The organism is Parviterribacter multiflagellatus (assembly GCF_056863265.1).
Genome location: NZ_JBXPIZ010000003.1, coordinates 388614 through 499400, shown reverse-complemented (window position 1 = coordinate 499400; position 110787 = coordinate 388614). Strand labels below are relative to the sequence as shown.

Here is a 110787-nt window from a genome sequence, read left to right as displayed (position 1 = left end):
GTGTCGACGACGTTGAGGAGGTAGACGCCGGACGGTCGCACGACCCTCGCCGCCTCCGCGACGAAGGCCGGGGTCGTCAGCGCTGGCGGGATCGCGCCGGCGGGGTCGAACGCGTCGCAGATCACCAGGTCGACGGAGGCGTCGGGGCGCTTGGGGAGCAGCGCGGCCGCGTCACCGACGCGTACGCGCAGGCGCGGGTGCGCGCGAAGAGCGAGGTGGGAGCGGGCCAGCTCGACGACCACGGGATCGAGCTCCACCACCTCCTGCCGCGCCCGCGGGAGCGTGGCCTCGACGTACCGCGCCAGCGTCCCCGCGCCGCCGCCCAGGTGGAGCACGAACCCGGGCCGCACGAGGTCGATGACGTCGCCGATCCGCCGCACGTACGGCCAGTCGAGGTGCGTGGGGTCGTCGAGGTCGACGTACGACGCGTCCTGCGTGCCGAGCGTGAGGAGCCGGCCGCCGGGGCGGCGCGGGTCGGCCTCGACCCGCGCGACCGCGTCCTGCCGCGACGCGACCTCGACCGCGGCGAAGGGCGGGCGGCGGCTGCCGCGCGTGGATCGCGAGCGGGCGCCCCGGCTCACGTCAAGGGCGCGAAGAGGTCCACGCCGTTGCCGTCCGGGTCGTGCACGGTCGCGTAGCGCTGGCCCCACGGGGCGTCGAACGGCGGAAGGTGCCCGTGCGCCCCGTCGGCCACGAGCGCGGCGAACGTCGCGTCGACCTCCGCGGGCGACGAGCACAGGAACGCCAACGCGACCCGTGGGGACCCGGAAGGCGCCGTCCACGACGGGTCGAACGACGCGATCGTCGAGACCGGATCCCACGCGAGGCGCAGGCCTCCCGGGAGCGTCACCTCCACGTGCGGCGCCGACTCGGCGTCGGCCGGGATGTCCAGCCCGAGCGAGCGGTAGAAGGCGAGCGAGGCGGCCAGGTCCTGGGCGACCAGGCCGATCATGTCGAGCTTCGGAGCAGGCATGGCCGCCACGCTACGCCCCGCTCCCCCGCCCGCCTTGCAAGGAACGGCCTAGGCGCGCGTCTCCGCCCGCTTCAGCCCCTTGCGGATGTTCCGGTCCAGCCCCATCGCCACGACCTTCCCGAGGCCCGGCACCTTGCCGCGGAAGACGATCGTGTAGTCCAGCCGCGTCCCACCGTCCGGCAGCGAGGAGAACCGCATCACGCCCTCGTGGTCGTTCAGCACGCCGCCCTCGGTGATGCGGTACCTGATGAGCTCGTTCGGGACGCACTCGGTGACCGTCTCCGTGAATGCCGGCAGCGGCCCCACCTTCAGCGAGCGCGCGGAGCCGACCCCGTTGCGCGTCCCGTCGGTGCCGTCGCACAGCCGCGCGATCTTCGCTCCGAACAGCGTCTCGAGGTGCTCGTGCTCGCTCAGGTAGGCGAAGACGCGGTCGACCGGCTGGCGGAAGTCGTGCTCGACGTGGACCCGTTCCATGCGCGGCATTCAACCTGAAGCGAGCAGGACGCGGCGCGAACGGGGCGAAGAGGACCCGGAATGAGCAACACGCGGGTCGTCCTCCGGACCGTGCTGATCGTCCTCACGGTCGTGCTGACGCTCTACCTGGTCTACCTCCTGCGCCAGCCGCTGACCTGGCTGGTGATCGCGGGCTTCATCGCCCTGGCCCTGAGCGCGCCGGTCGGCTTCCTGAGCCGCAAGATGCCGCGCGGCCTGGCGATCACGGTCGTCTACCTGCTGCTCATCCTCGTGCCGGTCGGCATCGGCGCGGCGCTCATCCCGACCGTGGTCGGCGAGGTCGAGGAGCTCGTCGACAACCTGCCCGAGTACGCGCGCGACCTGCAGGACTTCGTCAACGACAACGAGCGCCTGGCCGAGCTGGAGCGCGAGTACGACGTCACCGGCCGGCTGGAGGAGGAGGCGTCCAAGCTCCCCGCCCGCTTCGGCGACGCCGCCGGCATCCTCGGCGACATCGGCACGGGCCTCGTCAACAGCGTCTTCGCGCTCGTGACGATCCTCATCCTCAGCGTGTTCATGCTCAGCGGCGGCCCGCGCTGGCGCGACTGGTTCCTCGCGACGCGCGACGAGCACCAGGCCGCCGCGTTCCGCCGCGCCGGAGACCGGGTCGCGCAGGCGGTCGGCGCCTACGTGGCCGGCGCGCTCGTCCAGGCCACGGTCGCGGGCGTCACCGCGTGGCTGGTGCTGATGCTGCTAGGCGTGCCGTTCGCGGGCGCGCTGGGCCTGATCATCGCCCTCTTCGACCTCATCCCGCTCGTCGGCGCGACCATCGGCGCCGTCGTCGTCGGGATCATCACGTTGTTCGTCGACTTCCCGACCGCGACGCTGATCTGGCTCGTCTACTCGATCGTCTACCAGCAGGTCGAGAACAACCTGATCCAGCCGCAGATCCAGACGCGCGCGGTCGAGATCCAGCCGTTCCTCGTGCTGGTGAGCGTCCTGTTCGCGTCGACGCTCTTCGGCGTCCTCGGCGCGCTGCTGGCCATCCCCGCCGCCGCCTCCATCTCCGTCGTCGTCCGCGAGTACCTGGCCTACCGCCGTGGCCAGGAGGAGCTCGCGAAAGCCTCACAGAATCCGCAGATCACACCCTGACACGGTTGTGTCAAGGTTGCTAGCCTGACTCGGCATGGAGCGCGATTTCCTTGCCGCCGTCCGCGACCGCGTCGTCGTCTTCGACGGCGGGATGGGCGCGACCCTCGAAGCCTTCGACCTGAGCCTGGAGAAGGACTACAAGCTTCCCGGGCGCGCACACGAGGCGCTGGTCCTCAACCGGCCCGACGTCATCGAGGGCGTCCACACGTCGATGGTCGAGGCCGGCGCGGAGGTCGTCGAGACCGACACCTTCCAGGCGAGCCGCCTGAAGCTCGACGAGTGGGGCCTGGGCGAGCACACGCTGGAGATCAACCAGAAGGCCGCCGAGATCGCGCGCAAGGCGGTCGGCGAGCACCGGTTCGTCGCCGGCTCGATCGGCCCGACGGGCTTCCTCCCCGCCTCGGACGACCCGACGCTCGGCAACATCCTCTTCCGCGACCTCGTCACCGTCTTCGAGGAGCAGTCGACCGGCCTGCTCAAGGGCGGCGTCGACGTGATCATCATCGAGACCGCGCAGGACATCCTCGAGGTCAAGGCGGCGGTCTTCGGCGCGCGCCAGGCGATGAAGGCGGTCGGCCGCAAGGTCCCGATCCAGATCTCGGTCAGCCTCCTGCCCAACGGCGGCAAGATGCTGCTGGGCACCGACATCTCCGCGGTCCTCACGACGATCGACGCGCTCAACGTCGATGTCCTCGGCCTCAACTGCTCCACCGGCCCCGAGGACATGCGGGACGCGATCCGGTTCCTCGGCGAGTTCTCGCCGCTGCCGGTCCACTGCATCCCGAACGCCGGCATCCCGATCCAGGGCCCCGACGGCGAGACGCTCTTCCCCGAGCAGCCCGGCCCGCTGGCCGACGCGCTGGGCGACTTCGTCGAGCGCTACGGCGTGAACATCGTCGGCGGCTGCTGCGGCACCACGCCCGAGCACATCGCCGCGGTCGCCGAGCGCGTCCAGACCAAGCCCGCGTCCAAGCGCCCGCAGCGCCGCGGCCTGCACCTCTCCTCGATGATCGCCGCGACGCCGCTCGTCCAGGAGCCGCGCCCGACGATGGTCGGCGAGCGCGTCAACTCGCAGGGCTCGCGCAAGGCCAAGGAGCTGCTCCTGGCCGAGGACTACGACGGCCTGCTGCAGGTCGCCGAGGACCAGGTCGAGGGCGGCGCGCACGTGCTCGACGTCTGCGTCGCGCTGACCGAGCGCACCGACGAGGAAGAGCAGATGCGGCAGGTGGTCAAGCGCATCAGCCTGACCCAGCCCGCGCCGATCCAGATCGACTCGACCGAGCCCGAGGTCATCAAGACCGCGCTTGAGCAGATCCCTGGCCGCGCGATCGTCAACTCGATCAACCTCGAGGCCGGCCCGGACAAGGCCAACGTCGTCGTCCCGCTCGCCGTCGAGCACGGCGCGGCGCTGATCGCGCTGACGATCGACGAGGTCGGCATGGCCAAGACGGCCGACCGCAAGGTCGAGATCGCCAAGCGCATCACCGAGCTGTGCGAGTCGCACGGGCTGGACCGCGAGGCGCTCGTCTTCGACGTCCTGACCTTCACGCTGACCACCGGCGACGAGGAGTGGAAGCCGTCCGCGATCGAGACGATCGAGGGCATCCGCCGCGTCAAGGAGGAGATCCCGGGCGTCAAGACCTCGCTCGGCGTCTCGAACGTCTCGTTCGGCGTCGGCCCCGCCGCCCGCGCGGTGCTCAACTCCGTCTTCCTCCACCACTGCGTGGAGGCCGGGCTCGACCTGGCGATGGTCAACCCGAACCACATCACGCCGTACGGGGAGATCTCCGAGGAGGAGCGCAAGCTCGCCGACGACCTCGTCTACAACCGCTCCGACGACGCGCTCCAGAAGTTCATCGAGCACTTCGAGGGCAAGGGCGAGCAGGAGGCCGAGGAGAAGGCCGACCCGACCGCCGCGATGGAGCCCGAGGAGGCGCTGCACTGGCGCATCCTGCGGCGCAAGAAGGACGGCGTGGAGGCCGACATCGACCGCGCGGTCGAGAAGCTCGGCGCCGTCCCGGTGCTCAACGACGTGCTGCTGCCGGCCATGAAGGAGGTCGGCGACAAGTTCGGGGCGGGCGAGCTGATCCTCCCGTTCGTGCTCCAGTCGGCCGAGGTCATGAAGCGCGCCGTCGCGCAGCTGGAGAACTACCTGGACCGGATCGAGGGCTACACGAAGGGCACGGTCGTCCTGGCGACGGTGTTCGGCGACGTGCACGACATCGGCAAGTCGCTGGTCAACACGATCCTCACCAACAACGGCTACACGGTGATCGACCTCGGCAAGCAGGTGCCGATCGGGACGATCCTCGACGCCGCGCAGGAGCACAACGCGACGGCCATCGGCCTGTCCGCGCTGCTCGTGTCGACGTCGAAGCAGATGCCGCTGGCGATCCAGGAGCTGCACGAGCGCGGCCTGGAGTACCCGGTCCTCATCGGCGGCGCCGCGATCAACAACAACTTCGGCCTCCGCGCGCTCTTCCCCAAGGGCAAGGAGTCCGACGAGGTCTACGAGCCGGGCGTCTTCTATTGCAAGGACGCGTTCGACGGGCTCAACAAGATGGACCAGATCGTCGACGACGAGGCGCGCGCCGCGCTGGTCGAGAAGACGAAGGCCGCGGGCTTCAAGCTCCGCGAGCAGGGTCCCGAGCCGGAGAAGGCGCGCACCGACGACGACACCGTCCGCTCGGCCGCCCGCACCGACGTGCCCGTCCCGACGCCCCCCTTCTGGGGCGTGCGCGAGCTGGACGTCGACCTCGACGAGGTCTACCCGCACCTCGACACGCACGTGCTGTTCAAGCTCCACTGGGGCGGGCGCGGCGTGAAGGGCGAGGCGTGGAAGGAGCTGCTGCGCACCGACTTCCAACCGCGGCTGGAGCGCATGTGGCGCGAGCAGACCTACCTGCACCCGAAGGCCAAGCTCGGCTACTTCCCCTGCTACTCCGAGGGCAACGACGTCGTCGTGCTCGACCCGGAGGACCGCGAGACGGTGCTCGAGCGGTTCGTCATGCCGCGCCAGCCGGGCGGCGACCGCATCTGCCTGGCCGACTTCTACCGCCCGAAGGAGTCGGGTGAGCTGGACGTCGTGGCGCTGCAGGCCGTGACGGTCGGCGACGAGGTCACCGAGCTGATGGCGAAGCTGGAGAAGGACGGCGAGTTCGCCGAGCAGCTCTTCGTCCACGGCCTCGGCGTGCAGACCGCGGAGGGCCTCTCCGAGTGGCTGCACAGCGTGGTCCGCCGCGACCTCGGCATCGGCGCCGGCCAGGGCCGCCGCTACGCCTGGGGCTACCCGGCGGTGCCCGAGCAGTCCGAGCACGAGAAGCTCTTCCGCCTCCTCAACGCGTCCGAGATCGGGATGCGGCTGAGCGGCGGCTACGCGGTCGAGCCGGAGCAGTCGACCGTCGCGATCGTGGCCCACCACCCGCAGGCCGAGTACTTCACGATGAAGTCCGGGCGCATCCGCGAGGTCGCGCCGCCCGACGAGGTCATCGCCGGCAGCGAGAAGGACCCGACCAAGCGGGCCGAGCTGTCCGACGCCGTGCCCGCCGGCGCGTCCGAGTAAGGCGCCGCACCGCGACCCTCCCCGCGCGTGCGGGGAGGGTTCAAGTTCCGGCGCGGCGGTCGATCACGCGGGTATGCGCTTCGTCCCCCGCTTCGCGCTCCTCTGCTTCAGCCTGCCCGCGCTTGCCCTCGCCGCGCCGTCCGCCGCGCAGGCCGCCGGCGCCGCCCCGGCCTGCCTCGCCGGCCCCGTCACCGTCGAGCACCCCGCCCGCACCGCGGCGGACGCCGACGAGCTGCTCGACGCGGTCCGCCGCCAATGCGCCGGCGTCACGAAGCTGGAGCCGGGGACGCTCCAGCCGCGCGCCGGCGAGCTGCGCACCGGCGACGAGGGCGCGCTCAACTACGTCCAGCGCGACACGTCCGTCACCGCCGACAGCTTCGGCGTCGTCGCGGTCAACAAGGCCGGCGGCGTGCCCCTGGAGGTCCGCTACCGCACCGTCGAGATCGCGGCCACCTGCACCTACGGCACGAGCGGCGGCTGGGACAACAGCGCCCGCAACCCGGTCCGCGTCAAGGGCCCGCGCCTGCTCGACCTGCGCTGCGCCGACGCGAACGGCGACGGCGCGAAGATCGAGGTCGTCCAGCAGGGCAAGCTCGGCGACGTCGAGGTCGACGGCGCCGAGGCGACCTACGTCCCGCACGAGCCGCTCCCCACCGCGCCGCAGGTCGACGCGGTGAAGGTCCGCGCCGGCGGCGGCCGCACATACACGCTCCACCTCCAGGTCGGCGAGGGCCTCAACACGCCGCCGGTGTGCGCGCCGGTCTCGATCCCGCAGGAGCGGCTGGCCGACGTCGTGGTCCCGCACCTGGCGTTCTGCGAGGACGCCGACGGCGACGGCATCACCTACGAGGTCAAGCAGGGCGCCGGGCCGCACCACGGCACCGTCGAGGTCGAGCAGACCGGCCCCGGCCGCGGCCGCCTGATCTACACGAAGGACCCCGCGTCCAACGCCTCGTTCGACGTCGTCCGCCTCACCGCCACCGACGGCGCCGGCGGCCACGCCGACGTGCTCGTCGGCATCGGCAAGGACCCGGGCGGCTCCTGTACCGTCTCCTCCCCCGTCTTCCTCGACCCGGGCGCCACCGCCGCCGCGCGCGTGGTGTGCACCGGGCCGTGGGGCACCCCGATGTACGTGCGCGCCGTCGAGGGCGAGCAGCCCAAGGCCGGCCGCGCCGAGGTCGCGCCCGACGGCAGCGTGCGCTTCGAGGCGGGCGCCGCGAGCGGTCGCTTCACCGTCGGCGTCGAGTGGAGCGCCGACCCGAGCTTCGCGTCCACCGTCGTCCGCCACCGCGCGACGTTCCAGGTCCTGCCGGGCGCGGCCCGCGCGCTGCGCACGACCGGCGAGCGCGCCGGCAGCGACCGCGAGGCGCTCCCGTGGACCACGCGCGGCCTGGCCGAGGCCGCGCGCCTCAGCGCGATGCTCACCGCCACCCCCAAGGCGCCGGTGCGGATCGCGACCGTCGTCAAGGAGCGCGCGCTCGTCGGGCCGACGCTGACGCCCGACTTCGACGGCACCGCGGCGGTCGCGGCGACGCTCCCGAACGGCACCGAGGTCGGCCGCGGCGAGGCGAAGCTGAAGGCCGGGATGTCGACCGTCCTGGGCCTCGACCTGCACGACGCCGCCATCAAGCCGCTGCGCCGGACGCGCCGCGCGGCGGAGGTCCGCCTGCGCATCACGGTTCGCGACGAGACCGGCGCGGCGCGCACGCTGCGCTGGCGGGTTTCGCTGACGCGATAGCTCGGTAATCTGCGGCCCGTGAAGTCGTCGGACGTGCCGGAGATCCTCAAGCCGCGCTGGCGCGGCGTCCTGCACCAGTACGCCTTCTTCGTCGCGATCGGCGCGGGCGCCATGCTCGTGATCGCGGCCGAGGGCGGGCAGGCACGCGTCGCGGCGCTCGTCTACGCGATCGGCCTCGCGGGGCTGCTCGGGACGAGCGCGCTGTACCACCGCATCACCTGGCGCCGCCCGAGCGCCCGCATGTGGATGCGGCGGCTCGACCACTCGATGATCTTCGTCCTCATCGCGGCGACGGTGACGCCGATCGCGCTGCTGACGCTGGACGACCCGATCCGCACGGTGCTGCTGGCGGTCGCCTGGGGCGGGACGGCGGCCGGCGTGGTGCTCAACCTCGCGTGGCCGACCGCACCCAAGTGGCTCTCCTCGCTCGTGTACCTCGCGATCGGCTGGAGCGGCGTCGTCGCGATCCCCGAGCTCGCCAGCTACGCGATCGGCGCGCTCGTCCTGGTCGCGATCGGCGGCGTGCTCTACACCGCCGGCGCGATCATCTACGCGGTCCAGCGCCCCAACCCGGCGCCCCGCGTCTTCGGGTACCACGAGATCTTCCACGCGCTCGTCGTGGGCGCCGCCGCGCTGCACTTCGCGGCGGTCAGCATCATCGTCCTCTGAGCCTCACCACGGCACGACGCCGTGGCGGTCCGTGTAGGTGCCGGTCGGCCCGTCGGGGCCGATCTGCGCCATCGCGACGATCTGGTCGGTGCCCTCGGTGACGGTCTGGTGGCCGGAGTGGCCGTTGAAGTCCGTCGCGGTGTAGCCGGGGTCGACCGCGTTGATGCGGAAGCGCGGGAGGGCGCGGGCGTACTGCGTCGTGATCATGTTCAGCGCCGACTTCGACGACGTGTACGGCAGGTTGCTGACCGTGTTCTCGATGCGGTGGGGGTCGGCGGTGGCCGTCATCGAGCCCAGCCCGCTCGAGACGTTGACGATCACCGGCGCTGCGGAGCGCTCCAGCAGCGGGAGGAACGCCCGGATCACGCGCACGACCCCGTGGACGTTGGTCTCGTAGACGAAGCGCAGGTCGTCCGGCGTGGTGTCGGTGACCGCGGCGGTGGTGCCGAGCACGCCCGCGTTGTTGACGAGCACGTCGAGTGCGTCGACCGACGCGGCGGCCGCCGCCACGGACGCGTCGTCGGTGACGTCGAGCGCGACGGTGCCCGCGGCGCCCAGCTCGTCTGCGACCGCGCGGCCGCGCTCGGCGTCGCGCGCCCCGATCAGGACGTCGTGGCCGGCGGCGATCAGGCGGCGGGCGGCTTCGTGGCCGAGGCCGCGCGTGGCCCCGGTGATGAGGATCTTCGACATGCCCGTCACCGTGGGACGGCGGACCGGTGCGGGCAAGGACCGCCGCAGCCTGGGACTCGCAGGGCGACCCTCGGGACCGTCGCGCGCGGCATCATGGAGCGACGATGCAGACCGACGAGCTGGCCGCCTGCCTGCGCACCTGGCGCGAGCGCCTCACGCCCGCCGACGCGGGCCTGCCCGCGGGCACGAACCGGCGCACGCCCGGGCTGCGGCGCGAGGAGGTCGCGCACCTCGCCGGGCTCTCGGTGGACTACCTCGCGCGGCTCGAGCAGGGGCGCGCGACGAGCCCGTCGCCCTCGGTCATCGACCCGCTCGCCCGCGCGCTGCGGCTCGACGACGCCGAGCGCGAGCACCTCTTCCGCGTCGCCGGCCAGGCGCCGCCGCCGACGCAGACGATGCGCCGCCACGTCACCCCCTCGATCCAGCGCATCCTGGACCGGCTCACCGACGTGCCCGTGATGGTCCTGGACGCGGCGTCGGAGATCGTCGCGTGGAACCCGCTCGCCGCCGCGCTGCTCGGCGACTTCAGCGCCGTGGCGGCCCGCGAGCGCACCGTCGCGTGGAACGCGTTCGTCCGCCCCGACCACGGTCGCATCCCGCACACGGCCACCGAGCAGGAGCGGCTGGAGCGCGAGATGGTCGCCGATCTGCACGACGCGCTGGGCCGCTACCCCGCCGACGAGCGCCTCACGACGCTCATCGCCGACCTGCGCGAGGCCAGCCCGCGCTTCGAGGCGCTGTGGCAGGAGCGACCAGTGGCACCGCGCCAGGCCAGCAGGAAGGTCATCCACCACCCGGACGTGGGACGTATCACCCTCGACTGCGACGTGATGACCGTCCGCGGGAGCGACCTGCGTATCATCGTGTACACGGCCGCACCCGGCTCACCGGACGCCGCCGCGCTCGACCTCGTCGCAGCGATCGGCCTCCAACGCTTCGGTGACGCAGCGCACACACAGTAGTTGCTAGATCAACTACATTGTCTGTGCTGCCCTGCATCCGGTGCGCCCCGGATCCCGACAGACGGCTCGTACGCCCGCCGCGTACCTCCATCCAGAGAGGAGAGCCTTGTCCACCACCGCGACCCCGAAGCGTCTGCGCCCCACGGAGCAGACCGTTGACACCACCGTCGACCCCCTGGCCCAGCTCCTGGCCGAGTCACGCCGCTGGCCGCTGCTGACTCCCGCCGAGGAGATCGAGCTCGCCAAGCGCATCGAGCGCGGCGACCTCGCGGCCAAGGAGCGCATGATCAACTCCAACCTCCGCCTCGTCGTCTCCGTGGCCCGCAAGTACCAGGGCCAGGGCCTGCCCATCGGCGACCTCGTGCAGGAGGGCATCCTGGGCCTCATCCGCGCCACCGAGAAGTTCGACTGGCGCAAGGGCTTCCGCTTCTCCACGTACGGCACGCTGTGGATCCGCCAGGCGATCCAGCGCGGGCTGGAGAACACGAGCCGGACCATCCGGCTGCCCGTCCACATGTCCCAGAAGGCGCGCAAGATCGCGCGGATCGAGCGTGAGCTCACGCTGAAGCTCGGCCACGAGCCGACCGACGAGGAGCTGGCGTCCGCCGCCGACCTCACCGTCGAGGAGATCCGCGAGCTCAAGTCCGCCGACACCGCCCCGGCCAGCCTCGACAAGGAGGTCGGCGACGAGGGCGACACCAGCCTGGGCGACCTGCTCGCCTCCGACCAGCCCTCCCCCGAGGAGGAGGTCGCCGACGCCTGGCAGTCCGAGGCGCTCGAGCAGGCCGTCGCCAAGCTCCCCGACGCGGAGCGCCAGGTCATCGAGCTGCGGTTCGGCCGCAACCGCGAGGGCAAGGTGCACACGCTCGGGCAGGCCGGCAAGGTCCTCGGCGTCTCCGCCGAGCGCACCCGCCAGATCGAGGAGCGCGCCCTGCGCCACCTCGCGGCGAACGCCGACCTCACCTCCCTCCGCGACGCCGCGTAAGCGGCGCCACGGACCTCCGGCGCCGGCGCGCGCCGGAGGTTCCTAGGGTGTGGGGACCATGAAGGTCGCCACGCACGACGGGTCATTCCACGCCGACGACGTCTTCGCCGTCGCGGCTCTCAGCCTCACCACCGACGAGCCCCTCGAGATCGTGCGCACGCGCGACCGCGAGGTGCTCGCCGCGTGCGACGCACGCGTCGACGTCGGGCTGCGCGACGACCCCGCCACGAGCGACTTCGACCACCACCAGAAGGGCGGCGCCGGGGAGCGCGCCAACGGCATCCCCTACGCGTCCTTCGGGCTCGTGTGGCGCGCGCACGGCACCGCGCTGTGCGGCGGTAACGAGCGGGCCGCGGCCGAGGTCGACGAGCGCCTGGTGCAGGGGATCGACGCCATCGACACCGGCGTGTCGCTGACCAAGCCGCTGATCGGCTCGCTGCGGCCGATGGACCTCACCGACCTCGTCGACCAGTTCAACCCCGACTGGGACGAGCCGACGTCGCCAGAGGATCGCCTGGAGCGCTTCCGGGCCGCCGTCGACCTCGCGCGCGGCGTGCTCGAGCGCCGCATCGCGTCGGCGCTGTCGCGTTCGCGCGCCCACGAGCGCGTGCTCGCCGCCATCGCCGCGGCGGACGACCCGCGGGTGGTCGTGCTCGACGAGCCGCTCCCGTGGCACGAGCCGGTCGTCACCGGCGCGCCCGAGGCGCTCTACGTCGTGTACCCCAAGACCGACGGCTGGGGCGTGCAGGCGGTGCCGGAGGAGCTCGGGACGTTCGTCAACCGCAAGCCGCTGCCGGAGCCGTGGGGCGGCCTGCAGGCGGCCGAGCTGGCGGAGGTCACCGGCGTCGAGGACGCCGTCTTCTGCCACGGCGCCCGCTTCCTCGCCGTCGCCCGCAGCCGGGACGGCGTGCTGGAGCTGGTGCGCCAGGCGCTCGCGGCGTAGGGCAGCACCATCCGGAACCGTCGCTCCCGGCGGCGGCTCCGAACGTCGAGGCCCCCTGCCCCGCGGTGCGTCGTCCTACTCGGCAGCTGAGACGCGCCCGAACCTCCGGACGCTGTCCCGCGCGCGACGGATGGCCTGGTCGATCTCCTCGTGATCGAACCCGGCCGCCCGCGCTTGGGCGATCTTCTCGCGCAGATCGCGCACCGCATCCTCGTGGACCATGCGGAAGCGCTCCACGCGCTCGGCCGTGGTCTGGAGCTCTGCGATCTGCTCGTCGTGTACGTCGAGTGCCATCAAGCGGGGTCCTTACCCGCTGGTGGCTCTCGACTCCCCCGGAATCGGTGCGAGTGTGACCGGTGTCGCATGGAGCGCCCGCAGGCGGACGTCCCGCCACGAGACGCCCTCCTTCACGAGGGCCGGAGCGCCCATGACGACGGCGGTCGCGATCTCCACCGCCTGCAGGATGATCCCGTACGCCAGCGCGTCGGCCTTGCCCACGCCGTAGGCGCCGAGGACGAGCACGCAGGCCGCCTGGAAGACGCCGAGGTTCGACGGCGTGGCGGGCAGCACCGCGGTGACGTTGACCGCGAAGAGGACCGCCGCCGCGGCGCCGAAGCCGGCCGTGTCCTCGAGGCCGAGCGCCACGAGCAGTACGAAGCACGAGAGCGCCTGCAGCACCCACGCCGACAGCTGCATCGCCACCGCGGTCGCGCCGAGCTTCGGGCGGCGGAAGACCTTCAGGCCTGCCCGCACCTGCTCGAGCGCGCGCGTGACCGCCTTCGCCCCGCCGTTGCGCGAGATCGCCGGCAGCACCAGCACCGCGGCCAGCACGACGATCGGCGCGATGGTCACGCCGACCAGCGCGTGGTTGTTGCGGAAGAGGTCGACGGTGGAGAGCATCGTCACGCCGAGGATCAGCAGCGCGAGGACGTTCAGCAGCGTCTGGGAGATGATCGTGCCGAGCACCGTGGGGAGCCGCTCGCGCGGGCGCCCGAGGCGGCGCGCGACGATCAGCGCACGCGCGGGCTCGCCGAGGCGGGCCGGCAGCGTGGCGGACATGAAGACGCCGATGAACGTGCCCTGCAGCGCGTCGGCGTACTTGACCCGCGCGTCCGGCATGGCGGCGCTGAGGATCGCCCGCCACGCGACGGCGCGGAGCACCATCGAGGCGCACATGATGCCGAGGCCGGCGATGACCCAGATCGGGGTGGCGGCGAGCAGCGCGTTGCCGATCGCCTCGAAGCCGATGTGCTGGAGCGCGGCGACGGCGCCGGCCAGCGTCGCGAGCGCGACGAGGACGATCGCGGCGCGCTTGAGCACGGCGAGCGGCGCGCGACGGCCGCGCTCCTCCCGGGTCGGGCGCGGCTCGAGGGTCGGCGCGTACCGCGGCAGCGCGGTCGCGGCAGGTGCGCCGTCGACGGGCGTCAGGCCGAAGCGGGTGGTGAGGCGGCTCGTCGCGGTCTGCGCGGCCTCCTGGGCCTGCGTCTGCGCTATCGCGTCCTCGTAGACGCCGGCGACCTCGCGGGCGACGCGCGGCCAGGCGTAGCGCTCGGCGTCGGCGCGGGCGGTCGCCCCCATCGCGCGCAGGCGCGGGCGGTCGAGGGCGAGGTCGCGCAGCGCGTTGGCCAGCGCGGCCGGGTCGGCGCGCGGGACGAGCACGCCGTCCTTGCCGTCGCGCACGACGTCGCGGTAGCCGGCGATGTCGGAGGCGACGACGGGCGTCGCGTGCGCGAACGCCTCGGTCAGCACCATGCCGAAGCTCTCGCCGCCGAGCGACGGCGCGGCGAGCACGTCCGCGCGCGCGAGCACGCGGGACTTCTCGACGTCGTCGACCTTGCCGAGCGCGGTGATGCCGCGGTCGTCGAGCAGCAGTGGCGCGATCTCCTCGTGCGTCGGCCCGACGAGGGTGAGCTTGGCGTCGACGTGGTCGCGCAGCGCCTCGAAGGCGCGCAGCAGGACCGGCAGCCCCTTGCGCTCGACGGCCTGACCGACGAACGCGATGTCGAGCACGCCCTCGTCCTTCGGCCCCGCGGCGGCGCGCAGCGCGTCGAGGTCGGCCGGGACGTGGACGCCGTTCGGGATGATCCGCGCCTCGCCGCCGTGCCAGCGCTTGAGCGACCAGGCGGCCGCGTCGCTGACGGCGATGCGGATCGCCGCCTTGTTGAGCATGCGACTGGCGCCGATCGCGTTCATGAAGAGCGCCGAGCGGCGGCTGGGCGTGTACGCGTGCGAGGTGACGACGACGGGCGCGTCGGTCGACATCACCGCGTCCCACCCGATCGCGGGCGCGTCGGGCGAGTGGACGTGGACGACGTCGTAGCCGCCGGTGCGCAGCTCGTGGCGCAGCCGGGCGACCGAACTTGGCGTCATCGCGAGGTTCGAGACTGCGCCGTTCGCGGGTACACCGGCAGTGCCCCCGAGCGGGATGACATACGGCGGGAGCGCACGCGGCGCGGGCGCTGCGCCCGCATGGAGCCAGCGAACTGCACGCGTGTCCCGATCGACGGGCGTGAGGACGCGTACTTCGTGTCCCTGGCCGAGGAGCTCCTCGGCCAACGCCTCGATGTGACGGGTCACGCCCCCCGGATACGTCCAGGAATAGGGGGAGACGAGAGCGATCCGCACGGCGCGAGCCTATCGCAGCACTATCCTTTTCGAAGTGCCGTCCCGCCAGTTCGTCAAGTACACGTTCCTGAAGCTCGATCCCGCCTGGCGTCGCCTCGACCCCGAGCAGCGCGCCCAGGGCAAGCGCGAGTTCGCCGCCGCGTGCGCCGATTTCGCGGAGGACCACCTCCTCCGGGCCTTCAGCCTGGTGGGCACCCGCGGCGACGCGGACCTCATGCTCCTGTCGCAGTCGGTGAACCTCGACACGATCCACGACTTCCACGTCGTGCTGGGCCAGAGCGACCTCATGAAGTGGACCTCGATCCCCTACTCGTTCCTGGCGATGACGAAGGAGTCGGAGTACTCCGACGAGTCCCGTCTCGAGGTTCGACCCGCACACGCCAAGTACCTCTTCGTGTACCCGTTCGTGAAGACGCGCGCCTGGTACAACCTCGACGCCAAGGAACGCTGGCGGATCATGCAGGAGCACATCAAGGTCGGCAAGGAGTTCCCGCGCGTCGACCTGAACACCTCCTACTCGTTCGGCCTCGACGACCAGGAGTTCGTCGTCGCGTTCGAGACCGACGAGCCGTCCGACTTCCTCGACCTCGTCCAGCGCCTGCGCACGACCGAGTCGTCGATGTACACGCTCCGCGACACCCCGACCTTCACCTGCATCTCCGCCTCCGTCGAGAAGGCGCTCAACGCGCTGGACGGCGAGCCGGTGGCGCTGGAGCTCGCCGGCTCCTAGCCGTCGGCGCGGGGTCAGTCCGCGCCGGTGAGGCGGTCCCACGCCCGGCGGGCGGGGCCGGGCGGGTCCTCCCCCGCGACCGTGTCGGCGTCGACGTCGATGATCGCCGGGCCGGGCTCGGGCTTGGGCAGGTTCTGCGCCTGCTCCTGGGTGAGCGTCGTGACGACGAGCCGCTCGTAGATGTCGCCGACCTCCGGCGCGTCGACGAAGCGCTCGTCGCGGTGGTGGTGGGAGCGGACGACGAGCCCGTCGAAGATGTCCTTCGCCTCGTCCGCGCGGACCGCCGCGACCTTCCCGATCTCGTGGCCGTCGGCGGTCACGACCGGCGTCCCCGCGGCGAGGACGGTGTAGGCGATCGGGGCGCCGCGTTCGTCGTCGTGGTCGGCCATGGAGCCAACCTACCCCGGCCGTCCACGCTTACCCTCACCCGCATGGAAGCGACCCGCTGGCTGCACCTGCTCGCGATGGCGTTCTTCGTCGGCGGGCAGCTCGTGCTCGTCGCCGCCGTCGTCCCCGCCCTGCGCGACCGCGACCGCGAGGGCCTGCGCGCGATCGCCCGCCGGTTCGGCGTCGGCTCGCTCGTGGCGCTCGTCGTGCTGGTCGCCACCGGCATCGCGATGGCGGGCGAGTACGACCGCTGGGACGACGGGGTCCTCCACGTCAAGCTCGCGCTGGTCGTGCTCGCCGCGGCGCTGATCGGCCTCCACATGAAGCGCCCCGCGTGGCACGCGCTGGAGGGCGGCGTCTTCCTGGTCTCGCTCGCGATCGTGTGGCTCGGCGTCGACCTCGCGCACGGGTGACCGCGCGTCAAGAACCCTCGCGTGGCGAGCCAGGCCACGCCCGAACCGATCATCCCGTGGCCTCGCGGTCGGCCAGCAGATCTTCGTCACGCGCGACGACTCGGTGGAGTAGCCGCCGCGTGGGCGCCAAGCACCGACGCCGCCTGCCGATCCTGAGCGCGGTGCTCGTGGTCGCGTCGTGTGCGGCGGCGGTGCTCGCGCCGGTCTTCGCCTGGGTGGAGTGCAACACGGGCCCAGGCGAGGGCTGTGCCCAGGCGGGAACGGCGCGGGCGCTCGTCGTCGTCGGCGTGGCGAGCGTCGTCGTGAGCGCAGCGAGCCTCGCCGCCGGCATCGCGCGACGCCGGCGGACGACGATCGTCCTGCTTGCCGGCGCGGGCGCGGCGCTGTGCGCCTGGCTCGTGCTGCTCGGCCAGCTCTAGCCACGCGGCCGCCCGCCGGCACCAAGGCCGGCGGGCGCGGGAGCGTGGTTGCCTCAGCGGCGGCGCGAGGCGGGCAGCGACGCGCGGTCGGTGTGGCGGGTGCCGTCGGTGAGCGTCGCGGTCGCGTCGACGCGGATGGCCGGGAGCTTGGCCGCGCGGCGGAGCGCCCGGCGCGCCGCCCGCGTGAGGCGCACGGTGACCTGCGCGGTGCCGGCTCGCGACGCGCGCCGCGTGCCGGTCGCCAGGACGTGGCGGGTCGCGCCGCGCTTGACGCGCAGGCCGAGCGTGCGGGCCGCTGCGGCGGAGACCGTCAGGCGCACCGTGCACCGGCCCGCCGCGGCCAGGCGGCAGGGGACGGCGGTGCGGCCGCGCGCGACGAGCGTCGCCACGCGCAGGCCCCCGGCGCGCAGGAGCGCGGTCTCGCGCACGACGGCCGGCCGCACCGGCAGCGGGGTCGTCGTCGCGGACGGGGGCGGCGCCGGCGCCGGCGCGGGCGGCGTGCTGCCGCCGGCGGCCGCCACGCGGAGCGTCACCGCGGGCGCGGCCGCGACCTGCCTGCCGTCCGCCGCGTGCAGCGTCGCCGCGACGCGGCAGCCGTCGTGCTCGACGGCGGCGGTGAACGTCACCGTCGCGCCCGTCCCGGCCGGCGCCGCGACGCCGTCTGCGCACGTCCGCGTCCAGCGCACGTCGGTGTGCGCGGTCTCCGGCTGCTGCCGGGCCGTCAGCGTCACGGCGTCGCCCGCGGTGTAGCGCTCGGCCAGCCCGGCGATGCCCAGGCTGGTCTCCGGCGCGTCGGGCGGGAGGTCGGCCAGGTCGCCCACGAACCAGCGCATCTCGTGCGCGCGCGACGTGATCGTGCGCCCGTCGGCCAGCCGGCCCTCGACCTGCACCTGCAGGGAGTACACGCCCTCGGCCTCGAAGGCCCAGTTGACGTGCGTGTGGGTGCGGCTGAGGATCTCCGCCGTCTGCGGGAGCGCCTTGCCGCTGTCGAAGATGACGTTCGGATCGCCGATCGGACCCTCGGTGAAGACGCTCACCTCGCCCGGGCCGGCGACGCTCAGCAGCCGCAGCTTCAGCGTGCTGTCGGGGAACTCGGACGCGAGCACGCCCTCGGTGTTCCAGCCGGGCCACAGCAGGTCGGGGTTCTGGACCTCGGGCAGGATCCACACGGGATCACCGGGGTCGCCGAGGAACGCGAACGCCGGCAGATCCGGCACCTCCATGCGCGACTCCGGCTTGGCGTGCAGGAGCACGTCGGTGAGCTTGCGCGTCACCGGCGCGTCGCCCGTGTCGTCCTCCACCTCGACGTGGAAGTGGTCCACGTGCGAGGTGATGTGCAGGACGTCCGCGTGCCCAACGGACATGACGTGGCGCTCGTGGTTGGGCAGGCCCTGCGCCGCCGCGGTCATCGGAGCGATGAGCGGGGCGGCGAGCACGGCGCACGCTGCGAGCAGCGTTCTTCTCACTGGGGATCCTCCAGGTTCGGGGTCGTGAAGAGGGTCAGCCGGCGAGCACGACGCGGACGGTCGTGCGCACGCGGCGGCCGCCGGCGGTCACGGTCACCGGCACCGACACGGCGGCCCGCCGGCCGGCCAGGCGGCGGGCCGCGGCGCGGGAGAGCACGACGCGCACGGCCGCACGGCGGCCGGCCCGGATCGTCCGGGCCAGCTCGACGCGGGCGGTGAAGCGCCTGCCCGCGACGCGGACGGCGACGCGACGCGGCGCCTGCGCCCGGCACGCGGCGCCGCCGGCCGGGCACGTCACGCGGGCCACGACGGCGGAGCGGCGGCCGCCCAGCGTGCGGCGGGCGGCCAGCCGGGCGACGCGCGGCCCGGCGGCGGCGGTGCGGGAGCGGTCGCCCCGCTCCACCGCCGGCGGCGCCGGGATGGCAGACGGCGCGGCCGGCTCGGGCGCGGAAGCCGCGGGCGGCGGCGTCTGAGGCGTCTGGCCGTGGCCGTCGTCCGCCGCCGGCGGCTGCTGGTCGTCACCCGGCGGCGGCTCCTCGTCGACCGGCGGCGCGGGAGCGATCGCGAGCGTCACCGGCGCCGACGGCCCGTAGGCCACGGTCCCGTCGCCGTACGCGACCGCGACGCGCACCTGCGCGCCGTCGAGCGCCTCCGTCGCCGTGAACGCGTACGTCGCTCCGTGCTCGCCCTCGACGACCTCGGGCTCGGCGGCGCCCGGCTTCTGCACGAGCCACCGGTAGCGGTCGAGCGCGGTGCCGGGCTCGACCCTCGCGCGCAGCTCGACGCGGTCGCCCGCGACGTGGCCGCCGGACGCGCCGTCGATCGAGACCTGCTGCCTCGCCGCCGCGCCGTGGTCGTCGACGTGGATCGTCACCGGGTCCTCGGTCGTGGCCAGCTCCTCCCCGCCGGCGGTCAGGAGCGTCGCGCGGATCTCGGTGCCGTCCAGCCCCTGCTCGGCGACCACGTCGTGCGCGAAGCCCGACGCGCCCGGCACCGGGCGGAAGTCCGCGTCGCCGCGGCGCTTCCACTCCCACCGCACGGTGTCGGTGTCCGACGCCGCCGGGTCCGCGTTGAGCCGCAGCGCGATCGTGCCGCCCTGGTGGTAGTGGCCGGCGAGCGCATCGAACATCAGGACCTGCTCGCCAGGCGCCGCATCCGTCACGGCGATCCGCCGGCTCGCAGAGCCGGCCCAGGCGTGGACGCCGGTGAACCCGTTGCCGGCGTTGACGTCGACGCTCAGGTACTTGCCGTGCAGGTCGGCGGTGACGGGCATCTCGATGCTCGTCCCGGTGGCGCCGCCGATGGACTCGCCCTCGAGGTGCCACGCGAAGGTCGCGCCCGGAAGCTCGGGCCAGACGGAGACGCTCGCGCGCAGCGTGTCACCGACGCGGTGGATGCTGCGCAGCCCCGCGAGCTGGATCTCGCGGGCCTTGACGGACAGCAGCAGCGGCGCGGACTGGCCCAGCACCCGGCCATCGGCGGCGCGGATCTGCAGCGCCCACTCGCGGTCGCCCGAGCCGACGGTCGCGATCCCCCAGGGCCCGGTGCCGCGCACCTCGCCCTCGGCGTGCCTGTTCCAAGCCGCGTGGATGCGCGCGTAGCGCGTGACCCACACGAACCGCTCGCCCGCGTCGAGCTGCGCGCTCGTCGCCAGCTCGACCTTGTCGCCCGAGTGCACCGGGCCGGTGGGCAGGCCTGTCACGTCGATCGCCCGACCGGAGCCACGGTCCGGCCCGGCGACGACGAGCCGCACGAACGGGGTCCGCTGGAGCGTGGTCACCTTGCCGTCGAGTCCGGGCCCACGCAGCGACGCGCGGATCTCGTAGCCGTCGTACGCGGTCGTCAGCTCACGCACGAGGGTGCCCTCCGCGGCCGTCCCGCCGGCGACGTCGGTCATCACGTACTCGGTGTCCTGCTCGTCCCGGCGGATCGTCCACCGGTACGACTGGCCCTCCTGCAGCGTCCACCCGCGCACGCGGGCGGTGAGCGTCTCGCCCGACGCGTACGACGAGCGCACGCCGGCGATCTCGAACGCGTCGCCGCCGCTCTCGGCCACGACCGTGACGGTCCGCGGCGCGGAGGTCGACGGCGCGTGGGTGCGCGACGCCTTCGGGGTGAACCGCGCCGTGACGGAGCGCTCGCCGAGCGGGAGCGCGCCGGTGACCAGCCGTGCCGTGCCGCCGCTCACGGCCGCGTGCCCGAGCGAGGCGTCGCCGTCGAGGAACTCGACGTAGCCCTCGGCCTCTGCGGGCGCGACGGTGGCGGTCAGCGCGACGTCGTCACCGAGCGCCGGCCGCGCCGGGTCGGCCTCCAGCGCCGTCGTCGTGGGCGCCGCCTCCGGCAGCGCGCTCACGTGGAACGCGTAGGTCGCGGTGCCGCTGACCGCCCTGCCGCCGATCTTCGCGTCGGCGCGGAAGGTCAGCTCGTACCGCCCGGCCGCCGAGAACGCCCAGTTGGCGTGGACGTGCTGGTTCGTGCTCAGCCGCCAGGCGGGTCCGCCGACGGTCAGCAACTGGGTCGCGGTGCCGAACGCGCCGACGGTGAAGAGGTGGAACGTGCCGGGGCCGCGGACCGCCTCCAGCCGCAGGTCGACGGCGTCGCCGTCGAGCACGCCCGTGGGGAGGGCCTCGGTGCTGAAACCCGGCCACAGGACGCCCGCCTGCTGCGTCATCGGGGCGATCCACGTCGTGGAGCCGGCCGGCCCCAAGAAGGCGAAGCCGGGCGGCACCGTCGCCTTCGCGTTGTCCTCGAGGTGGAACAGGACGTCGCTCGCGGCGAAGCGCTTGCCGTGCTGGCCGTCGACGTCGGCGCGGGAGGCGAGCACGAGCCGCGGCTCCCCCTCGACCGTGTCGACGAACGGCGCGACCGCATCCGTGTGGACGCCGGCGATCACGCGCGGGTCGACCGGCGGCGGCGGTGGGCCGGACGCTGCGTGCGCGGGGGCGACCGCGGCGAGCACGGCGAGGATGACGACCAGCAGCGCCGCGGACGCGACGCGGAGGGACCTCAGAGGAGTCAAGGACGGCCTTCCGGGATGAACGGACATCAATATTGAGACTAAGTATCAGTTTCTGGTGGAGACCGCTAGTCCCGGCTGAGGCGGAGCGTCGCCCGCGCCACCGCGCCACCGTCGCGCGTGACCGTGGCCGCCACGGCCGTCACGGGGCGGGCACGCAGCGTCCGCCCGACGGCCGGCGGGACCTTCACCCGGACCGTCGCCGTGCGACCGGCCGCGATCCGGTACGCGCTGCGGCCGAGCGTCACCTGCCGGCGTTCGCCGGCGTGCCGGATGCGGGCGGCCGTGCGCAGGCGGACCGTGCCGCGGCACGTGGACGCGGCGCGACACCGGACGCGCACGCCGATCGTGCGATCCCCGCGCAGGCGGACGCGCTCGCCGAGCACCGCGATGCCCGCCGCCACCTGCCCGCGGGGCGCGTCGCCCGGCGGCGAGCCGGCCGCCCCGCCCGCCCCGCCCGGCGCACCGCCACCGGTACCGCCGCCACCCTGATCGCCGCCGCCCGCCGGCGCGTCGGCCACCTCGACGACGAGACGCTCGGTGTCGGCCTGCAGCCCCGTGCCGGTCTGCACCCGGTGCGTGAACGTCAGCGCGTACGTCCCCGGCTGCGAGAACGCCCAGTTGCCGTGCGCGTGGACGCCGAGCGCGACCTGGTGCGTGTCGGGGAGGCCGTCGCCGCTGTGCATCAGCACCCGCGGGCGGCCGAACGTGTCCGTGACGAAGACGGCGACCGACCCCGGGCCCTCGACGGCGTCGAGCGACCACGCGAGCGTCCCGGACGCCTGCCCGCCGCCCAGCTCCTCGGTGTTCCAGCCCAGCCACACGACGTCGGCCTTCTGCGTCTGCGGGATCAGCCACGTGCGGCCGCCCGCCCCGCCGAGGAAGCCGTACGCGGGATCGGCCGGGACGGTCGCCCGCGCGGTCGACGTGAGCCGCACGACGACGTCCCCAGGCTCCCGCCACACGACGGCGCCGCTCGTGCCGTCCTTGACCTGGCTGTGGAGCGCGCCGTCGACCAGCCGCGCGCCGTAGTCGGCATGGCCTACGTCGAGCACGACGGCGGCGAGCGTGGCCAGCTCGGCGAGCCGCACCCCGGTCACCCGACCCGGAACGTCAGCGCGCGCGTCGCCGACAGCCGCCTGCCGCCGCGCGATGTCCCGCGCAGCGTGAACGACAGCCGGTACGTCCCGCGCCGCGTGAAGGCCCAGTTGCCGTGGGCGTGGATGCCGAGCGGCAGCGACCGGGTCGCCGGCAGGCGCGTGGAGTCGAAGAGCACCGACGGGGTGCCGAACGAGCCGGTCTGGAAGATCGCCACGCGCCCCGGGCCGGACACGCGGTTGAGCCGCCAGGACAGGTTGCGCAGCTGCCGGCGACCGACCTCCTCGGTGTTCCAGCCCGCCCAGATCACGCCGGAGCGCTGGGTCTGCGGGACCATCCAGACCGTCGTTCCGGGGCGCCCCAGGAACCGGAGGCTGCCGTTGCGCGGGAGCCGCATCCGCGCTCGGCCGGCGACGCGGAGCGTCACGTCGCGCGGGTCGCGCCAGCGCACGGAGCGGCCCGTCGCGTCCTTGACCAGCAGCCGCAGCTCGCCGCCGATCACCCGGGCGGCGACGGCGTCGACGTGGCCGCTCGACAGGGTCACGCGGGCGTCGGCGGCGGCGGGCGCGGCGAGCGCCGCGGCGGTGAGGGAGCCGGCCAGGAGCAGCCGGGAGGAGTACGTCCGAAGCATGCGCGGATACGATACTGAGACCTAATCTCATGTCGACCAGCACGCGGCTCCTCCTCCCCCTGCTCGCCACGGCGCTCCTGGCCGCGTCCGGCTGCGCGACGCCGCCGAGCCTCTCGGCCTCCGACGACCGGCTCCAGGTCATCACGACCACCGGGCTCCTGCGCGACCTCGTCGAGCAGGTCGGCGGCGACCGAGTCCGCGCGGTGAGCCTCGTGCCGGACGGCGCGGACCCGCACGCGTTCGAGCCGACGCTGCGCGACGTGCGCAACGTCGTCTACGCCGACGTCGCGTTCAGCAACTACCTGATGCTCGAGCAGCACAGCATCATCAAGACGCTCGACGCGAACCTGCCCGAGGGCGTCGAGTCGGTCTCGCTCGCCGAGGACGCGGTCAAGTACGCGGCCGAGGTCATCCCGCTCGTCGAGAACGTCAACCTCGACACGATCTGGCTCGGGCTCCGCGCCCGCGGCGACGGTGCGCGGCTGGGCGCTGACCGCTCCAGCGACGTGCTGCTCTCGCTCGTCGGCAAGGAAGGCCCCGGCGACGTGTTCGGCTACCTGACGGGCTCGTTCGGCGAGACGGAGGTCTCGTTCGACTCCCGCGACGGCCTCGACGGCGCCAGCGGCTTCAAGGACGACACCGCCACGCTGCCGGCCGACGCGCACACCCACATGTCGTGGGCGTTCAGCGAGGCGGGCGTCTACCGGCTCACGTTCGCGGCGCGGCTGCAGGTGAGCGCCACGTCCAAGCCCGTGTCGCTCGGGCAGGCGACCTTCACGTTCGCGGTCGGGGTGCGGCCGAGCGCGGCCGGCGTCCCGGGGGCGACCGTGCTCGACCGGGGCCACGCCGACCTCACCGTCGACCTCGACCGCGGCCGGCTGCTCGCGCTCCACGACCCCGCGGGCGGCGGCGAGCACGCGCAGGCCGAGCTCGCGCCCGAGGCGGTCGTCGTCGACGTCCCGCCGAAGGCGATGGCGGAGGTGCCCGCCGGCGACGACTTCCGCTTCATGGGCCGCCCGGGCGACGCGATCTTCCAGCTCCCCCAGGCGGTGCTCGGCAAGCACGTGCACGGCGAGATCGACCCGCACCTGTGGCATGACGTGCGCAACGCGATGGCGTACACGGAGCTGATCCGTGACACGCTGATCGCCCGCGATCCCGCCCACGCGACGGACTACCGCGCGAACGCCGACCGGTACCTGGCCGAGCTCGACCGGCTCGACCGGGACGTGCGGCGCACGATCGCCGCGATCCCGAAGGACCGCCGGCACCTGATCACCACGCACGACGCGTTCGGCTACCTCGCGCACGCCTACGGCCTCCAGGTCGCCGGGTTCGTCACGCCCAACCCGGCCGTCGAGTCGTCGCTCGCCGAGCGCCGCAAGCTCAGCCAGACGATCCGCAGCCTCCGGGTCCCTGCCGTCTTCCTGGAGCCCAACCTCGCCACTCGCTCGTCGACGCTGACCGAGGTCGCCGAGGAGCAGGGCGTCCGCACCTGCCCGATCTACGGCGATGCGTTGGACGACCGGGTGACGACCTACGTCGAGATGATGCGCTTCAACGCGCGGTCCCTGAAGGAGTGCCTCACGTGATCCACCGTGCCGCGCGCGCGGCCGTCCTGCTCGCCGCGACCGTCGCGCTCACCGGCGCCGGCGGGCCCGAGCGCGAGCTGGAGCAGACGATCGAGCGCGAGCAGGCCGTCGCCGACGGCCGCAAGGTCCTCGCCGACGGCCACGTCGACATCGGCCCGCGCTTCGTCGACGGCCGCTGGACGCTGCTCGTCCACGACGACGCCGCCAAGGCCGACGCGCGCCGCAAGAGCGTCTGGCGCCGCACCGACGACACGGTCCTGCACGTGTCCGATGCCGCGCTGCTCGAGGTCCCCGACGACCCTGCCTACCGCTTCCTGCGCGCCGAGCCGGGCGCGAAGGTCCACGTCGTCCCTCAGACGCAGAACCCGGACGTCGTCTGGGTCGGCTGGAACACGCAGGACCCGACGGTGATGGAGCGCATCGACCGGGGCGTGACGATGACGCTCATCGGCGTCCAGGGGCCCGGCTCGCTCGTCGTCTACCTCCAGTCGGGGACGTTCGGGGAGCCGCAGGTGCTGTGGGACTCCGAGGCCGAGCCCAAGCCGGCGTGGGTCGACGTCAACACGCACACCCACGCGAACTGGGTCTTCTCGAAGCCCGGCGTCTACCTCGTGCGGGTGCGGATCGAGGCCGACCTGGTCGACGGCACGACGGTCCACGACACGCGCGCGCTGCGGTTCGCGGTCGGGTCGCGGGCGAGCGTCGAGGACGCGTTCGCGGCGACCTGGCGGGGGCCGGCCGACGTTGCGGGGCCGGCGACCGCGTCCGCGCATCGCCCCGCCGAGGACGGCGGGGGCACGTCCGCGATGGCCGTGGTCGCGATCGCCGTCGTCGTCGCGCTCCTGCTCACCGCCGCGCTCGTCCGCAGCCTCCGGCGCGGCGCGCGGGCGAAGGCCGAGGCGCGCCGGTGAGCGCCTCCCTCGTCGTCCGCGACCTCGCCGTCCAGCTGGGCGGCCGGCCGGTCCTCCACGACGTCGCCTTCGCGGTCGGGCGGGGCGAGCTCGTCGGCCTGATCGGCCCCAACGGCGCCGGCAAGACCACGCTGCTGCGGACGATGCTCGGGCTGCTCGCGCCGGCGTCGGGCGCGGTGCTCGTCGAGGGCCGGCCCGCCGCTCCGGGCCGCGTGCCGATCGGGTACGTGCCGCAGCGGCACGAGTTCGCCTGGGAGTTCCCGGTGTCGGTCGAGGACGCGGTGATGAGCGGCCGCACCCGGAAGCTGGGGCTGTTCCGGAGGCCGGGCGTGGAGGACTGGCGCGCCGTCGACGAGGCGCTGGAGCTCGTCCGCATGACCGACCTGCGCACGCGGCCGGTCGGCGAGCTGTCCGGCGGTCAGCGCCAGCGGGTGCTCGTCGCGCGGGCGCTCGCGCTGCAGCCCGCCGCGCTCCTGCTCGACGAGCCCTTCACCGGCCTCGACATGCCGACGCAGGAGCTGCTCTCCGACCTCTTCCTCTCGCTCGCCCGCGAGGACCGCGCGGTGCTCATGACGACCCACGACCTCGCCGCGGCGCTCTACACGTGCGACCGGCTCCTGCTGCTCAACCGCACGCTCATCGGCGACGGCGCGCCGGCGGCTCTCGCCGCCGACCCGGCGCTGTGGATGCGCACGTTCGGCGTCGGCGAGCGCAGCCCGCTGCTGCGGATCCTCCAGACGGCGAAGGCCGCGTGATGTCCCCGCTCGAGTTCCTCACCGACCTGACCAACCCGGACCTGCGCTTCCTCCCGAAGGCGCTCTTCATCGCGGTCATGTCGTCGATCGTGTGCGGCATCGTCGGCTGCTATGTCGTCCTGCGGGGCATGGCGTTCATCGGCGAGGCGGTCGCGCACGCGGTCTTCCCGGGCCTGGCCGTCGCGTTCGTGATCAGCGGCAACCTCGTCCTGGGCGGGACGATCGCCGGCGTCCTGACCGCCGTGCTCGTCGCCGTCTTCTCGCAGAACCGGCGCGTGAAGGAGGACTCGATCATCGGCGTCTTCTTCGTCGCGGCGTTCGCGCTCGGCATCGTGATCATCTCCCAGGCGCCCGGCTACGCCGGCTCGCTGCAGGAGTTCCTCTTCGGCTCGATCACGGGCATCCCCGACGAGGACCTCGTCGTCGTCGGCGTCACCGGCGTCCTCGTCTCGCTCGCGGTGCTGCTCCTGCACAAGGAGCTCGTGACGATCTCGCTCGACCGCGAGACCGCCCGTGCGATGGGGCTGCGCGTCTTCTGGCTCGACCTGGGCCTGTACGTGCTGGTCACGCTCGCGGTGGTGATCAGCGTGCAGACGATCGGCAACATCCTCGTCCTCGCGCTCCTGATCACCCCCGCGGCGACCGCCCGCCTCCTCACCGACCGCCTCCCGCTGATGATGGCGCTCGCCCCGACGATCGGCGGGCTCTCGGCCCTCGTCGGCCTCTACGTCTCCTGGTCCTGGGACTTCCCGACCGGCGGCACGATCGTCCTCGTCCTCACCGCGGTGTTCCTGCTCGCGTGGTTCCTCGCACCGCGGCAGGGGGTGGTGGCGAAGCGTCGCGCGCGGAGGGTGGTGGTGGCGGACACGGCGGGTTGAGCCCCCGCCCCGCGATCCCACTCAGCTCTCGCCCGCGACACCACCCGACCCAGCGACGCCGCCTGCGACCAGGCACAGCAGCGCACCGACCCCGAGGACGACCGCTCCGGCTCCGGACCCGACCAGCACCGCGGCGCCCGCGAGGATCACGGCGAGCACGACGAACGCGGTCCGGGTGGCGGTCATGTGGGTTCTCCCTACCCTCCGCGCGCACGCGTCCACCCGTCCCTCCGGCCTCGGAGGCCCGCGGGTGCCGGCCCTCGCCGGAGAGCCGCCGGGTCAGCAGGGCGGTGCGGGCGCGCCCGCGGCGGGGTCGCGCGCGCCCCAGGCGAGCCAGGCGCGGTAGGCCGGGCGCTCCTCCGCGAGGGTGGCGTCGGCCAGACCGACGGGGAAGGCCGTGTCCTCGCGGAACGTGTACTGGATGGCGACATCGACGCGGTCGTCGGCGTCCCACGCACGGAGGGCGGCGTCCATCGCCGCGCAGGAGCCCGCGCCGGCGTCGGTGGCCGCGCCGGTCTCGGTGATCCAGATGCGGTGCTGGCGCTCGCAGCCGTGGGCGTCGAGCGCCTCCTTCACCGCGCGCAGCAGCGCGGGGTTGCCCCCGCGGGCACGGTCGGCGGCCAGCGACGTCGAGCCGCGCCCGACGTACGTGTGCTGCGCCCAGACGTCGCCGGCGCACGCGACGTCAGGCGGGAGCGCCGCGGCGAACTCCGCCGCGCCGACGGCGCGGGCGCGGGGCCGCGCGTAGCCGGCGACCTCCCCGAGCACGAGCGACGCGTACGACGGCAGCTCCGCCTGCGCCGCGCGCACGAGGTCCGCGTAGGCGCCCGGCGAGATCGCCGCCTGGTCGCCGCCGCAGGCCGCCCGCTGCGGCGCGAGGAAGGTCGGGTGGTTCGGCTCGTTCCACGGGCTCCACCACGTGATCGGGACGCCGACCTCCAGCGCGAGGCGGTCGAGCGAGCGCAGCAGCGCGCGGTAGGCGTCGATCCGGATCCGCCCGCCCGCCGGGCACCCCGGCGCGGGGTCGAGCGCCCAGTCGGGCGCGCCGTACGGGCTCGCGACGATCTGCCAGCTGCCCTCCCCGTCGATCGCGCGCCGGGCGGCGATCGCCTGGAGGAGCTGGCGCACGCCGTGCGTGTCGGCGCAGGGCGGCGCGCCGCGTAGGCACCCGTCGCCGCGCAGGTCCCAGTTCGGCGGCTGGTCGGCGCTCGGCTGGACGCGCGACCAGTCGACCATGAGCCGGAAGTACTGCGGCCTGAGCGCCGCCACGCGGTCCCGCCAGGCGGCGAACGGCGCCGGCACCTCGCCCGGCGCGAGCAGCAGCGGGTTCTGCTCGGCCAGCCCGATCGACAACCCCGCCGCGGGCTCAGCGGGCGGCGGCACGACGGGCTCGGTGGCCGCCGGCGGGGCGGTCGTCGCGGTCTGCGCCCGCGGCGGGGTCGCCGGATCGTCGTCGCCCGAAACGGCCACCACAACGACGACGACGGCCACCAGGGCCGCCGCCAGCAGACTTGCGAGCGCTGTCGCGCGCGCTCGGCTCAGACGGCCGAGACCTCTTCCTCGTCCGGGACGCGGAAGGACGAGCCGCAGCCGCAGGCCGCGACGACGTTCGGGTTGTTCACCTGGAAGCCCGCGCCGGTCAGCTCGTCGATGTAGTCGATCTGCGAGCCGTGCACGTACGGCAGGCTCTGCGAGTCGACGAAGACCTTCAGGCCCTGGTCCTCGAAGACGTGGTCGCCGTCGCGCTGCTCGTCGAAGGCCAGCTGGTACTGGAAGCCGGAGCAGCCGCCGCCCCGGACACCGAGCCGCAGGCCGGCGTCGGCGGTGTCAGAAGCCTGGGCGCCGAGGAACTCCTGGACCTTCCGCGCGCCGAGGTCGGTGAAGGTGATCGCTGCGTACTGCATCGCTTCACGAAATATAGCGGTCGGTATCCTCGGCGTCAGATGCCTACCCCCGAGGAGCTCAAGCAGCGCATCGAGGCTGCGATCCCCGGCGCGGTCGCCGACGTCGAATCCCCCGACAACGTGCACTTCTCGGCGGTCGTCAGGGCCGCCGCGTTCGAGGGCCAGAGCCGGATCAAGCAGCACCGGATGGTCTACGACGCGTTCGAACCCGGGGAGCTCGGCGGTGCGGTCCACGCGCTGCAACTCAAGACGGAGGTCCCATGAGCGACAACCCGCTCCGCGACGCGATCGCCGAGGCGATCAAGGACAACAAGGTCATCCTCTTCATGAAGGGCACGCCGGAGCAGCCGATGTGCGGGTTCAGCGCCCGCGCCGCGCAGGCGCTCCAGGCCACGGGCGCGCCGTTCGCCGCGGTCGACATCCTCCCGGATCCGCGGATCCGCCAGGAGCTGTCCGCGATCTCGAACTGGCCGACCACCCCGCAGCTCTTCATCGACGGCGAGCTGATCGGCGGCAGCGACATCGTGCTCGAGATGTTCGAGTCCGGCGAGCTGCACGACGCGCTCGGCCTCGCCCGCCCGGACGCGCCCGCCGAGGCGCCCCAGGCGACCCCGGCGCAGCCCGCGCCGCTCGGGATCGAGAACAACCTCTCGTAGCCGCGCGGGCGCCGGCCGTCCGCGCTACTCGACGGTCACCGGGATCTGGGCGCTGCCGCTGAGGCGCAGCTCCGGGTCCCGGTAGACCTCGCGCGCCTTCAGGGCGACGCCCTCAGGCCCGTTGGTGGCCCCGCCGCCCTCCTCGATCGCCGCGCGCTCCTCCTCGTCGGCGGGCAGGAAGCTCGCGGTCACGCCGTCGAAGCGGCCGATGCCGGCCACCGCGTCGGCGAGCGACGCGACGGTCCGCGGCCCCGCCTCGTCCGGCACCGCGCCCTCCTCCTCGGCCCCGAACAGCAGCTCGCCGAGGTCGACCTCCAGCCCAGCCGCCGCGTCGGACGGCGTGCCCTCCAGCGCGAGCAGACGGTCGCCGCTCGGCATCCCCTTGGGCACGTGGACCTTGAGCGTCCGCCACTGCGCCTTGCCGCGGACCTCCTGCAGCTTCACGCGCACGCGCGCGTCGGTGCCGCGCCGGACGGTCGTGGGCCCGGTCGCGTCGAGGAGGAACGCCTGGCGCAGGCCGCGGCGGATCTTCATGTTGACCTCGACGCCGGTGACGGTGAGGTTGGCGAAGTTGAACTCGTCGACCGCGGTGACCGCCTCGACGAAGTCCGAGACCATCGGCGCGCCCGCGCCGAGCCCGGCCTCGTCGCCGTCGCTGGAGCGCGTCACGTAGCGGTTGCAGAACCGCAGCGGCGCCTTGCGCTGCGCGACCTTGATGCGGACGCACATCTCGCCGGTCTGGCGGGCGGGCGTCGCGCCGAGGATCGTCGCCGCCGCCTGCGCCACCGCGCTCGACCCGACCAGCGCCAGCGCGGACGTCCCGGTCGGCAGGCCGATCGCGCTCTCGTCCGCGAGCTGCAGCGTCAGGACGCGCTGGCGGCCGGTGTCCTGGTCGCGTGCGACCACCTTCATCGGGATGCGCGGCGGCAGCACGCCGGTGCGACCCGCGACCGCGTTGAGCCCGTCGCTGGACAGGATGCCGATGTCGTGGCCGGGCGCCGCGAGCTTGTAGGTCGTCGTCGCCTCCCCCGCCACCGGGTTGTTGACGACCGAGAAGACGTAGGAGTCCTGGAGGAAGAGCGAGCGCTTGCCCGCGCCGTCGAGCGGGTGGCCGAACGCCCACACGCGGTCGCCGTCCACGTACGAGACGGTCCCGATCGCACCCGCCGTCACGTCGCCCGACGACAGGCCGGCGGCCATGCTCGAGCCCAGCCGCGGCGGGAGCGCCGGGAACACGGCGGCGCGGGGCGCGCCGGGCGTCGCGTAGACGATCTTCCCCCCGCGCTTGGCCGCGCGGGCGTAGAGCCGGCCGACGTTCGTCGAGAGGCCGGACAGGCTGACCGGCGTCGCGAGCCGCTTGGTGTTCGCCGGCGCTGGCGACGCGGCGGGCGCGTCCACCGGGACGCCGAGGATCGACTCGATCGGGGTGGCGAGCGCGAGCAGCCCGCCGTACTCGCCGACGCTCTCGGAGATCGCGCCGATGACGCGGCCGCCGCAGAGGATCGGGGAGCCAGAGAAGCCCGGGCCGACGCCGGTCGGCTCGATCGCGCCGCCGCTGAACCTCACGAGGATGCGCGGCGCCTCGGCGGCGGGGTCCCCCGCGACGACGTCGACGACCTCCGCGTCGAAGGTCGTCACGTCCACGCCCGAGACGACGGAGTACGCGGTGCACTTCATCCCCTTGACGACCTCGGCCAGCGGCATGATCGGCTCGGCCGCCTGGACGGCGGGGACGGCGGCGCCCCCCGCGAGCGCGCCCGCGGTCAGGGCGGCGGCGAGCAGCGCGCGGCGGCGGCGGGTGAACGGCGGCACGAGGCTCCTCATCGGCCGATGGGGTCCCCGGCCTGAGCGCTGGCCATTCCTTCCCGCCACCGCAGATGCTCCACGATCCGGTGCGAGTCGCAGATCGCCTCGCCGCCGAGGACGAGCAGCGGGACCTTCGTCTGGCCGCTGAGCGTGCGGACCTCCGCGCGGTCCCGTCCGCGCCACGGCACCCGCACCTCGTCGTAGGCGACGTCGTGCGCGCGCAGGGCGCGGGCGACGCGGCCGCATGGGCACAGGTGATCGGTGGGTGTGCGGCAGCGGTAGAGGGTGGCCATCAGGGCTTCAGGTGATCGGCGACGGCGTTCGCCCGTCGGAGTGCGAAGCCAGCGAGGCGCAGCGTGACAGGTTGTCCGGCGCCCGGGTGGGCGAGGCCGTGCGTCCCGCGCTCGCGGTACCACGCGACCGTGCGCTCCAGCGTGTCCTCGTGGTGGGACGGGCGCCAGCCCAGCTCCCGCTTGGCCTTGGTGGAGCGGAACGCCCACCACTGCCCGGCGGCGCGCACCTCCGAGACGGTGATCGGCGGGACGAAGCGCTCCAGCGCGGCCGCGCTCTCGGCCGCCCGCGCGAACGCGATCGCCGCCGGGTACGGGAGCTTGAGCGCGGGTGGGGCGACGCCGGAGATGCGGCCGAGGTCGGCGAAGAGGCGGTCGAGCGTGAAGTTGCGGTTGCCGAGGATGTAGCGCTCGCCGGGAACGCCGCGCTCGTCGGCCAGCAGCACGCCGCGGGCGACGTCGTCGGCGTCCACGACGTTGAGCGCGCCGTCCACGTAGGCCGGGAGCTGCCGCCGGAGGAAGCGCAGGACCAGCTCGGTGGAGGAGCGGTAGAGGTCCCCGGCGCCGAAGACGTGCGCGGGGTTGACGATCACGACCGGCAGGCCGAGCGCGGCGAAGCGGTACGCCTCGGCCTCTGCCTCCCGCTTGGAGTGGACGTACGGGACGTCGATCCCGCCCGCGCTGAACGGCTGCGTCTCGTCGGCGGTGCTGCCGCGCGGCGCCGGGCCGATCGCGGCGACGCTCGACATGTGCACGACCCGCTCGACGTTCGCGCGCAGCGCCTCCTCCAGGACCACGCGGGTGCCGACGACGTTGACCGCGAAGAGCCGCTCGCGCGGCGCGCGCAGCGAGGTGCGGCCGGCGACGTGGAAGACCCGGTCGACCCCCTTCAGCGCGCGGCGCACGGCACGCCGGTCGAGCACGTCGCACGTGACCTGCTCCACGTCGAGATCGCGGATGTTGTCGAGCCGGGAGCGCTCGCGGACCGTGACCCGCACGCGGTCGCCGCGCTCCACGAGGTGGCGCGTCACGTGCGACCCCAGCAGCCCCGTCGCCCCCGTGACCAGGACCGTTGGCACGCGCGGAGTGTAGGGTCCCCGGCCCACCCCATGGCCGTAGCTGTTGTCACCGACACGACGGGGTACCTCCCCGCGTCCGAGGTCGCCGCGCGCGACCTGCACCTCGTCTCCCTCTACGTGAAGTTCGGCGACACGTTGGAGCGCGAGTCCGAGATGCCGGACTTCTCCGCCTTCTACGAGCGCCTGCGCGCCGCGAAGGACCTCCCGACGACGTCCCAGCCGTCGATCGGCGACTTCCTCGCCGTCTACGAGCCCCTGCTCGAGCGCGGCGACGACATCGTCTCCGTCCACCTGTCGGGCTCCATCTCCGGCACCTACGACGGCGCCCGCCAGGCGGCCGCGCAGCTCGCGGAGCGCGGGTACGGCGGCCGGATCGAGGTGCTCGACTCGCAGACCGCCGCGGGCGGCCTCGCGCTGATCGCCGCCGCCGCCGGCAAACGTGCCCGCGAGGGCGGGGGCCTCAACGAGGTCGTCGACTACGCGCGCCGCGCGCGGGCCGAGCTGAAGATCTGGTTCGCGGTCGACACGCTGGAGTACCTGCGCCGCGGCGGCCGCGTCGGCGCCGCGCAGGCGTGGCTCGGCGGCGCGCTGAAGATCAAGCCGATCCTGACGCTCGAGGCCGAGATCACGCCGATCGAGCGCGTCCGGACGAGCGGCAAGGCCTTCGAGCGGATGGTCGAGTACATGCAGTCCCGCAAGGAGGACGGCGCCGACGGCTGGGTCGTCCAGCACATCCAGGCCCACGACCAGGCCGACCGCCTGATCGAGCGCGGCCACGAGATCTTCGGCTGCGACCCGCTCTTCGTGAGCGAGGTCGGGCCGGTCATCGGCGCGCACGTCGGCCCGGGCCTCCTGGGCGTCGGCGGGTTCGCGCGCAGCTGGATCGTCTAGCCGGAGACGCCGCGCGCCCGGCAGGGCCGGGCGCGCGGGGCACTTCGGTGTTCGGGCGCGGGTCGCGCCGCTGTCACCAGCGCGACTTCTTGCGCTTGCGGCGCGTGAGCATCCGCGTGACGCCGGCGATGCCGCCGCCGATCACGAAGCCCGCGACCGCGGCGCCGATGAGGACCTGCTGCTGGTGCTGGACGATCTGGGAGCGCCAGTCGGTCAGGCGCTCCACGTCGCCGCGGAGGCGGCCGACGGCCTCGCCGAGCTCGCGGCGGTGCTGCTCGATGTCGCGCCGGATCTCCTCCGGCGTCCGCTGGCGCTGCGTGCCGGCCATCAGCCGCTCACCGTGTCCTTGATCTTCTTCGCCTCGTCGATCGCCATGTCTGGCGTCGGCGGGGCGCCCTTCTTGATCCACTTCACGCCCACCGCGGCGGCGATGCCGGCGAAGGCGAACAGCAGGACCGTGACGACGAGGAAGCCGGCCCAGATCTCCCACCCGATCAGCCAGTAGAAGAACCAGGCGGCGGTGTGGAGCAGCATGATGAGGCCGAGGAGCGCGAAGACGCCCGCCGCGATCGCGACCGCGGCGCCCTTGCCGAGCCGCGTGGCCTTGGCCGTGACCTCGACCTTCGCGAGCTCGATCTCCTCGCGGACGAGCAGCGAGACCTTCTCGCTGATCTCCGCGATCGTGTGGCCGATCTGCTGCGGCTTGTTGTGATCAGGATCCGTGGCAGCCATCAGCCGGCGAGCTTCTTCAAGAGCAGGGCGACCGCGAAGCCGCCGGCGAACGCTGCGCCGACGAGCGCCTCAGGCCGCTCGGTGAACGGGATGCCGCCGGGCGGCATGGCGCTCCCAGGCGGGTGCGACGCGGTCTGCTGGCCGTGGCCGACGGTCGCGGTGGTGTCGGTGGGGGTGCTCACTACTCGGGCGGATCTTCCCCGAAGATCCGGCGGTAAACGATGGCGGCGGCTCGCGCGGTCACCATCGAGGCCAGGGCTCCGAAGCCTGCGAGCAGGCCGGACCAGGCGAGGCGCTTGACGAGATCGTTGTCCATGAGCCCCGAGATCCAATCAGATCGTGGTCGGGGCAGGAGCTTCGAGGCCCCCGCACACCGTCTCGACCACGAACTCCTTGGCCTGCTCGTACTGCTCCGGCCCCTGCGGGAGCAGCGCGAAGATCCACCCCGTCAGCACCTGCTCGATCGCCCCGTAGAACGCGAGCGCGGCGAACTGCGGCGCGATGTCGTCGCGGAAGAGCCCGTCGCGCTGCGCGTCGGCGACGATGTCGGCGATCAGGTCGTACGCCTCGCGGATCTTCGCCAGGTGCTTGGCCCCGAACGAGTTCGCCGCCCGGGTGACCTCCACGATGATGACCTTCATCAGGTCCGGGTCGTGGCGGTAGGAGTCGACGATGAACCCGGTGATCGCGAGCAGCTTCTGCCGCGGCGGCGTGTCCTCGCTGCGGTCGACCTCGCGGATGGCCTCCAGCAGCACGTTCCACCGCTCCAGGAAGAGCGTGTCGAGCACCTCGTCCTTGGCCTTGAAGTAGTGGTAGACGAGCCCGTAGGCGACGCCCGCCTCGTCGGCGATGTCGCTCACGCGCGCGGAGTGGAAGCCCTGCCGCGCGAAGACGCGGACGGCCGCGTCGAGGATGATGCGGCGCTTCTCCGCGCCTCCCGTGCGCGCCATCAGGCGCGCACCTCGGCGAGGATCGGGCGGCGGTGGGTCAGGGCGGGCAGCTCGGCGCGGATGCGCGCCTGGGCCTGCATGTCGAGGTCGGCGGTCACGTGTCCTTCGGTGTCCGGGGCCGTCGCGAGCACGACGCCCCAGGGGTCGACGATCATGGAGCGTCCGCCGGACCGCATCCCGCCGGGGTGCTCCCCGACCTGGTTCGCGGCGACGAGGTACGCCTGCTGCTCGATCGCCCGCGCGCGGACCAGGATCTCCCAGTGGTCGCGCGTCGTGGCGAGGGTGAAGGCGGCGGGGAGCGCGAAGACGCGCGCGTCGAGCGCCTCGTAGAGCGCCGGGAAGCGGACGTCGTAGCAGATGGTCAGTCCGAGGCTGGTGCCGTCGGCGGTGTGGCTGAGCACAGGCCGCTCCCCCGCGTCCTCGTGCTCGGACTCCCGGTACTCGCGCCCCGCGACGGAGACGTCGAAGAGGTGGATCTTCGCGTACTCGGCGACGACCTCGCCGTCGGGCCCGACGTGGAGCGACAGGTTGCGCAGCCGGCCGGCGTCGCCGTCGCGGACGGACATCGAGCCCGCCACGAGGTCGATGCCCAGCTCGCGCGCGGTGGCGGACGCCCACGCGCGCACGTCGGCCTCCCGCTCGGCACCCGCGTGCAGGACGTCCCCGGGGCCGAGCGCGGGCCACTTCTCGGGCAGGACGACCAGCTCGGCACCGTCGTGCGCGGCGGCGCGCGTCAGGCGGTCCGCCGTCGCGAGGTTCGCGTCGACGTCGCCGGTCGAGGTGAGCTGCACCGCTGCTGCGCGCACGTCCGCAACGTATACCGTCGCGTCTCGTGACCGAACCGCTCCCCTGGCGCGCGCCCGCCGGAACGCCGCGTCCCGCCGCGGTGCGGCTGGACGCGATGCCGCTCCAGCTCCACGGCCGGCTGCGCAAGCGCTGGCGTTACGTCGGCGTCTACGGGGAGCGCCTGATGCTGTGCGCGGGGGTCGTGCAGGTGGGCCTCGCGGGCCAGACGTTCTGGGCGGTCTGGGACCGCGAGCGCGCGGCGCTGCGCGAGCGCACCCGCCTGTGGCGCGGCCTGCGGTACGTCAGGCTGCCTGACACCGGGGTCGAGGTCCACGACGGCCAGGTGGACGTGTCGCTGCGGTTCGCGCAGGAGGGCGCGGGCGCCGCTCCAACACCCGTCGAGACCGCGTCGCCGGTCGACGGCGGCGCCACGTGGATGTGGACGCGCAAGACCGGCGGCGTGCGCCTGCGCGGGACGGTGACGCTGGCGGGGGAGCGGATCGAGCTCGACGCGCGCGGGGTGGTCGACGAGTCGGCCGGCTACCACCCGCGCCGCACCGACTGGGAGTGGAGCGCGGGCGTCGGCGTCGACGACGCTGGGCGCGACGTGGCCTGGAACGTCGTCAGCGGCATCCACGACGACCCGCGCGCGAGCGAGCGCACCGTCTGGGTCGACGGCGTGCCCGCGCAGCTGCCGCCCGCCGCCTTCTCCGCCGACCTCTCGGCGATCGCGTTCGACCGCGGCGCGCTGAGCTTCACCGAGGAGGCCGTGCGGTCGCGCGCCGAGAACTTCGGCGCGGTCCGCAGCGACTACACGCAGCCGTTCGGCACGTTCAGCGGGACGCTCCCCGGCGGCCTGACGCTGGCGAGCGGGTTTGGGGTCATGGAGCGCCACGCGGCGCTCTGGTGAGCGTCCACGCCAGCTCGACCCGCTCCGCCGCCTCCAGCGCCACGCGCAGCTCGAGCTCGGTCGTGGAGGAGCGGTCCTCCAGCCGGCGCCCCTCCGTGACGACCGTGACGGTGGTGCGGTCCGCCGCGAACGGCCACGGGTCGAGCACGAGGTCCGCGCCGAGCGTGAGGCCGATCGGGCCTTCGGAGAGCGTCGCCGGCGCCCAGCCGAGGCAGAGCGCGAGCGAGAGCCAGTCCCACGCGAACAGCAGCGCCTGCAGCCCCGCCGCCTCCTCCTCCGTGACCCCCGTGTCGGCCCGCAGCCACGCCTGCAGCGCGCGCTGATCGCCCAGGTAGCGGCGCACCGCGGCGGCCTGCCCCTCGCTCATCCGCGTCAGGTCGCGCCGCTCGTACAGCCGCGTGCCGTGGAGCGAGACCATCAGCGCCGCGACGCGCGACTGGGTCAGCAGCTTCGACGGCGCCGCGGACCACAGCCGCAGGTGCGTGTCGAGCGCCATGCGCATGAAGCCGACCGGGAGGCCGGTCGCGGCGTCGAGCGCGGGCGTCAGGTCCCACTCCGCCATCCCGATGTCGTGCTGCGCGGCGGCGAGGACCGCGGCCTCGCGGTGCGGCACGGCCGCCGGCTCCCACGCGTGGGCGAGCTGCCCGCTCACCCACGCGTGCGCGGCCTGGCCGATGCAGATGCCGTCCTCGCGCACGAGCATGCGCGAGAGCCTGTCAGAACACGTTCGCCGCCAGCCAGTCGTCGGCGAAGAACGCGAGGAAGAGCGGCACGAGCAGCCACATCAGCGGGTGGATCTCCCGCGCGCGTCCGAGCGCGAGCATGACGACGACATAGCCGATGATCCCCAGCCCGATGCCCGCGGCGATCGAGAACGTCAGCGGGACGCCGGCGATGATGAGGAACGCGGGGATCGACTCCTCCGGCTTGCCCCAGTCGATGCCGCCGACGAGCCGGATCATCAGCGCGCCGACCATGATCAGCGCGGGCGCGATCGCCGGGTGGATGAAGTTGTCCTCGGCCTGGTAGGCGACGCCCTGGCCGACCGCCTCCACGAGCGGCACCGCGAACACGGTCAGCGCGAACAGCCCGCCGGTGAAGATCGCCGCCAGGCCGGTGCGCGCGCCCTCGCCCACGCCGGCGCCGCTCTCGACGTACGTCGTCACGCTCGACACGCCGAACGCGCCGCCGCCCGCGGCCGCGGCGCTGTCGACCAGCAGCACGCGGCGCATCTCGGGCAGCTCGCCCTTCTCGTCGGTCAGCCCGCCCTGCTCGCCGACCGCGACCGCCGTCCCGACCGTGTCGAAGAAGTCGGTCATGAAGAGGGCGAAGATGATCGGGACGAGCGCCCAGTCGAACGCGTCGCCCAGGTAGTCGGGGTCGAGCGGCTCGCCGATCGTCGTCAGCTCGTCCGAGCCCGGGATGTCGAGCACCGCGTCGGGCGTGTCGAGCACGCCGAAGATCAGCCCGAGCGCCGTCGACACGAAGATGCCGACGAGGATCGCGCCGCGGAAGCCGCGCGCCGACAGCGCCAGCGCGACGAGGACGCCCGCCAGCGCGATGAGCGGCGGACCGGCGGTGAGGTCGGCGATCCGGACGCTCGTGGCCGGGTCGTTGACGACGATGCCGCCCTCGCGCAGGCCGACGAACGTGATGAACAGGCCGATGCCGACGCCGATCGACAGCTTGAGCGACATCGGGACCGCGCGGACGACGGCCTCGCGCAGGCCTGCGAGCACGAGCGCGACCGCGATCAGGCCCTCGATGACCACGCACGCCATGCCGACCTGCCACGGGACGTCCTGCCCGAGGATGAGGTCGAACGCGACGACCGCGTTGATGCCGAGGCCCGACGCGAGCGCGAACGGGACGTTCGCGTAGAGGCCCATGACGATCGACGCGACGGCGGCCGCCAGGGCGGTCGCGACGGCGACCGCGCCGAACGGCATCCCCGCCGCGGAGAGGATCGCGGGGTTGACGAAGACGATGTACGCCATCGTCAGGAAGGTCGTGAGCCCGCCCAGCGCCTCGACGCGGACGGTGGTCCCGCGTTCGGACAGCCGGAAGCGGCGCTCGAGGAAGGAGTCGGCGGCCATGGGCGCGGACGCTACCCCGCCGAGCGGCAGCGCACGCCGACACGGTGGCCATACTGGCCCCGCCGATGGTCGAAGCCCCGATCCTCACCGAGCGCCTGCTCATGCGACCGTTCGTTCCCGACGACGCCGAGGCCGCGTTCGCGATCTTCCGCCTCGACGCGGTCGGCCGGTTCACCGGCGGCACGCACACGTCGATCGACGACACCCGCGCGCTGATCGCCAAGGCGCGCGAGCACCAGGCCGCGCACGGGTTCGCGCTGTGGGCGGTGGAGGAGCGGGCGACGGGCGCCCTGGTCGGCGAGGTCGGCCTGCAGCTGCTCGAGTTCCGAGGCCCGGAGGTGGAGATCGGCTGGTCGTTCGCGCCGTCCGCTTGGGGCAAGGGGTACGCGACCGAGGCGGCGCGCGCGTGGCTCGCCGTCGCGTTCGGCACGCTCGGGCTGCGCACGGTGCTCGCGACGATCATCCCCGAGAACACGCCGTCGATCCGGCTCGCGGAGCGGCTCGGCTTCACGCTGGTCGGCGAGCGGTACGTCCACCGCGCCGACCACCTGATCTACGCGCTCACGGCACCGGCGTCGACGCCGGATCGCTCCGCTGGCGCAGGCGGTTGAACGACGACGCCCGCGCGGTCCTCGCGGTCAGGCCCGCGGGGACGCGGAGGATCGCCTCGCCGCTGGGCGCCGGCTCGACCAGCACCCGCAGCGCGAGCACGCCCTGGCCGTCGTCGAGCGAGAGCATGAGGTGCCGGCCGCCGCGCTTGACCGGCTTCGTCCAGCGCACGCGCACGCGGCCCTCGGCGTCGGGCGCGCTCGCCTCGATCGCCGGCGGCATCGGGTAGGTCATCTCGCCCACGCGGTGGACGACAGCGCCGAACCACCGCCGCGGCCTGCGCAGGCTCACGCGGCTGTGCCAGGCGCCGGGGTGGTTCCACTTCTGCCCCTGCCGCCCCGGGCCGGGCGGCGACATGCCGCGCAGCTGCGGGCGGCTGCGGGTCGCGCCCCAGCGCCCCGGCCAGTCCTTCCACGGCCCGAAGCCCACGACCGGCAGGTCGGGAAGCTCGAACCCGTCCGCGCGCGTGTCGTCGACGCCCGGCAGGTACGGGTGCGTGCCCGCGGTGAAGTACGACGCGTGCGAGAGGTTCGCGACGTACGCGATCGGCCGGTTCGGGTCGTGCTCGTACTTCTCGACGGCCGGGTCGTCCCACGCGCGCGCCTCGCCGCTGTTGTGCTGCGCGTACGTGACCAGCTCGGGCGCCTGCGTCCCCGCGTTCAGCCCGACCTGGACCATCTCCCAGTCGCCTTGGTGGCGCCCGAAGCCGAGCAGGTGCTTCGTGTTGTCGAGCAGGAAGATCCAGTACTGCAGCCACGTCCGGCCGCCGTCGGTGACCACGCGCCCGTACAGCCGCCCGCGCGTCGCCGCCTCGCGCTCCATCCGCCGCGACTCGCCGGCCAGGTCGGGCGGGAACGCGAGGTGGTCGGTCTTGCGCGGCTCGCGCTCGTCCGGGTACTCGGACAGCGTCAGCAGCGAGAGCGCCGGCGTGCCGCCCGCGGTCGCGATCGTCTCGCCCCGCTCGCGCCGCAGCGCGCTGCCGCGGTTGTCCGTCGCCGCCTCCGCGGCCAGCGGCGCGAAGTCGTACTGCGGGTCGATCCGCAGCACCGGCCGGTGGCGGATCAGGAGGATCAGCTCCTCGGGCTGGAGCGCGGTCTGCGGCGCTTCTCCGGTGACGGCCATGGCCGATCCTAGGCCGCCGCGTGTGTCCGGGGGAAGGGCTGGTGGGTTCAGTGGTCGACGACGGCGGCGACCACCGCCTGCGCGAGCTCGTCCTCGACCCGCTCCGCCGGCCAGGAGCGGTCGATCGACAGCTGCTCCCAGACCGGGACGGACGTCAGGGCCCACGTGAGGTCCGCCGCTTGGGCGGGGTCGAGCCCATCGCGCAACCGGCCCGCGCGCGCGAGGCGGTGGGCCGCGTGAAGGTGGCCTTGGCGCAGCTCGGCCATGCGGTCCTCCCAGGCCGCCCAAGCATCGGCGTCCGTGTTCCGCGTGGCGAGCAGCACGGTCGCCACCGGCCGGATCGAGGCGGCGAACCGCAGCCACGTGCGGATGAACGAGCGCAGCGCGTCTGCCGGGTCGTCCTCTTCGAGCGCAGCCGCCAGACGGCCACGGATCTGCGCCTCCTCGTCCATGCGGTGCACGAGCGCGAGGAAGAGCTGGCCGCGGGTCGCGAAGTGCAGGTAGACAGCCTGACGCGAGACACCGGCGGCTTTCGCCACCTGGCCCATGGAGACGTCGGCGCCCGTTCCGGCGACGAGCTGCCGCGTCTCCTCGATGATCCGTGCACGCGAACTTGACACCTGTCAATCATAGGCCTACGGTGGTTGACACATGACAAGCACCAACACCGTCCATCCGGCCGAACGCGCCGCGCGCCTCGCCACCGAAGCGGTCACGGCAGGGGACCGCGCGGCGTGGTCGGCGGCGTACGCCGATGACGCCGTGCTGCACGACCCCGTGGGCGGCTCTCCGCTCGACCCGGACGGGCGCGGGCTCCGTGGCCGGGAGGCGCTCCACCGCTTCTGGGATCTCACCGTCGCGCCGAACGACGTGGCGTTCACGATCGCCGCGATTCACCCCTCCGGCCACGAGGCGGCGGTCGTGGGCTCGGTGCGCATCGCGTTCGCGAACGGCGCGGAGGTCGCGTACGACGGGGTGTTCGTCTACGCGGTCGACGACGACGGGCGCATCGCCTCGATGCGCTCGTACTTCGATCTGGACGCCGTGCTCGCGTCGCTGACGTAGCCCGGCGCGGTCAGCGGTCCGGCTAGTCCGCGTCGCGGCGGCGTTCGAGCGCCGCGAGGAGCATCTTCGAGTGCATCGCGCCGACCAGCTCGCGCAGCGGCTCGGCGCCGGAGACGATGATCTCGGCGGCGCGCTCCTCGTCGCGGAGGTTCTCGAGCAGCACCGCGACCTCCTCCTCGACCAGCGGCGCGAGCGCGCGCTGGTAGCGGAGCGTGTCGTAGACGGTGAAGCCGAGGTGCTCGTCGTAGCCGCCCGCGCGGAAGCGGACGAACGCGTCGATGATGCGCGCGTCCTCGGCGTCGTAGCCGTCCTCGTCCGGGGTGAGCACGCCCAGCTCGGCGAGCTTGTCGAGCACCTCGGGCGGGAGCTGCCGTGCCGCGTCGGCGCGGGAGAGCCGGGTTGACGCCGCGCCCCGCGCCCGGACCGCCGCGTCGAGCAGCCGGCGGTCGGCCAGGCGGTCGCGGATGACCTTGAGCGGGAGGTACTCCTCCTCCTGCATCCGCTTGATGAGCTTCAGCCGGTCGACCAGCTCCGGCGCGTACCAGGCCATGTTGCGCGACGTCTTGACGATCGCGTCCTCGCCGCCCAGGAGCCCCTCGCGGAGGTAGTGCTTGATCGTGGCGGGGCTGACGCCGGAGCGCTCCGACAGCTCCGCCATCTTCAGGAGGCCGTCCTGGTTCACGCCAGGAAGGACCCCTGCGACGCCTCCGCCGGGGTGGGTGGGCCTTGGATCGCGCCCGCCTCCTTGAGCTTCGCGATCGCGTCGTCGTCGTAGCCCGCCTCCCGCAGCACCGCGTCGGTGTGCTCGCCGAGGGCCGGGCCCGGACGGCGGTTCGGGTCGCCGGGCGTGCGGCTGAGCTTGACTGGCACGCCAAGCAGCTTGACGGGCTCGCTCACACCCGGCTGGTCGAGCTCGGCGACCATGCCGCGGGCCTGGACCAGCTCGGAGTCGAGCGCCTCGTCGAGGTCGAGCACGGGCTCCAGGCAGCAGTCGTGCTCGTCGCCGAACGCCGCCCACTCGTCGCGCGTCCGCGACGCGAACAGCTCCTCCACCTGCGCGTGGGCGTCGCTGCCCGGCCGCTCGAACGCCTTGTCGAGCAGGTCCTCCCGCCCGGCGCCGCGGCAGAACGCCTGCCAGAACTTCGGCTCCAGCGCGCCGATCGTGACGTACTTGCCGTCGCTGGTCCGGTACGGGCGGTAGCAGACCAGCCCGCCGTTCAGCGCCTCCTTGCCCCGCTGCGGGACGCGCCCGTCCGCGAAGTACGCGCCTGCCGTCATCGCCAGCCACGACAGCGCGCCGTCGGCCATCGAGACGTCGACGATCTGCCCCTCGCCGCTGCGGTCGCGCTCGCGCAGCGCGGCAAGGATTCCGAACGCCGCCATCAGCGCGCCGCCGCCCAGGTCGGCGATCTGCCCCGCGGCGGAGACCGGCGCGCCGTCGGGCTCGCCGCTCAGCCCCAGCACGCCGACGCGCGAGAGGTAGTTCATGTCGTGCCCGGCGCGGTCGCGGAACGGGCCGTCCTGGCCGTAGCCGGTGATCGCGCAGTAGACGAGCCCCGGGTTCTCCTGCTTGAGCCGCTCGTAGCCGACGCCGAGCCGGTCGAGCACGCCGGGGCGGAACGACTCCAGCAGCACGTCGGCCTCGCGCACCAGGCGCAGCAGGACCTCCCGGCCCTCCTCGGTCTTCAGGTTGACCCGGATCGACTGCTTGCCGCGGTTGAGCGCGAGGAACAGCGCGCCGCCGGCCGACGGCTCGGCCCCCTCGTACGCCGGCGGCGACCAGCGCACGTAGTCGCCCATCCCGGTGTCCTCCACCTTCAGCACGTCGGCGCCGAAGTCGGACAGCAGCAGCGAGCAGAAGCCGCCCGGCAGCAGGCGGCTGAGGTCGAGGACGCGGACGCCGTCGAGCGGCAGGCTCATGCGGGGATCTCCTGGTTCGTCGTCGGGGCCGTGCCACGCTGCGGCACGCCGAGCAGTGCGCGCGCCTCCTGGACCGTCGCCGGGCGGCGGCCCTGGTCCTCCACCATCTGCCGGGCCTTGGCGATCAGCTCGCCGTTGGACGAGGCCATCGTCCCGTCCGGCAGGTAGAAGTTGTCCTCGAGCCCGACGCGGATCGAGCCGCCGAGCGTGAGCGCCGTCGCGACGAGCTGCCACTGGACGCGGCCGATGCCGATGACGCCCCAGTGCGCGTCCGCGGGGAGCGCCTTCACGTTCTCGGCCATCGCGGCGAGGTTGAACGCGGTCGGCGGGATGCCGCCGGTGACGCCCATGACGCAGTCGATGTGCAGCGGCGCCTTCAGGATCCCCATGTCGAGCAGCGGGACGAGCGAGCCGACGTGGCCGACGTCGAAGCACTCGTGTTCGGGCTTGATGCCCAGCTCGTTCATGACCGTGAGGAACTCGATGATCTCGCTGAACGGGTTGGCGAAGACCGCGTCGAAGACGAAGGCGCGGCGCCGCTTCGAGTACTTCGCGTAGTTCATCGAGCCCATGTTCAGCGCGGCGACCTCGGGCCTGACCGCGCGCAGGTACGCGACGCGCTTCTCGACGCTGACGCCCATCGCGCCGGTCGAGAAGTTGATGATCGCCGCGTCGCCGACCTCGTCGCGGATCGCCTGCGAGATGGCCGCGAAGTCGTCGACCTCGTACGACGGCGTCCCGTCCGGCCTGCGCGCGTGGATGTGGATGTGCGTGCCACCCTCGTCCACGATCCGCCGCGCCTCCGCGGCGTACTCCGCGGGCGTGTACGGGATCGCCGGGCACTGCTCGCGGTTGGCGAGCGATCCGGAGATCGAGCAGGTGATGACGACGGGATCTTCGAGGCTCACGCGGTGCGCCCTCCGCAGCAGGAAGTGGGACGTGCCACTTCGCACTCTACGTGACCCGGCCGACGGGGGCGAGGAGCCGCCGCGGCTAGCCTCTCCGCCGACATGGACGCCGCACTGCGCACGCTCGCCGACGCCGGGCTCGCCCTCGACGCCGCCGCCGAGGCGCTCGAGGCGCAGGAGGTCGGGGTCGCGGAGGAGCGGCTCGCCGAGGTCGACGACGCGCTCCAGGCGCTGCGTGACCGGTGGGGCGAGCTGCCCGGCCCGGCCCGGAAGGTCGTCGGGCCCGCGGGCCGCGACGTGAAGGAGCGGCGCGACGCGCTGGCCAAGCGGATGCCGAAGCGGCGCGCGCTCAGCGAGGGGACGGCGGAGGCGCCGGATCCCGAGCAGGAAGAGGCGCCGGAGGAGTAGGGCCCCGCGCGGGGTCGTCCGCGCCGCGGGACGCCTCGAGCTCCCGCGCCAGGGTCTCGGCGTCGTACGGCCCGACGTGGCGCCGGCCGCCGACGAAGAACGTCGGCGTCCCGCGCGCGCCGGACGCCTCCGCCGACGCCGCGTGCTCGTGCACGCGCGCCTCGTGGACCCCCTCCTGCAGCTCGCGCGCGAACCGCTCGACGTCGAGCCCGAGCTCCCCCGCGTAGCCGAGCAGGTCGGGCAGCTCCAGCTCGTCCTGGTGGGCGAACAGCGTCTCGGCCATCTCCCAGAACTTCCCCTGCGCGCCGGCCGCCTCGGTCGCCTGCGCGGCCAGCTCGGCGTGGTCGTGCACGTCGGGCAGCGGCAGGTGGCGCCAGACGTAGCGCAGCTCGTCGCCGAACCGCGCGCGCAGCTCGCGCGTCATGCCCGTCGCGCGGCCGCAGAACGGGCACTCGAAGTCGCCGTACTCGACGAGCGTGAGCGGCGCGTCCGGGCGCCCGCGGATGTGGTCGCGCTCCGGGTCGACCGGCATGTCGAGCTCCATCGGCAGCCCGGCCGTCCGCTCCCCCAGCAGCACGGCGGCGAGCCGGAAGACGACCCAGCCGACGGCGGTCGAGACGATCGCGGCGAGCAGCACGCCGACCGTCGCGTCGGCGGTCAGCGCCGGGTCGTCGAACGCGAGGTCGGCGATCAGGAGCGAGACGGTGAAGCCGATGCCCGACAGCGCCGCGCCGCCCAGCGCCTGCGCGCGCCCCACGCCGCGCGGCAGCTCGCCGAGCCCGAGCCGCACCGACACGAGCGTCCCCGCCCCCACGCCGACGAGCTTGCCGACGACGAGGCCGAGCACGACGCCCCAGGTCACCGGCGAGCCGAACGCCTCGGCCATCGCGCCGTCGCGCAGGTCGACGCCCGCGTTGGCGAGCGCGAAGAGCGGCACGATCACGCAGCTCGTCCACGGGTGCAGGAGCGTCTGGAGCCGCTCGTTCACCGACACCGCGCGCGCGATCCCGACCCGCGCCGAGCGGCCGGTCTCCGGCAGCGGCGACTGGCGGAACGCGCGGGTGAGCGTCGCGGCGCGCTCGACGATCTCGCGCCGCGGCGGGGTCGCGCCGACGAGCAGGCCCGCGGCCATGCCGGCGATCGTCGGGTGCAGCCCCGATTCGACCGTCGCGAGCCACAGCCCGGCGCCGACCACGAGGTACGGCGTCGCGCGCCATACGCCGAACCGGCTCAGGAGCGCGAGCGCCGCCATGCACAGCCCGGCGATCGCGATCGCGACGACGTCGAGCGACTCGGAGTAGACGACGCCGATGATCGTGACCGCGACGACGTCGTCGGCGATCGACAGCGTCAACAGGAAGACGCGCAGCTGGGTCGGGCACGCGGGCCCGACGATCGCCAGCGCGCCGAGCAGGAACGCGGTGTCGGTGCCGATCACGACGCCCCAGCCGGCGGCTGCGTCGCCCGACGGGTTGACCGCGAGGTAGAGCGCGGCGGGCAGCGCGAGGCCCGCGAGCGCGGCGATCGTCGGGACGGAGAGGCGGCGGCGGTCGGTCAGCTCCCCCATCGACAGCTCGCGCCGGACCTCCAGGCCGATCACGAAGAAGAAGAGCGCCATCAGGCCGTCGTCGACCCAGTGGCCGAGGTCCTTGCGCAGCTCCCAGTCGCCGAGCCGGAAGAGCAGCTCGGTGTGCCACAGCTCCTCGTAGGTGTCCGACCACGGCGAGTTCGCCCACAGCAGCGCGAGGAGCGTCGCGGCGAGCAGCACGCCCGCGCTGCCCGCCTCCGTGGCGAGGAACGAGCGCAGCGGCGCACGGAGCTGGCCGAGGAGCTGACGGCGGCGCGGGCGCGTCTGGTCCGCGGTCAGCTCCACGGCGTCATGGTGCCATGCGGCTCAAGCGGCGCCCATCGCGAACGTGTCGGGGTCGGGCCCGATGCGCTCGCCGCGGTCGAGCCCGCGCAGCGCCTCCATCTGGTCGTCGCGCAGCTCGAAGTCCCAGATCGCGAAGTTCTCCTCGATCCGCGCCGGCGTCACCGACTTGGGGAACACGACGTTGCCGAGCTGCACGTGCCAGCGCAGGACGACCTGGCCGGGCGTCTTGCCGTGCTCCTCGGCGATCCCCGTGATGACCGGGTCGTCGAGCACCTTGCCCTGCGCGAGCGGGCTCCACGCCTCGGTGACGATGCCGCGCTCGGCGTGCTCGCGGATGAGGCCGTGCTGCTGGAGGTACGGGTGCAGCTCGATCTGGTTGACCGACGGCGTGACGCCGGTCGCCTCGATGATCCGGTCCAGGTGCGCGGGCTGGAAGTTCGACACGCCGATCGAGCGGACGAGCCCGTCCTTCTGCAGGTCCACGAACGCGCGCCACGTGTCGACGTACCGGTCGGCGGACGGCACGGGCCAGTGGATGAGGTACAGATCGACGTAGTCGAGCTCGTGCCGGTCGAGGCTCGCCCGGAGCGCGGCTTTCGCCTCCTCGTACCCGTGCGCGTCGTTGAAGCACTTGGTCGTGATGAAGACGTCCTCGCGCGCCAGCCCGGACGCGCGAAGCGCCTCCCCGACCTGCGCCTCGTTCCGGTACGCGGCGGCGCCGTCGATGTGCCGGTACCCCACGTCGAACGCGTGGGTCACGGCCTCCACGGTCTGGTCGCGGGGGATCTGCCAGACGCCGAAGCCGAGCTGGGGGATCTGTCCTTCGTCGCGCAGCGCGATGCGCGGTACCTGGTCGGTGGAAGAGCTCATCACACCGGCACTACCCCGTTGCGCTTCCAGGGCCGCTCGACCTGCTTGGACTCCGCCATCTCCAGCGCGCGGCAGATGACCGGGCGGGTCTCGCGCGGGTCGATGACGTCGTCGATCATGTCGTTGGCCGCCGCGATGTAGACGTCGATGATCTTGCGGTAGTTGGCGATCAGCTCGGCCTTCTTGGCGGCCGGGTCCTCGGCCTCCTCGACCTGCTTGCGGAAGACGATCTCGACCGCGCCCTCGGCGCCCATCACGCTGATCTCCGCGGACGGCCACGCGACGATCGTGTCCGGCTCGTAGGCGCGGCCGTTCATCACGTAGTAGCCCGCGCCGTAGGCCTTGCGCAGCACGACCGTGACCTTCGGGACGGTCGCGTTGGCGACCGCGTAGAGCATCTTCGCGCCGTGGCGGATGATGCCGCCCTGCTCGACCTTCGTGCCGACCATGAAGCCCGGCACGTCCATGAGGAAGACGAGCGGGATGCCGAACGCGTTGCAGAGGTTCACGAACCGCGCGACCTTGTCGGCGGAGTCGTTGTCGAGGATGCCGCCGAGCTGCTTGGGCTGCGACGCGACGATGCCGGCCGGCCGCCCGTCGAAGCGGGCGAAGCCGGTGATGACCGTCTTGGCCCAGTTCGGCTTCATGTCGAAGAAGTCGCCGTCGTCGACGATGCGCGAGATGACCTCGTACATGTCGTACGGCTTGCGGTTCGACTCGGGCAGGACGTCGAGCAGCTCGTCGTCCATGCGGTCGACCGGGTCGCTCGTCGGCCGCCGCGGCGGCGCCTCGCCGTTGTGCTGCGGCATGAACGACAGGTACGCCTTGATCTTGTCGATGCACTCGGGATCGTCGGCCACCTCCAGGTCACCGACGCCGCTCTTGCGCGTGTGCACGCGCGAGCCGCCCAGCTCCTCCTGCGTGACGTCCTCACCCACCGCCGCGCGCACGAGGTGCGGCCCGGCCAGCGCCATCGAGCCGCGCCCCTTGACCATCGGCACGAAGTCCGCGAGCCCCGGGATGTACGCGGTGCCCGCCGCGCACGGGCCCATCAGCGCCGCGACCTGCGGGATGACGCCGGACGCGACGACCTCCTCCTTGAACAGGTGGCCGCTCCCCGCGAACAGCGAGCCGACCGCCTCCTGGATGCGCGCGCCCGCGGAGTCGAGCAGCCAGATCATCGGCATGCGCTTGGTCAGCGCCAGCTCGCGCAGGCGGGCGACCTTCATCTCGCCGGTCATGCCCATCGAGCCGGCCATCACCGTGAAGTCGTACGCCGCGACCGCCACGAGCCGTCCGTCGACCTTGCCGTAGCCGGTGACGACGCCGTCCGCGGGCGCGTCGCGGCCGGCCATCGCCTGCTGGGAGAAGTGCGGCTGCGCGTGCAGGCCGAGCTCCACCCACGTGCCCTCGTCGATCAGCAGGTCGAGCCGCTCGCGCGCGGTCAGCTTGCCCTGCCCGTGCTGCTTGGCGACCTTCTCCGGCCCGCCCCCGGCGCGTGCCTTCTCTCGGCGCGCGTGGAGGTCCTCGACCAGCGGGCGCAGCAGCGACGTGGGCTTGGCGTCCGGCGTCTCGGAGGCGCTCACAGCCCGTACGACCGGCCGATGACGTCGAGCATGATCTCGTCGGTGCCCGCGCCGATCCGGTTCAGGCGCATGTCGCGCCACACGCGCTCGACCCCGTACTCCTTCATGTAGCCGGCGCCGCCGTGGATCTGGATGCACTCGTCGGCGACCTCGACCGCGACCCGCGCGGCGTGCAGCTTGGCCATCGAGATCTCGCGCACGGGGTACTCGCCGTTCTGGAACCGCCACGCGGTCATGTAGACGAGCTGGCGCGCCGTCTCGATCTTCGTCGCCATCTCCGCGAACTTGTGGCGGATGACCTGGAAGTGGCCGATCTCGCGGCCGAACGCCTTGCGCTCGAGCGCGAACTGGAGCGTCTGGTCGAAGCAGTGCTGGGCGCCGGCGACGCAGCCCGCGGCGCCGATCAGCCGCTCGCCCTGGAGCTCCCAGCTGATGTGGTAGAAGCCCTTGCCCTTCTCGCCGAGCATCGCGCTGGCGGGGACGCGGACGTCCTGGAAGGCGAGCAGCGCGGTGTCCGACGCGTGCATGCCGAGCTTCTCCAGCCGCTTCTCGCGGATGACGCCCGGCGCGTCCATCGGGACGAGGAAGAGCGTGATGCCGCCGTGGCCGGCGTCCGGATCGGTCTTCGTGACGAGCACGATCACGTCGGCGCGGTGGCCGTTGGTGATGTACGTCTTGGAGCCGTTGATGACGTACTCGTCGGTCGCCTCGTCGTAGACCGCGCGCGTCTTGATGCCGGCGACGTCGGAGCCCGCGTCCGGCTCGGTGATGCCGAGGCAGAGGATCTTCTGGCCGAGGATCGCGGGCTCGGCCCACTGGCGCTTCTGCTCCTCGGTGCCGAACGCGAGGATCGGCGGCAGCGCCATGTCGGTCTGCACCGCGACGCCCATCGCGAGGCCGCCGCTGCGCGCGTGCACGATCTCCTCCGCGAGCACGAGCGCCGAGTAGTAGTCGCCGCCCTGCCCGCCGTACTCGACCGGCTTGTCCAGCCCGAGGAACCCGAGCTCCCCCATGCGGTGGAAGACGCTGTCGGGGAACGTCGTCTCCTCCCACTCCTCCGCGTGCGGCGCCAGCTCCTTCTTCGCGAACGCGCGGATCGACTCGCGCAGCTGGTCGTGCTCGTCGGTGAAGATGAAGTGCTTGCGGGTCGCCCCGTGGTCGGGCTTGAGGACAGTCGCGCTCATGGGCGGAAGAGTAAGGAGTTGGACTTCCTACTTCCAGCTCGTGTCCGGAGACGATCGAAGGTGACGCTCGCGTCACCGCGCCGCGCGGCGCGCGAGCGTAGGGTTCCGCCCCCGTGCCCGGAGGATCAACCGTTCGATACGACGCCGCGCCCAACGGCGTGGCGACCATCGCCCTCGACGACCCCGACACGCGCAACGCGCTGTCGGACGAGACGCTCGATGCGCTGATCGAGGCGTTCGAGATCGCGCGCGACGACGACGGCGTGCGCTGCGTCGTCCTCACCTCGACCCACGAGAAGGTCTTCAGCTCCGGCGGCAACCTCGGCGGGTTCGCCGCCGACGTGCCCCTCGTGCAGAAGCACTTCGGGACCACGAAGTTCCCGCGGCTGTTCACGCTGATCGGCGAGCTGGGCAAGCCGACGATCTGCGCCGCGAACGGCCACGTGCTGGCCGGGGCGCTCGGCGTCGCGCTCGCGTGCGACCTGATCGTCGCCAAGGAGGGCGTCACGTTCGGCACGCCCGAGATCAACGTCGGGGTCTTCCCGTTCATGATCATGGCGCTGATCTACCGGAACGTCCCGCGCAAGAAGACGAACGAGCTGCTGCTGCTCGGCGAGCGCATCGACGCCCACGAGGCCGAGCGCATCGGCATCGTCAACAAGGTCGTGCCGGCCGAGGAGTTCGACGCCGCGATCGACGCGTGGGCGACGAAGCTGGCGGGGAAGTCCCCCGTGCTCATGAAGCTCGGCAAGGACGCGATGTTCCGCCAGCAGGACATGGCCTTCGCCGACGCGCTCGAGCTGCTCCACACGCACCTGACGATCGCGTTCTCCACCGAGGACATCCAGGAGGGCGTCAAGGCGTTCTTCGAGAAGCGGGAGCCGCGGTGGACCGGCCGGTGAAGGTGATCGGGTTCGTCTGCCGGACGGCGGACCGGGCCGCGGGGACGGCGCGCGGCGTGCAGACGCTCGCGCCGATGATCGCCGAGCAGCTCGGGACGACCGCGCGGCTGATCGGCTCCGAGAGCCCCGCCCGCGAGCAGTCGTGGGAGGAGGACCTGCGCGACTCGCGCGGCTGCCTGCTGGAGGCGGGCGGCCAGATCGACGACGCGCTGGTCGAGGAGACGGTCCCCGTGCTCGTCGCGGGCGACTGCTCGATCGCCGCGACGACGCTCCCGACGGTCGCGCGCCACCGGCCCGAGGGCTACGTCCTGTGGCTCGACGCGCACGGCGACTTCAACACGCCCGAGACGTCGCCCAGCGGCTACCTCGGCGGCATGCCGCTGGCCGCCGCCTGCGGCAGGTGGGACCCGGGCCTGAGCGACACGCGCGTCGACCCCGCGCAGGTGCTGATGTGCGGCACGCGCGACCTCGACGGGCGCGAGCAGGTCCTGCTGGAGACGGCCGGCGTGCGCAGGCTGCGGCCGTCGCAGCTGGCCGACATGCTCGACGGCGAGGACGTCTACGTGCACCTCGACCTCGACGTGCTCGACCCGTCGATCATGCCGACCGCGTTCCCGGTCGCCGGCGGGCTCTCCGACGCCGGGCTGCGGACGCTGCTGAGCGAGGTCGCGGCGGTCGCGAACCTCGTCGGGATCGAGATCACGAACTTCGACGCCCCGGAGGACGAGCTGGCGCGCACGACGCTCGCCGAGACCGTCGCGGCGATCGTGCACCCCGTGCTGCGGGGCGGCACGGCGGTCGGGCGCTGACGCGGCAGGGCCGCGCCAGCGCCTCCGGCAGAAGCGGCAGAGCCGCTTTGCCGGGGATTCAGCAGGGGTAGGGCGTCCGCCGCTCGCCGACGCTGCCGTCCGCGAAGGTCACCGCGACGGTGGTCGGGCCGCCGCAGGTCGCGCCGCCGGTGATCCACGTGGACAGCAGCACGGCGTCGGTCGTCGCGCCGAACGTGTGGCCGACCGTCGCGCCGACCACGTTGCAGTTGCCGGTCTCCCCGGACGAGCGCTCGTACTGGCAGTCCAGCGGCGTCCCCGCCGGCTTGTACCAGACGCCGGTGATCGCGCCGCACGACTGGACGAGCGCGCGAACGTCCTGCGGCTCGCTGGGCGCGCGGCCGACCTGCACGTCGCAGCCGGCGGGGAGGCCGACCTCGCCGGTCTCGCTGCCGTCCCCGGCGCTCGCGCAGCCCGGGTCGGGGTCGCCGCTGGCGGTGTCGCGGGCGTCGGTCTGGCCGTCCGCGTCGTTGTCCACGCCGTCGGCGCACTGCGCGCCCGGGCCGGGCCCGGGACCGGGACCGCCGGCGCAGCCCGCGATCGGCTCGACGAGCTCACCGGTGACCTGCCCGGCCTGCAGCATCGTCACGGTCGCGGGGACCGAGCAGTCCGCGGCGCCCGGGAGCGTCAGCGCCATGTCCAGCTGGGTGACCGGCGCGCCGTCGTTGAGCGTCGCGGCCGCGTCGTGCTTCCACACCACGCAGGTGGCGCCGGCGGCGGAACCCACGCTGGCGGTGCACGTGAACGCGGCGGGGTTCGTGTTGACGCGGACCTCGTCGAACGACGGGCAGTTCGCGTTGAGCGCCAGGAACAGCTCCTCCTGCCCGCCGACGACGGTCACGCCCGACGAGCCCGCGCACTCGGCCGAGACGCCGGGCTCGCCGGCCTCGGTCTCGTCCTTCGCGTTCGTGCAGCCCGGATCGGGGCGCACGGCGTCGCTCTCGCGGTGGTCGATCTGGCCGTCGCCGTCGTCGTCGATCCCGTTGCCGCACTGGGGCGGCGGCGCGTCGGGCGGGACGGGCAGGTTCGCGCGGCACTCGGCGCCGGGGAACGTCTTGCCGCCGCGGCCCCAGCTCGGGCAGCGGGTGGAGCCCGTGACGCTGCGCAGCACGCCGTTGCCCGGTTGGAGGCCGCCACCGGCGCCGCCCGAGCCGCCGGAGGCCAGGCCGAGCTTGGCCAGCAGCGCCGCGTCCCCCGCGCCCGCGGGCTGGCCGCACACGCGCCGGCCGGCCGCCGTGCCGAGCGCGGCGACGTCGGCCTTCGAGCGCCCCGCGCGCGCGAGCGTCTTCGCGAGCAGCCTGGGCAGCTCGCCGCCCTTGCAGCCGGGCGTGGACGCCTTGCCGGCGGCGGTGAACGCGCTGGCGACGCGCCGGGTGCCGCGCGGCTTGGACCTCGCGCCGCGGACCTCGAAGGTGAGCACGCCGGCGCCCTCGTCGCCCTGCGGCCGCGCGACGAGCACCGCCACGCGGCCGGACCTCGCGACGCCGCCGGTGGCGATCAGGCCGTCGCCGTTGCGGGCCTTGACGGTCGCGCTGGCGCCCTTCGCGAGCTTGACGGACGCGGTGGCGACGGTCGTCTGGCCCGCCTTCGGGAGCTTGACGGTGAGCGTCTGGGTCTGAGCAGCGGAGGCCCCGGCGGGCGCGGCGGCGGCCACCAGGCACGCCGCGCCGAGCGCCGCCAGGGCGGTGCCGGGTCGTCTGCGGAGGGTCGGGCTGAGCATGGCGGCGACGCTAAGCGCGCCCCGGAGGCACGGCATCGGGGATCGCCCTTCGGGGCACCCCCCGGGGACCCCGGGGTGACGTCAGGCGACGGCGACGCCGCAGCGGGGGCAGCCGGGGCGGCGCGGGACGGCGTGCGTCTCGACCGACAGCGTGGCCAGGTCGACCTCGAGGCCGCGGCCGAGCGTCGCGGGCGCGTGGATGCCGGTCACCCAGGCGACGACCTCGTTGGCCGCCAGCGCGCCGACCACCGCGCAGGCCGGGCCGAAGGTCGCCGACGGCGGCGTCACCTGCTCGGCCGCGCGGACCGTCGCGAAGTGCGGCCACTGCTCCGCCCACGCCGCCTCCTGGCAGGCCAGGCAGCCGGTCCGACCGGGGACGAACAGCGGGCCGACGCGCACGTGGGGCGGATGCTGCGAGACGCCCAGCAGCGGCACGCCCAGCGCGAACGCGGCCTCCTGGACCCAGCGCTCGATCGCGTGCGGCGGCGTGTCGGCGGTGTTGACGACGACGTCCGCGCCGCGGATGACCGCGATCGCCTCCTCCACGCTCGCGATCCGGCGGTCGATCCCGACGTAGCGCAGGCGCCGCTCCAGCCCGCGCAGCCGCGCGCCGGCCGCGCCGGCCTTCCGGCGGCCGAGGTCGCTCTCGCCGAACAGGACCTGCCGGTTGAGGTTGCTCTCCTCCACGACGTCGGCGTCGACGCCGACCAGCGTCCCGACGCCCGCCTCCGCCAGCGGCAGCGCCACCCACGACCCGATGCCGCCCAGCCCGATGACGCACACGGTCGCGGCGCGCAGCCGCGCCTGCGCCTCGGAGGCGCCCGCCATCGAGCCGACGAGATCGGCGAAGCACGCCAGCTGCCGCTCGTACCGCGCCGCGTCGCGCGCGTCGAGCCTGCTGCGCTCCGCGTCGGCGTCGTCGAGCACGCCGCACTCGGCCAGCTCCTCCACCGCGCCCCGCACCTCCGCCTCGTCGGCGCCCAGGTGCGCGGCCAGCTCCTCCACCGTGCGGCGCCCGTCCACCGCGCCGAGGAGCCGTGCCAGCGCGGGCCCATCCCCCTCGAGGATCAGGTCGCCGATCCCCGGGCCGCGCAGCACGTAGACGTCACCGCTCGCTGCGAGCCGGACGTCGACGGATCGCCTGAGGCGCGCCCTCACGGGCCGGCCTCCGGCGGGGGCTCATCACCCGATCTTGCCAGCGGACAGCACCGGCACGACCGGCTTGCGCGGCTTGCGCACGGCCTTGAGCATCGCTCCCTCCTCTCCTCCATCGTCGTGGTCATGGCTTGCGCACCACCCACACCGCCTTGATGTGCCGGCCCTCGGGGTCGAGCTCGTCCTCCGGCGGCCCGATCTCGAGCTGGCCGTGGACGCCGAGCAGCTCCAGCCCGGCGGCCGCGACGGCCTCCCGGACGAGCGCCTCGGGATGGTGGTGCTGGACATGGTGGGTCACCTCGTGGTCGTACGTGCCGTCGTCACGGGCGAAGAACGCGTGCAGGTCGGCGGTCGCGACGCCGCCCGGGCCGATGTCCGCGGGCGTGGTGCCGTGCCAGGCGAACACCGCGCCGGGCCGGACGCGCACGTCCGCGCCGGCGTACAGCGCGCGGTAGAGCGCGAGCGTCGACGTGTCGAACAGCCCGATGCCGCCGGGCCGCAGGTTGCGCGCCATCCCATGCAGGCCGGCGCGCAGGCCGGCGGCGTCGACGTAGTTGACGACGTCGTTGACGAACGTGACGTAGTCGAACGCGCCGAGCGCGGGCAGCTCGCGCAGGTCGGCCTGCACGCCGCGCGCGCCCGGCCCCATCCGCGCCCGCCACCGCGCCAACATCGGCGCGGACTGCTCGCAGCCCACGACCGCGTAGCCCAGCTCGGCGAGCGGCTCGGTGCTCTTGCCCGTGCCGCAGCCGACGTCGAGCGCGGTCGTGCCGGTGAGCCCGTGGCGCCGGGCGAGCGCCTCCAGGCTGCGGATCCAGCCGGGGTAGGCGGGATGCTGCGTCCACGTGTCGAAGCTGGGAGCGAGAGCGTCGTACGTGACGAGCGCCGCGTCCGGTTCGGGCGGGGTGGCGAGGTCCATGCCGGTCTCCATGTCCTTTGAAACCCCAGGGGCTTCGACTACCGTTTCAAAAGACATGCTCCCGCAGAAATACGGTGCAAACCAGTCCGAACATGTGGGACTGGTCTGCGTTACGTCAGCGGTGTCTCCGCGAGGCGCGGAGACACACGAGCAGCGATGCGGACGCGGAGGACGTCGTCCAGGAAGCCCTCACGCGGGCCTGGCGCGCGCGCCACGGCTTCCGGCTCGCCGGCCCACCGCCCATCGCCTGGTTGCTGACGATCACCCGCAACGAGGCCCGGCGGCACCACGGCCGCGCGCGTGAGCACCTCGACGCGGACACCGTCGTCCTGGAGGACCGGCACACGACCGAGGTCGTGGATCGTGTGCCGGCCCGTCTCGACGTCCGCCGCGTCCTTGGCCACCTGCCGCACGAGGACCGCAAGCTCGTGATGCTTCGGTACCACCTCGAGCTCACCAACCCCGAGCTCGCGAGCCTGCTGGGCCAGCCCGAAGGAACGATCAAGGTGCGGTTGCACCGAGCGCGCATCAGGATGCGTGGATGGTTGGAGGAGACCAATGAGCGAGACTGACAAGACGAGCGTCGGAGGCGGGAAGGTGCGATCCGGGACCGGCGTCGTCGACCGTGGGTTCGGCGGCGGCGACCTCGACGCGACGACGCGGATGGCCAAGGCGCTGAGCCACCCGCTGCGGGCCAGCATCCTGATCCGGCTCAACGAGCGCCCCGCGAGCCCCGTGCAGCTGTCGCGGGTGCTCGACGCGCCGGTCGCCCGCGTCGCGTACCACGTCAAGCTGCTCGAGGAGCTCGACTGCATCGAGCTCGTCGAGCTGCGGCCGGTGCGTGGGTCGGTCGAGCACATCTACCGCGCGACGCGCCGCGTCCTCTTCGAGGAGGAGGACTGGGAGGCGCTGCCCGAGAGCGCCCGGCGCGGGATGTCGGCGGAGTGGTTCCGCAACTCGTTCCGCTCGGTCGCCAAGTCGATGGAGTCGGGCGAGTTCGAGCGCCGCAACGACACCCACTTCAGCTACACGCCGCTCGAGCTCGACCAGGCCGGGTGGGACCACCTGGCGGCGCGGCTGATGGAGATCGTGCACGAGGCGCTGGACATCAGCGCGACGGCAACGGCGGCGCAGGACGGGCGCGAGCTCGTGAAGGCCGGGCTCGTGATGACGCTCTACCCGCGCCAGCCCGAGGACGCGCCGGAGGACACGCCGGAGAAGGGCTGAACGCGAGCGGACACCGGGGACGGGCGCGGATGTAGGGTCCGCCGATGCCCGTCCCCACCCCGCCGTTCACCGAGGAGCTCCAGGACTTCCGCCAGGTCGTCCGCCGCTACGTCGAGCAGGAGCTCCGGCCCCACGCCAACGCGTGGGAGGAGGCCCGCTGGTTCCCGGACTCGGTGTTCCCCCAGCTGGCCGAGCAGGGGTACCTGGGCCTCAAGTACCCGGTCGAGTACGGCGGCTCGGACGGCGGCTACCTCGCCGACGCGGTCTTCACGGAGGAGCTCGCGCGCTGCGGCTCGGGCGGGCTGGCCGCGGGCATCGGCGCGCACATCGGCATCGCGACGCCGCCGGTGTGGAAGTTCGGCACCGAGGAGCAGAAGCAGCGCTACCTCGTCCCGGCGATCAAGGGCGAGAAGATCGCGGCGCTGGGCATCACCGAGCCGGGCGCGGGCTCCGACGTGGCCTCGATCCGCACGCACGCGCAGCGCGTCGACGGCGGCTACGTCGTCAACGGCGAGAAGACGTTCATCACGAACGGCGTCCGCGCGCAGTTCACGGTGACGGCGGTGAAGACGACGGCCGAAGGCGGGCACCACGGCATCTCGTTCCTCATCGTCGACAACGCGAGCGAGGGCGTGTCGGCGACCGCGCTGAAGAAGATGGGCTGGCACGCGTCCGACACGGCGACGATCGCGCTGCAGGACGTCTTCGTGCCGGAGGAGAACCTGCTCGGCCGCGAGCACGAGGGCTTCGCCCTGATCATGGCCAACTTCCAGTGGGAGCGGCTGCTGATGGCGCTCGGCGCGGTCGGGGCGATGCGGCTCGTGCTCGACAAGACGATCGAGTACGTGCGCGAGCGCAACGCGTTCGGGCGGCCGCTGACCGGCTTCCAGACCGTCCGCCACAAGCTCGCCGACCTGCAGACCGCCGAGCACGTCGCGCGCTGCGTCACCTACGACGCGCTGCGGCGGTTCGTCGCCGGCGAGAACCCGGTGCAGGAGGTGACGATGGCCAAGCTCCACACGCAGCGGGCGTCGTTCGAGCTGATCGACGCGTGCCTGCAGCTGCACGGCGGCGCGGGCTACATGCGCGAGTACGAGATCGAACGGGCGGCGCGCGACGCGCGGCTGGGGCCGATCGGCGGCGGCACCGACGAGATCATGCGCGAGATCCTGTCGAAGACGATGGGGCTCTAGCGCTAGAGCGGCGGAGCGGCGGCGGCGCCCACGAGGACGGCGCACGTCGCGAGCCCGATGCGGAGGAGGAGGGTGCCGACCCGGCCCGCGATCACACCAGCTGGAACGCGCCCGCGCCCCAGGACTTGCGGTAGACGGATGTTCAGTCTTGTGGCGCACCGGAGAACGGTGCATGGTGCCGCGGCATGCAGGCCGCCGGCCCGCTCGAGCGCTCCCACGAGCTCGAGATCCTGGAGTCCGCCGTCGCCGGCGCCGTCGAAGGCGCCGGCCGCGTGGTCGTGGTCGAAGGGCCGCCCGGCATCGGCAAGTCGCGGCTGCTCGACGCCGCCGCCGAGTCGGCGCAGTTCCTCGGCGCGCGGCCGCTCCGCGCGCAGGCCGGCCGGGCGCAGCACCCCGCGCCGTTCGGGGTCGCGCTGCAGCTGCTCGCGACGGCCCTGGGCGGCCCGCCGGCGCTGGCGGCGGCCGGCCCCGGCGCGGCGCTCGACTACGCGGCGATCCACGTGCTGCACCGGCGCACGTGCGCGCTGGCGGCCGAGCGCCCGCTGCTCCTGCTCGTCGATGACGCGCACCACGCCGACGAGTCGTCGCTGCGGTTCTGCGCCTACCTCGCGCAGCGGATCGAGGGGCAGCCGATCGCGCTCGTGCTCGCCCGGCGCCTCGCCGCCGCGCCGCCCGGGCCTTCGGACGCGGTCATCGCGTCGCTCGCCGCGCACTCGGGGACGTCCACGCTGCGGCCCGCGCCGCTGAGCGTGGCAGCGGTCGCGCGGCTGGTCGAGCGGACGCTGACCGGCGCGGCCACGCCCGCCTTCGTGGCGACGTGCGCGCGGCTGACCGGCGGCAACCCGTATCTCGTGACCGAGCTGCTCGGCGCGGCGGCCGCGGAGGGGCTCACGCCGGACGCCGAGGCCGCGGCCGCGCTCGAGGCGCTCGCCCCGCGCGCCGTGCTGCGGACGATCGCCGCCCGGCTCGACGCGCTCCCCCACCCCGACGCCGAGCTGGCGCGGGCGGTCTCGGTGCTGGGCGGCGAGGCGCGGCTGGAGCACGCCGCGGCGCTGGCCGGGCTGGAGCTCGACGTCGCCGGGCGCGCGGCCGATCGGCTCGCCACGGCGGACGTGCTGCGCGCGGGCGAGCCGCTGACGTTCAGCCACCCGCTGACCGCGGCGGCGGTCGGCGCGGGCGTCGCGGACGCGGCCCGGGGCGCGGCGCACCTGCGCGCCGCCGAGCTGCTGCGGGCCGACGGCGCGCCGGCCGAGCGGCTCGCGGGGCACCTCGTGGCGGCCCCGCCGGGCGGGCGCGCGTGGGTCGTCGAGGCGCTGCGCGAGGCGGCACAGGCGGCGCTGGCCCGGGGCGCGGCGGAGGACGCCGCCGCGCAGCTGCGCCGGGCGCTGGGCGAGCCGCCGCCGGACGCGCTGCACGGCACGGTGCTGGTGGAGCTGGGGCGCGCGGAGGCGGCGGCGGGGAGCCCGGCCGCCGGTGAGCGGTTCCTGGCCGCGGCGGCGCTCGTCGCGACGCCGGTGGCGCGGTCCGAGACGCTGCGGGAGCTGGCCGCGACCCGGGTGTCCGCGGGTGATCACGCGGGCGCGCGCGAGGCGTACGCGCAGGCGCGCGCGGCGCTGGACGACGAGTCGGGCGGGCTCGCCGCGCAGCTGGAGGCCGAGCGGCGCGTCGTGGACGTGCTCGCGTCAGGGGAGCTGCCGGCCGGCGCGGCGCTCGACGCGCTCCTGGCCGACGACCGGCTCCCCGCCACGGCCCCAGGACGAGCGCTGCTGGCGACCTTGGCGGGCAGCGCGCTCCGGGCGGGCGCGCCCCGCGCGACGGTGCTGGCGCTGGCCGACCGCGCGCTCGCGGACGGCGCCCTGCTGGACGACGACGCGGCGCGGGCGGAGCTCCACGGCGTCGCGCGCGTCCTGCTGGCGGCCGAGGAGCTGGCGCGTGCCGAGGCGGTGCTCGACCGGCTCGCCGAGCGCGCCCGGCGGGGCGGCGCGCGGCGCGACCTCGCGGCGGCGACGGCGCTGCGCGCACGGGTGCGGCTGGCGGCGGCGCGGGTGCGCGACGCGGTGGCCGATGCGCGGGCGGCGGTGGAGGTCGCGGCCGGCGCCGGCGACGCCGCGCTGCTCGCCGAGGCGCGTGCCGTCCTCGCCGCGGCGTTGCGCGAGGCGGGCGACGACGCCGAGGCGGCACGCGTCGGGACGCCGGCGCGCGAGGACGCGTGGGGCGCGGAGGCGCTGACCGCGGAGCTCGAGCGCGCGCGGGCGTTCGGCGCGCCGGGCGCGATCGCCGCGGCGCTGCGGGCGCTCGGCCGGCCTGCCGAGGCGCTGGCCGTGCTGGAGGACGGCGGCGAGGCGGAGCTGGAGCGCATCCGCGCGCTGGTCGCACACGGCGCGGCGCTGCGACGCGCAGGCCGGCGGGCCGTGGCCGCGGAGGTGCTGGAGATCGCGCTCGCGCTCGCGTGCGTCGGCGGCGCGGCCGCGCTGGAGCGCCGCGCGGCCGAGGAGCTCGGCGCCGCCGGCGCGCGCCCGCCCCGGCGGACGGCCCGCGGCCCGTCGGCGCTCAGCCCCAGCGAGCTGCGCGTGACGCGGCTTGCCGCTTCCGGGCTGACCAACCGCGAGATCGCCGAGCAGCTCGTCGTGACCCGCAAGGCGGTCGAGTGGCACCTCTCCAACGCCTACGCCAAGCTCGGGATCGCCTCCCGCAAGGAGCTGCCGGCGGCGCTCGACGCGGCGGAGGCAGCGGACGGGTAGGTTCCCGCCCTTCGGAGCTGAAGGCTGAGAAGGAGTGGTCACATGGGAGTCCTCGACGGCAAGGTCGCGATCGTCACCGGGTCGGCGCGCGGCATCGGGCGCGCCACCGCGGAGCTGCTGAGCGAGCAGGGCGCGAAGGTCGTCATCAACGACCTCGACAAGGACGTCGCCGAGCAGGCCTCGTCGGAGATCGCGGGCGAGACGTCGGTCTTCGCGGGCGACCTGACGAAGGAGTCGACGCCCGATCAGCTGATCCAGTCGACGATCGACGCCTGGGGCAAGATCGACATCATCGTCAACAACGCGGGCTACACGCTCGACGCGCCGATCCACAAGATGAGCGACGACTGGTTCCAGCGGATGCTCGACATCCACGTCGTCGCGCCCTTCCGGATCATCCGCGCCGCCGCGCCGCACCTGCGCGAGCCGGCCAAGAAGGAGAAGGAGGAGGGCCGCGAGGTCTTCCGGAAGATCGTCAACATCTCCTCGACGTCCGGCACGATGGGCAACGCCGGGCAGGCGAACTACTCCGCCGGCAAGAACGCCATCGTCGGCCTGACCAAGACGCTGGCCAAGGAGTGGGGCCAGTTCAAGGTCAACTGCAACGCGGTCGCGTTCGGCTTCATCGACACGCGCCTGACCCAGGCCAAGGACGACGAGAACGTCATGGAGATCGACGGCGAGAAGGTGCAGCTCGGCATCCCGGAGCAGATGCGCGGCATGTCGTCGATGCTCATCCCGCTCGGGCGCCCGGCGACCCCTCAGGAGGCCGCGGGCGGCGTGTTCTTCCTCTGCTCGCCGTGGTCGAACTACGTGCACGGCCAGGTCCTCAACGTGACCGGCGGCCTCTTCACGGGCATGACCACGTGACATGAAGGTCGTCAAGCCAGGCCCGGATCACGGCACGGCGCGCGGCGTCGTCGGCGGCTCCGAGGTCTCGGCGGCGACCGTCGGCGCGCTCGGGCTCTTCATGGGCGTCTTCCGCGTGGAGCCCGGCGCGCGCTCGCGCCCCCACTACCACGACTCGTGCGAGTCGGCCTGCTACATGCTGAGCGGCTCGATGCGCATCCGGTGGGGCGAGCGGCTGGAGGAGTCGGTCGTGCTCGAGCCGCACGACCTCCTCTACGTCCCGCCGCACGAGACGCACGTCCTCGAGAACCTCTCGGAGACCGAGCCGGCGACCTACGTCGTCGCCCGCAACGCCCCGGCGGAGGACTCCGTCGAGGTGCCCTGGGTCAGCTGAGGACGCGGTCGAGTCGCCCTCCATCGGAGACGTTGTAGTTTCTCTGCTGACCGTTCGTCAGCATGCACGTCCCGAAACCGCTCAGCGTCGCTCCCGCCGGCGACCTCGCACCTCTCGTCACCGCCGCGAAGCAACGGCGCCTCGTGCTCTACACCGGAGCTGGAATCAGCATGGGTTCGCCATCGCTCGGGCCGACCGGACCGCAGGTCGCCGAGCGGTTGCGGCCGTACGTCTCCCGGATCCTCGAAGTGTCCGAAGAGGAGCTGAAGCCCTGCACGCTCGAGGACCTGTCCCAGAAGGTGCTAGATGACGAGGCATCACGCATGGACGAGCTGCGCACTCGCGCGGCGGCAACGTTCGACTTCGCCGGCATGGAGCCGAACTACGGGCACGAGGCCTGCGCCCTCCTCATGCGCGAAGGTCTCGCGCGCGTCATCTCCGTGAACTGGGATCGCGGGTTCGAACGGGCGGGCACTGCGATCGGCACAACCATCTCCGCCGTGGCGAACGATCGCGACGCTGTGCAGCTCGGCGGCGGTCTCGCGGTGTACAAGGTCCACGGGTGCGCCACCCGTCCCGAGACGCTGGCCATGACGCAGGACGAGGTCGACCGTCCCCAAACGTGGGCGGTCGCCCGCACTCAGGATGCGCTCGGCAACGGGGTGGTCGTCTTCGTCGGACTCGGCACCCTTGGGCTCTACGTCAAGGAGCCGCTCCCCGACCTCGTCTCGACCTGGACATCGGGCGCGCAGACTGTCCGGATCGTCGACCCAAGCCTTTCGGACGCGTGGGCGGGCGCTCTCGGCGACCGTGCGGCGGAGAGCCACGTCGCCTTGGCGGCCGATGAGTTCTTCGACGAGCTGCTCCGCGCTCTCGTACTCGACGCGCTCGACAGCACCGAGCAAGCCGCGTCCACCCTCGCGGCCCACGACACCTGGGCCGCGAGCATGGTCGCGGGGATGACCAAGCTCCGGCAGGCGTTCTCAGCGGCGACGGCCGACGGCATCCTCCGGTGGTGGCGCGACGGTGTCACGGAGACGCAGGACGGAACGGCCTTCGTCACCGGCCAGGACGGCCAGAACGCGCTGCTGACCGTCGCCCACCTCGCCGAGCGCGATGGCGGAGAGGTCACGGCTTCGGGAGCCAGGTCCACGCAGACCGTCGCCACGCCAGCCCGGTACTTCGAGATCCACTGCCGGCCGGGCCAGCACATCAGCGACGTGCGCGAGATCGCGGAGAGCCGCGTGGAGATGCGGCGGCGCGAGTGCACCTACGACGCGCGGACAGTGACGATCGTGGTGGCGAACGCACGCGGCGTCTTCCCAGCGGCGGGCGCTCCGGTCGACATCGCCGCCGACCCCGCCGCCGGGCCCGACATCGGCACCGGAGCAGCTGCGCCGTCGATCGAGATCGTCTCCGCCGAGGACGGCGTTCATGGGAGGCTGTAGCGGTGCCTGACCAGCGAGCCTCCATGGACGACGTCGCTGCGGTCCTCGCCGACGCGGGCTACCTGGTCGAGCGCGGCGAGCTGGCCGACCAGCCCGCCGTGCTCGCGGAGACGCCCTACGCGCTGTGCGCCTACCTCGAGCTGTCGTCTTGGGAGCACCTGCAAGAGCGGATCTTCGATGCGCAGGCGGCGCTCACCCGCGTCGCGAGTCAAGCACCTTCGGCACGAAACTGGGACCTCTACGTCGTGGGCCACGTCCTCGAACCAGCCAAGGACGCTCAGCAGGCGGCGCTGGCCGCGGCGATCGAGGCCGACACCGCCTACGCGCGGAAGCTTGTCCGAGCCGCCGTGTCACGCGACGATCTGGATCGTGCACTCCTGCCGCTCCTCCCGCTGCGGGACTCGGCCGCATTCGAGGTCGTCGACCCGCTCGACGAGCTGCGCGGCGAGCTTGCCGCCCTCGAGCTCCCGGATGACATCACCGATGCCGCACTCGCGGCCTTCGAGGCGAGCGGCGAGGTCCGTGTGCCATGAGCGCGCCACGCCTCGTGTCGATCACCCTCGAGTCGTTCCGCGGCTTCGCCCACGAGCAGACGATCGACCTCGACGCGGACGTGGTCCTGCTCCGCGGCGACAACGGGTCCGGAAAGACGTCAGTCGTAGACGGCCTGCTGTGGCTCCTCACCGGCGAGGTACCGCGGATCGTGAACCGCGCCAAGGGCCTGCGGAAGACGCCGGACAGCGACCCGCTCGTCAACGTCTACCGCGGCGGCATGGCGCGGGTGAAGCTCGTCGTGCGCGACGGCCATGGCGAGCTGGAGCTCGAACGGATTGGGACGAGCCGTGCGCACGAGCTGTATGCGACGCGAGAAGGGCGCCGGCTCGCCGACGCGGACCAGGTTCTCGCAGAAACGTTGGGCGGGCTGCCTGTGCCTCAGCTCCGGACCGCCGTGACATCCTGGGGCATTCTCCAGCAGCACACGATCCTCGCCGCGCTGGACAGCGGGGCCGACATGCACGCCCGGCTGTCGTCCGTGATCGGTTTGCAGCGGGTCACGGCGTTCGCGGCGAGCGCCGACCGTGAGCAGAAGGCCGCCGCGCGAGATGAGCGCGAGGCGAAGCAGGTCCTGAAGCGACTGCAGGACCAGCACGAGGCCGCGGTCATCGCGCTCGCAGAGGCCGAGGCGGCGGTGCAGGATCCGGACGGCGCGGCGCGGCGCCTCCACGAACGCGCGACCGAGCTGTTCCGCCGACTCCCGGACGGCATCTCGGTCCTGCTCAAGCCCGCCAGCATCGACGACCTCGTCACGCTCGGGCGGGCCGCGAGCGAACTCGAGGCCCTCGCCCGGGTCCTGGCCGAGCAGCACTCGGACGCCCTCGCTGCAGAGGCGGGGTCCATCGCGTCGCTCGACGCGCTGGAAGCGAGCCTGACCCAGGCCGAGCATCGCGCCGCCGAAGCCCTCACGCGAGCCCCGGCCCGCGTCCAGCTGGCCGCGGCGGCGCTCGAGCTGCTGGGCGACTCCTGCCCGGTCTGCGGGCAGGAGATCGATCCGGGGGCCGTCCGGGACCACCTGCGTGAGGTGCTCGAAGCCTCCCGAGCGCAGGCAGCGGGCGCCGCCGCGTCCCAGGACGCCGTGGTCCAGGCGCGCCGGCAGCTCGCTGACGCGCGGACTGCCCGCCGCGAAGCGGAGGAGCGTCGCCTCGCCGAGCAGGCCGCGTCCGCCGCGCTGCGGACCGCGGTCGAGGACGGCGGCACGTTCAGCCTGACAGCAGAGTGGAGCGCTCCACCCGCCGCCGCGGCGCTCGCGGGCCATGCGACGACGCTCCGCGACACGTTGCGAACGCTGTATGCCGAGACCCGCCGTGAGGTCGGCGGCCAGGTGTCAGAGCTCGCCGCGCGCGTGTCCGTCCTGAAGGAGGAGCTGGGGACCGCCACGACAGCCGCGGAGGCCGCCCGTGATCGAGCCAAGAGGGCCACGGAGCTCCGCGGTGCCGCGCACAAGGCCGCGGAGCGCATCGTCGCCCGCGCGCTGGAGCGGCTCGAGCCGAGCTTCGCCGAGGTCTTCGATCGGCTCGCGCCGCATCCGACCTTCCGCAAGCTCCGCGCGAAGCAGGACATCTACTACAACGCAAATCAGATCGTTCCCGAGGTCGTCGACGTCGAGCGGCAGGTCCGAGCGAACCCGATGACGCTGTTCAGCGAAGGTCAGCTCAACGTCGTCGCGTTGTCGTACTTCCTCGGCATGGCTCTCAACGCCCGGGACGCGGCGCTCCCCTTCGTCGTCCTGGACGATCCGCTCCAAGCGATGGACGTGCTCAGCGTCCTGGGATTCGCCGACCTCTGTCGCCGCCTCCGGGAGCACCGCCAGCTCGTCGTCACGACGCACGACCGGCAGCTCGCAGCGCTCCTCGAACGCAAGCTCGCCCCGCGTACCGCCGAGATCCGGACGGTCACGCACGAGTTCGGAAGCTGGACGCGTGACGGCCCGGCGATCCACTCCGAGGACGAGCCGCTGACGCCGATCGAGCCGCTTCTCCGGCGCGCATCCTGATCGCGCGGTTCAGCTCAGATCCAGGCGGGTGCCGGAGAAGTAGTCGCCGGCCGGCGACAGGAGGTAGGCGACGAGCGCGGTGAGCTCGTCGTCCTTCGTCGTGGTCGCCGGCGTGATGGTGACCGTGCGGATGCCGTACTGCGCCCACTCGATCGAGGTGGTGCGGGCGAGGTTCTCGAGCGCCTCGCGGGTCGCGTGGGCGTGGCGGCCCGCGTCCGGCCCCGGCGCGAGGAAGACGAGCTTGCCCGGGCGCTGCGGGCCGATGAACGCGGCGTTGGCGACCGCGCGGGCGGCGGCCCAGGAGCCGTCGAGCGCGGCGCGGAGGGCGGCGAGCTCGTCGGCCGTCTCCGCGGCGTCGGCGGCGGCGGCGAAGCGGGCGCCCGCGTCGACCACGAGCGCGTCGACGTGGTCGAGCTGCGCGGCCGCGGCGGTGGTCGCGTCCTCGTCGGCGAGGTCGGCGTCGAGCGGCGCCAGCTGCGCGCCGAGCCCGGCCAGGCCGGCGGCGAGAGCGGAGCGGGCGGGGCCGGCGAGGGCGACCGGCAGCGTGGCCAGCAGGCCGGGGCGGAGGAGCGCGAGGGGGTCGTTCATCTCGTTTCCGGCAAGCTAACGCGTCAGCCCTTCCGCAACTCCACTGACCCGGACGAGTTCCCCTCCGTGATGCGCCCCCTCCGCCTCCTCCCCGCCCTGATCCTCGCCCTCTTCCTCACCGCCGCCGCGGCCGCCGAGGCCCGCGTCGTGGTCGTCGCCGCCGGAGACGGCAACGCGACGCTCACCGAGGTCGCCTCCAACCGCGTGAGCGCCCGCATCCCCGTCGGCGGCCGGGCGCGCGCGGTCGCGGTCGCGCCCAACGGCTCCGCGGCGTACGTGGCGGCGGGCAACCGCGTCGTCGCGATCGACCTCACCACGCGGCAGATCGCCGCGGCGGCGACGATCGCCGGGTCGGTCACGTCGCTCGCGATCACCCCCGACGGGACGCGGCTCTACGCGGGCCGGTCGGGCGGCGTGCAGACGATCGACGCGGCGTCGATGCGGGTGATCGGCGGGTTCGGCACGGGTGGCGTGGCGGCGACGCAGCTCGCGATCTCCCCCGACGGCGCGCGGGCGATCGCGCTGCTCGGCTCGTCGCGCGTGGCGATCCTCGACCTCGTCGGCTCCCGCCTGGCGGCCAGCACGAAGATCACCCGCGCCGGCGGCGTCGCGTGGCGCGGCGGGACGCCGTGGGTGAGCCGCGCGCGGAAGAAGGGCGGCCAGCTCATCGCGCTCAACCGCATCAGCGCGCGGCCGATCGCGCGGATCGGCCTCGGGCCGAAGCTCGGCGGCGGGCTCGCGGTGTCCCCCAGCGGGAAGTTCGGCGCGGTCGGCGCGGCGGGCGACGACACCGTCGTCGGCATCGTGGACTTCAGCCGCGGGCGCGTCTCGCAGCGCGTCCGGGTCGGCCGCGGGCCGGGCGTGCCGGCGTACGTCAGCGACGGCTCGCGCCTCTACGTCGCCGACCGCAGCGACGGCACGATCTCGGTCCTCAGCGGCTTCTCCTACCGCCGCCTGACGATGCAGAAGCTCGGCGCGAGCAAGCGGCCGACCGCGCTGGCGGTGCAGCCGGGGCTCGCCGTGCTCATCGGCACCGAGGGCGACGACATCCTGCGCGGGACGCGGCAGGACGACCGGCTGCAGGGGATGGGCGGCAACGACGGGCTCTCCGGCTTCCGCGGCAACGACGTGCTCGACGGCGGCCTCGGCGACGACCGGCTCGACGGCGGCGTCGGCAACGACCAGCTCTCGGGCGTCGACGGCAACGACCGGCTCGCGTCGCAGTCGGGCAACGACCTGCTCAGCGGCGGCCCGGGCGGCGACTCGCTGTTCGGCGGCACCGGCGACGACTCGCTCGACGGCGGCACCGAGAGCGACTACCTCGACGGCGGCGACGGCGACGACACGGTGCTCGGCGGCGAGGGCGACGACAAGATCAACGAGAGCGGCCTGGGCAACGACCCGCAGCTCGACGGTGGCCCCGGCAACGACTACATCAACGGCCACCGCGGCACCGACGAGATCAACGGCGGGCCGGGCGACGACACGCTCCTCGGCGGCCCGGGCAGCGAGCTGATCGACGGCGAGGCCGGCAACGACACGGTCGACGGCGGGACCGCGGGCGACCGGCTCTTCGGCCGCGAGGGCGACGACGGCATCAAGGGCGACGCCGGCAAGGACACGATCTTCGGCGCCGACGGGCAGGACTCGCTCGACGGCGGCTCCGGCGACGACTATCTCAGCGGCGGCAACGGCGGCGACGAGATCACCGCCGGCCCGGGCGCCGACGAGGTGAGCGGCGGCAACGGCGCGGACGCGATCCGGGTGGCCGACGGCAACGCCGACGAGGTCGACTGCGGGCCGGGCCGCGACACGGTGTACGTCGAGGAGGACGCGCCGACGCGCGATCGGCTGACGCGGTGCGAGACCGTGATCCGCATCCCGGCCGAGCCGTCGACCGACGCCCCGCCGACGACGAACGTCATCGCGGGCACGCTCGCCAACGACACGCTCCTCGGCACCGTGGGCAACGACACGTTGCTCGGCTCCGACGGCAACGACGACCTCTACGGCCAGGAGGGCGACGACTACGTCGACGGCGAGAACGGCAACGACACGTTGCGCGGCGGGCCCGGGAACGACGAGCTCCACGGGCGCAACGACGACGACCTCCTGCTCGGCAACGAGGGCAACGACTACCTGATCGGCGACCGCGGCAACGACACGATCAACGGCGGGCCGGGCGACGACCGGCTCGAGGGCGGCCTCGACGACGACACGATCGCCGGCGACGAGGGCAACGACCGCGTCTCGGTCGTCGCGCGCGGCGTCGACCGCGTGTCGTGCGGCGAGGGCGTCGACATCGTCTTCGCGGGGACCGAGGACGAGGTCGCCGCGGACTGCGAGGACGTGCGGCGCTAACGACGCAGACGGACCCTCGCGCGGTCGACCGCACCGCTCTTCGCGCCCCGCGCGAGGACGTCGGTGCGGAGCGTGAGGGTGATGGCGGAGCGGCGGCGCAGCAGGCGACGGCCCTGCTGCGTCAGCCGCACGCGCACGGCAACGGTCGCGCGGGTGCCGGGCTGGGCGACGCCGCGGGCGACGGTCGCGCGGCCCGCCTGCAGGCGCACGGTCGCGCGGCGGGTGCCCAGGCCGCCGATCTTCACGGTGAACGAGCCGCGGCGAAGGAGCCCGCGGAGGCCGAGCCGGCGCAGGGCGCTGGTGCCGCGGGTGACCAGGCGCTCGGCCAGGAGCGCGCGCGTGATCTCCGGCGGCGGCCCTGGCGGTGTCGTGCCCGGGCCTGCCGTGGGCGGAGCGGGGGTGAGCGGGGTCGGCGGGGTCACCGGGTCGGGCGCGATCCGCACGTGCAGGACGCGGCCGTTGTCGGTCGTGAGCCAGAGGAAGGGGCCGTCGGCGGTCGCGGCGCGCATGCGGCCGTAGGTGCCGTCGTACAGCTCGGTGTTCGTCGTGAGGGCGCCGTTCGCGTCCGTGCCGAAGACGCGCAGGCCGGTGCCGTTGAGCATCGGCGCGTAGAGGAGGCCGTCGGCGCCGTACGCCAGGCCGCCGGGCGCCCACGCGGGGGCCGGGCCGCTGTGCACGACGGGCGCGATCGTGCCGGGCGGGACGATGTCGCCCGCGCCGGCCGGCCAGCCGTAGTCGCCGCCCCTGACGATGAGGTTGAGCTCGTCGCGGCCGTTGTTCGCGCCGGCCGGCGCGTGCGCCTCGCCGCTCGGGCCGTGCTCGGTCTCCCACAGGCGCCCCTCCGCGTCCCACGCGATGCCCTGTGGGTGGCGGTGGCCGAGCGACCACACGAACGGCGCCCCGCCCGCGCCGCCCGCGAACGGGTTGTCGGCGGGCGCCGTGCCGTCGCTGGCGTCCCCCGGCGCGTTGAGGCGCAGGATCTTGCCGTTCAGGTTCGTGACGTCGCGCGGGCGCGCGGGCTCGTGGATGTCGCCGGTGGTCGCGTAGAGCTTCCCGTCGGGGCCGAACGCGATCCGGCCGCCGTCGTGGTTGAGGTCCGACGCGATGCCGTCGAAGATCACGCGGTCGAAGACGAAGCGCGTCCCGTCGTCGCGCAGGCGCAGGATGCGGCTCTGGTCGACGCCGCCGGAGGTGTACGTCTCGTAGAGGTACGCGAGGCGGTTCGTCGCGAAGCCCGGGTGGAGCGCGAGCCCGAGGAACTTCCGCACGGTGACGCCCGTCGTGTCCTCGAAGACCGTCGTCGGCGTCACCCCTCCCCCGGGCGCGAGCAGCCGGATGCGCCCGGCCCGCTCGGTCACGAACACGCGCCCGTCGGGCGCGACCGCGACCGCCCACGGCGTCGACAGGCCGGTCGCGCGCACGGTCGGCGTCTCGAGCGGGAGCGCACCGGCCGGCGCGGCGGCGGCCAGCGTGGCGGCGAGGGTGGACGCGGCGGCGACGGCGAGACGGCCCCTGGCGAGCATGCCGGCACGCTACCCACCCCGGCCGCCGGTCCATCCACGACGATTTCGGTACAGATGTACCGACTACGGTACACTTGTACCAATCATGGGTTGGATCCTTCTGACAATCGCCATCCTCTCCGAGGTCTCCGCCACCCTCGCGCTGCGTGCCGCGGGCGAAGGGCACCGGCCGGCGATCGTCGCGGTCGTGGCCGGCTACGTCCTGTCGCTCACGCTCCTCGCGTTCGTCGTCAAGCACCTCGACGTCTCCGTCGCCTACGCCGTCTGGGCGGGCGCCGGCACCGCGCTCGTCGCGCTGTTCGGGGTCGCCATGCTCGGCGAACCTGCCACGGCCGCGAAGCTCGCGTCGATATCGCTCATCATCATCGGGGTGGTCGGCCTCAACCTCACCGGCGCGCATTGAGCGCGCAGCGGGACGCCGCGGCGCCCGATCGTCCCCTCCGCGGCGAGGCGCGCCGCGGCCTGCTGCTCGAGGCCGCGCTGCGCGTGATCGCCGCCGAGGGGCCCGGCGCGGTCACGCACCGGCGCGTCGCCGCCGAGGCCGGCCTCCCGCTCGCCGCGACGACGTACTGGTTCTCCTCCAAGGACGAGCTGCTGCTCGAGGCTTACCGGCTCGCCGCGATCCGCGACGTCGACCGCCTCCGCACCCTCACGAGCGCGTTCCGCGACCTGCCGTCCAAGCGCATCGGCGCCGCGTTCGCCGACCTGATCGCCGACGAGCTCGACGACCACCGCCCGGCGACGATGGCCTCGTTCGCCCTGTGGCTCGAGGCCGCTCGCCGCCCTGAGCTGCGCGGCGTCGAGCGCGAGTGGACCGAGGCGTACGCCGACGTCATACGCGACGTACTCCAGGCCGCCGGCGCGGAGGACCCGCGCGGCGCCGCCCGCATCGTCACCGCGACGCTCGACGGCCTCATGCTCGCCGAGCTGAGCAGCGACACGCCGAGCCCGCGGCAGGACCTGCGCGAGCTCCTCGGCCGCCTGGTCGACGGCCTCCTGGCCTAGCCCGCCGGCTACGCCGCGGCGGCGCGCTTGCGCTTGGCCCGCCGCAGCGCGCGGCGCTCCTCGCGGATGCGCTCCATCACCCCGCGGCGCCCGAGCTGCTCGAGCCCCGCGTACAGCCGCTTGATCTCGGTGAAGATCTCGTCGGCGACGGCCTGCTGCTGGTCGCGCGTGGGGTTCTCGACGCGCTCCCACCGGATCGGGTCGCCGTACTGCACGACGACCTTGGGGAACTGCAGGCGCTTCCAGTTGCGCACCTTCGCGCTCCCGTAGATCGCCACCGGCACGATCGGCGCGCCGGTCTCCAGCGCCAGGCGCCCGATGCCGGGCTTCGCCTGCTCGGCCAGCGCGCCCGTGCGCGAGCGCCCGCCCTCGCAGTACATCGCCATCGTCCGCCCGCGCTCGAGCACCGACTTGGCGGTGATGAACGCCTCCTCGTCGCGGTGGCCGCGGCGGACCGGGAACACGCCGCCGTGCGTGTAGATGAACTTCGGGATGCCGCTGAACAGCTGCGACTTGGCCATGAAGTGCACCTTCCGGCGGGTGAACGACCCGAGGAAGAAGTGGTCCATGAACGAGAAGTGGTTCGGCGCGAGGATGACCGGGCCGGACGCCGGGACCTTGTCCGACGAGATGCACGTCTCGCGGAAGAAGAGGAGCCCGTAGACCGTCACGAACGCCCGGACGATCGAGTACATCGGCTCGCGGTGGCCGCTGCGCGTGCGCGCGTGGTACTGGTCGAAGTGCTCCTTGGGGCGCGGGTCCAGGTAGACCTGCTCCTTCATGGAGGCCAGCTGCTCCTCTGCCATCGCCGCAGAAGTTACCCGGCGGCCCAGCCGCGCGCACGCTCGACCGCGCGGGTCCACTCGGCGTGGCGCGTCGCGCGTTCGTCCTCCGACATCGACGGCTCGTATCGCGCCCCCTCGCGCCACAGCCGGCGCACCTCGCCCTGCGTCCAGCGGCCGCACCCGACGCCCGCGAGGAACGCCGCGCCCATCGCGGTCGTCTGCACGACCTCGGGCACCACGACCGGCACGCCGAGCACGTCGGCCTGGAACTGCATCAGCCACTCGTTCTCGCTCGCCCCGCCGTCGGCCCGCAGCTCCCGCAGCGGCTCGTCGGCGGCCCGGTCCATCGCGCGCATGGTGTCCACCGTCTGGAACGCGACCGCCTCCAGCGCCGCGTCGGTGCCCGCGGTCGACGCCTCCAGCGCGTAGAACGTCCGCCGGCCGATCGCCCACGCGACCGTGCCCAGCAGGCCCTCGGGCGGGTGCGGCGCCCGGTCCCCTACGTTGAGCTGCGCAAGCGACCCGGTGCCGTACGTGCTCCTGCCCTGCCCGGGGTCGAGACAGGCCTGGCCGTAGAGCGCGGCCTGCTGGTCGCCCGCGACCCCGCTCACCGGCACGCCGTCCCAGCCCGGCAGCGCGTCGCCGCGCGTGCGGCCGACCTCGCCGATGGACGGACGGATCGGTGGGAGCGCCTTGGCCGGGACGTCGAAGAGGTCGAGCAGCTCGGGGTCCCACTGCGTGGTCGTGATGTCGCACAGCAGCGTGCGCGACGCGTTGGTCTGGTCGGTCGCCAGCTCGCCGGTGAGCCTGTGGATCAGCCACGCGTCGACCGTGCCGAACACCGCCCGGCCGGCGTCCGCCTTCTCGCGCAGCCCGTCGACGTTGCGCAGGAGCCACTCGATCTTCGTGGCGGAGAAGTTCGGGTCGAGCGGCAGCCCGGTGCGGGAGCGGACGAGCTCCTCGTGGCCCTGGGCGCGCAGCTCGTCGCAGCGGCCTGAGGTGCGCCGGTCCTGCCACACGAGCGCGCGGTGGAGCGGCTCGCCGGTCCGCGGATCCCACACGCACACGGTCTCGCGCTGGTTGGCGATCCCGATCGCGTGCAGCTCGGCGACGCCCGCGTCCTCCAGCGCCTCGAGCGCCGCGCGCTGCGTCGTCTCCCAGATCTCGCGCTCGTCGTGCTCCACCCAGCCCGGCCGGGGGACGTGCTGCCCGAGCTCGCGGGAGGCGCGGCCGGCCAGCTCGCCGTCCTCGTCGAACACGAGGCACGTCGTGCCGGTCGTGCCCTGGTCGATGGCCAGGATCATGCGCGCCGAGGGTACGCGCCGCCGCCCCGTCGCGCAGCTCGGGCGGAGCCGGCGCTGTCCCGTCCCCGGCTCCGCCCGATGCTCGCGTTTCCCGAACGGGTGGGTCAGGTCCGTCCGTGCACTGCAAGGTACGCGCGCCCCGCGCTCCTCCCAATCGACACTCGGGCGGAGATTCGGGCCGCGCGATCCGACAAGGGGGCGAACCGCGCGCCCGCGGCCGCTACCCCGCCCATGCCCCGACGACCGCAACCCACCACTCGCGCGACCCGTTCCGGCGAAAGGCGAGAAGTGGTCGTCTCACGACCGCAAGCCGCCTCTCGGCCCGGCGCCCGCGACGAGTGGCGAGAAGCGGCTCCGGACGCGGCGGCCGCACGGCTGGCCGCGCGGCAGTACGGGAACGTGACCGCCGCGCAGCTGCGCGCGTGCGGCCTGACGCGCGCGGCGATCCGCCACCGCGTCCACGCGGGAGGCCTGCACCCGCGCCACCGCGGCGTGTACGCGGTCGGGTTCCTGTCGGAGGCCCCGCTGGCGCGGGAGTGCGCGGCGCTCCTCGCCGTCGGCTCCGGCGCCGCGCTGAGCCACCGCTCCGCCGCCGTGTTCTGGGGTCTGCTGCCGCCGCGCCACGACCTGATCGACGTGCTGGTCGCCGGCTCTTCGCGCGCGGCGCACACCGGCATCCGCGTCCATCGGACGAGGACGCTCGAGCGGGACGTGTGGACGCGGAAGGGGCTCCGGGTCACGACCCCGCACCGCACGCTCCTCGACCTCGCCGCCGCCGTCGGCCCGGTCGAGCTCGCCCGCGCGGTGGACCAGGCGTACGTGAAGGCGCTCGTGCGGCCGGGGACGCTCGTCGTGCCGGACGGGATGCGCGGCGCGGCGCGGCTCCGGGCGGTGCTGGAGGGGCGGGGCGTGACGCGCTCGGGGCTGGAGCGGCGGTTCCTCGCGCTCGTCAAGCGGGCCGGCCTTCCGCGGCCCGAGACCAACGTGCGGGTCGCGGGGTACGAGGTCGACGCGCTGTGGCGCGCCCAGCGGGTGGTGGTGGAGCTCGACACGCTCGGCACGCACGCGACGCGCGTCCTGGCCGACCGCGACAAGGACCTCGCGCTGCGCCGCGCCGGCCACTCGCCGCTGCGGTTCACCGACGCGCAGCTCGACCGGGCGCCCGAGAAGGTCCTCGTGGCCCTCGCGCACGCGCTCGCCGGCGGAGCTTGAGTAGGGTCCGCGCCATGCCCGAGGTCGAAGCGCACATCACCGGAACCGTCTGGAAGATCGAGGTCGAGGTCGGCGACACCGTCGAGGAGGGCGACACGGTCGTGATCCTCGAGTCGATGAAGATGGAGATGCCCGTCGAGGCCGAGGACGAGGGCCGCGTCGCGGAGATCCTCGTCAACGAGGGCCAGGCGGTCAGCGAGGGCGACCCCCTCGTGCGGCTCGAAGAGTAAGTGCCGGGGCAGCTCCTGGTCGACGAGCCGGCCGACGGCGTCGTCCGGCTCACCCTCTCCAACCCGCAGAAGCGCAACGCGCTCGACCACGCGATCCTCGACGGCATCGCGGCGGCGGTCCGGGACGCGCCGGAGCGGGGCGCCCGCGCGCTGATCGTCACCGGCGCGGACGGGATGTTCTCGTCCGGCTACGACATCGGCGACATCCCCGACGACGTCTTCGCGGTCGAGGCCGAGAAGCTCGTCGCGCACCCGTTCACCGCGGCCCTCGACGCGCTCGACGCGACCGACCTGCCCACCGTCGCGGCGCTGCCCGGCCACACGATCGGCGGCGGCCTGGAGCTGGCGCTGTGCTGCGACCTGCGCGTCGCCGCCGACGACATCAAGCTCGGCATGCCGCCGGCGAAGCTCGGGCTCGTCTACTCGCACACCGGCCTGCGCCGGTTCATCCAGGCGATCGGCGCCCCGCGCACGCGCGAGCTGTTCCTCCTCGGCCGCAACGTCGACGCGCCGACCGCGCACGCCTGGGGGCTCGTCAACCGGGTCGCGGAGCTCGACGACGTGCAAGATCTCGCCCTCGAGCTGGCCCGCGAGCTGGCGGCCAACGCGCCACTTTCCGTGCGGGGGAACAAGCAGGTGCTGCGGGAGCTGCTGGCCGCCGACGTGCAGCTCGACGCCGATGTGGAGCGGGAGCTCATCGCGCTCCGGCAGGCCTGCTTCCGCTCCGAGGACATGCAGGAGGGCGTCCGCGCGTTCTCGGAGAAGCGTCCAGCCCGTTGGCAGGGGCGGTAGCCGGGGCGTACATTGCCCCGCGGGATGGAGCACGCGGGGTCCGTTTTCGACGACGACGCCGACCGGCTGGCGGCGCAGGGCAGGTACGCCGAGGCGGCAGCGACGCAGCGCGTCGCGCTGGCGCTCGGCTCGAGCGGCTTCCCCGACGGGCGCGAGCTGCTCGCCTGGTACCTGCTGAAGGCGGGCGAGGAGCTGGAGGCGTACGGCATCTGGGCCGAGCTGATCGCCGAGCGCCCCGACGACCCCGGGATCGAGCTGACCGCCGGCATCGCCTACCTCGACGCCGACCGGCCCGCGGAGGCCATCGCGCACCTGACGCGCGCGATCGAGCTCTCGCTCGCCGGCCCGCGGACCGACGCGTACGTGCTGCGCCAGGCGGCGGGCCGCCGGCGGCGCGCGGAGTGGCTGCTGCAGCGCGGCCCGGACGCCGTCGACGAGCGCGCGCGAGGCACGCTCGAGCGGCTCGAGCGCAAGCGCCAGGCCGCGTAGCCCGGCCCGCCGCGTGGGTACGGTCTGTCGCGGCGCATGACCCGCGATCGGCTGACCTGGTGGGCATATGGCGTGATCGCGTGCTTCGCGTTCGTGCTGAACGGCTTCGGGCCGGTGCTCGACGACCTGCGCGACGAGCTCGACCTCTCCCGCGCGGCGGCCGGTCTGCACTCGACCGCGCTGGCCGCCGGGATGCTCGTCGCGGGCCTCGTGGGCGAGCGTCTGCGCGTGCGGCTCGGGTGGACGCGGCTGTTCTGGGGCGCGGCGTCCGCGCTGGCGGCGGGCGTCGTGCTGCTGGCGGCCGGCGGCGAGGTCGGGCTGGCGGTGTCGCTGCCGGGCGCGCTGGTGATCGGCGCCGGCGGGACGCTGCTGATGGTGATGGCGCCCGCGGTGCTCAGCCAGCACCACGGCGACGCGACCGCTCCGGCGGTGTCCGAGGCGCACGGCGCCGCATCGCTGCTCGGGGTGCTCGCCCCGCTGGCGGTGGCGGGCTCGCTCGCGGCGTTCGGCTCGTGGCTGCCGGTGCTGCTCGTGGTGACCGCGGTCGCCGTCCCGCTGCTCGGCCGGGCCGCGCCCGCGCTGGCCAACCCGCCGCCGCGCGAGGACGACGGCGCGCGCCTGCCGCGGACCTACTGGGCGTGGTGGTCGGCGCTGCTGTTCGGCGTCGCCGCCGAGTTCGCCGTGCTGCTGTGGGCCGCCGACGACGCGCAGGAGCGGCTGGGGATGAGCGACGAGGCGTCCGCGCTCGCGCCGTCCGCGTTCCTCGTCGGGATGGGGTGCGTGCGCTGGTTCGGCGCGCGGCTGCTCCTCGCGCGGCCCGCGCCGGCGGTGTACGGGGCGGCGTGCGCCGTCGCGATGGCGTCGTTCACCGTCTACCACCTGGTCGGCGTGGTGCCGATCGCGCTGCTCGCGGTGGTGGGCGTCGGCGCCGGCATCGGCCTCCTGTTCCCCACCTCGCTGAGCGCCGCGATGGCGTCCGCGCCCGGCGCCGAGTCCGCCGCGGCGATGCGCAGCGCGCTCGCGTCGGGGGTCGCGGTCGGCGGCGGGCCGCTCGCCCTCGGCGCGCTGGCGGACGCGACGAGCATCGCGAGCGCGTCCTGGATCGTGCTGCTCTTCCTCGCGCTGGGCGCCGTCTCAGCGACCGCGGCAGCGGGCGTCAGACGCCCAGTCGCGGGAGCTCGATAGCCGGGCAGCGGTCCATCACGACGTCGAGGCCGGCGTCGCGGGCGCGCTGCGCGGCCGCCTCGTCGATGACGCCGAGCTGGAGCCACACGGCCTTCGCCCCGATCGCGATCGCCTCGTCGACGTGGGCGCCGGCCAGCTCGGAGCGGCGGAAGACGTCGACCACGTCGACCGGCTCGTCGAGGTCGTCGAGCGAGGCGACGACGGGCTCCCCCAGGATCGTCGTGCCCGCGGCCTGCGGGTTGACGGGCACGATCTTCAGGCCCTGCCGCTGGAGCAGCGCGGCGATGCGGTGCGAGTCGCGGTGCGGGTCCGGGCTACACCCGACGACGGCCCAGGTGCGGTGCGCGGTGAGGACGCGGCGGATCGTGTCGTCCATGGCTCCACGGTAGGAGCCCGCCGCACGGTGGCGCCTAGTCGTCGTCGGCGATGTGCCCGTACGCCGCGAGCTGGCCGTCGATCGTGACGCCGAACCGCTCGGCCCCCTCGGCGAGGACGTCGCCGCGGACCGGGACGACGAAGCTCGCGACCCGCTGGCCGGCGGGGATGGTGAGCGTGATGCTCGTGGGCTCGAAGTCCACGCCCGCGGTGGCGGTGTCCGCGGCGGTCGCGAGGACGAAGCTGAGCGGCGTGCCCGCGGCGGCGTCGAGCGAGACCGTGAAGTACGCGAGCGAGACGGCGTGGTCGCCCTCGGCGACGGTCGTGCCGTCGACGCCGACGAGCGGCGGGACGTCGTCGTCGACGATCGTGCCCGTCGCTGCGGCGGCCGCGCCGAGCGCGACGCCGTCGGGCGCGCCGAGCGCGACGGTGAGCGCCTCCTCCAGCTCGTACGCGTCGTCGGCTTGGAGCGGCACCGCGACGGTCGCGGTCGTCTGGCCCGCCGCGAACGTGACGGTGCCCGTGCGGGCGGCGTAGTCGGCCGGGGCGGTGGCGGTGCCGTCGACGGTGCTCCAGCCGACCGACACCGGCTTGCCGGCGGGGCGGCTGAGCGCGATCGCGAACGTGAGCGCGGCGCCGTCGGCCTCGGCGACCGGGTCGGCGGGCGCGATCGACGCGACGGGCAGGTTGGGTGTGCCGGGCGCGGTCACGCCGAGGTCGGCGGCGTCGTCCTCGGGTCCGTCATCGAGGCCGTCCGCGCGCACGGGGCGCTTGACGTTGACGGTCGGGAGCACGGTCACGCGGCGCGCGGCGGCCCGGCAGCGGCGCTTGGCCTTCGCGGCGCCGCGACGCTCGCTCACGCAGGCCAGCAGGTGCCAGCGGCCGGGCGCGACGATGTCCGGCACGGCGACCGTGGTCTTCGCGCTGCGGCGCCCGCGCGCGGCGAGCGGCCGGACGGCGCGGGTCGACAGCTCGACGTCGCCGATGCTCGCCTTGCGGTCGCGGGAGAGGAGGAACGTGGTGCGCGTCGCGCGGGCGGCGCGGGGGCCGGGGTTCGCGGCGGTGGCGCGAACCGTCAGCGTGTCCCCCACCTGCACCCGTGACGGGCTGGCGGAGACCGAGCGGACGTCCACGCGCGCGACGGCGACGGCCGGGAGCGCGAGCGCGGCGAGAGAGGCGATGAGGGCCGCGCGGACGAGCATCTCCTCCCCGTCCTCGACGGACGCGTCGGGAACTTGAGCGTGTCCGGGCGCGTCTGGACGGGGTCCGTAGCCTGTCCGGCCGTGCGCGTCGCCGCGATCGCCGACCTCCACGGCCTCCTCCCGCCGGTCCCGGAATGCGACGTGCTGCTGCTCGCCGGCGACCTGACGCCGACGTCCGACCACGACCCCGAGTTCCAGGCCCGCTGGCTGGGGAGCGACTTCCGCGCGTGGCTGGAGGCCGCGCCGGCGGGCGAGATCGTCGGCATCGCGGGCAACCACGACTTCGTCTTCCAGCAGGCGCCCGAGCTCGTCCCGCCCGGCCTCCCGTGGACGTACCTGGAGGACGCCGCCACGACGACGGCCGGCGGCCTGAAGGTGTGGGGCTCGCCGTGGACGCCGTGGTTCTACGACTGGGCGTTCAACGCGCCGCGCGACGGCGGCGAGGCGTTCCTGGCCGAGCGCTTCGCGACCGCGCCGGACGACGCCGACGTGCTGCTCCTCCACGGCCCGCCCGCCGGTCACGGCGGGACGACCGCGCGGGGCGACGACGCGGGCGCGCAGGCGGCGCTGGACCTCGTCGACCGCGTGCAGCCGCGGCTCGCGATCTACGGCCACATCCACGAGGGCCGCGGCGCGTGGGAGCGCAACGGCAGCGCGCTCCACAACGTCGCGGCGGTCGACGTGCGGTACGCGCCGTACCCCGACCCGTTCCTCGTCGTCGACATCGGGTGACGAGGTGTCCGTAGGCGAACACAGCGCTCAAGGCGCGCGGGAAGCGGGCCGATGCGGGCCCGGATGGTCCGTCGCCTCGCCGTTCCCCTGCTCGCCGCCGCCTGCGCCCTGCTCGCCCTTCCCGCCGCAGCGCACGCCGGATACGACCTGACGATCGACGCCGCCGCCGGGTCGAGCGGCGTCACGATCGCCGTGCCGTCCGGCGTCGGGGGCACCGTCGTCCTGACGCCGACCGCGGAGAACGCGCGCGTCGGCGCGTCGGTGCTCAGCGGCCACCTGGCGACCCGCGACGTCCAGGTCGCCAAGGTGACCGCGGGCGCGCAGGACGGCGACGTGCGCGTCGCGGCGGCGCTGAGCGGCAGCCAGGACCTCGAGTTCCTCAACCCCGGCGACGTGCGGCTCGACGCCGACGTGACCGTCCCCAACCTGTACGCCGTCAACGGCGGGGCCGTCGTCGTCAACCGCCCGACGCTCGGCGTGTCGTCGACCCTCTCGCTGCAGACCGACCTGATCCTGGAGCAGGACCTGCGGTTCACCGGCTCCTCCGTCGTGATCGTGAAGGGCGCCGTGACGGGCCCGCACACGTTCGACGCGAGCGGCGTGGGGACCCTCCAGATCCAGGGCGACCTGGGGTCGAGCGCCACGCCGCTCGAGCGTGTCAGCTTCCCCGGCGGCACGTTCCTCGGGGCGTTCGGCGAGACCCGCACGGTCTGGGCGACCGGCGACGTGACGGTCGCGGGCGACCTCCAGCTCGGCGGATCGGTGGCGCTGCGCTCGACGGCGGGCGCCGTGTCGGTGAGCGGCCGCGCGTACGACCTCAACGACGCCGCGCGGTGGGACCTCACCCTCCAGGCCGCGACGACTGCGACCGTCCCGGCGGCGACGACCGAGCCGCCGCGCAACCTCAGCGTCACCGCCCCGCAGATCGCGCTCGGCGGCTCGGTGACGACCGAGCAGAACCAGACCTACGCGGGCCGCGTGACCGCGAGCGCCGACCGCACGCTGACCGGCACCGCGATCCGCTTCGACGGCGGCCTGACGATCGCTCCGTCGCGGACCGTCCGCGCCGTCGGCTCGGCGGGCGGCCGGCTCGCCGGGACGCTGCTCGGCGACGCGACGAGCACGCTGCGCATCGAGGGCGGCGGAGGCTTCCGGCTGAACGGCGGCGCCGGATCGGGCGCCGTAGCGCTGCAGCTCGCGAGCGCCGGCCGCGTGGACGTCGACGGCCGGCACGACGGGTCCACCGCGACGCTGTCGAGCGGGGTCGTGGGCGGGAGCGGCGCGCTCGGCGCGCTGACCACCGCGGCCGGGACCGCCACGACCGTCGACCCGGGCGGCCTGAACGGCAGCACGCCGGTGCGCGGCGAGCTGCAGGTCGGCACGCTGCAGCTGAGCGCCGCGACGACGCTGCGGCTGCACGGCGTGGCGGGGGACGACCCGTTCGACGTGCTGCGCGTCGCCGGCGACGCGGCGCTCGGCGGCGCGTCGCTCGACCTCCCGATCGCGTCCGGCACGTTCGTCGATGCGGGCGTGACCGTGCCGCTGGTCGACGTCGGCGGCGCCGTGAGCGGGGCGCTCGCAGGGATCGCGGACGGCGGAACGGTGACCGTGGGCGGCTGGCCGCTCACCTACGCGCTCGGGCCGCACGGCGCGACGCTGCGCCGGGCGCGGCTGACCGCGCACGCGGGGCTCTTCGCGCCGGGCGGGCGGAGCGTGGTGGGGACGCCGGTGACCTTCACGGTCGTCGTCGCGCCGATCAGCGCGACCGGCGACGTGACGTTCCGCGACGGCGACACCGTGCTCGGCACGGTGGCGCTCGACGAGGGCGTCGCGCGGCTGGAGGTCGGGACGCTGGCCCTCGGCGCGCACGCCATCACCGCGAGCTACGCGGGCGACAGCCGGGTCGTGCCGGTCGTGGCGAACACGCTGTCGCACGAGGTCGTCGCCGCGCCGCCGGGCAAGGGCGACGACGGCGGGAGCGGCGGCGGCAACGGCAGCACCGGAGGCGGTGGCGACACGGGCGGCGGGCCCAGCGGTGGCGGCGGGCCCGGCGGTGGCGGTGGCGGCGCGCCCGGCGGTGGCGGCGCGCCCGGCGGTGGCGGCGGCACGGCCGGCCCGCGCGGCGGGTCCGGCGGCGCGGGCACGGCGGACGACGACGCCGCGCGCGACCGCGCGGCCCTCGCGACCGCCCTCCGCCGGGTCAGCGCAGTCACCGCGCGCAAGGGCACGCTGCGGTTCCAGCAGCGGCTGCCCCAGACCGGCCGCGTACGCTGGCGCCTCACCATCGCCGGCCGCTCGACCGTCCTCGTCACGCGCACGGCGAAGGTCAACAAGGCCGGCACGACCACCGTCACGCTGAAGCTGAGCGCCAAGGCCCGCGACGTCGTGCGCCGCGCACCGACGAAGGCGAAGCTCACGCTCCGCACCGAGCTGCGCCCCGCCTCGGGCGCGCCCGTCACCGTCACGACCACCATCGCCCGCCCCCGCGGCCTGTGATCCCCGGAGCCCGACCGATGCGCCGATCCCTCCTCGCCCTCACCGCCGCTGCCGCCGCGCTCCTCGCCGCGCCCGCGCTCGCGTCCGCGAACGACCTCACCGTCACCACCGGCCCGTCCGACGGCGTGGGCAAGACGCTCGGGGCCGCCACCGCCACGTACTGGCCGACGAAGCCCGGCGCGACGCTCTCGGTGTCCGAGCTCGCCACGGACCTGAGCACCCGCACCCAGGTGCGGTTCGTCGGCTACTCGGGATCGAGCGGCACGCCCGCCGACCTGACGATCGCCGCGCCGCTCACGTTGCCGAACGCGATGGTCAGCGTCGAGGGGTCGGTCGCCGACCTGACCGTGCGCGCGAACGTGACCGGCGCGCCGAACGTCGCGTTAGCGCCCGGCGGCACCGTGCGCATCGCCGAGGACGTCACGCTCACCTCCGGCAGCACCGGCACGGTCCAGCTCCACCGGCCGGTGACGCTCGACGCGGACCTCACGATCGCGACGCGGTCGTACGTGCTGAAGGGCATGGCCGGGCCGGGCGACCTCACGATCGAGGGCGACGCGTACCTCCTGGGCGACCTGGGCACCACCACGGCGCCACTCGGCGCCCTCAGCGCCACCGCGCCCGTGACCCTGTTCGGCACCGTGCGGACATCGGCCGCCCAGACGTACGGCGCCGGGCTGAAGCTCGACGGGACGAGCACCGTCCGGTCCGGCGGCGCCGGGATCACCGTGCAGGGCGGCGCGAGCGGCGGCCACCCGCTGAGCGCCGTCTCCCCCACGGCCGTGACGTTCGCGGGCGGGAGCGTCGACGTCGGCGCGCTGTCCGTGACGGCCCCCGCGATCACGCCGCCCGCGTCCGTGACGACCGGTGACGCGCAGACGTACACCGGCACGACGCACCTGGCCGGCGCGACCACGCTCACGACGAACGGCTCCGGCGCGGTCTCGGTCCTCGGCGCGCTGCAGCCGGCGCCGGGGGCGTCGCTGACCCTCGGCGGGGCGGGCACCACGCGGTTGACCGGCGCGAGCACGGCGGCGTTCCCGCTGACCGTCTCCGGCGGCCGCACGCAGGTCGAGACGGTGCTGCCCGGCACGCCCGTGACGGTCGCCTCAGGCGGCACCCTCGGCGGCACCGGCGAGGTCGGCGCCGTGACCGCGACCGGGGGCACCATCGACCCGGGCACGCTCGCCGGCTCGGCGCCCGTGCGGGGGACGCTGACGGTCGGCGCGCTCACCCTGAACGCCGCCTCGACGGTGCGGATCGACGCGCTCCCGGGCGAGAACCTGCTCGACCGGCTGGCGGTGCGCGGCAGCGCGGCGCTGGGCAGCGCGACGCTGTCGGTGCCCTCGCTGTTCGGAGCCCGCATCGTGCCGGACACGGCGGTCCCCCTGCTCGACCTGCTCGGCGGTGGGAGCGCGATCGGGACGTTCGCCGGGCTGGCCGACGGCGCGCCGGTCACGGTGGGGGGCGTCGGCGTGCCGCTGCGGTACGGCGCCGGCGACGGGAACGACGTCGCGCTCGTCCGCACGCGCCGCGTCCCGGTGCTCGCGCTGCACACCGCCGCGCGGGTGTCGACGCCCTGCACGCCGGTGACGTTCACGGTCGTCGTCGCGCCGTCGACCGCCACGGGCACGATCACGTTCCGCGACGGCGACCGCGTGCTCGGCTCCGCGCCGCTGGTCGACGGCGTCGCGTGGCTGAGCACGAGCGACCTCGCGCCCGGGACGCACGCGATCGTCGCGGCGTACGGCGGCGACGACTTCGTCCGGCCCGCGACGTCGGTCGCGCTGGCGCACGGCGCGGGCGGGGAGCCGGACGAGGCGCCGCTCGTGCCGGGCGGGGGTGGGGGCATCGCCGCGAACGCCGCGGGTTGCGGGGTCGTCCGCACCGCTCCGGAGGGACCGCGTCCGGGCGTGCCGACCACGACCGCCGCCCCGGCCGCCCCGGCCGCGCCGGCCACGTCGCGGTCGTCCACCGCCGCGCGGGCCGCCGCCACGGTCGCCGGCCCCACGCGCGTCCGCGTTCGTGGCACGCGGCTCACGTTCCGCCAGCGGTTCCCCCGCGCCGGCCGCGTGACGTGGCGCGTGACGCGCGGCGGCCGCACGATCGCCACCCGCACCGCGACGGTGAAGCCCGGCACGCGGACGGTGACGCTCACGCTGCCCCGCGGCAAGGGCCGGCTCGTCCTGCACACGGCCGTCGACGGCGTCGCGGCGCGCGCGGTGACGGTCACCCGCCGCTGAGGGCGGCGGCCAGGAAGCCCACCACGCGCCGCTCGTACTCCGCCGGCTGCCCGCCGAGGCCGCCGACGTGGCCGCCCCGCGGCACCGCCCACACGGTGGCCGCGGGCCCGGCGGCGCGGGCGTAAGCGGGCGTCATGACCTCGCCGCCGCCGCCGCGGGGGCTCCAGACCAGCAGCGTCCGGCGGGGTGCGATCCGCGGCAGCAGACCGAGCAGCCGCGGCGGCGGCCTGCGCCCCGCGAAGGCGGCGGTCACCGCGGTCGTGACCGCGCTGACCGGGGCGGAGAGGACGCCGTCCACGCCCGGCAGCTCGACGTCCTCCCGCACCGACCGCGTCCCCGCGCCCTCGGAGACGACCGCGCGCAGCCGCCGGTCCCGCGCCGAGGCCTGCAGCAGCGCCTCGCCGCCGACGGAGAGCCCGAGCCCGCCGATCCGCCCTGCATCGACGTCCGGCCGCCGCGCGAGCCAGCCCAGCGCCGCGCGGACGTCGGTCTCCCCCGCCCAGCCGAACGCGTCGGCATCCCCGTCGCTCCCGCCGTCGCCGCGCCGGTCGAGCAGCAGGACCCCCAACCCGTGGCGCGCGAGCATCCGCGCGTGGGGCGCGGAGCCGAGCACGACGACCGCCGCACCTGTGCGCGAGGGCCGGTAGGCGGCGGTGAGCGTCAGCCCGTCGGCGGTCCGGACGTGCGCCGCGGCGAACCCCGGCGGCAGCGCGCGCGGGCCGTCCGCGGCGCGGTGCGTCGCGTAGAACCCGACCGCGACACCTGCCACGACCGACGCGCCGAGGAACCCGCCCGCGACGCCGACCGCCGCGCGGCGCACGATCAGCTCCCACCGCACGCCGGCGCGCCGGCGCTCCCGCCACAGCTCGGCGCCTGCGACCGCCGCGAGCACCGCGGCCGCGACGGTGGCGAGCAGGCCGCTCCACGCATCCCCCGCGGGCCCGTCCTCGACCGCCTGCGCCACCGGCACCGCTGCACCCGCCGCGACGCCCGCCAGGCCGGCGACGAGGAGCGCGGCGCCGTGCGACCGGCCGGCCGGCAGGACCGCAAGGGCGACCAGCAGCGCGAGCGGCACGAGCACGCCGAGGTGGTCGGACGCCGCGGTCCCCGGCTCCCGCTGGAGGAACGCGTCGTCGACGAGGTGGAGGGCGATCGTGGCGAGCGCGAGGCGGGCGAGGAGCATCGGCCCTCACCCTGGCCGCGCGAGGCCCGCGCGCCCGCCGAGCCTCCCCTAGCCCTGGGGTGCGGGCAGCCGCACCAGGCGCGGCAGCTCGCGCATGTCGCGGAAGACCTCCGCGCCCGCGCCCGCGAGCGCGTCGGCGGTCCCGTCGGGGGCGTAGCCGAGCACGCGCATGCCCGCCGCGACGCCCGCCTGGACGCCGGGGAGCGAGTCCTCGACGACGACCGCGCGCGCCGGGTCGAGGCCCATGGCGGCCGCCGCGTGGAGGAAGAGGTCGGGGGCCGGCTTGCCGCGCTCGACCATCGTCGCGCTGAACAGGCGGTCGTCGGCGAAGCGGTCGATGAGGCCGGTGATCGTGAGCGAGTGGCGGATCTTCTCCGGCTCGCCGCTCGACGCCACGCAGCGCGGCAGCCCGAGCGCGTCCAGCTCCTCCAGCGCCTCGGGCACACCGGCCACGGGCTCCAGCTGCGCGTCGAACGCCGCGACCAGCCGCGAGCGGTACTCGGCCGTCAGCGCGTCGCGCGCGACGGGCCGGTCGAAGTGCGACTCGATGATCTCCAGGCACGACGCCCACGAGCGGCCGAGGAAGAGGCGCATCGAGTCGGCGACCGTGAGCTGCATCCCGTGCTCGCCGAGCACGTCCACGAGCGTCTGGTTCGCGATCGGCTCGGAATCGACGAGCACGCCGTCGCAGTCGAAGATGATCCCGTCGGAGGTGGGGCGTCCGTTCACCCACCCGAGGAAAGCAGGCGGCGGTAGCGGCGCATCGTGGCCGGCTGGAAGTCCTCGTGGGTGAGCTTGCGCCACGACGCGACGCGCTCGTGGTGGTACGGGCTCGACAGCGACTCCGCGTGGCCGATCACGTCCTTGGTCTTGACCGCGTACTCGGACTGCAGCCAGCGGGTGAGGCGCAGCGAGGCCGCGAGCTGCCGCCGGTTGCCCATGACGTCCGCGTCGCTCGTGCCCACGTGCTCGATCCCGATCGCCGTCTGGTTGAGCCCGACCACGTGGCGGCAGACGAACCTCAGCGACACGAGCTGGTGGATCGTGCCGTCGCGGTCGATCACGAAGTGGCTGCACGTGCCGGGCTTCTCGCCGAGGTTGGGCGCGTTGGAGGCGAAGGTCGAGAAGACCGACGAGAACGTCGTCGAGACCGTGAAGTGCTGCACGATGACGCGCGGGTTGCGGAGCAGATGCGTGTTGACGCCCGCGTGACGCTGGAGGTACGCGCGCGTCTGACGCTTGCGGCCGGTGCCGAACGGGATCGGCGTCCAGCGGATCGTCGGCTTCGGCGCGGCCTGGGCGGCCGCCCGTGCGGCCGGGGCGGGCGCCTCGGCGACGGGGATCGCGCGGGCGACGGCCTCGACCGCGCGCACGTGCCGCCGGACCGTGGCGGCGCTCTGGCGCCCCGCGCGCAGCTCCACCACGAACGCCCCGCCGCCCGGCAGCTCCGCGTTCGCCCACCCGGCCGCGGTCCCGCGGTACTTCGGCAGCGACCGCACCGGCAGCCGCGCGGCCCGCGCGTACCGCCGCACGACGCGCCGGTCCGCCCCCTGCGCGGGCACGACGAACCCGTACGGCTGGTGGAGCCAGACGGTGACCTGCGGCTCGATCCGGCGCAGCACGCGCATCGCCCACCGCGTCTCGGGCTCCGACCCCGCCTTCGCGCCCGCGGCGTACCGGCCGCTCGCCGGCGCCCAGCGGTGCGGGAAGTTGCGGTTCAGATCGACCCCGCGCGCGTTCTGCCGCGTCCCGCGCGCCGCGCCGTCGGGGTTGAGGTCGTGCACGACGTAGTACGCGGTGTCGACGGGCGGATCGGCCTTCAGCAGCGCGCGCGTGATCTGCTTGCCGCCCGGCTCGTCTCCGTGCATCGCGCCGACGACGAGCACCCGGCGCGGCGCGTCGGCGGCGCCCACGCGGTGGACGGCGATCGGCCGCTCCTGCACGGAGACGCCCTGCGGCGGGAGGTCGATCACCGGAGCACGCACCTCTCGCTCGGCCTGACGTCGGCGCTCATGTTCGTCTCCATCATGCGCAGCGCGGCGGACGCCAGCTCCGGCTCGATGTGCGCCACCGTGTCGGCCGGCACCGCGACGTCGATCTCGCGCACGTACGCGTCGAGCGCGCTGTAGAGCACGCACTGCTCGGTCACCTGGCCGGTCAGCACGAGCCGGTCGATCCCCTTCTGCTTGAGGAGGTGCTCGAGCGGCGTGCCGTAGAAGATCGTGTGGCGCGCCTTGATGACGAACGCGTCGTCCTCGGTCGGCCGCAGCTCCTCCACCAGCTCGGGGTGCTTGCCGTCCAGCGCGGTCCGCACCAGCTCCTCAGCCGAGGAGTTCCAGTCGCCGTAGTTGTCGTTGACGTAGACGACCGGCACGTCCTCGTCGCGCGCGCGGGCGACGAGGTCGCGGATCCGCGGGACGGCCTCGCGCGCGCTGGGCACGAGCTTCTCGGCGTCGGGGAAGTCGTAGGTGGTGATCATGTCGATGACGACGACGGCGGTGCTCATCGTCCCTCAGCCTGCCCGAGTCCGTCCGCATCGCAACTTACGGTCCCGACCATGCCGCCAACCGGGGAGGACCGGTGACCGATCTGAAGGCACGGCTGGACGAGCTCGAGGAGCTGGGGCTCAGCCGTCGCATGCGTCTCGTCAGCGGACCGCAGGGGCCACGCGTCGTGCTCGACGGGCAGCCCGTGCTGGTGCTCTGCTCGAACAACTACCTCGGGCTCGCGGACCATCCGCGGGTGCGCGAGGCGGCCGCGGACGCCGCCATGCGCTGGGGCGTGGGGAGCGGTGCGTCGCGGGTGGCGTCGGGGACGATGACGATCCACAAGCGGCTGGAGGAGTCGCTGGCGGACTTCGTCGGGACGCGGACGTCGCTCCTCTTCGGCTCGGGCTACCTGGCCAACCTGGGCGTGATCGGCGCGCTGGCGGGCGCGGGTGACGCGGTCTTCTGCGACGAGGCCAGCCACGCGTCGATGGTCGACGGCTGCCGCCTCGCGCGCGCCGCGTCGGTCGCCTACCGGCACGGCGACGTCGAGCACCTGGCGTGGCAGATCGAGCGGCTCGCGCCCCAGGGCGGGGCGATCGTCACCGACACCGTCTTCGCGATGGACGGCGACGTCGCGCCGCTGGCGGAACTGGCCGACCTCGCGCGCGAGCACCGGCTGCGGCTGGTGGTCGACGAGGCCCACGCGCTCGGGACGCTCGGCCCGGACGGGCGCGGCCTGGTCGCCGAGCTGGGGCTCGAGGACGAGGTGGACGTGATCATCGGGACGCTCGGCAAGGCGCTCGGCTCCTACGGCGCGTTCGCGGCGTGCGACGGCAAGATGGCCCGCTACCTCGTGCAGGCCGCGCGGCCGTTCGCGTTCTCCACCGCGCCCCCTCCACCGGTCGTGGCGGCGGCGATGGCGGCGCTGGAGCTGCTGCGCGAGCAGCCGCGGCGCATCGACAAGCTCCACGCCAACGCGGACGCGCTGCGCGACGAGCTGGCGCGCGAGGGCTTCGACGTCGCGGGCGCGACGACGCAGATCGTCCCGGTGATCGTGGGCGACGCGCCGACCGCGCTGCGGATGTGCGAGGCGGCGCTGCGCGAGGGCGTCTTCACGCAGGCGATCAGACCGCCCTCGGTGCCGGACGGCACGGCGCGGCTGCGGCTCGCCGTGATGGCGTCGCACACCAAGAGCGAGCTGCGCGACGCCGCGCGGACCCTCGGGCGGGCGGCGATGCAGGCCGGCTTCCGCCCCGGCGCCGGGATGCCGCTCGCCGAGGCGCAGCAGATCACCGACGAGTTCGCGGCGCTGCCCGCGGCCGAGGCGGCGTGACCCCGGCCCGCGAGCTGGACCCCACCCGCGCCGCCCGCCGGCGCCGCCGCCACACCGCGTCCGCGCGCCCGCGGGCGATGCAGTCCTGGCCCAAGCGCCGTCCGCCGCGATCGCGCGCGACGTGGTTCGCCCCCACGCGCCCGCTCACGGTCCGCGGCTGAGCGGCGCCGGCTAGGAGATCCGGAGCGTGACGGCGTCGGTGTCCACGACGCCGTCCGCCGTCGTGGCGGTGATCGACGCGGCCGCGGTGACGCGCGCGCCCGCGCGGCGCAGGGCCGAGCGCATCGCCGCCTGGGTCTTCGCGCTCGCGATCAGCGTGAGCGTGCGCCCCTCCCGGCGGACCTCGAGCGGGAGCATCCGCGACGAGCGCCCCGCGAAGATGCTCACGGCGCCCTCCGCTGCGATCGTGCACGTGCGCGCGCAGCTCGTGCTGACGCGCCCGAGGACGCGGGCCGGCCTGCCCGCGCGGTCGCGCGTGCGGACCTGCAGGCCGGCGGGCCGCGGCACCGACAGCCGCGCCGTCGCCGGGCTGGGGAGCGGCCCGCAGCCGGCCGCGACCCCCGCGCCGGGGAACCGCACCACGCGGTTGTTGCCGGTGTCGGCGACGAGCAGGGAGCCGTCGCACGCGAGCGTCAGGCCGCGCGGCTCGGCGAGCTGGCCCGCCCCGGCGCCCGGCGTGCCGAGCGTCGTCGCCACGGCGCCGCTCGCGTCGAACCGCACCACGCGGCCGTGCGCGGCGTCGCTCACCCACGCGCCGCCCGCGCCGTCGGACGTGATGCCGGCGGGCTTGGAGGCGGGCACCGCGGGCTCACCGCCGGGCACCTTCGGCTCGGGCGCGGACGCCGGCCGCGGGAGCCGCCACGTGCTGAGCTTCGCGCCGCTCGCCGCGTCGTAGCGGACGACCGTCCCGTCGGCCGGGTGGGGGACGTTCTCCCTGCCGCCCTCGACCACCGCGACCGTGCCGTCGCTCAGCAGCGCGAGGTCGCCGACCGTGCGGTCCGGCGGCTCCGGCGCGCCGAGCGGCACGCCCGGCGTGCCGTCCGCGCCGACCCGCACCGGCTGGCCGTCCGGGTTCAGCGCCCAGCTCCCGCCGCTCCCGTCGATCGTCAGCGAGCGCGGGAAGAACGCGTCGGGCGCCGACGGGCGGCCGATCTTGCCTCCCGTCCCGCCCGCGAGCACCCGCGCCTCGCCCGCGCCGTACTGGCGCAGCTGACCGCCGGCGTTGACCTGCAGGCGCTGCGGGGCGGCGAACGCGATGGCCTGCGGCTGCAGCACGGTCGCGGTGGAGTCCTGGAACGAGCGCCCCTGGGCCCAGCGGCCGAGCCACCGCCCGTCGCCCAGCCCGAACCAGGCGATGCGCGCCGAGTCCGCGACGGCGACCTCGCCGCTGCCGTTGACGGCGACGTCGCGCGGCGCCGTCAGCCGCCCGTCGGCCCGCCCGCCCACGCCGAGCGTGCGGACGTAACGGCCGGTCGCGGTGTACTCGGTGACGCGGTCGTTGCCCGGGTCGGCGACGACGACGTTGCCGTTCGGCGCGACCGCGACCGCGCGCGGGTAGATGAGCTGGCCGGCGCGCCGGCCGTACGTGCCCCACGCGCGGACGGGCTTCAGCCGCCGGTCGAGCCGCACGACGCGGTGGCCGTTGTTGTCGGCGACGTACGCGTGGCCGTTCGGCGCGAGCGCGACGTCGTACGGGTACGAGACGAGCCCGCGCTCGGTGGAGCGCAGGACGCGCCCGGTGCGCGCGTCGAGCTCCACCACGCGGTGGTTGCCGTCGTCGGCGACGAGGAGCCGCCCGCCGCGCACCGCCAGGCCCTGCGGCTGCCGGACCTTCCCCTTGGCGAGGACCTTGGGCTCGCGGCCGTCGAGCGTGAAGCGCTGGATGCGGTTGTTGCCGGTGTCCGCGACGTAGACGTGCCGTCCGTCGACCGCGATGCCGCCCTCGCCCGTGGACGCCGCGTAGTCGCCCGAGCTCGTCCGGAACTGCCCGGTGGCGATGCCGCGCCGGCCCCAGCAGCGCTGCAGCGTCCCGTCGGCGGCGAAGACCTGCACGCGCTGGTTGTCGGAGTCGTAGACGTAGATCCGCCCGTCGGCGCCACGGGCCAGACCGCCGACCGAGCCGAGCCGCCCGCACACCTCGCCGCTCATCCCGAAGCCGGCGCCGGCGACGACGCGGCCGTCGCGGAAGAGCTGGATGCGGCCGGAGAAGTGGTCGCCGACGAGGACGGTCCCGTCGGGCGCGACGGCGACGGCCTCGGGCAGCCGGAGCGCGCCGGGCTCGTCCCCGAACGACGTCGGCGCGTCCTGGGCGACGGCGGGTGCGGGAGCGGCGCCGTGAAGCGCGGCGAGGGCGATCAGCGCGGCGAGCGCGGGGCGGAAGCGGGGCACGCGCGCGTTAACTCGCCGACGGCCCCGTTCGTAACGGACCTTCTACCGTTCGCCCGACGCGGCCACCTCGACGATCGACGCGTCGATGAGCCACTCGACCGGCGCCTTGTCGTCGGTGTAGACGGAGCCGCCCGCCAGGCGCGGCGCGACGCGGTCCGCCACGTCGAGCGCCCGCTCGCGCAGGTCCGCGGGCAGCGTCGGCGCCGCCGCGCGCATGCGCTCGGCGCCCGCGCCCTGCGCGTTCGTCCCGATCAGCACGGTGTTCGTGTCCTCGACCGGATCGCGCAGGACCGTGTCGAACGCCGCGTCCATCGTCTCGCTCAGCACCTGCTCCAGCCGGTCGCTCGACTCGGGATGGCCGACGTTGACGAGCACGATCCCGCCCGGGTTCAGCCGGTCGCGCGTCAGCTCGAAGAACTCCTTCGTGGCCATGTAGAACGGGATGTACGGCTGGTGGTAGGCGTCGACGAGGATGACGTCGTAGCGGTGGTCGGTCTGGCGCAGGAACGGCCGCGCGTCGGCGGTGTGGGTCTCCAGCCGCGGGCCGGTCATGTCGAAGTACTTGCGCCCGATCTCGCTCAGCTCGCCGTCGATCTCCACCCCGTCCACGTACGTGTCGGGGAAGTAGTGGCCGTACGCGCGCGCGGTGGTGCCGGCGGCGTTGCCGAGGATCGCGACGCGCCCCGGCGGCTTCTCGAGCGCGACGAACGGCGCGAGCAGGAAGTCGTCCCAGTAGTCGTTGGTCAGGTACGTCCCGGCGAGCTTCATCGAGTGGATCGCCTGGCCCTCGTTGAGCTCCAGGAACCGGTCGCCGTCGTCCTGCTCGATCACGCGCGCGTACTGGTACGTCGTGTCGGTCTCGAAGATGACGCGCTCGCCCTCCTCCTCGGCCGCCTTCACGACGCCGACCGGCAGGAGGAACAGCGCGACGACGCCGAGCGGGACGAGCGCGGCGCGGCGCGTGCGGAGCCCGAGCACCGCGACGAGCGCGAAAGCCAGCGCGAAGACGAGGAACGTGCGGCGCGTGCCGACGAGCGGGATCAGCACGAGCGCGGACGCGAAGTTGCCGGTGAGCGAGCCGATCGTCGACAGCGCGTAGAGCCGTCCGGCGGTCGAGCCCGTCTCCCCCACCTCGTGCACGCCGAGCCGCAGCGCGTACGGGGACACCATCCCCATCACGAACACCGGCGTGGCGACGAGGACCATCACCGCGATCAGCGAGCCGACGAACGCGCCGGCGCTGATCGAGTCGAGCGCGTCGACGGCGACGCTCAGGAACGGGTCCGCGACGAACGGGATCGCCGCGGTGAGCACGCCCGCGAGCAGCACGAGCCGGTAGAGCCCGGTGAGCGACGGGTCGCGGTCGGCGCGCTTGCCGCCGTACCAGTAGCCGGCCGAGAGCGCGACGAGCACGATGCCGATCGTGTTGGCCCAGATCAGGGTCGAGTCGCCGAAGTACGGCGCGAGCAGGCGGGCAGCGGCGATCTCGGCTCCGAGCGAGCCGGTGCCCACGACGAAGACGACGACGCCCAGCGAGGGAGCGAAGCGAGGGCGGTCCATGCGCCCCGCACCGTAGCGATCCAACGAACATGGCCAGCCGCACTCAACCTCGCCGGCGTGACTCCGATTCATAACGCACCATGTCTCGCCTTCCTCGCCTGGGCCTCCAGGCCAAGATCATCGCCTCCGTGGCCATCGCCGTGGTGCTCATGGGCGTCGCGGGCGGGATCACGCTCCAGCGCCAGCTCCACGCCAACGACGCGTTCACCCGCGCGCTCACCGCCGAGGAAGCGGCGCTCGCCGCCGCCAAGGTCCGCACGACCTTCCAGGTCCAGCACCAGAAGCTCAAGAACGTCTTCCTCCGCGGCGCCGACGCCGACGACTTCGCCAAGTACGGCGCGGAGTTCACGGAGGAGGGCGCCGCCACGCAGAAGCAGGCCAAGGCGCTCGCCGCCGACATCGCCGGCGACGCCCGGGCCACGTCGGTCCTCGCGGCGTTCACGGAGTCCCACGCCACGTACACCGACCGGTTCGCCGAGGCCATGGAGGTCACGCACGGCGGCACCGCCGCGTTCGACCCGAGCGCCGGCGACGCCGTGATGAAGGGCCTCGACACGCCCGTCCAGGAGGCGCTCGAGCAGCTCACCGGCCTCCTCGACGAGCAGGCCGCCGCGGCCGCCGGCGAGGCCGACGACGCCCGCTCAGGCACCGCGCTCTTCGCCCTGATCGGGCTGCTCCTCTCCGCCGCCGCGGGCATCGCGGTCGCGTACGTGGTGTCGACCCGCGTCAAGCGCTCCGTCGCCCGCCTCCAGGACGGCCTCACCGGGCTGTCCGGCGTCGAGGTGAGCGAGCTGCGCCGCGGCCTCGACGCGCTCGCCGCCGGCGACCTGACCGCCGAGCTGCGCAAGGAGACCGGCGAGGTCCGCGTCGACTCCGGCGACGAGATCGGCGCGATGGCCGGCGTCGTCGAGCACATGCGCCGGCAGGTGCTCGCGTCGGTCGACGCGTACGGCGAGTCGCGCGACTCGCTGGCGTCGCTGATCGGCTCGGTCAACGACGCCGCCGGCCTGGTGTCGACCGCGTCGTCCGACGTCGCCGCCTCGTCCGGGGAGACCGGGCGTGCGGTGGACGAGATCGCCGGCGCGGTCAACGAGGTCGCCGTGGGCGCCGAGCGGCAGGTCCGCACGGTCGAGTCGGTCCGCAGCAACGCCGAGGCGATGGCCGCGGCGACGCGCGCGTCGGCGGAATCGGCCGTCGAGACCGCGGGCGCCGCCTCCCGGACGCGCGAGCTGGCGCACGACGGCGCTGCTGCCGTCGCCGACGCGAGCCGCGCGATGGAGGCGGTCCGCGCCTCCTCCGCGGAGGTGACGCAGACCATCCGCGATCTCGGCGCCAAGTCGGAGCAGATCGGGGGCATCGTCGCGACGATCACCGCGATCTCGGAGCAGACGAACCTCCTGGCCCTCAACGCCGCGATCGAGGCGGCCCGGGCCGGCGACCAGGGCCGCGGGTTCGCGGTCGTCGCGGAGGAGGTCCGCAAGCTGGCCGAGGAGTCGCAGGAGGCCGCGTCGTCGATCTCCGCGCTCATCGGCGAGATCCAGCACGAGACCGCCCGCGCGGTGGACGTCGTCGAGTCGGGCGCGCGGGAGACCGCCGACGGCGTCGCGACCGTCGAGTCGGCGCGCGGCGCGTTCGAGGCGATCGGCGCGTCCGTCGAGGACATGACCGGCCGCGTCGAGGAGATCAGCGCGGCCGTCGAGCAGGTCGCGGTGACAGCGCTGCGGGTGCAGGAGGAGATGGCCGAGGTGACCGCGGTCGCGGAGCAGTCGTCCGCGTCGGCGCAGGAGGTGTCGGCGTCGACCGAGCAGTCGTCGGCGGCCGCCCAGGAGATCGCCGCGACGGCCGATCAGCTCGCCGGGCAGGCCAGCGACCTGGAGGCGCTCGTGCAGCGCTTCCGCCTGACGGCCTAGCCGCCGCGGTTCAGCAGGCCCTTCGGGCCGCGGGCGCCCCGCAGACGCCGGGCGCCCGCGAACCCCGCCAGCAGCGTCGTCGCCGCTGCCGCGCCCGCCTTCAGCAGGCGGCCGGTGCGCTCGGGGTCGCGGATCTCGTGGAACCGCGTGCCCTCGGGCCCGATCTCGATGAACCCGGCGGGGATCGCCTCGACGCTCCCGCCACCGCCGGCGCCATGCCCTTCCTCGCGGTCGCTCTTGCGCTCGCCGGGCTTCGTCCCGCCGCCGCTCCCCCAGCCGCCCATCGCCTTGACGCGGGTGACCGGGATGACCGTGCGGTCGTCGTGGCGCACCGGCTCGCCGTAGCAGAGCCGGGCGCCAGCGACCGCGTCCACGAGCCTTCTCAGGCCCTTGTCCACCTCGGAACGCTCCTACCCCTCGTAGAGGACGAAGTCGCGCTTCCGGGCACCGCACACCGGACAGAACCAGGTGTCGGGGATGTCGTCGAACGCCGTGCCCGCGGGGATGCCCCCGTCGGGATCGCCGTCGGCCGGGTCGTAGATGAAGCCGCATGACTCGCAGATCCACTTCTGCATGACGTGGCACAGTACGCGCTCATGGGAGACATCGACCGGCCGGGTCCCGGCGAGGAGCACAGCGAGGGCGAGGCGACGGTGCCGCGCCTGGCCTCCACCGTCATCCTGCTGCGCGGCGGCGGCGAGACGCTGGAGCTGCTGATGGTGCGGCGCACGCCGAAGGCGCGCTTCATGGGCGGCGTGTGGGTGTTCCCCGGCGGCGCCGTGGATCGCCACGAGGGCACGGACGACCGCGCGACGCGGATCGCGGGCGTGCGGGAGCTCGAGGAGGAGGCCGGGATCGCGCTCTCCGACCCCGACGAACTGGTCCGGTTCAGCCGCTGGATCACGCCGCGCCAGGTCAAGACGCGGTTCGACACCTGGTTCTTCCTGGCGCCCGCGCCGCACGGCGCCGAGCCGCGGATCGACGGCGAGGAGGCGGTCGACAGCGGCTGGTTCACCCCCGCCGCCGCGCTGGAGGCCTACGAGCGCGACGAGATCCAGCTCGTGTTCCCGACCATCAAGACGCTGCAGCAGCTCGCGCCGTTCGCGAGCGCCGACGCGCTGCTCGACCACGCGCGCGGGCGCGAGGTGCAGCCGGTCGAGCCGCGGGTCGTGATGGAGGGCGAGGTCGCGCGGGTGCTGCTTCCGGGGGAACCGGGGTACGAGCAGGGCTGATGCCAGGACTCACCGTCGCCGTCACCGGGCCCACCGGCGAGATCGGCAAGCCGTTCGTGCGGGCGCTGGAGCGCGCGCGGGAGGTCGACCGGATCATCGGGATGGCGCGCTCGCCGTTCGACCCGGCCGCGCACGGCTGGCGGAAGACCGAGTACCGCCAGGGCGACGTGCTCGACCGGATGGCCGTCGACGCGCTCGTGGCCGAGGCCGACGTCGTCGTGCACCTCGCGTTCATCGTGCTGGGCGCCTCGGACCGCACGCGCGACGTGAACCTGGAGGGGTCGCGCAACGTCTTCCGGGCGGTGGCCGCCGCGCGCGGGCGGGTGCGGCGGCTCGTGTACACCTCGTCGGTCGCCGCATACGGGTTCCACGCCGACAACCCGCAGCCGCTGACCGAGGACGTCCCCACGCGCGGGACCGAGCAGCACCCGTACAGCGCGCAGAAGGCGGAGCTCGAGCGCGTGCTGGCGGAGGCGACGACCGGCGTGGACGGGCTCGACGTCTTCACCTTCCGCCCCTGCATCGTCGCCGGGCCGGACGCGCGGATGCTGGTCGAGGCGATCCCGTACGTGCGGCTCGGCGAGAAGCTCCCGGGCGCGGTGCGGGCGCTGTTCGACGTCGTGCCGGTGCTCAAGCCCGTGATCCCGGATCCCGGCGTGCCGTTCCAGCTGGTCCACCACGACGACGTCGCCACAGCGCTGCGGGCCGCCGTCGTCGGGCGTGGGGAGCCGGGCGTGTACAACCTCGCGGGCCCGGGGGACCCGATCACGCTCGCCGACCTCGCCGGCGCGCTCGGGTGGTACAGCGTGCCGGTGCCCGAGCTGGCGGTCGACGCGACGGCGGAGGTCGTGGCGCGCATCCCGCTGGTGCCGGCCGAGGCGACGTGGGTGAACGCGATCCGCGTCCCGGTGCTGATGGACACCGCCCGCGCGCGGCGGGAGCTGGGCTGGCGGCCGAGGCACTCGACGCTGGCGACGCTGCGGGCGACGGTCGCGGCCGCGCGCGAGGAGCTGGCCCCCGCCTAGCGTGAGGCGCGTCACAACGGGGGCGCGTTCATACCGTTCTCTTCTTGAGACCCGGCGGGAGGGGCCGATCTTGGGACGGTCATGCAGTCCCGCCGCTCCGCCGTTCGCCGTCTGGCGACCTCCCGTTTCGTGTCCATGGCCGGCACCGACGCCACCGGCGTCGCGATCGGCTTCGCCCTCTACGAGCAGACCCGCTCCGCCACCTGGCTGTCGCTGTCGCTGATGCTGACCGTCGGCGCGGGCGCGGTCCTGGCGCCGCTCGGTGGGCGGATCGCCGACCTGCTCGACCGGCGGCGGGTGATGATCGGCGCGGAGATCTGCTCGGCGCTGGTGTTCCTGACGCTCGCGCTGCTGCACACGCCGGAGGCGCTGCTGGCGCTCGGCGTGCTCGCGACGTTCCTCGGCACGGTGTTCGGCCCCGCGTCCGGCGCGGCGATCGCGCACGTGGCGGGCGAGCGGGAGCTGAGCTGGGCGAGCAGCGTGATCGCGACCGGCACGAACCTCGGCAAGACCGCCGGCCGGCTGGTCGCGGGCGCGCTGATCGCGGCGGTGGGCGTGAGCGCGGTGTTCGTCCTCGACGCGCTGACGTTCCTCGCGAGCGCGTGGCTGATCTGGTCGGTGCGGCGGGCGTTCTCCGAGCGCCGCGCGGCCGCCCCGGCGCCGGAGGCCGCCGCGGCCCCCGCCCCGGCCGCCCGGCGCGGCGGCTTCGCGCTGCTGCGTGCGCACCGCGAGGTCCGCCTCGTCGTCGCGTCCGCCTGCATCTCGACCTTCGCGACCGCGTTCACGATGACCGCCGAGGTGCCGCTCGCGTTCGAGATCGGCGCGGGCGCGATCGGCCTCGGCGCGCTGACGGCGTGCTGGGGCGGCGGGATGATCCTCGGCTCCTGGTACGCCGGCCGCGCGCTCCACGCCGGCAACGAGGCGACCGGCGTCCTCGTCGGGCGGCTCATGATGGCGGCCGGCGTCGGCTCCGTCGCGCTCGCCCCGGCGCTCGGCCCGATGCTCGTGTCGTACCTCGTCGGCGGCATCGGCGGCGGCTTCATGGGCGTCGCGTCGCAGTCGATGATCATGCGCGCGGTCCCCGACGCCGAGCGCGGCCGGATGCTCGGCGCGATCGAGTCCTGCCGCAACCTCGCCTTCGGGGTCGGCGTCGTCGGCGCGGGCGCCGCGGTCACCCTCGCGGGCGCCCAGCCGGTCTACGGCGTGGTCGGCCTCGTGATGGCGCTCGGCACGCTCCCCGTCGCGACGCTCGTCGTCAAGCTCGGCGGCCCGCGGCCGCTCCGCGTGCCCGAGCCGGCGCTCGCCTAGCGCGATTACGGAGCGCCTCACCCTCTGGTCGAGGGTGAGGCCGTCGGCGCACCCTCAGGGTCCCACGCGCGTCGGGCGCGGCGATCGGACCATCGCCCCGCCGTGCGGCTCGTCCGTAACGCCTGTCCCCTGGGCGAACCGCTCCAGTGTCCCGGCCGGAGCCCGGCCGCTCGCCGCCACGACGGCCGCCGTGGCCGCCAGGACGCAGCAGAGCCACATCGTGGCGGTCACCGCGAGGCCGTCCGCGACGAGCCCGCCGGCGAACGCCCCCATCGCGATGGCGCCGTTGAAGACGCCCGCGAAGAGCGCCGAGACCGTCTCGCGTGCCGCGGGCGCCGACGCCTGCAGCCACGTCTGCGTGGTGACCGACACGCCGCCGTACGCCACGCCCCAGACGACGAGCACGACCGCGGCGGTGACCGGCGTCCCGCCGCGGAGCGGCACCGCCGCGACCGCCGCGGCGAGGACGCCGGCGATCGCGACGAGCATCCGCCGCGGCCACCGCGGGGCCGCCGCGCCGGCGACGAACGTCCCCGCGACGCCGGCCAGCCCGTACGCGAGCAGCAGCGTGCCGATCTGCGCCGGGTCCGCGCCCGCCACGTCCTCCAGCACCGGGCGGACGTACGTGTACGCCGCGAAGTGGCCGGTCACCAGGAGCGCGACGACGGCCAGGCCCGTGGCGATCCGCGGCTGGCGGAGCACCCCCAGCGTGCCGCCTGCGGGCGCATCGCCGGGCGGGAGCGGCGGGACGAGCGCCGCGAGCGCGACGGCCACGGCCACCGCGAGCACCGCCGCGGCAGCGAACGCCGCCCGCCAGCCGAGCAGGTCGCCGGCGAACGTCCCCGCGGGCACGCCGAGCACGGAGGCGAACGCAACGCCGCTGAAGATCAGCGACGTCGCCAGGCCCACCGCACGCGGGGCGACGAGCCGCGGGGCGAGCCCGGCGGCGACGGCCCACACCCCGCCCATCCCGGCGCCGACGAGCACGCGGGCGGCGAGCATCACGGCGTAGCTGGGCGACCACGCGGCCAGCGCGTTGCCCCCGGCGAGCAGGACCATGAGGCCCACGAGGACGGCGCGCCGGTCGAACCGGCCCAGCCGCGGCGTGAGCAACGGCGCGGAGACGGCGGCCGTCAGCCCCGTGACGGTGAGGGTCAGGCCGGCGGTGCCCTCGCTGACGGAGAGCGCGCCGCCGATCGGCGTGAGCAGCCCGACCGGGAGCATCTCGGAGGTGACGACGGTGAACGTCGCCAGCGCGAGGGCCGCGACCGCCGCCCAACCGCGCGCGCCGGGCGCTGTGGTTTCCTGGATCGGAGCCATGCCGCCATGCAAGCCGCCGGCCCCGGCGACGACAACGACCGATCGCTCATGGTGCGATGAGCGCCGCCGCGGGTGAGCGAGGGGCGCGCGTGATCGGGATCGAGCTGCGCGAGCTCGAGGCCTTCCTCGTCCTCGCGGAGGAGCTGCACTTCGGCCGGACGGGCGAGCGGCTCTACCTCACCCAGAGCCGGGTGAGCCAGCTCGTGCGCTCGCTCGAGCAGCGGATCGGGGGCCCGCTCGTCGAGCGCGCCAGCCGGCCCGTGCGGCTCACGCCGCTGGGCGAGCGGCTCCTCGCCGACGTCCGGCCGGCGTACGACGCGCTCCGCGCCGGGATCGACGACGCGCGCGCGGCCGCGCGGACGGCCGCCGGCGTCCTGCGCCTCGGCTTCCAGGGCTCGATCGACGGGCCGCTGGCGACCGCGGTGCGGCGGTTCGAGGCCGGCGAGGGCCGGCCGACGGTGGAGCTGACCGAGCTCCCGCTGTCCGACCCCTTCGGCGCGCTGCGCCGGAGCGAGGTGGACGCGGCGGTCGTCCTGCTCCCGGTCGCCGAGGACGACCTGGAGGTCGGCGCGGCGCTGCCGCCGCAGCCGGTCCTGCTCGCGGTGGATGCGCGCCATCCGGCCGCGGCGCGGGAGGCGGTGTCGGCCGACGAGCTCGCGCACTGGCCGCTCATCGACGTCGACGGCCCCGCGCCCGCGTACTGGCGTGAGGCGCAGGTGCCGCGCCGGACGCCGAGCGGGCGCCGGACGCTCCGCCCGCACACCGCCACGACCGTGCACGAGGGCCTCAGCCTCACCGCCGCCGGTCGCGGCGCGATGCTCCTGTGCCGCGAGACGGCCGAGCAGCACGCGGGGCGCCGGTCGGTCGCGTTCGTCCCCGTCGACGGGCTCCCGGAGTCGTCGCTCGCGCTGGTCTGGCGGCGCGGTCACCGCCCGCCCGGCATCGAGGCGCTCGAGCAGGCGCTGCTGGGCGCCGCCGCCGTCACACCTCGGTGACCGGGACGTCGACCCGGTCGCGGATCTCCGCGAGGTCCTCGGCCTTGTAGTCGTCGCCGTCGCCGCGGAAGACGACGATGCGGTCGGCGGGGAAGGTCGCGAGCGCGTCCTGCACGGCGAGCAGCGGCTCGCTCTCGCCCGCGGCGCCGCGCGCGCGGATGCCCTCCTCGCGCAGCTCGGCGGCGCTCTCGCCGGCCGCCTTCTCGGCCGCGACGACCGCGTCGTCGGAGTCCGAGACCCAGAACTTCACCGCGGAGTCGTTGAGCGCGGGCGAGACGACGAGGACCTCGGCGCCGTCGAGGTCCTCGGTGGGCAGAGCCCCGCGCACGGCCGTCGCGTCGACGGCGTGCGGGGCGAGGACGAGCAGCTTCATGTGACGATCGCTACCCGCCCTCGCCCCGCGCCACGCGGGCGCGTCGCCGCTAGGCCGCGGCGGGGTTCTGGAGGAGGAGCGCGATGCCCTGGCCGCCGCCGATGCAGAGGGTCACGAGGCCGAGCTCGTGCCCTTCGCGCTCCATCTCGCTCAGGATCTTCGCGGTGATCAGCGAGCCCGTGGCCGCGATCGGGTGGCCGAGCGCGATCGCGCCGCCGTTCGGGTTGACCTTCGCGGGATCGAGGTCGAGGTCCCGGATGACCGCGAGCGCCTGCGCCGCGAACGCCTCGTTGAGCTCGATCACGCCGACCTCGTCGAGCGAGCGCCCGGCCTTCTCCATCGCCTTCTTCACGGCGGGGACCGGGCCGATGCCCATGACCTCCGGGTCGCAGCCGCTGATGCCCCACGACAGGATCCGGGCGCGGACCGGCGCGCCCAGCTCCGCCGCGCGCTCCTCGGTCATCAGCACGACCGCGGCGCCCGCGTCGTTCATCCCCGACGCGTTGCCGGCCGTCACGGTGCCGCCCTCGCGCTTGAAGATCGGCTTCAGCCCGGCCATCGCGTCGACCGACGCGCCCGGGCGGAAGTGCTCGTCGCGCGCGAAGTCCACCGTCTCGCGCTTGACCTTCACCGGCACCGGCACGATCTCGTCGTCGAACTTGCCGGCCTCCCACGCGGCCTCGGCGCGGCGGTGCGACTCGACCGCGAACGCGTCCTGGTCCTCGCGCGAGATCGACATCCGCTCGGCGAGGTTCTCCGCGGTGACGCCCATGAGGATGTCGTGGAACGGGTCCTTCAGCGCGCCCTGGACCGGGTCGAGCACCGGCGCCGGCCCCATCTTCGAGCCCCAGCGCGCGCCCGGCATCCAGTACGGCCCGCGGCTCATCGACTCGGCGCCGCCCGCCAGCGCGACGTCCGCGTCGCCGGTCGCGATGGCCTGCGCGGCGGACACGATCGCCTGCACGCCCGTGCCGCAGAGCCGGTTGACGGTGTAGGCCGGCTTCTCCTTCGGCACGCCGGCGCCCATCCCGACGACGCGCGCCATGTACGGGTCCTTCGTGTCGGTGTGGATCACGTTGCCGAACACGACGTGGTCGACCGCGTCGGGCGCGATGCCCGCACGCTCGATCGCGGCCTTCGCGGCGATCGTGCCGAGCTGCGTCGGCGCGACGTCCTTCAGCGACTTGCCGTACGAACCCACGGCGGTCCGGGCGGCGGAGGAGATCACGATCTGGGTCAAGGTGAGACGTTCCCTCGGAATCGGGGTCAGGGTCCAGCAGGTGCGGAACCTTACGAGACCTTCTCGGCCCGCCGCCTTCGCCTCCGCGGCCGGGGCTCCGGGGGCGCCTCGCCCGGGAGGACCGGCTCCAGCAGCGCCTCGAGCGTCAGCCCGAGCGCGCCGGCGATCCGCGCGACCTCGAGGAACGGCACGAGCGGGCGCCGGCCGCTCTCCAGGTCGGCCAGCGCCGCCGGGGTGACGTCCGCCAGCCGCGCCAGCTCCTCCAGCGAGATCTCGGCCGCCTGGCGGCGGACCCGCACGTTGAGCGCGAGGATCGCGTCGTCGCCGACCGGCACCATCGGCCGCTCGTCCGGCTCGGGGTCGTCCCACTCGGCGGCCAGCGCCCGCGCCGCCTCCGCCCACGAGCCGCCGAACGCGCCCGCGACGCGCAGCGCCGTCCACGCGCCGCGGACCTCCGCGGGCGCCCCGTCGAACGTCGCGGGCGTCAGCCGGCGCGCGTCGCGCGGCGCGATGCCGAGCTCGTCCGCGACGCAGACGAGCACGGCCAGGGCGAGGGAGCGTTCGCGCGAGCGCCCGGGATCAGGATGCGCCACCCTGCCCGTCTCCCCTGCTCGCCTCCGGCCAGCCGCCCTCGACCGGCATCGCCACCACGGTCGACAGCAGCGCGTCGAGCGCGACCCCGGACAGCGTCTCGTGCTCGAGCAGGGCCTCCGCCGTCTCGTGCACCGCCCCCCAGTTGCGCTCGAGCACCGTGGTCGCCTCCCGGCCGGCCCGCTCCAGCAGCTGCTCCACCGCCCGGTCGACCTGCTCCAGCGTCGCCGGCGCGATCGAGCCGAGATCGGCCAGCGCCGCGCCGAGGAACACGTCGCCCGGCTTCTCGCCCACCGTCATCCACGGGAACTCGGGCGCCATGCCGAACGACGACACCATCGAGCGCGCGAGCGACGTCGCGGCGTGCAGGTCGTCAGACGAGCCGGTCGAGCCCTCCGCGAACTCGAGCCGCTCCCCCGCGGTGCCGGCCAGGATCGCGACGAGCTGGCGCCGCATGTCCGACTCGGACTGGATCACCTGGTCGCGGTCGGTGAGCTGCGCCGCCGCGGTGCCGAGCTGCCGCCCGCGCGCGACGATCGACAGCTTCTGCGCGCTGACGACCTGTCCGATCGAGCGCGTCACCACGGCGTGCGCGGCCTCGTGGATCGCGATCCGCCACCGCTCGTCCTCGGACAGGATGTGCTTCTTGGCCGGGCCGGCGACGACGCGGTCGATCGCCTCCTCCAGCGTCGCCTGGTCGAGGTCGGTCTCGCCGTGGCGGACCGTCAGCAGCGCCGCCTCGTTGACGACGTTGGCCAGCTCCGCGCCGCTGAAGCCGGGCGTGAGCTTCGCGATCTCCATCAGGTCGACGTCGGGCGCCAGCGGCTTGCCGCGTGCGTGGAGCGACAGGATCTCGTGGCGGCCGTGCACGTCGGGCACGTCGACGGTCACCTGACGGTCGAACCGGCCGGGCCGCAGCAGCGCCGGGTCGAGGATGTCCGGGCGGTTGGTCGCGCCGAGCACCACGACGCCCGCGTCGCCGCCGAACCCGTCCATCTCCACGAGCATCTGGTTGAGCGTCTGCTCGCGCTCGTCGTTGCCCTGGCCGACGCCCGCGCCGCGCTTGCGGCCCGCGGCGTCGAGCTCGTCGATGAAGATGATCGCCGGGGCCGCGCGCCGCGCCTTCGCGAACAGGTCGCGCACGCGCGCGGCGCCGACGCCCACCAGCGACTCGACGAAGTCCGAGCCGGACATCGAGAAGAACGCCGCGTTCGCCTCGCCCGCCGTCGCGCGCGCCAGCAGCGTCTTGCCGGTGCCGGGAGGTCCGACGAGCAGCACCCCCTTCGGCGCGCCCGCGCCGAGCTCCAGGTACTTGCCAGGGTCGGCGAGGTAGTCGCGGATCTCGCGCAGCTCGGCCACGACGTCGCCCGCGCCCGCGATCTGGTCGAACGTGACGCCGGTGCCCGCGCCCTTCTTCTTCTTGCGGTTGCCGATGTTCGAGAACGACGCGATCCCGCCCGCGCCGCCGTCCTGCCCGAGCCGCATGAAGAACGCGAAGAGGCAGACGAGGATGAGGATCGGGAGCAGGAACTGGACGACGACCGTGCGCAGCGGCTTGTCGGACTGCAGGTCGACGCTGACGCGCGCGCCGCCCTTCTCCAGCTCCTCGATGAGCGCCTGGGTCTGCGTGTCGGACGACGGGTACGAGGCGTAGAGGTCGAGCCCGCTGCGCGTGGTGACGAGGACGCGCGAGTCGGCGTCGAGCAGCGTCGCGTCCGCGATCCGCTCGTCCTGCGCGAGCCCCTTGACGGTCGACAGCGCGACCTGCTGGCCGCGCGACTCGGGCCCGAGCGAGCCGAGCAGGCTGAAGAACACGACGGCCAGCACCACCGACGTGACCAGGAGCCCGGTCGTGAGGAGGTCCTTCAACAGCGGACGGGTGACGGCGCCGACCGCCGACCCGATCGCGGAACGCAGCCGGTAGCTGGCCGACTGGCGTCTGGCGATGGTGGAGCTGCGGTTGGTCAAGGCTTCTCCTTCACTGGTCATCAACGGGTGTTCACGGGGCGCGCGACGGTGCGCGTGCGCCCGGCGGTGTCGCGGACGACGACGCGCAGCTCGGCCTGGACGACCGCCGCGCCGCGCCGCCCGAGCGCACGCCGCACGGCGGCCGGAGCCCGCAGCCGGACCGCCTTGGCGCGGCCGGGCTGGAGCGTCGCCGTGCCGGCCGCGAGCGTCCGCTCGGCCCCGGTCGCGGTCCCGCCGCCGGCCTTGCGCGTGCGGATGCGGCCGCGCAGCGTCACCTCGGCCCGCGCGACGTCGCCCGCGGTCAGCGTCACCTGCAGGCGGCCGGCCGCCAGATCGGCGCGGGCGATCCGCTCCAGTGGGCCGACCGTCACGCTCGGCCCGCCGGCCGGCGCGGCGCGGCGCGCGGTGGTCGGGCCCTGGCCGCCCTTGACGAACGCGCACCGGAACGGCGCCGCTGTCGCGACCGGGCGGGCGCCGACGAACCCGGCCTCCGTGCCGCGGTCGGCCATCGTCACGTACTGGAGCGACTCGGGCTCCGGCTCGGGCTGGAGCGGGATCGGGTCGGGCTCGCCGGTCCGCGGGTCGCCCTTCGAGCCCTTCGTCGGGCCGCTCGTGCCGGCCGCGGTGGAGCCCGACTCGGTCGTGATCAGCGTCCCGGTCATCTCCCCGTCGGCGAGCGTCACGCGGTCGGCGACGCCGGCGAGCTGCGCGGCCGTCGGCAGCCAGCCGCCGCGCTCGATGCACGCGCGCGAGGCGTCCACGTACGAGCGGGCGTCGGCGCCGGTGAGCGGCCCCCGGAGCATGCACCAGCGGCCCAGGTCGAGCGTGTCGGCCCGGCACTGGACCTTCATGTCGCGCTCGCGCCGCTCCCCCAGCCGGTTGATCCGCGTCGCCTTGTCGGCGGCCGTGGCGCGGTCGACGGTCGGGATCGCCTGGGGGAGGATCTTGCCGGTGGCCGACAGCCGCAGGATGCCGTACTTCTCCGGCGTCCGGGACGGCTCGGGCATCGCCTTGCGCTGCGCGGCGCCGGACAGGTCCTCGCGGACCAGGCCGGCGACCGCGACGAGCCCGAGGAAGGCGGCCGCGAGGAGCAGGACGCGCGGCCGGACGACCGCTGCGGGGCGCATGCCGCTCAGCCCTCCTCGGACTGCTCGCCCTGCTGGCCCTTCGGGAAGGCGCAGCGGAACCGCTCGGCCGCCGTCACCGGCTTGGAGCCCGCGAACCCGCCCCGGTTGCGGTTGTCGAACACCGTCACGTACTGGAGGGACTGCGGCTCCGGATCGGCCGGGGAGCCCGCGGCGGCCGAGCCCGACCGCGTCGTGACGAGCGTGGACGTCATCTCCACGCGGTCCTTCAGGCCGTCGGTCGGGTCCTCGTCGATCGAGGCCGTGAGCCGGTCGTCGTCGATCGTCGAGGAGAGCTTCACGCGGTCGGCCGCGCCCACGAGCTGCTCCGCGGTCGGCAGCCACCCGCCCGCGTCCACGCAGGCGTTGGAGGCGAAGAGGAAGTCGGTCTGGCCGTTCTGCTCGGGATCGATGTCGTACGTCGCGCTGCTCAGGCACCACGTGCCGAGGTCGACGGTCGTCGCCGGGCAGCTGACGGTGAGGTCCTCGGCGGTGGAACGGCCGAGCGTCTGCGCCGTCTGCGCGCGGTCGGCGAGCTTGGCCCGGCCCACCTTCGGGATCGCCTTGGCCGGGAACTTCTTCTTCGCGTCCAGGCGCAGGATCCCGTACGGCTTGGGCGTCGTCGAGGGACCGGGCATGCGGCGCTCCGCCTCGGACGTCCCCGACCACGCGACGGTGACCGCGACCACCGCGGCCAGCAGCAGCGCGGCCGAGCCGGCGAGCGCGAGGCGGTGGGTGAGCCGCCGGGCGGCGGGCCGGCGGAGGGCGTTGGTCAGGTGGCGCATGGGTCGGTACCTCTGGGCTTCCTTCGGAGAACGCGCGCAGGCGCCCGGCCACGAAGCCGGGCGCCCGGGGCGTCCAGACGGACTACGTGGTGCTGCCGGTCAGACGGCGGGCGCGGGGGCGCACTGGCCGGTCCTCTCGCCCAGGACGATGTTCTGGGCGAGCGTGGGGGTCGGGTCGTTGAACTCGCAGCCGAGGCTGCCGCGGATGATGTTGCGGCGGACCGCGACATCGCGGCTCGCGCTGATCGACAGGTTGCCGTTGAACGCGTTGCCGTCGACCTTCACGCCGGAGTTGACGAGCAGGGTCGCGTCGGACAGGAACACGCTGCCGCGGCAGGCGCTCGTGCCGTCACCGAGCGTGACGCCCTCGACGGCGCCGATCTCGGTGGTGCCGCGGACGACGCTGCTGCACGCCTTCGCCGGCGCGAAGAGCTCCGTGACCGAGAGGTTCCCGTTGACGACGGAGCGATCGAGGACGAACGTGCCGCACTCGGCGCACGTCACGTCGCCGCGGACGACCGAGCGGTCGACGATCTTCAGCGACGCCGAACGACGCTCGGTCTCGATCGAGCCGCGCACGACGACGGTGTCCAGCGTGCAGTCGGCCTCCAGCGGGACGTACACGTCGCCCGCGATGGTCTGGTTCGCGATCGTGCCGGTGCACTCGACCGGCTCGGCGGACTGCGCGGCGGCGAACGACGGGAACGCCAGCACGGCAGCGGCGACCGCGAGGGGAGCTGCGAACTTACGAAGCACTGCGCCTCCTTGAGGTGAGACAGGTTGCGGGAGGCGTCAACAAGCCGTGTTGACGCGAGCGGGACTCTTCAACACGCCCCGTCGCGCAGGTGTGAACACTGCGGAACCAGCGCGTTACCGATTCGCTGAGCCGCGTCACAGCCGCCCCCGTGTCCGCACCGCCCGCGCCTCGGCGAACCGCGCCCGGGCGCGGAAGCGCGTCTGCCCCACCCCGTAGCCCAGCAGCGCGATCGCGATCACGGCGCCGATCCCGACCGGCACGACCGGCGGTCCGGCGTCCGGCTCGTACTTGGCGAACGCGCTCTGCGTCTCGATCGCCTCCTCGTCCTCGCGCTGCTCCTTGGTCGCCGTCTGCGCCACGGGCTGGACGACCGTCACCGGCGCCGTGCCGCTGGGCGGGATCGGCTGGGCGAGCGGGATCAGCGGCGGGACGATGACCGGCGGGGCGACCGCTTGCGACGGCGGCGTGAGGAACTGCGGCTGGAGCGGCTCCGGCGTGTGCGGCGTCTCGGGCGTCGGCTCCGGCGCCGGCGGGGTCGGCACCGGCGGCGGGGGCGGCGGCGGGATGGCCTCCGCCGGCTCGTCCTCGGTCGGCGTCGCCTCGGGCGGGAGCGGCTTGTCCACGCCGGGCGGCGTCGTGGTGTCCGTCTCCGGGGGCGGGAACTCCGACGGATCGCGCGGCACCGTGCCGCACGGCCGCAGGACGCTGCCCGGCCGCACGGTGACCGTCGTCGAGTACGAGAGCCCGCCCGCCTCGACGGTGATCGTGGTCGTGCCCTCGTTGAACGCGCACATCAGGCCGGACGTCGCGTCGGCGATCGGCTTGTCCGTGGCCGGGTCGAGCAGCGGGCGCCGCGGGTTGGTCGAGTTCGGGTCCTGCCTGACGAAGTCCGCCACCGTGGGCTTCGACGAGGTGAAGCGGACCTCGGGGGTGAGCCGGTCGCCGCAGCCGCCGCCCTCGCACGGCCCCGTGGGAAGGGCGACGTACGGGCTCGAGCCCTGGAGGTTCGCGGTGCCGTTGGCGAGGTCGACCTCCCACCGGTCGCCGGCGCGCGGGCGCCGCCCCAGCCCCTGGAACAGGGCGGGCTGGCTGCGGTCGAGCAGGCGGCCGTCCACCGCCTCGATGGCGAGGTCCTCGATCACGGGGATGAGGCGCGGCCGGACCGGCGGGCGGCCGCCCCCGCGGGGAACCCGGCCGACCTCGAGGAGCACGAAGCCCGGGCTCGAGTACTGGTTCGGGTCGACCTGGGCCCGGTAGCCCAGCGTGCCGGTGGCGATGGCGGGCACGCCGTCCGCCGCGCCGGGCGGGACCGAGCCGATGCGCGACGCCTCGTTGCCGTCGTAGAGGTACGCCGCGACGTTGCGGCGGCGCAGCAGGTCGGCGACCGCCGGTCCGTCCTGCGCCGCGCCCGCGCCGGGCGCGAGCCCGCGGCTGCCCACGACGACCGCGGGGACGCGGGCGGTCTGGGCCTCGGCCAGGACGCGGTCCAGCCACGCGAGCTGCCCGCCCTCCGGGCGCCGGTCGGGGTTGCCCGACGCGTCCCCCGCCGCGAGCGAGCCGCCGGCGTTGTCGATCACGACGACCCGCACCGTGCCCTCGGGCCCGCGCGAGTCGAACGCGTACGACGTGCGCGCGCCGGTCGCCGGCTGGTCGGGGAGCGGGGTCACCGCGACGCCCGCGCGCGGGGACGGCGCCGCCGCCCCGCCCAGCGGCTGCGGGAGGCCGTTGAGCGCCTGCGCCCACGACGCCGCGCCGCCGGTGAGCTCGCCCTCCGACGCGGCGCTGTAGGTGGGCAGCGCGCCGCCGCCGGAGAGCAGGGCCGCGTAGCGTTGGAGCTCGGGCAGTGCCTGGGTCGCGCTCACCGCGCCGGGCCGGATGCGCCCACCGGTGGAGAGGAACGCCCGCGGCCCGCCGTCGCGGCCCGCGAGGCCCGCCGAGACCGAGAGCGCCGTGGCGAGCAGGCGGTCGGGCAGCAGGCCGAACGCCTCCAGCTGCGCGCAGTCCTGCTGGCACTGCGGATGGCCGCCCGCCACGAGGGTCATCGCGCCGGACGTCAGCGGCACCC

109 protein-coding genes (2 of these 109 running past the window's edge) are annotated in these 110787 nt (G+C 74.4%); 49 read left to right on the top strand and 60 right to left on the bottom strand.

Annotation, left to right across the window (positions count from 1 at the left end):
* The 3 genes in view from AC1UE5_RS09280 to AC1UE5_RS09270 are tightly spaced (at most 48 nt apart) and all read right to left on the bottom strand, a layout consistent with a single transcriptional unit that may run on beyond the window.
* A protein-coding gene (locus tag AC1UE5_RS09280; RefSeq protein WP_482922407.1) for a spermidine synthase crosses the window boundary here: on the bottom strand, nucleotides 1-581 show its 5' portion. Its footprint begins 214 nt before the window's first position; 581 of the gene's 795 nt are visible here — the first part of the coding sequence; its start codon is at nucleotides 579-581; its stop codon lies beyond the left edge, outside the window.
* Complete coding sequence (locus AC1UE5_RS09275; RefSeq protein WP_482922405.1) at nucleotides 578-973, bottom strand: VOC family protein; 396 nt, start codon at nucleotides 971-973, stop codon at nucleotides 578-580. Before AC1UE5_RS09275 ends, AC1UE5_RS09280 begins: the two co-directional genes overlap by 4 nt.
* Before the next feature lie 48 nt (nucleotides 974-1021).
* Entirely contained in the window at nucleotides 1022-1447 is a 426-nt protein-coding gene (locus AC1UE5_RS09270; protein ID WP_482922403.1) for an SRPBCC family protein, read from the bottom strand.
* Between the two features lie 60 nt (nucleotides 1448-1507).
* Here AC1UE5_RS09270 and AC1UE5_RS09265 point away from each other — a divergent pair, with 60 nt between their 5' ends.
* From AC1UE5_RS09265 to trhA, 4 genes are all read left to right on the top strand, one after another.
* Entirely contained in the window at nucleotides 1508-2578 is a 1071-nt protein-coding gene (locus AC1UE5_RS09265; RefSeq protein WP_482922402.1) for an AI-2E family transporter, read from the top strand.
* Between the two features lie 34 nt (nucleotides 2579-2612).
* Nucleotides 2613-6140, top strand: a complete 3528-nt coding sequence (gene metH / locus AC1UE5_RS09260; protein ID WP_482922401.1) for a methionine synthase — start codon at nucleotides 2613-2615, stop codon at nucleotides 6138-6140.
* A 73-nt stretch (nucleotides 6141-6213) separates the two neighbouring features.
* Nucleotides 6214-7878, top strand: coding sequence for an Ig-like domain-containing protein (locus tag AC1UE5_RS09255; RefSeq protein ID WP_482922399.1), 1665 nt, complete (start codon nucleotides 6214-6216; stop codon nucleotides 7876-7878).
* Nucleotides 7879-7896: 18 nt separating this feature from the next.
* Nucleotides 7897-8547: a PAQR family membrane homeostasis protein TrhA gene (gene trhA / locus AC1UE5_RS09250; protein WP_482922397.1), complete on the top strand. Its 651-nt coding sequence runs from the start codon at nucleotides 7897-7899 to the stop codon at nucleotides 8545-8547.
* Nucleotides 8548-8550: 3 nt separating this feature from the next.
* Here trhA and AC1UE5_RS09245 read toward each other — a convergent pair whose 3' ends face one another.
* Entirely contained in the window at nucleotides 8551-9237 is a 687-nt protein-coding gene (locus tag AC1UE5_RS09245) for an SDR family NAD(P)-dependent oxidoreductase (RefSeq protein ID WP_482922395.1), read from the bottom strand.
* Nucleotides 9238-9341: 104 nt separating this feature from the next.
* On the opposite strand from AC1UE5_RS09245, the gene AC1UE5_RS09240 reads away from it, so the two are divergent.
* The 3 genes from AC1UE5_RS09240 (at nucleotide 9342) to AC1UE5_RS09230 (ending at nucleotide 12127) form a co-directional block, all read left to right on the top strand.
* Nucleotides 9342-10199, top strand: a complete 858-nt coding sequence (locus AC1UE5_RS09240; protein ID WP_482922393.1) for a helix-turn-helix transcriptional regulator — start codon at nucleotides 9342-9344, stop codon at nucleotides 10197-10199.
* Nucleotides 10200-10305: 106 nt separating this feature from the next.
* Nucleotides 10306-11184, top strand: a complete 879-nt coding sequence (locus AC1UE5_RS09235; protein ID WP_482922391.1) for a sigma-70 family RNA polymerase sigma factor — start codon at nucleotides 10306-10308, stop codon at nucleotides 11182-11184.
* A gap of 58 nt (nucleotides 11185-11242) precedes the next feature.
* Nucleotides 11243-12127: an MYG1 family protein gene (locus AC1UE5_RS09230; protein ID WP_482922389.1), complete on the top strand. Its 885-nt coding sequence runs from the start codon at nucleotides 11243-11245 to the stop codon at nucleotides 12125-12127.
* A 75-nt stretch (nucleotides 12128-12202) separates the two neighbouring features.
* Here the strand turns inward: AC1UE5_RS09230 and AC1UE5_RS09225 are convergent, their stop codons facing one another.
* A complete protein-coding gene (locus AC1UE5_RS09225; RefSeq protein WP_482922387.1) occupies nucleotides 12203-12421 on the bottom strand; it encodes a hypothetical protein in 219 nt (72 codons plus the stop codon).
* A 12-nt stretch (nucleotides 12422-12433) separates the two neighbouring features.
* Nucleotides 12434-14704 carry a lysylphosphatidylglycerol synthase domain-containing protein gene (locus tag AC1UE5_RS09220; RefSeq protein WP_482922385.1) on the bottom strand — a complete coding sequence of 757 codons (2271 nt, stop codon included), beginning with the start codon at nucleotides 14702-14704 and terminating at the stop codon, nucleotides 12434-12436.
* An 82-nt stretch (nucleotides 14705-14786) separates the two neighbouring features.
* Between AC1UE5_RS09220 and AC1UE5_RS09215 the strand changes: the two genes are divergently transcribed.
* Nucleotides 14787-15482: a chlorite dismutase family protein gene (locus tag AC1UE5_RS09215; RefSeq protein WP_482922383.1), complete on the top strand. Its 696-nt coding sequence runs from the start codon at nucleotides 14787-14789 to the stop codon at nucleotides 15480-15482.
* A 14-nt stretch (nucleotides 15483-15496) separates the two neighbouring features.
* Here AC1UE5_RS09215 and AC1UE5_RS09210 read toward each other — a convergent pair whose 3' ends face one another.
* Entirely contained in the window at nucleotides 15497-15871 is a 375-nt protein-coding gene (locus tag AC1UE5_RS09210; RefSeq protein ID WP_482922381.1) for a hypothetical protein, read from the bottom strand.
* A gap of 42 nt (nucleotides 15872-15913) precedes the next feature.
* On the opposite strand from AC1UE5_RS09210, the gene AC1UE5_RS09205 reads away from it, so the two are divergent.
* Nucleotides 15914-16282 (top strand): hypothetical protein, encoded by a 369-nt coding sequence (locus AC1UE5_RS09205; RefSeq protein WP_482922379.1) that lies wholly within the window; start codon nucleotides 15914-15916, stop codon nucleotides 16280-16282.
* Nucleotides 16283-16401: 119 nt separating this feature from the next.
* On the top strand, nucleotides 16402-16701 hold the full coding sequence (locus tag AC1UE5_RS09200) for a hypothetical protein (RefSeq protein ID WP_482922377.1): 300 nt from the start codon (nucleotides 16402-16404) through the stop codon (nucleotides 16699-16701).
* Between the two features lie 53 nt (nucleotides 16702-16754).
* Here the strand turns inward: AC1UE5_RS09200 and AC1UE5_RS09195 are convergent, their stop codons facing one another.
* From AC1UE5_RS09195 to AC1UE5_RS09180, 4 genes are all read right to left on the bottom strand, one after another.
* Nucleotides 16755-18167, bottom strand: a complete 1413-nt coding sequence (locus AC1UE5_RS09195) for a choice-of-anchor M domain-containing protein (protein ID WP_482922375.1) — start codon at nucleotides 18165-18167, stop codon at nucleotides 16755-16757.
* Nucleotides 18168-18201: 34 nt separating this feature from the next.
* The gene (locus tag AC1UE5_RS09190) at nucleotides 18202-21186 is read right to left on the bottom strand and encodes a choice-of-anchor M domain-containing protein (RefSeq protein WP_482922373.1); all 2985 of its coding nucleotides are present in this window, start codon (nucleotides 21184-21186) and stop codon (nucleotides 18202-18204) included.
* A gap of 65 nt (nucleotides 21187-21251) precedes the next feature.
* Nucleotides 21252-22283 carry a choice-of-anchor M domain-containing protein gene (locus AC1UE5_RS09185; protein ID WP_482922371.1) on the bottom strand — a complete coding sequence of 344 codons (1032 nt, stop codon included), beginning with the start codon at nucleotides 22281-22283 and terminating at the stop codon, nucleotides 21252-21254.
* Nucleotides 22280-22912 (bottom strand): choice-of-anchor M domain-containing protein, encoded by a 633-nt coding sequence (locus AC1UE5_RS09180; protein WP_482922369.1) that lies wholly within the window; start codon nucleotides 22910-22912, stop codon nucleotides 22280-22282. The genes AC1UE5_RS09185 and AC1UE5_RS09180 overlap by 4 nt, the downstream gene beginning before the upstream one ends.
* A 14-nt stretch (nucleotides 22913-22926) precedes the next feature.
* On the opposite strand from AC1UE5_RS09180, the gene AC1UE5_RS09175 reads away from it, so the two are divergent.
* From AC1UE5_RS09175 to AC1UE5_RS09160, 4 genes are read left to right on the top strand one after another with little or no spacing between them, the layout of a single operon-like run.
* Entirely contained in the window at nucleotides 22927-24504 is a 1578-nt protein-coding gene (locus AC1UE5_RS09175) for an anchored repeat ABC transporter, substrate-binding protein (protein WP_482922452.1), read from the top strand.
* Nucleotides 24501-25415 (top strand): choice-of-anchor M domain-containing protein, encoded by a 915-nt coding sequence (locus tag AC1UE5_RS09170; protein WP_482922367.1) that lies wholly within the window; start codon nucleotides 24501-24503, stop codon nucleotides 25413-25415. The genes AC1UE5_RS09175 and AC1UE5_RS09170 overlap by 4 nt, the downstream gene beginning before the upstream one ends.
* Nucleotides 25412-26170, top strand: coding sequence for an anchored repeat-type ABC transporter ATP-binding subunit (locus AC1UE5_RS09165; protein ID WP_482922365.1), 759 nt, complete (start codon nucleotides 25412-25414; stop codon nucleotides 26168-26170). Before AC1UE5_RS09170 ends, AC1UE5_RS09165 begins: the two co-directional genes overlap by 4 nt.
* Nucleotides 26170-27048, top strand: coding sequence for an anchored repeat-type ABC transporter permease subunit (locus AC1UE5_RS09160; RefSeq protein WP_482922363.1), 879 nt, complete (start codon nucleotides 26170-26172; stop codon nucleotides 27046-27048). The genes AC1UE5_RS09165 and AC1UE5_RS09160 overlap by 1 nt, the downstream gene beginning before the upstream one ends.
* A gap of 21 nt (nucleotides 27049-27069) precedes the next feature.
* On the opposite strand, the gene AC1UE5_RS09155 is transcribed toward AC1UE5_RS09160, so the two are convergent.
* The 3 genes from AC1UE5_RS09155 to AC1UE5_RS09145 form a co-directional block, all read right to left on the bottom strand.
* On the bottom strand, nucleotides 27070-27234 hold the full coding sequence (locus tag AC1UE5_RS09155; protein ID WP_482922361.1) for a hypothetical protein: 165 nt from the start codon (nucleotides 27232-27234) through the stop codon (nucleotides 27070-27072).
* Nucleotides 27235-27327: 93 nt separating this feature from the next.
* The gene (locus AC1UE5_RS09150) at nucleotides 27328-28518 is read right to left on the bottom strand and encodes a hypothetical protein (RefSeq protein ID WP_482922359.1); all 1191 of its coding nucleotides are present in this window, start codon (nucleotides 28516-28518) and stop codon (nucleotides 27328-27330) included.
* 68 nt (nucleotides 28519-28586) lie between these two features.
* Nucleotides 28587-28952 (bottom strand): HesB/IscA family protein, encoded by a 366-nt coding sequence (locus AC1UE5_RS09145; RefSeq protein ID WP_482922357.1) that lies wholly within the window; start codon nucleotides 28950-28952, stop codon nucleotides 28587-28589.
* Nucleotides 28953-28991: 39 nt separating this feature from the next.
* Here AC1UE5_RS09145 and AC1UE5_RS09140 point away from each other — a divergent pair, with 39 nt between their 5' ends.
* Both AC1UE5_RS09140 and grxD read left to right on the top strand, forming a co-directional pair.
* Nucleotides 28992-29216, top strand: coding sequence for a BolA/IbaG family iron-sulfur metabolism protein (locus AC1UE5_RS09140; RefSeq protein ID WP_482922355.1), 225 nt, complete (start codon nucleotides 28992-28994; stop codon nucleotides 29214-29216).
* Entirely contained in the window at nucleotides 29213-29608 is a 396-nt protein-coding gene (gene grxD / locus AC1UE5_RS09135) for a Grx4 family monothiol glutaredoxin (RefSeq protein ID WP_482922353.1), read from the top strand. Before AC1UE5_RS09140 ends, grxD begins: the two co-directional genes overlap by 4 nt.
* 24 nt (nucleotides 29609-29632) lie before the next feature.
* Here grxD and AC1UE5_RS09130 read toward each other — a convergent pair whose 3' ends face one another.
* The 3 genes from AC1UE5_RS09130 to AC1UE5_RS09120 are packed head-to-tail and all read right to left on the bottom strand — an operon-like array spanning nucleotide 29633 to nucleotide 32783.
* Complete coding sequence (locus AC1UE5_RS09130; RefSeq protein WP_482922351.1) at nucleotides 29633-31432, bottom strand: hypothetical protein; 1800 nt, start codon at nucleotides 31430-31432, stop codon at nucleotides 29633-29635.
* Entirely contained in the window at nucleotides 31429-31707 is a 279-nt protein-coding gene (locus AC1UE5_RS09125) for a glutathione S-transferase N-terminal domain-containing protein (protein ID WP_482922349.1), read from the bottom strand. Before AC1UE5_RS09125 ends, AC1UE5_RS09130 begins: the two co-directional genes overlap by 4 nt.
* Nucleotides 31707-32783 carry an SDR family NAD(P)-dependent oxidoreductase gene (locus tag AC1UE5_RS09120; protein WP_482922347.1) on the bottom strand — a complete coding sequence of 359 codons (1077 nt, stop codon included), beginning with the start codon at nucleotides 32781-32783 and terminating at the stop codon, nucleotides 31707-31709. The genes AC1UE5_RS09125 and AC1UE5_RS09120 overlap by 1 nt, the downstream gene beginning before the upstream one ends.
* Nucleotides 32784-32813: 30 nt before the next feature.
* On the opposite strand from AC1UE5_RS09120, the gene AC1UE5_RS09115 reads away from it, so the two are divergent.
* The gene (locus tag AC1UE5_RS09115) at nucleotides 32814-33674 is read left to right on the top strand and encodes a DegV family protein (protein ID WP_482922345.1); all 861 of its coding nucleotides are present in this window, start codon (nucleotides 32814-32816) and stop codon (nucleotides 33672-33674) included.
* A 73-nt stretch (nucleotides 33675-33747) separates the two neighbouring features.
* Here AC1UE5_RS09115 and AC1UE5_RS09110 read toward each other — a convergent pair whose 3' ends face one another.
* Genes AC1UE5_RS09110 through AC1UE5_RS09085 form a run of 6 tightly spaced genes read right to left on the bottom strand, consistent with a single transcriptional unit; the run spans nucleotide 33748 to nucleotide 36162 of the window.
* A complete protein-coding gene (locus tag AC1UE5_RS09110) occupies nucleotides 33748-34002 on the bottom strand; it encodes a DUF3618 domain-containing protein (RefSeq protein ID WP_482922343.1) in 255 nt (84 codons plus the stop codon).
* Nucleotides 34002-34406, bottom strand: coding sequence for a phage holin family protein (locus AC1UE5_RS09105; protein ID WP_482922341.1), 405 nt, complete (start codon nucleotides 34404-34406; stop codon nucleotides 34002-34004). Before AC1UE5_RS09105 ends, AC1UE5_RS09110 begins: the two co-directional genes overlap by 1 nt.
* Nucleotides 34406-34588, bottom strand: coding sequence for a hypothetical protein (locus AC1UE5_RS09100; protein ID WP_482922339.1), 183 nt, complete (start codon nucleotides 34586-34588; stop codon nucleotides 34406-34408). The genes AC1UE5_RS09105 and AC1UE5_RS09100 overlap by 1 nt, the downstream gene beginning before the upstream one ends.
* Nucleotides 34588-34722 (bottom strand): hypothetical protein, encoded by a 135-nt coding sequence (locus AC1UE5_RS09095; RefSeq protein ID WP_482922337.1) that lies wholly within the window; start codon nucleotides 34720-34722, stop codon nucleotides 34588-34590. Before AC1UE5_RS09095 ends, AC1UE5_RS09100 begins: the two co-directional genes overlap by 1 nt.
* A gap of 16 nt (nucleotides 34723-34738) precedes the next feature.
* On the bottom strand, nucleotides 34739-35356 hold the full coding sequence (locus AC1UE5_RS09090; RefSeq protein WP_482922335.1) for a TetR/AcrR family transcriptional regulator: 618 nt from the start codon (nucleotides 35354-35356) through the stop codon (nucleotides 34739-34741).
* On the bottom strand, nucleotides 35356-36162 hold the full coding sequence (locus AC1UE5_RS09085) for a carbon-nitrogen hydrolase family protein (protein WP_482922333.1): 807 nt from the start codon (nucleotides 36160-36162) through the stop codon (nucleotides 35356-35358). The genes AC1UE5_RS09090 and AC1UE5_RS09085 overlap by 1 nt, the downstream gene beginning before the upstream one ends.
* A gap of 26 nt (nucleotides 36163-36188) precedes the next feature.
* Between AC1UE5_RS09085 and AC1UE5_RS09080 the strand changes: the two genes are divergently transcribed.
* The gene (locus AC1UE5_RS09080) at nucleotides 36189-37052 is read left to right on the top strand and encodes a DUF2804 family protein (protein ID WP_482922331.1); all 864 of its coding nucleotides are present in this window, start codon (nucleotides 36189-36191) and stop codon (nucleotides 37050-37052) included.
* Here AC1UE5_RS09080 and AC1UE5_RS09075 read toward each other — a convergent pair.
* The gene (locus tag AC1UE5_RS09075; RefSeq protein WP_482922329.1) at nucleotides 37024-37755 is read right to left on the bottom strand and encodes a DUF3891 family protein; all 732 of its coding nucleotides are present in this window, start codon (nucleotides 37753-37755) and stop codon (nucleotides 37024-37026) included. The two genes, AC1UE5_RS09080 and AC1UE5_RS09075, sit on opposite strands and share 29 nt — an antisense overlap.
* 13 nt (nucleotides 37756-37768) lie before the next feature.
* Nucleotides 37769-39148: an NCS2 family permease gene (locus tag AC1UE5_RS09070; RefSeq protein ID WP_482922327.1), complete on the bottom strand. Its 1380-nt coding sequence runs from the start codon at nucleotides 39146-39148 to the stop codon at nucleotides 37769-37771.
* 65 nt (nucleotides 39149-39213) lie between these two features.
* Here AC1UE5_RS09070 and AC1UE5_RS09065 point away from each other — a divergent pair, with 65 nt between their 5' ends.
* The gene (locus AC1UE5_RS09065) at nucleotides 39214-39759 is read left to right on the top strand and encodes a GNAT family N-acetyltransferase (RefSeq protein WP_482922325.1); all 546 of its coding nucleotides are present in this window, start codon (nucleotides 39214-39216) and stop codon (nucleotides 39757-39759) included.
* Here AC1UE5_RS09065 and AC1UE5_RS09060 read toward each other — a convergent pair.
* Together AC1UE5_RS09060 and AC1UE5_RS09055 are read right to left on the bottom strand one after the other, a co-directional pair.
* Complete coding sequence (locus AC1UE5_RS09060) at nucleotides 39710-40879, bottom strand: hypothetical protein (RefSeq protein ID WP_482922323.1); 1170 nt, start codon at nucleotides 40877-40879, stop codon at nucleotides 39710-39712. The two genes, AC1UE5_RS09065 and AC1UE5_RS09060, sit on opposite strands and share 50 nt — an antisense overlap.
* A 47-nt stretch (nucleotides 40880-40926) precedes the next feature.
* The gene (locus tag AC1UE5_RS09055; RefSeq protein WP_482922321.1) at nucleotides 40927-41499 is read right to left on the bottom strand and encodes a TetR/AcrR family transcriptional regulator; all 573 of its coding nucleotides are present in this window, start codon (nucleotides 41497-41499) and stop codon (nucleotides 40927-40929) included.
* Nucleotides 41500-41530: 31 nt separating this feature from the next.
* Between AC1UE5_RS09055 and AC1UE5_RS09050 the strand changes: the two genes are divergently transcribed.
* Nucleotides 41531-41944 carry a nuclear transport factor 2 family protein gene (locus AC1UE5_RS09050; RefSeq protein ID WP_482922319.1) on the top strand — a complete coding sequence of 138 codons (414 nt, stop codon included), beginning with the start codon at nucleotides 41531-41533 and terminating at the stop codon, nucleotides 41942-41944.
* A 22-nt stretch (nucleotides 41945-41966) separates the two neighbouring features.
* On the opposite strand, the gene AC1UE5_RS09045 is transcribed toward AC1UE5_RS09050, so the two are convergent.
* From AC1UE5_RS09045 to AC1UE5_RS09035, 3 genes are read right to left on the bottom strand one after another with little or no spacing between them, the layout of a single operon-like run.
* Nucleotides 41967-42626 (bottom strand): MerR family transcriptional regulator, encoded by a 660-nt coding sequence (locus AC1UE5_RS09045; RefSeq protein ID WP_482922317.1) that lies wholly within the window; start codon nucleotides 42624-42626, stop codon nucleotides 41967-41969.
* Nucleotides 42623-43864, bottom strand: coding sequence for a CaiB/BaiF CoA transferase family protein (locus tag AC1UE5_RS09040; protein WP_482922315.1), 1242 nt, complete (start codon nucleotides 43862-43864; stop codon nucleotides 42623-42625). Before AC1UE5_RS09040 ends, AC1UE5_RS09045 begins: the two co-directional genes overlap by 4 nt.
* Entirely contained in the window at nucleotides 43861-44772 is a 912-nt protein-coding gene (locus tag AC1UE5_RS09035) for a beta-keto acid cleavage family enzyme (protein WP_482922313.1), read from the bottom strand. Before AC1UE5_RS09035 ends, AC1UE5_RS09040 begins: the two co-directional genes overlap by 4 nt.
* Before the next feature lie 102 nt (nucleotides 44773-44874).
* Here AC1UE5_RS09035 and AC1UE5_RS09030 point away from each other — a divergent pair, with 102 nt between their 5' ends.
* The gene (locus AC1UE5_RS09030) at nucleotides 44875-45180 is read left to right on the top strand and encodes a hypothetical protein (protein ID WP_482922311.1); all 306 of its coding nucleotides are present in this window, start codon (nucleotides 44875-44877) and stop codon (nucleotides 45178-45180) included.
* Here AC1UE5_RS09030 and nhaA read toward each other — a convergent pair.
* The 4 genes from nhaA to AC1UE5_RS09010 are packed head-to-tail and all read right to left on the bottom strand — an operon-like array spanning nucleotide 45122 to nucleotide 50693.
* Nucleotides 45122-47047 carry a Na+/H+ antiporter NhaA gene (gene nhaA, locus AC1UE5_RS09025; protein WP_482922450.1) on the bottom strand — a complete coding sequence of 642 codons (1926 nt, stop codon included), beginning with the start codon at nucleotides 47045-47047 and terminating at the stop codon, nucleotides 45122-45124. The two genes, AC1UE5_RS09030 and nhaA, sit on opposite strands and share 59 nt — an antisense overlap.
* Nucleotides 47048-47074: 27 nt before the next feature.
* Complete coding sequence (locus AC1UE5_RS09020) at nucleotides 47075-47923, bottom strand: aldo/keto reductase (RefSeq protein WP_482922309.1); 849 nt, start codon at nucleotides 47921-47923, stop codon at nucleotides 47075-47077.
* Complete coding sequence (locus tag AC1UE5_RS09015) at nucleotides 47923-49509, bottom strand: acyl-CoA carboxylase subunit beta (RefSeq protein ID WP_482922307.1); 1587 nt, start codon at nucleotides 49507-49509, stop codon at nucleotides 47923-47925. The genes AC1UE5_RS09020 and AC1UE5_RS09015 overlap by 1 nt, the downstream gene beginning before the upstream one ends.
* Nucleotides 49506-50693, bottom strand: coding sequence for an acyl-CoA dehydrogenase family protein (locus AC1UE5_RS09010; protein WP_482922305.1), 1188 nt, complete (start codon nucleotides 50691-50693; stop codon nucleotides 49506-49508). Before AC1UE5_RS09010 ends, AC1UE5_RS09015 begins: the two co-directional genes overlap by 4 nt.
* A gap of 113 nt (nucleotides 50694-50806) precedes the next feature.
* Between AC1UE5_RS09010 and AC1UE5_RS09005 the strand changes: the two genes are divergently transcribed.
* On the top strand, nucleotides 50807-51595 hold the full coding sequence (locus AC1UE5_RS09005) for an enoyl-CoA hydratase/isomerase family protein (RefSeq protein WP_482922303.1): 789 nt from the start codon (nucleotides 50807-50809) through the stop codon (nucleotides 51593-51595).
* Nucleotides 51580-52404 carry an arginase family protein gene (locus AC1UE5_RS09000; RefSeq protein WP_482922301.1) on the top strand — a complete coding sequence of 275 codons (825 nt, stop codon included), beginning with the start codon at nucleotides 51580-51582 and terminating at the stop codon, nucleotides 52402-52404. The genes AC1UE5_RS09005 and AC1UE5_RS09000 overlap by 16 nt, the downstream gene beginning before the upstream one ends.
* Before the next feature lie 58 nt (nucleotides 52405-52462).
* On the opposite strand, the gene AC1UE5_RS08995 is transcribed toward AC1UE5_RS09000, so the two are convergent.
* The 3 genes from AC1UE5_RS08995 to AC1UE5_RS08985 all read right to left on the bottom strand — a co-directional run bounded on the left by AC1UE5_RS08995 (nucleotide 52463) and on the right by AC1UE5_RS08985 (nucleotide 56228).
* The gene (locus AC1UE5_RS08995) at nucleotides 52463-54142 is read right to left on the bottom strand and encodes a hypothetical protein (RefSeq protein ID WP_482922299.1); all 1680 of its coding nucleotides are present in this window, start codon (nucleotides 54140-54142) and stop codon (nucleotides 52463-52465) included.
* Nucleotides 54143-54223: 81 nt separating this feature from the next.
* Nucleotides 54224-55300 carry a TOMM precursor leader peptide-binding protein gene (locus AC1UE5_RS08990; RefSeq protein ID WP_482922297.1) on the bottom strand — a complete coding sequence of 359 codons (1077 nt, stop codon included), beginning with the start codon at nucleotides 55298-55300 and terminating at the stop codon, nucleotides 54224-54226.
* A gap of 121 nt (nucleotides 55301-55421) precedes the next feature.
* Nucleotides 55422-56228, bottom strand: a complete 807-nt coding sequence (locus tag AC1UE5_RS08985; protein WP_482922295.1) for a class I SAM-dependent DNA methyltransferase — start codon at nucleotides 56226-56228, stop codon at nucleotides 55422-55424.
* Nucleotides 56229-56308: 80 nt separating this feature from the next.
* Between AC1UE5_RS08985 and AC1UE5_RS08980 the strand changes: the two genes are divergently transcribed.
* The 9 genes from AC1UE5_RS08980 to AC1UE5_RS08940 all read left to right on the top strand — a co-directional run bounded on the left by AC1UE5_RS08980 (nucleotide 56309) and on the right by AC1UE5_RS08940 (nucleotide 66619).
* The gene (locus AC1UE5_RS08980; RefSeq protein WP_482922293.1) at nucleotides 56309-56788 is read left to right on the top strand and encodes an RNA polymerase sigma factor; all 480 of its coding nucleotides are present in this window, start codon (nucleotides 56309-56311) and stop codon (nucleotides 56786-56788) included.
* A complete protein-coding gene (locus AC1UE5_RS08975) occupies nucleotides 56775-57443 on the top strand; it encodes a helix-turn-helix domain-containing protein (RefSeq protein ID WP_482922291.1) in 669 nt (222 codons plus the stop codon). The genes AC1UE5_RS08980 and AC1UE5_RS08975 overlap by 14 nt, the downstream gene beginning before the upstream one ends.
* A 44-nt stretch (nucleotides 57444-57487) precedes the next feature.
* Nucleotides 57488-58636 (top strand): acyl-CoA dehydrogenase family protein, encoded by a 1149-nt coding sequence (locus tag AC1UE5_RS08970; protein ID WP_482922289.1) that lies wholly within the window; start codon nucleotides 57488-57490, stop codon nucleotides 58634-58636.
* Nucleotides 58637-58821: 185 nt separating this feature from the next.
* Nucleotides 58822-61377 (top strand): ATP-binding protein, encoded by a 2556-nt coding sequence (locus AC1UE5_RS08965; RefSeq protein WP_482922287.1) that lies wholly within the window; start codon nucleotides 58822-58824, stop codon nucleotides 61375-61377.
* Nucleotides 61378-61419: 42 nt separating this feature from the next.
* Complete coding sequence (locus AC1UE5_RS08960; protein WP_482922285.1) at nucleotides 61420-62247, top strand: SDR family NAD(P)-dependent oxidoreductase; 828 nt, start codon at nucleotides 61420-61422, stop codon at nucleotides 62245-62247.
* A gap of 1 nt (nucleotide 62248) precedes the next feature.
* Complete coding sequence (locus tag AC1UE5_RS08955) at nucleotides 62249-62620, top strand: cupin domain-containing protein (protein ID WP_482922283.1); 372 nt, start codon at nucleotides 62249-62251, stop codon at nucleotides 62618-62620.
* A 62-nt stretch (nucleotides 62621-62682) separates the two neighbouring features.
* On the top strand, nucleotides 62683-64068 hold the full coding sequence (locus tag AC1UE5_RS08950; RefSeq protein WP_482922281.1) for an SIR2 family protein: 1386 nt from the start codon (nucleotides 62683-62685) through the stop codon (nucleotides 64066-64068).
* Nucleotides 64069-64091: 23 nt separating this feature from the next.
* Nucleotides 64092-64601, top strand: coding sequence for a hypothetical protein (locus tag AC1UE5_RS08945; RefSeq protein ID WP_482922279.1), 510 nt, complete (start codon nucleotides 64092-64094; stop codon nucleotides 64599-64601).
* Nucleotides 64598-66619, top strand: coding sequence for an ATP-binding protein (locus AC1UE5_RS08940; protein WP_482922277.1), 2022 nt, complete (start codon nucleotides 64598-64600; stop codon nucleotides 66617-66619). The genes AC1UE5_RS08945 and AC1UE5_RS08940 overlap by 4 nt, the downstream gene beginning before the upstream one ends.
* Before the next feature lie 9 nt (nucleotides 66620-66628).
* Here the strand turns inward: AC1UE5_RS08940 and AC1UE5_RS08935 are convergent, their stop codons facing one another.
* Entirely contained in the window at nucleotides 66629-67207 is a 579-nt protein-coding gene (locus AC1UE5_RS08935; RefSeq protein WP_482922275.1) for a Rossmann-fold NAD(P)-binding domain-containing protein, read from the bottom strand.
* A gap of 69 nt (nucleotides 67208-67276) precedes the next feature.
* On the opposite strand from AC1UE5_RS08935, the gene AC1UE5_RS08930 reads away from it, so the two are divergent.
* Entirely contained in the window at nucleotides 67277-69568 is a 2292-nt protein-coding gene (locus AC1UE5_RS08930; protein ID WP_482922273.1) for a hypothetical protein, read from the top strand.
* Here the strand turns inward: AC1UE5_RS08930 and AC1UE5_RS08925 are convergent.
* Entirely contained in the window at nucleotides 69565-71091 is a 1527-nt protein-coding gene (locus AC1UE5_RS08925; RefSeq protein ID WP_482922271.1) for a PQQ-dependent sugar dehydrogenase, read from the bottom strand. The two genes, AC1UE5_RS08930 and AC1UE5_RS08925, sit on opposite strands and share 4 nt — an antisense overlap.
* A gap of 85 nt (nucleotides 71092-71176) precedes the next feature.
* On the opposite strand from AC1UE5_RS08925, the gene AC1UE5_RS08920 reads away from it, so the two are divergent.
* Together AC1UE5_RS08920 and AC1UE5_RS08915 are read left to right on the top strand one after the other, a co-directional pair.
* Entirely contained in the window at nucleotides 71177-71494 is a 318-nt protein-coding gene (locus AC1UE5_RS08920) for a DMT family transporter (protein ID WP_482922269.1), read from the top strand.
* The gene (locus tag AC1UE5_RS08915; protein ID WP_482922267.1) at nucleotides 71491-72096 is read left to right on the top strand and encodes a TetR/AcrR family transcriptional regulator; all 606 of its coding nucleotides are present in this window, start codon (nucleotides 71491-71493) and stop codon (nucleotides 72094-72096) included. The genes AC1UE5_RS08920 and AC1UE5_RS08915 overlap by 4 nt, the downstream gene beginning before the upstream one ends.
* A gap of 8 nt (nucleotides 72097-72104) precedes the next feature.
* Here AC1UE5_RS08915 and AC1UE5_RS08910 read toward each other — a convergent pair whose 3' ends face one another.
* Together AC1UE5_RS08910 and AC1UE5_RS08905 are read right to left on the bottom strand one after the other, a co-directional pair.
* Nucleotides 72105-72902 (bottom strand): lysophospholipid acyltransferase family protein, encoded by a 798-nt coding sequence (locus AC1UE5_RS08910; protein WP_482922265.1) that lies wholly within the window; start codon nucleotides 72900-72902, stop codon nucleotides 72105-72107.
* An 11-nt stretch (nucleotides 72903-72913) separates the two neighbouring features.
* On the bottom strand, nucleotides 72914-74185 hold the full coding sequence (locus AC1UE5_RS08905; RefSeq protein ID WP_482922263.1) for an FGGY family carbohydrate kinase: 1272 nt from the start codon (nucleotides 74183-74185) through the stop codon (nucleotides 72914-72916).
* A gap of 78 nt (nucleotides 74186-74263) precedes the next feature.
* Here AC1UE5_RS08905 and AC1UE5_RS08900 point away from each other — a divergent pair, with 78 nt between their 5' ends.
* Genes AC1UE5_RS08900 through AC1UE5_RS08880 form a run of 5 tightly spaced genes read left to right on the top strand, consistent with a single transcriptional unit; the run spans nucleotide 74264 to nucleotide 78093 of the window.
* On the top strand, nucleotides 74264-75397 hold the full coding sequence (locus AC1UE5_RS08900) for a type IV toxin-antitoxin system AbiEi family antitoxin domain-containing protein (protein ID WP_482922261.1): 1134 nt from the start codon (nucleotides 74264-74266) through the stop codon (nucleotides 75395-75397).
* A 14-nt stretch (nucleotides 75398-75411) separates the two neighbouring features.
* A complete protein-coding gene (locus AC1UE5_RS08895) occupies nucleotides 75412-75627 on the top strand; it encodes a biotin/lipoyl-binding carrier protein (RefSeq protein ID WP_482922259.1) in 216 nt (71 codons plus the stop codon).
* Nucleotides 75628-76419, top strand: coding sequence for an enoyl-CoA hydratase/isomerase family protein (locus tag AC1UE5_RS08890; protein ID WP_482922257.1), 792 nt, complete (start codon nucleotides 75628-75630; stop codon nucleotides 76417-76419).
* A gap of 24 nt (nucleotides 76420-76443) precedes the next feature.
* On the top strand, nucleotides 76444-76908 hold the full coding sequence (locus tag AC1UE5_RS08885) for a hypothetical protein (RefSeq protein WP_482922255.1): 465 nt from the start codon (nucleotides 76444-76446) through the stop codon (nucleotides 76906-76908).
* Between the two features lie 36 nt (nucleotides 76909-76944).
* Complete coding sequence (locus AC1UE5_RS08880; RefSeq protein ID WP_482922253.1) at nucleotides 76945-78093, top strand: MFS transporter; 1149 nt, start codon at nucleotides 76945-76947, stop codon at nucleotides 78091-78093.
* Here the strand turns inward: AC1UE5_RS08880 and AC1UE5_RS08875 are convergent.
* On the bottom strand, nucleotides 78065-78469 hold the full coding sequence (locus tag AC1UE5_RS08875) for a CoA-binding protein (RefSeq protein ID WP_482922251.1): 405 nt from the start codon (nucleotides 78467-78469) through the stop codon (nucleotides 78065-78067). The two genes, AC1UE5_RS08880 and AC1UE5_RS08875, sit on opposite strands and share 29 nt — an antisense overlap.
* A gap of 34 nt (nucleotides 78470-78503) precedes the next feature.
* Nucleotides 78504-79670 carry a Calx-beta domain-containing protein gene (locus AC1UE5_RS08870; RefSeq protein ID WP_482922249.1) on the bottom strand — a complete coding sequence of 389 codons (1167 nt, stop codon included), beginning with the start codon at nucleotides 79668-79670 and terminating at the stop codon, nucleotides 78504-78506.
* 81 nt (nucleotides 79671-79751) lie between these two features.
* Here AC1UE5_RS08870 and AC1UE5_RS08865 point away from each other — a divergent pair, with 81 nt between their 5' ends.
* From AC1UE5_RS08865 to AC1UE5_RS08855, 3 genes are all read left to right on the top strand, one after another.
* Complete coding sequence (locus AC1UE5_RS08865; RefSeq protein ID WP_482922247.1) at nucleotides 79752-80402, top strand: metallophosphoesterase family protein; 651 nt, start codon at nucleotides 79752-79754, stop codon at nucleotides 80400-80402.
* 63 nt (nucleotides 80403-80465) lie between these two features.
* Nucleotides 80466-82898, top strand: coding sequence for an Ig-like domain-containing protein (locus AC1UE5_RS08860; RefSeq protein ID WP_482922245.1), 2433 nt, complete (start codon nucleotides 80466-80468; stop codon nucleotides 82896-82898).
* Nucleotides 82899-82915: 17 nt separating this feature from the next.
* On the top strand, nucleotides 82916-85141 hold the full coding sequence (locus tag AC1UE5_RS08855; RefSeq protein WP_482922243.1) for an Ig-like domain-containing protein: 2226 nt from the start codon (nucleotides 82916-82918) through the stop codon (nucleotides 85139-85141).
* Here the strand turns inward: AC1UE5_RS08855 and AC1UE5_RS08850 are convergent.
* The 4 genes from AC1UE5_RS08850 to AC1UE5_RS08835 are packed head-to-tail and all read right to left on the bottom strand — an operon-like array spanning nucleotide 85128 to nucleotide 88830.
* Nucleotides 85128-86324, bottom strand: coding sequence for a CocE/NonD family hydrolase (locus AC1UE5_RS08850; RefSeq protein ID WP_482922241.1), 1197 nt, complete (start codon nucleotides 86322-86324; stop codon nucleotides 85128-85130). The genes AC1UE5_RS08855 and AC1UE5_RS08850 overlap by 14 nt on opposite strands.
* A 48-nt stretch (nucleotides 86325-86372) precedes the next feature.
* Entirely contained in the window at nucleotides 86373-87053 is a 681-nt protein-coding gene (locus tag AC1UE5_RS08845) for an HAD family hydrolase (protein WP_482922239.1), read from the bottom strand.
* The gene (locus AC1UE5_RS08840; RefSeq protein ID WP_482922237.1) at nucleotides 87050-88297 is read right to left on the bottom strand and encodes a DUF2817 domain-containing protein; all 1248 of its coding nucleotides are present in this window, start codon (nucleotides 88295-88297) and stop codon (nucleotides 87050-87052) included. The genes AC1UE5_RS08845 and AC1UE5_RS08840 overlap by 4 nt, the downstream gene beginning before the upstream one ends.
* Nucleotides 88294-88830, bottom strand: coding sequence for a cysteine hydrolase family protein (locus tag AC1UE5_RS08835; RefSeq protein WP_482922235.1), 537 nt, complete (start codon nucleotides 88828-88830; stop codon nucleotides 88294-88296). Before AC1UE5_RS08835 ends, AC1UE5_RS08840 begins: the two co-directional genes overlap by 4 nt.
* Nucleotides 88831-88904: 74 nt before the next feature.
* Between AC1UE5_RS08835 and bioF the strand changes: the two genes are divergently transcribed.
* Entirely contained in the window at nucleotides 88905-90146 is a 1242-nt protein-coding gene (gene bioF / locus AC1UE5_RS08830) for an 8-amino-7-oxononanoate synthase (RefSeq protein ID WP_482922233.1), read from the top strand.
* A gap of 171 nt (nucleotides 90147-90317) precedes the next feature.
* Here bioF and AC1UE5_RS08825 read toward each other — a convergent pair whose 3' ends face one another.
* Entirely contained in the window at nucleotides 90318-92534 is a 2217-nt protein-coding gene (locus AC1UE5_RS08825; RefSeq protein ID WP_482922231.1) for an NHL repeat-containing protein, read from the bottom strand.
* A gap of 42 nt (nucleotides 92535-92576) precedes the next feature.
* Nucleotides 92577-94094 carry a spermidine synthase gene (locus tag AC1UE5_RS08820; RefSeq protein ID WP_482922229.1) on the bottom strand — a complete coding sequence of 506 codons (1518 nt, stop codon included), beginning with the start codon at nucleotides 94092-94094 and terminating at the stop codon, nucleotides 92577-92579.
* Between the two features lie 80 nt (nucleotides 94095-94174).
* On the opposite strand from AC1UE5_RS08820, the gene AC1UE5_RS08815 reads away from it, so the two are divergent.
* Nucleotides 94175-96004, top strand: a complete 1830-nt coding sequence (locus AC1UE5_RS08815; RefSeq protein WP_482922227.1) for a methyl-accepting chemotaxis protein — start codon at nucleotides 94175-94177, stop codon at nucleotides 96002-96004.
* On the opposite strand, the gene AC1UE5_RS08810 is transcribed toward AC1UE5_RS08815, so the two are convergent.
* Nucleotides 96001-96378 carry a spore germination protein GerW family protein gene (locus tag AC1UE5_RS08810; protein WP_482922225.1) on the bottom strand — a complete coding sequence of 126 codons (378 nt, stop codon included), beginning with the start codon at nucleotides 96376-96378 and terminating at the stop codon, nucleotides 96001-96003. The two genes, AC1UE5_RS08815 and AC1UE5_RS08810, sit on opposite strands and share 4 nt — an antisense overlap.
* A gap of 36 nt (nucleotides 96379-96414) precedes the next feature.
* Complete coding sequence (locus tag AC1UE5_RS08805; RefSeq protein WP_482922223.1) at nucleotides 96415-96579, bottom strand: rubredoxin; 165 nt, start codon at nucleotides 96577-96579, stop codon at nucleotides 96415-96417.
* Nucleotides 96580-96600: 21 nt separating this feature from the next.
* On the opposite strand from AC1UE5_RS08805, the gene AC1UE5_RS08800 reads away from it, so the two are divergent.
* From AC1UE5_RS08800 to AC1UE5_RS08790, 3 genes are all read left to right on the top strand, one after another.
* Complete coding sequence (locus tag AC1UE5_RS08800) at nucleotides 96601-97236, top strand: NUDIX hydrolase (RefSeq protein WP_482922221.1); 636 nt, start codon at nucleotides 96601-96603, stop codon at nucleotides 97234-97236.
* Nucleotides 97236-98261: an NAD-dependent epimerase/dehydratase family protein gene (locus AC1UE5_RS08795; protein WP_482922219.1), complete on the top strand. Its 1026-nt coding sequence runs from the start codon at nucleotides 97236-97238 to the stop codon at nucleotides 98259-98261. The genes AC1UE5_RS08800 and AC1UE5_RS08795 overlap by 1 nt, the downstream gene beginning before the upstream one ends.
* A gap of 81 nt (nucleotides 98262-98342) precedes the next feature.
* Entirely contained in the window at nucleotides 98343-99569 is a 1227-nt protein-coding gene (locus tag AC1UE5_RS08790) for an MFS transporter (protein ID WP_482922217.1), read from the top strand.
* Nucleotides 99570-99623: 54 nt separating this feature from the next.
* On the opposite strand, the gene AC1UE5_RS08785 is transcribed toward AC1UE5_RS08790, so the two are convergent.
* Nucleotides 99624-100889: an MFS transporter gene (locus AC1UE5_RS08785; protein ID WP_482922215.1), complete on the bottom strand. Its 1266-nt coding sequence runs from the start codon at nucleotides 100887-100889 to the stop codon at nucleotides 99624-99626.
* Between the two features lie 56 nt (nucleotides 100890-100945).
* Between AC1UE5_RS08785 and AC1UE5_RS08780 the strand changes: the two genes are divergently transcribed.
* Nucleotides 100946-101884, top strand: coding sequence for a LysR family transcriptional regulator (locus AC1UE5_RS08780; protein ID WP_482922213.1), 939 nt, complete (start codon nucleotides 100946-100948; stop codon nucleotides 101882-101884).
* Here AC1UE5_RS08780 and AC1UE5_RS08775 read toward each other — a convergent pair.
* The 8 genes from AC1UE5_RS08775 to AC1UE5_RS08740 form a co-directional block, all read right to left on the bottom strand.
* Nucleotides 101871-102257, bottom strand: coding sequence for a hypothetical protein (locus AC1UE5_RS08775; protein ID WP_482922211.1), 387 nt, complete (start codon nucleotides 102255-102257; stop codon nucleotides 101871-101873). The genes AC1UE5_RS08780 and AC1UE5_RS08775 overlap by 14 nt on opposite strands.
* A 49-nt stretch (nucleotides 102258-102306) precedes the next feature.
* Nucleotides 102307-103497 carry a beta-ketothiolase BktB gene (gene bktB, locus AC1UE5_RS08770; RefSeq protein ID WP_482922209.1) on the bottom strand — a complete coding sequence of 397 codons (1191 nt, stop codon included), beginning with the start codon at nucleotides 103495-103497 and terminating at the stop codon, nucleotides 102307-102309.
* 50 nt (nucleotides 103498-103547) lie between these two features.
* A complete protein-coding gene (locus tag AC1UE5_RS08765) occupies nucleotides 103548-104090 on the bottom strand; it encodes a helix-turn-helix transcriptional regulator (RefSeq protein ID WP_482922206.1) in 543 nt (180 codons plus the stop codon).
* The gene (ftsH, locus tag AC1UE5_RS08760; protein ID WP_482922204.1) at nucleotides 104077-105957 is read right to left on the bottom strand and encodes an ATP-dependent zinc metalloprotease FtsH; all 1881 of its coding nucleotides are present in this window, start codon (nucleotides 105955-105957) and stop codon (nucleotides 104077-104079) included. The genes AC1UE5_RS08765 and ftsH overlap by 14 nt, the downstream gene beginning before the upstream one ends.
* A 119-nt stretch (nucleotides 105958-106076) precedes the next feature.
* On the bottom strand, nucleotides 106077-107183 hold the full coding sequence (locus AC1UE5_RS08755; RefSeq protein WP_482922202.1) for a hypothetical protein: 1107 nt from the start codon (nucleotides 107181-107183) through the stop codon (nucleotides 106077-106079).
* A gap of 5 nt (nucleotides 107184-107188) precedes the next feature.
* On the bottom strand, nucleotides 107189-107965 hold the full coding sequence (locus AC1UE5_RS08750) for a hypothetical protein (RefSeq protein WP_482922200.1): 777 nt from the start codon (nucleotides 107963-107965) through the stop codon (nucleotides 107189-107191).
* Between the two features lie 99 nt (nucleotides 107966-108064).
* Nucleotides 108065-108721 carry a hypothetical protein gene (locus tag AC1UE5_RS08745; RefSeq protein ID WP_482922198.1) on the bottom strand — a complete coding sequence of 219 codons (657 nt, stop codon included), beginning with the start codon at nucleotides 108719-108721 and terminating at the stop codon, nucleotides 108065-108067.
* 135 nt (nucleotides 108722-108856) lie between these two features.
* Nucleotides 108857-110787 carry the 3' portion of a hypothetical protein gene (locus tag AC1UE5_RS08740; RefSeq protein ID WP_482922196.1) on the bottom strand. It continues 2509 nt past the right edge of the window, so only the last 1931 of its 4440 coding nucleotides appear in the window; the start codon falls outside the window, past its right edge; the stop codon is at nucleotides 108857-108859.

Bases quoted from the DNA above. Each gene is read 5' to 3' on its own strand.
- AC1UE5_RS09275 (WP_482922405.1), bottom strand. From the start codon at position 973: ATGCCTGCTCCGAAGCTCGACATGATCGGCCTGGTCGCCCAGGACCTG.
- AC1UE5_RS09270 (WP_482922403.1), bottom strand. From the start codon at position 1,447: ATGGAACGGGTCCACGTCGAGCACGACTTCCGCCAGCCGGTCGACCGC.
- AC1UE5_RS09265 (WP_482922402.1), top strand. From the start codon at position 1,508: ATGAGCAACACGCGGGTCGTCCTCCGGACCGTGCTGATCGTCCTCACG.
- metH (WP_482922401.1), top strand. From the start codon at position 2,613: ATGGAGCGCGATTTCCTTGCCGCCGTCCGCGACCGCGTCGTCGTCTTC.
- AC1UE5_RS09255 (WP_482922399.1), top strand. From the start codon at position 6,214: ATGCGCTTCGTCCCCCGCTTCGCGCTCCTCTGCTTCAGCCTGCCCGCG.
- AC1UE5_RS09245 (WP_482922395.1), bottom strand. From the start codon at position 9,237: ATGTCGAAGATCCTCATCACCGGGGCCACGCGCGGCCTCGGCCACGAA.
- AC1UE5_RS09240 (WP_482922393.1), top strand. From the start codon at position 9,342: ATGCAGACCGACGAGCTGGCCGCCTGCCTGCGCACCTGGCGCGAGCGC.
- AC1UE5_RS09230 (WP_482922389.1), top strand. From the start codon at position 11,243: ATGAAGGTCGCCACGCACGACGGGTCATTCCACGCCGACGACGTCTTC.
- AC1UE5_RS09225 (WP_482922387.1), bottom strand. From the start codon at position 12,421: ATGGCACTCGACGTACACGACGAGCAGATCGCAGAGCTCCAGACCACG.
- AC1UE5_RS09210 (WP_482922381.1), bottom strand. From the start codon at position 15,871: ATGGCCGACCACGACGACGAACGCGGCGCCCCGATCGCCTACACCGTC.
- AC1UE5_RS09205 (WP_482922379.1), top strand. From the start codon at position 15,914: ATGGAAGCGACCCGCTGGCTGCACCTGCTCGCGATGGCGTTCTTCGTC.
- AC1UE5_RS09180 (WP_482922369.1), bottom strand. From the start codon at position 22,912: ATGCTTCGGACGTACTCCTCCCGGCTGCTCCTGGCCGGCTCCCTCACC.
- AC1UE5_RS09160 (WP_482922363.1), top strand. From the start codon at position 26,170: ATGTCCCCGCTCGAGTTCCTCACCGACCTGACCAACCCGGACCTGCGC.
- AC1UE5_RS09155 (WP_482922361.1), bottom strand. From the start codon at position 27,234: ATGACCGCCACCCGGACCGCGTTCGTCGTGCTCGCCGTGATCCTCGCG.
- AC1UE5_RS09145 (WP_482922357.1), bottom strand. From the start codon at position 28,952: ATGCAGTACGCAGCGATCACCTTCACCGACCTCGGCGCGCGGAAGGTC.
- AC1UE5_RS09140 (WP_482922355.1), top strand. From the start codon at position 28,992: ATGCCTACCCCCGAGGAGCTCAAGCAGCGCATCGAGGCTGCGATCCCC.
- grxD (WP_482922353.1), top strand. From the start codon at position 29,213: ATGAGCGACAACCCGCTCCGCGACGCGATCGCCGAGGCGATCAAGGAC.
- AC1UE5_RS09130 (WP_482922351.1), bottom strand. From the start codon at position 31,432: ATGAGGAGCCTCGTGCCGCCGTTCACCCGCCGCCGCCGCGCGCTGCTC.
- AC1UE5_RS09125 (WP_482922349.1), bottom strand. From the start codon at position 31,707: ATGGCCACCCTCTACCGCTGCCGCACACCCACCGATCACCTGTGCCCA.
- AC1UE5_RS09115 (WP_482922345.1), top strand. From the start codon at position 32,814: ATGGCCGTAGCTGTTGTCACCGACACGACGGGGTACCTCCCCGCGTCC.
- AC1UE5_RS09110 (WP_482922343.1), bottom strand. From the start codon at position 34,002: ATGGCCGGCACGCAGCGCCAGCGGACGCCGGAGGAGATCCGGCGCGAC.
- AC1UE5_RS09105 (WP_482922341.1), bottom strand. From the start codon at position 34,406: ATGGCTGCCACGGATCCTGATCACAACAAGCCGCAGCAGATCGGCCAC.
- AC1UE5_RS09095 (WP_482922337.1), bottom strand. From the start codon at position 34,722: ATGGACAACGATCTCGTCAAGCGCCTCGCCTGGTCCGGCCTGCTCGCA.
- AC1UE5_RS09090 (WP_482922335.1), bottom strand. From the start codon at position 35,356: ATGGCGCGCACGGGAGGCGCGGAGAAGCGCCGCATCATCCTCGACGCG.
- AC1UE5_RS09075 (WP_482922329.1), bottom strand. From the start codon at position 37,755: ATGCTCGTGCGCGAGGACGGCATCTGCATCGGCCAGGCCGCGCACGCG.
- AC1UE5_RS09070 (WP_482922327.1), bottom strand. From the start codon at position 39,148: ATGGCCGCCGACTCCTTCCTCGAGCGCCGCTTCCGGCTGTCCGAACGC.
- AC1UE5_RS09065 (WP_482922325.1), top strand. From the start codon at position 39,214: ATGGTCGAAGCCCCGATCCTCACCGAGCGCCTGCTCATGCGACCGTTC.
- AC1UE5_RS09060 (WP_482922323.1), bottom strand. From the start codon at position 40,879: ATGGCCGTCACCGGAGAAGCGCCGCAGACCGCGCTCCAGCCCGAGGAG.
- AC1UE5_RS09050 (WP_482922319.1), top strand. From the start codon at position 41,531: ATGACAAGCACCAACACCGTCCATCCGGCCGAACGCGCCGCGCGCCTC.
- AC1UE5_RS09040 (WP_482922315.1), bottom strand. From the start codon at position 43,864: ATGAGCCTGCCGCTCGACGGCGTCCGCGTCCTCGACCTCAGCCGCCTG.
- AC1UE5_RS09030 (WP_482922311.1), top strand. From the start codon at position 44,875: ATGGACGCCGCACTGCGCACGCTCGCCGACGCCGGGCTCGCCCTCGAC.
- AC1UE5_RS09020 (WP_482922309.1), bottom strand. From the start codon at position 47,923: ATGAGCTCTTCCACCGACCAGGTACCGCGCATCGCGCTGCGCGACGAA.
- AC1UE5_RS09010 (WP_482922305.1), bottom strand. From the start codon at position 50,693: ATGAGCGCGACTGTCCTCAAGCCCGACCACGGGGCGACCCGCAAGCAC.
- AC1UE5_RS08995 (WP_482922299.1), bottom strand. From the start codon at position 54,142: ATGCTCAGCCCGACCCTCCGCAGACGACCCGGCACCGCCCTGGCGGCG.
- AC1UE5_RS08985 (WP_482922295.1), bottom strand. From the start codon at position 56,228: ATGGAGACCGGCATGGACCTCGCCACCCCGCCCGAACCGGACGCGGCG.
- AC1UE5_RS08980 (WP_482922293.1), top strand. From the start codon at position 56,309: ATGTGGGACTGGTCTGCGTTACGTCAGCGGTGTCTCCGCGAGGCGCGG.
- AC1UE5_RS08975 (WP_482922291.1), top strand. From the start codon at position 56,775: ATGAGCGAGACTGACAAGACGAGCGTCGGAGGCGGGAAGGTGCGATCC.
- AC1UE5_RS08970 (WP_482922289.1), top strand. From the start codon at position 57,488: ATGCCCGTCCCCACCCCGCCGTTCACCGAGGAGCTCCAGGACTTCCGC.
- AC1UE5_RS08965 (WP_482922287.1), top strand. From the start codon at position 58,822: ATGCAGGCCGCCGGCCCGCTCGAGCGCTCCCACGAGCTCGAGATCCTG.
- AC1UE5_RS08960 (WP_482922285.1), top strand. From the start codon at position 61,420: ATGGGAGTCCTCGACGGCAAGGTCGCGATCGTCACCGGGTCGGCGCGC.
- AC1UE5_RS08955 (WP_482922283.1), top strand. From the start codon at position 62,249: ATGAAGGTCGTCAAGCCAGGCCCGGATCACGGCACGGCGCGCGGCGTC.
- AC1UE5_RS08950 (WP_482922281.1), top strand. From the start codon at position 62,683: ATGCACGTCCCGAAACCGCTCAGCGTCGCTCCCGCCGGCGACCTCGCA.
- AC1UE5_RS08945 (WP_482922279.1), top strand. From the start codon at position 64,092: ATGGACGACGTCGCTGCGGTCCTCGCCGACGCGGGCTACCTGGTCGAG.
- AC1UE5_RS08940 (WP_482922277.1), top strand. From the start codon at position 64,598: ATGAGCGCGCCACGCCTCGTGTCGATCACCCTCGAGTCGTTCCGCGGC.
- AC1UE5_RS08935 (WP_482922275.1), bottom strand. From the start codon at position 67,207: ATGAACGACCCCCTCGCGCTCCTCCGCCCCGGCCTGCTGGCCACGCTG.
- AC1UE5_RS08930 (WP_482922273.1), top strand. From the start codon at position 67,277: ATGCGCCCCCTCCGCCTCCTCCCCGCCCTGATCCTCGCCCTCTTCCTC.
- AC1UE5_RS08925 (WP_482922271.1), bottom strand. From the start codon at position 71,091: ATGCTCGCCAGGGGCCGTCTCGCCGTCGCCGCCGCGTCCACCCTCGCC.
- AC1UE5_RS08920 (WP_482922269.1), top strand. From the start codon at position 71,177: ATGGGTTGGATCCTTCTGACAATCGCCATCCTCTCCGAGGTCTCCGCC.
- AC1UE5_RS08910 (WP_482922265.1), bottom strand. From the start codon at position 72,902: ATGGCAGAGGAGCAGCTGGCCTCCATGAAGGAGCAGGTCTACCTGGAC.
- AC1UE5_RS08905 (WP_482922263.1), bottom strand. From the start codon at position 74,185: ATGATCCTGGCCATCGACCAGGGCACGACCGGCACGACGTGCCTCGTG.
- AC1UE5_RS08900 (WP_482922261.1), top strand. From the start codon at position 74,264: ATGCTCGCGTTTCCCGAACGGGTGGGTCAGGTCCGTCCGTGCACTGCA.
- AC1UE5_RS08895 (WP_482922259.1), top strand. From the start codon at position 75,412: ATGCCCGAGGTCGAAGCGCACATCACCGGAACCGTCTGGAAGATCGAG.
- AC1UE5_RS08885 (WP_482922255.1), top strand. From the start codon at position 76,444: ATGGAGCACGCGGGGTCCGTTTTCGACGACGACGCCGACCGGCTGGCG.
- AC1UE5_RS08880 (WP_482922253.1), top strand. From the start codon at position 76,945: ATGACCCGCGATCGGCTGACCTGGTGGGCATATGGCGTGATCGCGTGC.
- AC1UE5_RS08875 (WP_482922251.1), bottom strand. From the start codon at position 78,469: ATGGACGACACGATCCGCCGCGTCCTCACCGCGCACCGCACCTGGGCC.
- AC1UE5_RS08870 (WP_482922249.1), bottom strand. From the start codon at position 79,670: ATGCTCGTCCGCGCGGCCCTCATCGCCTCTCTCGCCGCGCTCGCGCTC.
- AC1UE5_RS08860 (WP_482922245.1), top strand. From the start codon at position 80,466: ATGGTCCGTCGCCTCGCCGTTCCCCTGCTCGCCGCCGCCTGCGCCCTG.
- AC1UE5_RS08855 (WP_482922243.1), top strand. From the start codon at position 82,916: ATGCGCCGATCCCTCCTCGCCCTCACCGCCGCTGCCGCCGCGCTCCTC.
- AC1UE5_RS08850 (WP_482922241.1), bottom strand. From the start codon at position 86,324: ATGCTCCTCGCCCGCCTCGCGCTCGCCACGATCGCCCTCCACCTCGTC.
- AC1UE5_RS08835 (WP_482922235.1), bottom strand. From the start codon at position 88,830: ATGAGCACCGCCGTCGTCGTCATCGACATGATCACCACCTACGACTTC.
- AC1UE5_RS08820 (WP_482922229.1), bottom strand. From the start codon at position 94,094: ATGGACCGCCCTCGCTTCGCTCCCTCGCTGGGCGTCGTCGTCTTCGTC.
- AC1UE5_RS08815 (WP_482922227.1), top strand. From the start codon at position 94,175: ATGTCTCGCCTTCCTCGCCTGGGCCTCCAGGCCAAGATCATCGCCTCC.
- AC1UE5_RS08805 (WP_482922223.1), bottom strand. From the start codon at position 96,579: ATGCAGAAGTGGATCTGCGAGTCATGCGGCTTCATCTACGACCCGGCC.
- AC1UE5_RS08800 (WP_482922221.1), top strand. From the start codon at position 96,601: ATGGGAGACATCGACCGGCCGGGTCCCGGCGAGGAGCACAGCGAGGGC.
- AC1UE5_RS08795 (WP_482922219.1), top strand. From the start codon at position 97,236: ATGCCAGGACTCACCGTCGCCGTCACCGGGCCCACCGGCGAGATCGGC.
- AC1UE5_RS08790 (WP_482922217.1), top strand. From the start codon at position 98,343: ATGCAGTCCCGCCGCTCCGCCGTTCGCCGTCTGGCGACCTCCCGTTTC.
- AC1UE5_RS08785 (WP_482922215.1), bottom strand. From the start codon at position 100,889: ATGGCTCCGATCCAGGAAACCACAGCGCCCGGCGCGCGCGGTTGGGCG.
- AC1UE5_RS08780 (WP_482922213.1), top strand. From the start codon at position 100,946: ATGAGCGCCGCCGCGGGTGAGCGAGGGGCGCGCGTGATCGGGATCGAG.
- AC1UE5_RS08775 (WP_482922211.1), bottom strand. From the start codon at position 102,257: ATGAAGCTGCTCGTCCTCGCCCCGCACGCCGTCGACGCGACGGCCGTG.
- AC1UE5_RS08755 (WP_482922202.1), bottom strand. From the start codon at position 107,183: ATGCGCCCCGCAGCGGTCGTCCGGCCGCGCGTCCTGCTCCTCGCGGCC.
- AC1UE5_RS08750 (WP_482922200.1), bottom strand. From the start codon at position 107,965: ATGCGCCACCTGACCAACGCCCTCCGCCGGCCCGCCGCCCGGCGGCTC.